Genomic DNA, 115343 nt, shown 5'->3' on the forward strand with positions numbered 1-115343 from the left:
ACGGCAACCTGCTTGCCGCTCATCGCAGCCTTGAAAGCCGCGCGAAGCGCGAGCTCCGTCTTGCCGAACCCGACGTCACCGCACAGGAGGCGGTCCATGGGGCGATCCGACTCCATGTCGGCCTTGATCTCGGCGAGGGCCGCGAGCTGGTCGGGCGTTTCCTCATAAGGAAAGGACGTCTCGAGCTCCTGCTGCCATGCCGTGTCCGGAGCAAACGCAATGCCGGGCCGGGCCTCCCTGACCGAGTAGATCTTCAGCAGCTCGTCGGCCACGTCCTGGACCACCTTGCGTGCGCGACCACGCGCGCGCGTCCAGTCCGCCGTGCCCAGGCGGTGCAGCGCCGGCTGCCCCTCCCCACCCAGGAACTTCTGCACCCGGTCGAGGTTCTCGACCGGAACGTACAGGCGGTCGCCCTCGGCATACTCGAGCTCGAGGTACTCGCGATGGGCGCCTTCAGACTCGATCAGCCGCATCCCCACGAAGCGGGCGATTCCATGGTCGACGTGGACGACCAGCTCGTCCGGGGCGAACTCGAGCGTGAACTCGCGCGTCAGATCCTCGGTGCGGGTCCTGGCGGAACGTCCGCCGCGGGAGGCTCGACGGAGCCTGCCGAACAGCTCGGCGTCGGTCGCCAGGTGGAATCCGATCGCCGGCTGAGAGCACCCGGCCGCAATGTCGATGTCGGCGTACCTCAATGCCGGCTCCAGGTCGAGATCCAGGTCGAGGTCGACGCCGGCCAATGGCGCACGCACCCCGCTTTCGTCAAGGAGCGCTTGCACGCGCTCCCGCTGCTCGCTCGCCAGGACGACCGCCGCCGACTCGCTGCGGGCGGCGAAGTCGGCCACGGCGCGAGCCCGTCCGACCAGCGGCTCGCCCTCGACCCAGCCGAGGTCGAGTGCGTCGCCGCTCGGCTCGCCTGACGTCAGGCGAAGCACGGGCCGGCTCCCGAATTCCTCCAACCGATCGACGGCGACCGTGGGCAGGGTGAAGCCTCGAGGCAGCTCTCCGCCTCCAGCCTCGGCCGCGGCCAGCATCGCGGTCTCTTCGAGGACCGTCCGAGCGTCGGCGAGCTGGCGCTCCGCCTCGAAATCCAGGACCGCGGCGCCCGCGGGAAGATGGTCGAGGAGGCAAGGGCGTGATGGGTCGAGGTAGGCGGAGTAGAACTCGACGCCCGGAAACGCCGATCCCGCCTCGAGCCGCACGAGCTCGTCGTCCCAGACCGAGCGCACGTCGCCGCGCAGGCCATCGAGCGCAACCGACTCGCGAAGCCGGCTCACCGCCTCGACGCCTCGGCGCTCGCCCAACAGCAGTTCCCGGCCGGTGCGGATGGACACCTTAGGTATCGCCATCACCGACCTCTGGTTTTCGGGATCGAACAGCCGCAGGGTTTCGATGACGTCGCCCGACCATTCGGCGCGGATCGGCTCGTCGGCTGCCGCGGGAAAGACATCTAGGATTCCGCCTCGCAGGGAGAACTGCCCGCGATCCTCGACCAGCGCCTCCCGCGAATATCCCAGCTCGACCAGGCGCCAGGCCACGGCCACCGGATCCGGTCCCTGGCCCGGAGCCAGCACCAGCGTCCCCTCCTGCAGCTCGCGCAAGGAGATGGTCTGGCGCGTGCACGCGCGCCGCGACGAGACCACGACGGTCGGTTCCCGACCCGCGCCGGCGAGCGCCGCCAGCGCCTCGAGCCGCTTGTTGACCGCCTCATCAACAGCGGGCGGGCGGTCGAGGAATGACACGGCGACCTCGGCGAACACATGAGCGGAGGGGCTGCCCGCCAGCCACGGCCGGAGCTCATCGCCAAATCGGTCAGGTCCCGGCACCAGCACCAGCACCGAGCGGCCCCGCGCCTGGCACGCCCGCACTATGGAACCGGCCACGATCGCCCAGGCAGATCGAGGCAGGCGGCCGACCTGGACCTCCGCCGAGCCGGCGCCGAGCCAGCGCTCGAGCGGAGCGGCAGCGATGGTGCTCTCCCAAAGCGAGCTCACGGGATCACCTCGGCCCGGACAATCACTCCGGCTCGTCACACCCCAGCGCGCCGGCGCGGTTGTATACATCCATCGCCCGGTCCACGCCCGCTTCCAGGGCCAGCTGCAGCGCGGTGGCCACCCCGTCGACCACGCCTGGAAGGCGCTCCGCCTCCCGCTTGGTGAAGCGGCCCAGCACGTGATGCCGCCCCGCCGGCGAACCCTTGCTCGCCGGCTTGCCGATGCCGACCCGGAAGCGGACGAAATCGGGCGTGCCCAGTGAGCCGATGATCGACAGGACGCCATTGTGCCCTGCTCCCGAACCTCCGCGGCGGATGCGCATCCGGCACAGCGGCAGGTCGAGCTCGTCGTAGACGACCCACGTCTCAAGTGGTGTCACTCCGGTGTCCCGAAGCGCTCTCACCACCGCCTGACCGGAGAGGTTCATGTACGTCTGCGGCATCAGCAGCCAGACGCGTTCAGCGTCCGACCGTCCGACCAGCGACTGCCATCGTTTGCGGTCGACGCGCACGCCCAGGCGGCGCGCGAGTTCCCCCACGCACGCGAATCCGAGGTTGTGGCGCGTGTCGGCATACTCCGACTCCGGATTGCCGAGACCCACGATCAACCGCTCTTCTCGAACTATCTCTTGGTCCATCAAAAACCCGACTGGGCGCAGCTTGGCCTGCGGCGAGCGCCGCAAGCAGTCCGGCCGGGCGCGCGCATCGCGCATCCACGGCGGATTGGAGTTTACGCCGCGGCTCAGAGGCGTCCGGGCGCGAGGCTCAGCCCGGACAGCGCGAGGGCAGCGATCGTGAGGCGCGACATCTCCCTGCGCTCTTTGGCGGACTCGTGGTCCCAGCCGAGGAGGTGCAGGAGCCCATGGACGCACAGCAGCCCCAGCTCAGTCAGCTCCGGGTGCCCGAACTCCTGTGCCTGGCGCACGACCATCGGCCACGAGATCGCCAGGTCTCCGACGTGCTCGTCGGCGGTTGCAGGTGTCCCGCCCCCGCCGGGCGCAGCCGGAAACGAAAGCACGTCGGTCACCGCGTCGTGGCCCGCGTAAACGAGGTTCAGGCGGCGCAGCTCGTCGTCTCCGGTCAGCTTGACGGCGATGCTGCACGTCCCCGCGGGCAGCCGCGCTTCGACCTCCGTCAGGGTGCCCGCACGCACGAGAACCCCGCGCACGAATGTCGCCGGAGCCGTCACGCGGACGGGCTTGAACACCTCGACTTTGAGCCGGACTGGGCTTGCCACCTCGAGCAAGTAAACCCGTTACAGTCAGTTGCGGTGCGGATTCTCGTAACGGGCGGAGCCGGATTCATCGGTTCCCACGTGGTCGATGCATACATCGCGGCAGGTCACAGCGTCGCCGTCCTCGACAACTTCAGCACCGGCCGTGAGGGCAATGTGAACCCGGCGGCGCAGGTGCATCGAGTCGACCTCCGCGACCAGGCGGAAGTCGAAAAGGCGATCGCGACGTTCAGACCGGAGATCGTCAACCATCACGCCGCCCAGTCCGAGGTGCCGAAATCCGTCGCCGATCCCGCCTACGACGCGCAGGTGAACATCGTCGGCGGCCTCAACCTGCTCAAAGCCTGCGCCGATCACGGGGTTCGGAAGGTGATCTTCAGCTCCACCGGCGGGGCGCTGTACGGCGAGCCCGACGTGGTGCCGGCTGACGAGGATCATCCGGTGCGCCCCCTGTCGCCCTACGGCACCGGCAAGTACGCCTTCGAGCAGTATCTCGGCACGTTCGAGCGCACTTTCGGCCTCACATACACCGTTCTGCGCTACGCCAACATCTATGGCGCGCGCCAGGACTTTTACGCCGAGGAGGGACGCGTGGTCGCGATCTTCGCCAGCCGCATGCTCGCCGGGCGGCCGGCCACCGTCGACGGCGACGGCGAGCAGGCACGCGACATGCTCCACGTCGGCGATGTCGCCACCGCCAACCTCGCCGCGCTTGAGAAGGGCGCCGGCGGCACGTTTCACATCAGCACCGGCATCCCGGTCACCATCAACGACCTCTACCGGAAGCTGGCCCTGCTGACCGGCTACAAGGTCCCGCCCAACCACGGCCCGGCCCGCAAAGGCGACGTGTACCGGATCGCCCTGGACAACACCCGGGCGCGGAACGGCCTCGGCTGGGAGCCCCGCGTGAATCTCGAAGAAGGCCTGAGCCTGACCGTCGATTACTTCCGCGAGCAGGTCGCGGCCGCTCGAAGCGATTCGGGCGCCTGCTGAAGTCCTCGACATGACTGGTGGGTTGGCTTTTCTGCATGGCTACGGCGCGCGGGCGCTGGTCATCTTCGCCGTGGTGCTCGCCATCTGGGGGACCTACCGTTACTTTCGCAACCTGGAGCTCTCCGCGGGCTTTCGCTCGAGTTATCTGGTCATGGCCGGCCTGACCGCGCTGCAGGGTCTGCTCGGCCTTGGCGCTTTCGCGCTCGGCGGACGGCCGACCGAGCTGCTCCACATCGTCTATGGAATCTTTGCCGTCATCTTCCTCCCCGGCGCCTACCTCTACGCCCAGGGCGGGACGCGACGCCGTGAAGCCGCGATCCTCGCGGGAGCGGCCTGGATCGTGAGCATCGCTTACTTCCGGGGCCTCGCCACCGGCTGAGCCGCTAGGACCGGAACAGCACGCCGACCCCGTAGGTGACGGCGGCCACGATCGATCCGACCGCCAGCATCTCCAGCCCTGAGCGCACTCCGCCCTTGCCGGTGAAGAAGGAGCGAGCGGAGCCGATCAGGAAAAGGAACGCGGCGCACACGGCAAACGCGATCCCCAGCGCGCCCAGCCCGGAGGCGGCGGCACCCAGCAACAGCCTGCCGGCCAGGTAGCCGATGACGGGGATCGCTCCACCGACCAGGGTCGAGACGCCGGCGACGAGGCCTTCGCGCACAGGGTTTTCGAACTGGGCGACGTCGAGGCCGAGCTCCTCACGGGCCTGGGTCTCGAGCCAGACCCTCTTGTCCGCCGTGATCCGGCCGACGATCGTCGCGGCCTCGTCCGGAGTCAACCCCTTGGACCGGTAGATGTCGATCAACTCCGCTCGCTCGAGGTCGGGCATCGCCTCGATCTCGGCGGCCTCCCTGGCGAGCTGGCCCTCGAAGACCTCGCGCTGCGACTTGCTCGCGAGATAGGCGCCGCCCGCCATCGACACCCCCGAGGCCACCATTGCCGACAGCCCTCCGATCAGCACCACCCGCGGATCCACACTCGCGCCGCCGACGCCGGCGAGCACGCCAAGCGTGGCGGTCAACCCGTCGTTGACGCCATAGATCACGTTGCGAATGCTTTCGACGCCGCCGCTGTGCCATTCCTCCACCTCGACCTCGGGTGGTCGATCCCTCGCGGCGACGGCATCGGCCGGCGGCGGCCCAGAAGCACCGCTGTCGGCGACGTCGTCCGGCGACTGATGATCGAGCTCTTCGGGCAGGACCTGGCGCAGCAACCCCTGGGCTCTCTCGTCCGACACGGTCGAGACCTGGCTCAGGTAGGCGCGCAGAACCTGGCCCTCGGCGGCGCCCGCGAGGGCGAGCGCCGGGCCGATGCCGGCAACGCGCGCCAGCGCCGCGAGCAACTGAGCGGTCACGCGCGGCCGCCGGTCCGGCAGGCGGGCACCTCCCGCTGACAGCAGGTCCGCCCAGGCATCGGCGTGTCGCTTCTCAGTTGCCGCAAGCGCCGCCAGGCGCCGCCGGAGCCGGACGTCCGAGGTGACTTGAGCCAGCGCCGCGTAGACGCCGGCCATGCGCGTCTCGCTTTCCCAGTTGGCGCGTACCGAACGCGCGTCGGGGGCGGACATGGTCGGGTCGGGTGTGGTCACGCGTCTATCGTAGGGTCGGGTGACGGCCGCGACGCCGCCGCGGATGTGACTTCGCCGCCGCACGACCGGCGCCTCCACGCCGGCCGGCCGCCCACGATCGATTGTCTTAACGTAGGGAAGCCCCATGGATCCCACCGCCCGGATCAATGAGCCAGGTTCGGCGCCGCGAGAGGAGTCGCGCGCGACGCGCCGTGCAGAACGACGGGTCCTGATCACCGGCGGCGCCGGCTTCCTCGGCGTCAACGCCGCGCTCCACATGATCCGCGAGGGCTGGCACACAACTCTTCTCGACAATCTCAGCCGCCCCGGGACCGAGCGCAACCTCAAGTGGCTGATCACCCGCCACCCCACCCAGACGACTTTCATCAAGGAGGATGTGAGGAACGCCGGCGCCCTGGCGGTGCACGTCAAGAACCAGGACGCCATCCTCCACCTCGCCGGCCAGGTGGCGGTCACGACCTCGATGGTCGACCCCAGCACCGATTTCGACGTGAACGCCAGAGGCACTGTCAATCTGCTCGAGGCGGTTCGCATCCACAACCCCGAGGCGCCGTTCCTGTTTGCATCGACGAACAAGGTCTACGGAAAGCTCGACCACAACAACGCCGCCTGTAAAGAGACGCAGCCTATCGACTTCCACAGCCCGTACGGCTGCAGCAAGGGCGCGGCGGACCAGTACGTCAGGGATTACGCCCGCTGCTTCCACATGAACACCGTGGTCCTGCGGCAGAGCTGCATCTACGGCGCGCACCAGTACGGAACCGAGGACCAGGGCTGGGTCGCGCACTTCGTCCATTCGATCCTCAACCACCGGCCGCTCACCATCTACGGCGACGGCAAGCAGGTGCGCGACGTGCTCGACGCGCGCGACCTCAGCGCCCTCTACTCCACGGTCATCGCCAAGATCGACAGGACGCGGGGCGAGATCTACAACGTCGGCGGCGGCCCCGCGAACCAGAGGAATCTGCTCGAGGTCATCGCCCACATCGGCGAGCTGACCAACACCCAGCCGGCGTACACGTTCTCGGATTGGCGCGAAGGCGACCAGGCGTTCTACGTCAGCGACATCACCAAGGCGAAGCAGGAGCTCGGCTGGGAGCCGCAAATCCCATTCGACGTCGGTGTCAAGGACCTGGTCGCGTGGGCGGCTTCGGTCAGCGGCTAGCTTGGGCTGGCGCGCTCGTGCGCTCGCTCGCACGTGAAGTGTCCGCAACCCCCCGGCAGTGCGCGCAGCAGTCGGGCCTCGGCCCAGGCGAGGCAAGCCACGACCCTGGCCGCCGTCCGCATCAGGCCGCCCATCACCCCGCCGCGGGACGCCGACATGTCCTCGACCGACCCGCCGACCGGCCCGCGCCAATCCAGCCACGAGAAATACAGGAGGTCCAGCAGCTGCAGGAGCAGGTGGTAACTCCATCGGGTGCGCACCGCCGGCAGCCCGCACACGGTCGCCAGCGATCGGAAGCGGTCCGCCGAGAAGATCTGGACATGCCCGCCGTGCCGCGCTTTTGCCGTCCACCGTGTGCCGCATCCGACCATTCGGTACAGCGTTCGCGGCTGGCCTTCGAGGGGCAGCACGATGTGAAACCCGCCGCCCGGCCGCAGGACGCGTGCGACTTCGCGAAGCACCGGCTCCGGGGCCTCCACGTGCTCCAGGACGTCGAAGATCCACACGAAGTCGAACTCGCCGTCGTCAAACGGCAGCCGCTCCGCGGTCGCCAGGCGGAAGTCGACTCCGTCCGGTGACTCGCTCGCGACCGACAGGGCCGAGCGGCTCAGGTCGCAGCCCAACACCCGGAGATCCGGGCGTTCGCGCTTCACCGCCTTGGCGACGGAACCGGCGCCACAGCCCACATCGAGGACGCTGCCGTGCACCCCGCGCAGGTCGGCCAGCAGGTACCGCAGCTTGAGCCCGTTCAGGTACCACGGCTTCGGCCGCAAAGGAGCCGCGCCCCAGCGCTTGGCCTCGTAGTCGAAGGCCGGTGTCGGCGCTATGGGATTGCCGATCGCGCCGCCTCGCATGCGGCCGCGGGCACGCTCGGCGCCGCCACCCCTTCGACCGTCCAGCCCGCCTCGGCCATGGTCCCGACAGGCGTGAACCAGCCCGGATTGAGCTGCCGGGCGAGGGCGAGGTTCGGGTCCTTCTTCGGTATCGCGATCAGGCGAGTGTCAGTCTCGTTCAGCCAGCACTGCACCAGCGTGGTCACGGTGTCCTGATGATCCTCGTACCGGTATCCGGGGGGCAGGTGGGCGAACGGATCGTACATCTCGCTCACCAGGCGCCTTGGACTCCGCCAACGCGCGCCCGCCCGTACGTGATGTCAGGGCGGTCCGCCGGCAGCGCCAGGGCGTGCCCAGGGTAAGGACCCTGGCCGTACCACCCGCCGAGCTGGATGCTCTCCGCCTTGAGCGCATACCACTCGACCTCCGAAGGCCTGAAGACCTCGGCGATCAGGAGCCACGCGAGCTGGAGCGCGGATTCGGACTCGACCTCTTCCGCGGCTGGGGTCGGGTCGGGCGCCCTGTCCTCCTCCTCCTCCTCGTCGGCGAGGATCCTGGGCCACAGCTTCATGCCGTGGCTGCTTGCGCCGCGACCTGTTCGTGTGACCGCGCCACCTCGAGGACGGAGCGCTCGAGCGTGTCCAGGTGCCGTTCCCAATCGAAGCGTCGCGCCCAGGCGAACGCGCGCTCACCCATGGCCTGGTTCTCGGCGGGCCGGTCGAGAAGGTCTGCGATCCCGGAGGCGTAGTCGCTCACCTCGAGCGGTTCGGCGAGGTGCCCGGTCCCGGTCCCCACCGTCACCGTGGGCCCGGCCTGGTTCCACGCGACCACGGGCACGCCCTTGGCCATCGACTCGATCACGCCCATGCCGAAGTCCTCCTCGGGCGCGGGATAGACGTAGACCGCGGCGCCTTCATACAGCTGCTGCAGCTCGTCCTCGGCGATGGCGCCGAGAAACGTCACCGCGTCCGACATCCCCAGCTCCGCAACCAGGGCTTGCAGCGAAGCCGTGTGCAGCGTGGCCGGTCCGGGAATCACGAGCTGCACGCGAGGATGGCGCCTCCGCACCTCGGCCATCGCGCGGATCGCGAGGTCGAAGCGCTTCTGGGGGTAGTGCCGGTTGGTCAAGAGCACGTACGGCCGGCGGATCGGATAGCCGTTGATGGTCAGGCCGCCCGAGAAGCGCGCCTCGACCGGCAGCGGAAAGCCGGATGCGGCCACGTGGCAGCCCGCCGGGCAGTCGATCGCGTCGCGGCGATACGTGCGCCGGATGATGTCGCCGATGTAGTCGCCGTTGACCAGCAGCTGGTCCGCCTCCTGCACCGACCGGCGGTCCGCCCACGCGACAAAGCGGGCCGCGCGCAGCACGATCGCGGCGAGCAATCGGTAGTCCGCATTCGCCACCCACCCCGTCTCGCGGTCGATGCTCCGCGGGTAGACGAGGCGGTTGGGCTGGTTGAGGTAGACGATGTAGGGCACGTCCATCAGCCGCGCCGCCCACCAGGCGATCCACGCGCTCGGCTGGTTGCAGCCGACGATCGCGTCCACGCCCCGGAAGCGCCACGCGTAGAGCGGCATGAGAAGCGAGGTCGCGGCCATCTGCACCGCCTCGCGGAACGGGAACCAGCGCGGCAGCTGGGGCAGGAAGGTGCGCACTCGAACTTCGCCGATCAGCTCGGGATAGCAGCGCGAAGCGTCGACCGTGGGCGCGTAGCACTCGACCGCGAAACCGCGCCGCCGCAGCCCCATCACCTCCTCGATGACGATCCGCTCGCCGCCGCCCGAGTAGGTGAACCCGCAGTGGAAGACCGCGATCTTTCGCGGGCCGCCCGCTCGAGCCCGGCGCCGCCCGCCGACCAAAAAGAAGCTCAGCAGCCCCAGCGCCAGCGCGTTGCCGGCGGTGATGGCGTGGTACAGGACGATGGCCCCTGCCGCGACCGCCGGGGCCAGCCCGAGGCCGCCACCCAGGACCAGCGAACCGGCGACTTCGAGGTTGCCGAGGTAGCCCGGACCCGCGGGGACGGCGAAGCTCAGCAGCAGCGCGGGGTATGCGGCCATCGCCCGTGGCGCCGGCACCTGGACGCCGACGGCGGTGAACAGCAGGGTGAAGTTGAAGGCGTCGATCACGATCGCCAGGGCGGTGAGCGCCGCCAGGCGACCCGCGAGCGCGGGCGTCCACAGGCCGCGAGCGCCGGCGCGAAACGCAAACGCCTGCCCCGCAATCGCCGAGGCGAATCGAGCCGGAAGGAGAGCCCGCGCCAGGCGAGAGCGCGCGAGGCGAGGGCCCAGCAAAGCCGTGCCGAGCACCGCCGCCAGCAGCGCGATCGCCAGCGCCGCGGCACCGAGGAGCCCGCGCGGGGCACTGATCACCCCGGTCGCGGCCACGACCTCGAGCCCCGCCAACACGGTCGCCACGGCCGCGAGGTCGCAGGCCTTGTCGATGACGATCGTGGCCAGGGCCGAACCCGCCGGCACGCGATGCCGCCGCCACAGCCACCACGCTCGCGCCGCGTCACCGGAGCGGATGGGCAGGACGTAGTTAAGCAGGCCGCCCGCGGCATTCATCGCGAACGCCCTGACCATCCCGACCGGGGCGAGCGGCCGCAGCAGGAAGAGCCAGCGCCGGGCCCTGATCACGCTGGTCAGCAGGAACAGCACGAGCATCAGGATCACCGCCGCCCAGCTCTGCACCCGCGCGTGGCTGACCACCTCGGGCAGCGACACCGTGCGAAGCCACAGCCACAGCAGGGCCAGGCCGAAGGCCGTCTGCAGCCCAAGTCGGAGCCATCGGTTCACGCGACCACCTCAATCTCTTCAGACGCGGGCGCGACCAGTATCCAGCGCTGGACGAAAAGCCAGAAGGCGAAGAGAAAGCCGGCCACCAGGACCGTGCCGCCGTGGTCGTGGAAGAGGACGGCGGGCGTGGCGTGGGACGGCGCCTTGTGATTCCCAGAGTGACGCAGTCGATTTATCTTCGAAAACGTGCACCGATCGACGATGTTGCTCGCGGATTCCCCGCCTACACTCTGGCTCCAATCCGCCCACGTCGGCGGACGGGACCGACAGGAAGGAGGGAGTACGGGGACGCCCTGATTTTCATCGAACCTCACCCCCCGCAGCCAAGCTCGGAGCCGGTGTCGAGAAATCGCCCGGCCCGAGCCTTTTTTGGGGGTTTCAGCCGCCGTGAGCGGCCCTGCGCTCAGCCCACTGGTGCAGGCCTTCGAGCCACGGCCGCAGGGGCGAAACGCGCGTCGAACTCAGGCATCCGTTGAGCGGCCGGGCCGCTGGGGACTTGATGTCGGCGCTGGACACCGACTCGACGTCACCGCGCACCCCGCACTCCGCGAGCGCCGCGCGCGCCAGCTCATCCCAGCCACAGCAGCCGCCGGCGACGAGGTGGACCACACCCTCGAGCCCGTCCTGGGCCAGATGAATGGCGACTGGCGCGAGATCGCGAGTGTAGGTGGGGTTCACCCGTTGGTCGGCGACGACGCGAAGCGGACCTCCCGCCCGCGCCCGCATGACGATTCGTCCCGGGAAGCTGCCGCCCTGGCTCGACGCGCCGCGGTCACCGAACAGCGCCGCGGTCCGGACCACCAGAGCACGAGGCATCGCCTCCAGCACCCGGCGCTCGCCCTCTCGTTTCGACTGCGCATAAACCCCCAGCGGTAGCGCCAGGTCCGATTCCACGTAGGGACGGTCGAGCCTGCCGTCGAAGACGAAATTGGTGGAGAAGTGGACCAGCCGCGCCCCGATGCGCTCGCAGGCCACCGCCGCGTTGAACGCGCCTTCCGAATTGACCTGGAAGGCGAGGTGTCGCTCGTTCTCGGCCCGGTCGACGGCGTTGTAGGCGGCGCAGTTGAACACGATGTCCGGGCGCCGGTCCCGCATCAGCGCCAGCAATGCGGCCGGGTCGGCGACCGAGACCTCCTGATGAGAAACACCGGCGCCTTCCGGCAGCAGTGTCGCCAGGTCCGATCCGAGCTGCCCGCCAGCCCCCAACACCAGTGCTTTCACCTGAGGACCGTACCAAGTCGAGCCGCGCCCAAGCTTGCGGTTCGATCAGTCGCGCTGCTTGGCGAGCTCCGAATGTGACTGGAGGAGTGCCGTGATCTCCCGCTCCGCGGCCGGACGTCCGACCAGGAAACCCTGCGCCGCGTCGCATCCCGCCTCGAGCAGCACCGCTTCCGCCATCCGGTCCTGGAGCCCCTCGGCGACGACGCGCAGACCGAGGTTGTGACCCAGCCCGACCGCGGAGCGCACGATGGCTCCGGAGTCGGGGTCCGACGCGAGCGCCGACACGAACGAGCGGTCGATCTTGATCTCGTTCACCGGCAGCCGCATCAGGTAGAGGAGCGACGAGTAGCCGGTGCCGAAGTCATCGAGCGCGAGCCGCACGCCCATCTCGTTGAGCCGGCGCAGAGCCTTGGCCGCCGCCGCCGCCATGGCGACCCCCTCGGTGATCTCGAGCGTGAGCCGGCGCGGGTCCAGCTTGTAGTTGCCGAGCGCCTGGGCGACCATGTCCTCGAGCGAGTGATCCTCGATGTTGCGTGGCGAAACGTTCAGCGAAACCGAGACGTCCAGTCCGTCCTGCAGCCACCTGCTCAGCTGCGAGATGGCGGAATCCAGCACCCAGGCGGTGAGCGGATGGATGATGCCCGTCTCCTCGGCCATGGGGATGAAGCGATCCGGCGGCATCAGGCCCTCGCGAGGGTGGTTCCAGCGCACGAGCGCTTCGACGACATGAATCGCTCCGGTCGCCAGGGTCACCTGCGGCTGGTAGTGCAGCACCAGCTCGCCCTGAGGGATCGATCGGCGCAGCTCGCCCGCCAGCCCGGACCGGCGCAGCGTCTGCGCCTCCTGCTCGGGAGCGTAGACCGCGTGCCCGCCACCCGACCGCTTCGCGACGTACATCGCCACGTCGGCCCGCCGCATGAGCGTGCTCGGATCGTCGCCGTGAACGGGGTACATCGCGATGCCGATGGACGCCCCGGTCTCGACCATCTGGTCGGCGATGGCGAAAGGCCCCTCGAGCGACGCCAGGATCTTGCGCGCGGTGGCGACCACGTCGTCGGGATGCTTGGCATCGGTCGTGAGCACCGCGAACTCGTCGCCGCCGAGCCGGGCGATGGTGTCGGTCGCCCGGAGGACGCCGCGGAACCGCGCGGTGACCTCCTGCAGGAGACTGTCGCCACGATCGTGGCCGAGCGCGTCGTTGATGTCCTTGAAACGATCGAGGTCGAGCAGGAGAACGCCGAACATCTTCTGGTTGCGCCTCGCGGCGAGCAGGGCCTGGCGCAGACGGTCGCCGAACAGGCTTCGGTTGGGCAGGCCGGTCAGCGCGTCGTGCAGCGCCTGGTACTCGAGCGCGTCGGTGTGGGCTTTGCGCTCCGAGATGTCACGCAGCGTGGCGATGAACAGGTGGCGTGAGCCGACCTGCATCGAGCTGACCACGAACTCGAGAGGGAACAGGCTCCCGTTCTTCCGCTTGCCCATGGTCTCGTGCGCGCCGCTGACCGGGATGTCGAGCTTGAGGCGGCGTTCCAGGTAGTTGATGAAGGCGCTGCGATGAGTGGTGGCGATGAGGACGTCGGCCTGCTGTCCGACCAGCTCCTTCTCGGTGTGGCCGAACAGCTTGACGACCGCCGGATTGACGGATTCGATCACGCCGGCCTGGTCGATGGTGACCAGACCGTCGGAAACGTTGTCCAGCACCGACCGTATCCGCTTCTCGCTCTCCTGCAGCGCCACCTCGGCTCGCTTGCGCTCCACGAACTCGCCGACCTGCGAGCCGACGTCGTTCATCACCGCCGCCAGCCCCTCGTCCAGCTCGCGGGGCGCCCACGTGTGGAGCGAGATCATGCCGACCACCCTCCGGCCGCTGCGGACCGGGAAGCCGACGATGCCTCGCAGCCCGGCCGCGACCGCGGCCACGGAACGGGGGGAATCGTCCGCGGCGACGTCCGCCACGGCCATCGGAGCCCCCGTCTCCCACACCTTGCCGGCCAGCCCTTCGCCCCGCCGATACAGCGCCTCATGGGCGGTGGCCTCGTAGCTCGACGTGTCGCGGCCAGGTCGCTTCCAGGACGCGCCGAAGTGCATGGCCTCGCGCGCGGCATCCACCTCCCAGTACTCCGCCAGCTCCCAGTCGAGCGCCCGGCACAGCCCTTCCAGCACGCCCGGCGCCGCTACTTCCCAGCCAGGCGAGGTGACCAACGCCTGGGTGACGGCAAAACGTGCCGCCTGCAGCACCTCGCTGCGCTTGCGGTCGCGCAGGTCGACCGCCACGGTCTGGAAGTAGTGCGGCGTGTTGTTCAGGTCGCGAACCAGGCGCGCGGTCACGTCCACCCAGACCGGCAGGCCGTCCTTGCGGGTGTAGCGCTGTTCGATGCGCGTCCCCTGCTCCTCGCCGGCGAGCATCCGCCGCATCGCATCCTGCATGGCGGCGACGTCTTCGGGATGGGTGATATCGAGGATGGAAAGGTGGCAGAGCTCGGCGTCTCCGTAGCCGACCAGCTCACAGAAGGCGAGATTGACGGTCGTGATGCGGCCGTCCAGGGCGGAGAACGCCATGCCCGCTTGCGCCCGCTCGAAAAGCGTTCGGAACCGCCTTTCGCTCTCACGCTCCGCCTGCTCCGCGCGCCGGCGCTCGCTGACATCGCTCACCAGCGTGAGCAGGCGGTTGGAGGATTCGGTGGCCAGGCGGTGCACCGCCACGTCGACCTGGGCCCGGCGCCCGTCCTTGGCGATGAGCTCCGACTGGTAGCGGACGGGCGCGTCACGACCGGCCATCCGGGCGCTCAGGTGCGCGGTCAGGCTGGCGCGGAGCTCGGGAGGCGCCATCTCGACCAGGGTCGGCATCGCGGAGAGCTCCTCCTTCGAATACCCGGTGAGCTTGACATACGCCTCGTTGCCGGCGACGAATCTGCCCTCTTCCGTAACGACCAGCCCCGCACCCAGGTCGCTGATGGCGTCGAGGAGGGAGCTCTGGCGTTCGACGTGCACGCTGAGATCGCGCCCCACGGCTCGGCTGGTGAGGAAGGCGAGCAGCCCGAGTCCCACCAGGATGAGGGTCCAGATCACGATCGCGGCCGGCGAGACCGCAAGCGCGGTGACGGCGTACAACCACAGGGCTCCGAGGCCCACGATCGCAATGACGAAGACGTAGCCGAAATGGCGGGCGTGGAACCCGAGGTCGAAGTGGAGCAGGATGGTCGCGAAGCTGGCGGCGGCCAGAGGCGGGAGGTCGTTGCCCAGCCACCGGCCCGCCACCCCCAGCACGAGCACGGTGAGGGCCGCCGCACAGGCCATCACCGCCAGCTGGACCGGGACGTTGGTGGCCAGCCTCGAAGCCCGGATCCCAACCGCGACGATGCCGAAGACGACTCCGGCACCGATCAGGATGAACTCCTCCCGAAGCACGGCGGGGGGCAGGCCGGCCGCCCAGAGGCGGTATCCGACCGCAGCGATGATCGCCGCCGCGGCGATCCCGTTGATCACGGGGAGTCTCCAGGCCCGCGGAGGGAGCGGAATGCCCTGGGCTGGCCAGCCGTCCCCGGCCGCGCCGAACAGCGGGTCCAGCGTCCCGGACGGTCTCTGCTGGTTAGCCAACCCGATCACGATAACGGTCGGGGCCGGGGTTCGGGGCGCTCCGCCCGGGCTACGGGAGCCGGGTTACTGGCTCGACTTGGCCTGGGGGCGCTGGGGGACCGAGCGTTTGAGAGGCGGCCGGCGGCCGGCGTGAAGCGGGTTCGGCTTCTTGTCCCCGCCGTCCTTGCCCTCCGCGCCCCGGCCGCGCCCGGTGGTGGCCGCGTGGAGCGTGCGGAGCTTGGCCAGGCGCTCTTTCTTGGCCGCCAGCGCCATCTTCAAGGCGTCCGACAGCTGCGTGTCGTTCATGGGGACCACCCGGAGCCGGGCCTCCAGCTCCAGGACCTCCACCTCAGCCCGCGTCAACTCGAGATCGATCGTTTTTGCCACGTCTTCCTTCTTATATAACGGTTCCAGACCACTGCCAAACCTAATAACTACCCCTATCCGCCCGAAGTTATGCCAACAGAGCTGCGTTTGGCCTGGCGAGTCAAGCGCCGGCGCCCGCTCGGGGCGCTTCTCAATCCAGAGAGACGGCGTCGCGGAGCTTTTCGAAGAAGCCCTTGGACACTTTTTCCGGCTTGCCGGTCAGCCCGCCGACCTTGCGCAGCAGGGCCTTCTGCTCGGCGCTCAGGTCCTTCGGGATGACGACCTGGACGACCACGTACTGGTCGCCGCGCCGCCCCCCGCGCACGTCGGGCATGCCTCTGCCGGCAAGCCGGAACGACTGGCCGTGCTGGGTGCCCGGCGGGATGGCGATCTGGACCCCGCCCTCCAGGGTTGGGATCTCGATCCGGTCGCCAAGAGCGGCCTGCACCATGTTCATCCGCAACTCGTAAATCAGGTCATGCTCGTGCCTCGCCAGGTGAGGGTGGGCCTTGACGCGCAGGACCACGTACAGGTCGCCGGGCGGGCCGCCGCGCAGCCCGGCCTCGCCCTCGCCGCTGAGCCGGATCTGCGACCCGGTGTCGACGCCCGCGGGAATCTTCACCGCGAGCCGGCGCGCCTTCTGGATGCGCCCCTGGCCGTGGCACTGCAGGCATGGGCTCTTGAGCAGCCGGCCCGCGCCGCCGCAGGTCGGGCAGGGGGCGGCGGTGACCACCGATCCGAAGATGGATTGAGCGGTGCGCCGGATCTGGCCCGAGCCCCGGCACCCTGGGCAGGTCTCCACTCCGGTGCCCGGCTCGGCGCCGCCGCCCGAGCATCGCTCGCAGGTGACGGGGCGGACGACGTCGATCTGCTTTTCGACCCCGGTGAAGGCCTCCTCGAAAGTGATGGTCAGGTCGTAGCGGAGGTCGTCCCCGCGGTTGGACCGCTGGCGGCGGGACCGGCCGCCGCCGCCGAAGAACGTGTCGAAGATGTCCGCGAACGGCATGTCGGAGAAGTCGACCGCCGGTCCGCCGCCTGGTTCCACCGCGGCGTGACCGAACATGTCGTAGGTCCGGCGGCGTCCCGGATCAGACAGTACGGAGTACGCCTCGCTCGCCTCCTTGAAACGGGAGGCCGCCGCCGGGTCGTCGGGGTTGCGGTCGGGATGCGAGTCCATGGCGATCTTGCGAAAAGCGCGCTTCAGGTCCTCGGGCGAAGCCTGGCGGCCGATGCCCAGGACCTCGTAATAGTCGCGCTTGACCGCCACCGGCTAGTGGAGGTCTGAGGCGGGAAGGGCCGGCGGGCGAGCCACTTTCACAAGCGCCGGCCGGACCACGCGGTCGCGGATGCGGTAGCCGCGGCGAAGCTCTGAAACCACCGTGTCCTCGGGGTGTTCCTCCGACTCCTCGTGCCCAATCGCCTCGTGGAACTTCGGGTCGAACGTCGCGCCGACGGCCTTGATCGGCTCCAGGCCGTGCGCCGCGAGCGCCTCCTCGAGCTTGCGCACGCTGAGCTCGAGGCCCTTGAGCCAGGCCTCGTCGACGCCTTCGGGCTGGTGGTCGAGCACGTTGTGCAGGTCGTCCAGTCCCGGCAGGAGCCGGCTGATCAGGTCGGCCGATGCGTGCTGGATCGTCTCGAGCTGCTCCTGGCGGGAGCGCCTCTTGTAGTTGTCGAAGTCCGCGGCCAATCGCAGGTGCCGATCTTTGGCCTCGGCGCCGGCCGCCTCCAGCTCGGCGATCTTGGCCTCCATCGCAGACAGGGCATGGGATTCGCCCGGTTCGGCGGTGGCCTTGCGCGGTTGGGTGTCGTGCGGGTCGTGGGGATGCTTTGGCGTGGTCATTGGAATCTAAATACCGCGAGCCACCGCCGGCTCAAACCCGATCAAGTTCCGACCTCGGCCATCCGGTCGCTCGCGGTGCGCGCCACCGCCTGCAGCCGAGCCACTGTCTGGCTGTAAGCCATGCGAGTCGGACCGATCACGCCCAGCACGCCCTTGAGCCGGTTGGACGGGCCGTAGGTCGTCAGCACCAGGGCGCAGCCCTGCAGCTGGCTGGAGGCATTCTCAGAGCCGATGACGATCTGCAGGTCGGATTGCCCGATGAGCTGGCGGAGGAGCACGGTCAGATAGCGCGTCTCCTCCAGCACCTCGAGCACCTGCTGCAGCCGCGAGGACTCCGCGAACTCCGGCTGGCGCAGCAGGTTGCGGACACCGTCGTGGACGACAAGGCTCTCCGAGCCCTTCTCATCTTGGTCGAGCACGGCGACGATGCATCCCAGCAGCTCCTTCTCGAGACCGAGCACGGCTCCGTCGTAGCCGCTCCGGACCTCGTCGCCGCCCCGGCCGCCGAGCGTGCTGTTGAGACGGGCCGCCACCTTGGTCAGCTCGGCCTGCGTCGCCGCCCGCGTGACGTTGAACACCTGCTGGCGGAGCAGGTTGCCCTCCAGCAGGAGGATCAGGAGCACCTCCGTCGGCTCGAGCGACACGAGGTCGAGGTGCTTGATGCGCGCCTGCGATCCCTGCGGCGCGCTGGCCACGGACGCATTCTGCGTCACCGCGGCCACGGTCATCGCCACCTTCTCGACCATCCCCTGGACATCGGCCGGCGCGTGGCGCAGCTCTTCATCGATGAAGGAGCAGACATCGCCCGGGACCTGCTCGAGGTCCATCAGGAAGTCGACGAAGTAGCGGTAGCCGGAATCGGTCGGTACGCGGCCCGCGGAGGTGTGGGGCTGGGTCAGGTAGCCGAGGTCCGCCAGCTCGGCCAGCTCGCTGCGGATCGTGGCCGGCGACAGGTTGACGAAATACCGGCTCTGGAGCGCCTGCGAGCCGACGGGCACGGCGCTCGTCGTGAACTCGTGCACCACCGCTCGGAGAATGGCTCGCTTCCTATTTTCCATGGCTTTTCAGCACTCTCGATACCAGAGTGCTAATTACAGTACCGCGAGGGCGATCTGGTTGTGCAGGTCGAGGCCGCGGCGGGTCGGAACCACCCGGCCGTCGATCCGGTCGATCAGGCCCGCCGCCAAGAGCTGGGCGAGCTCCGGCTCGAAGCCTGCCGGCGGCGCCATCCCCTCCGCCGCGCGCAGGCCGAGCATGAGCGATTCGGCCGCCGCCTTGCGGGCCGGCAGCTCCTCCCCATCCGCCCTGGGTTCCGGGCTCGCCGCGATGTAGTCGCGAGGCCGGGCAACGTTCCACCATCGCCATGCGGTCGTGCCGTCGGTGGCGTAGGAGTGGGCGCCCGCGCCCGCGCCATAGACCGGCCGGCACCGCCAGTAGGCGTGGTTGTGGCGCGACTCGAACCCGGCTCGCGCCCAGTTGGATACCTCGTAACGCCGGAACCCCGCCCGCTCCAGCTCCACGCACGCGGCGTCGAGCTGGTCCCACTGCAGGTCCGGGTCGACGGCGGGAACTCGGCCTTCCGCCCGTCGCCGCCAGAGCAGCGTGCCCTCTTCAAAGGTCAGGCAGTAGGTCGAGACGTGGTCCGGTCCCAGGTCGAGGCCCCGCCGCAGCGTTTCCAGCCATCCCTCCAGGCTCTGAAACGGCACCGCGAAGATGAGGTCGATGCTGATGTCGGCGACGCCCATCGATCGCGCCAGCCGGAAGGCGTGGGTCGCCTGCGCCGCGTCCGTCCTTCGCTCCAGCACGGCCAGCGCGCGCCCGTCGAAGCCCTGGACGCCGAGGCTGAGCCGGTTGACGCCGCCGGCGAGCCAGGCGGCGAGCTTCGGTTCGTCGGTGCTCGCCGGGTTGGCTTCGAGCGTCACCTCCGCATCCGTCGCGACGTCGAAGGTGCGGTGAATGAACCCTAGGAGTCGGGCGGCCAGGTCCGGCGGCAGCAGGCTCGGGGTGCCGCCGCCCAGGTACACCGTTTGCAGCCGCTCGAACGGATGCCGTTCGCGAGCGGCGCTCAGCTCACGCTCGAGCGCCTCGACGTAGTCCGGCATGAGCCGGTCCATGCCCGCGTAGGCGTTGAAGTCGCAGTATCCGCACTTGTGCTTGCAGAACGGGATGTGCACGTAGAGGTGCCGGAAAGGGAGTCCACCACCCGGCATGCCCGGAGGAGGAGCGAGCTCGGCAGCCACCGCTCACACGCCCTTGATCGTGTAGCGCTGGCCCCGCGCGGTCTCGAGCTCCCGGCGCAGGAGGTCCGCGGCCTGCCCCTCGTTGGCGACGAGCTCTTTGATGCGCTGTGCCATGCGGTCTTCGACCCGCGCGATCTGGCGGCCGATCTGCGCCACATTGGCCTGCTGGCTGCGGTACCGCTCGCGCTTGCGCCACAGGCGCGCATGCTCGTCGCGAAGATCCGCCACCGACCTGCGGACAGAGCACTCCACGCACCACCCGTCGCGGGCTTCGGAGCTGGGGACCTGCTTGCCGCAGTCGCGGCAGAAAATGAGAATGCCGCTCAGGTGGCCACCTCTTTAGCCTTCAGATCCGCGACCACCGCCTGGCTCAGCTCACGCAGGCGCTCCGGCGCGATCTCGAACACCGAGTCGGGCCGGCCCGCCGCCGCCCAGACAACCCGGTGGCCGAGCAGGTCGCGATCCATGAACACCGGCACGTCGGTGGCGTGCCCAAAGGGCGGCACTCCGCCGATCGCATAACCCGTCGCCGAGCGCGCGGCCTCCGGAGCGGCCTTGGCCACCGGCTCGCCGGCAACCGCCGCGAGCCGGCGCTCGTCCAGCCGGTTGGCGCCGCTGACCAGGGCGACCACCGGCCTGCCGGCGGCGACGAAGACCAGTGACTTCACGATCTGCCCGACTTCGCAGCCGACCGCCGTCGCGGCGTCGACCGCCGTGCGCGTGCCTGCCGGGAACTCCCTGACGGCGACGCCGATGTCCGATGCGGCCAGCCAGGCCTCGAATCGCCTCATTGGATTCCAGGATAGGGGCCCATTGCAAATGGGCGCGGCCGAGCCACACTCTTGTTCGAAGTGCCCACCGGGCCAGCACGAGTGGTCGTCACCGGGGCCGCCGGCTTCATCGGCTCCCATCTGTCCGAGCGCCTGCTGGCTGACGGCCACCAGGTCGTCGGCGTCGACAGCTTCGCCGACTACTACGAGCGCGCCGGCAAGGAGCGGAACCTCGAAGCGGTCCGCGCCCACCCCAACTTCACCTTCGAAGAGCTCGACCTGGTCGACGGGGGTGACCTCAGCCGGATCCTGAAGGGAGCCCGTGTCGTTTACCACCTCGCCGGGCAGCCCGGCGTGCGCCCGAGCTGGGGCGGCCAGTTCGACCGGTACGTCCGCGACAACATCCTCGCCACGCAGCGGCTGCTCGAATTCCTCAAAGACCATCCCATCGACCGCCTGGTCTTCGCCGGCAGCTCGTCCGTGTATGGCGACGCCCAGAGGTTCCCGACCAGAGAATCCGCCGTCCCGCGGCCCGTTTCCCCATACGGCGTGACCAAGCTCGCCGCCGAGCACCTGACGCTCCTGTACACCAGGAACTTCGGCGTCCCGGCCGTGTCCGTGCGGTACTTCACCGTCTACGGGCCCCGCCAGCGGCCGGACATGGCCTTTTCCCGCTTCATGCGGGCCCTCGCCGACCGCGAGGCGATCGAGGTGTTCGGCGACGGCGAGCAGACGCGGGAGTTCACATACGTGTCGGACGCCGTCGAAGGGACGGTGAGGGCGGCGACCGCGGACGTCGTCGGCCAGGTGTTCAACCTCGGCGGCGGCAGCCGGGTCACCATCAACCGCGTGCTGGCCACGCTTGAAGACATCAGCCGCCTCAAGGTCCGGCGGCAGAACCTGCCGGCCGCTCCCGGCGACCCGCGCCATACCGGCGCCTCGATCAACCTTGCCCGGCAGCGCCTGGGCTGGGAGCCGCGCGTCTCGCTGCGCGAAGGGCTGACCAGGCAGTGGCACTGGTTTCAGGAGACGCGGGGCGGCTGAGGCCGCGCGGCACGCCGCCGCCGGAGCCTGGCGTCTAGCCGCCCAGCTTCAGCTCCCACGCCGGGGCGACCCGGGTCAGTGGCGACTCGCAGGCGCGGGAGGCCGCCTCCACGTCAGACGTCGACCTGCAGACGAGCATCGCGCCCTGCTTGCCCGCTTTGAACAGGCTGAAGTACTGCCCGCTTCCGCCGTCATAGAACGTGGCGATGCCGTCGACGTCCAGGGCGGTGCTGCCCCGCAGCGCGTCGAGCCAATCGCTCGCGTCCTGCCTGGTGAGGAATGTGAACACGCCGGCGCGGACCTCCATGTGCGTGTCGTTGTCGAGCGCGTAATCACCGAAGACGATGGTGTCGACGCCGCCGCCGTGGAACGAGTTCGCCAGGCTTTCGGGCGCCGCGTAGCCGAACATCACGACCACGGCTTCGATCGGGAGCCTGACCGCGCCCAGCAGCGTCAGGTCGGGACCGGCGGGCGGCAGCAGCGCCTGGTCGCTCCAGGGCAGCGGGCTGACACGGACCTTGCGCGAGAGCGCGTCCTTGAGGCGGGAGACCACCTTGGTCGCGATCTTGCCCAGCCGGGCGACCTTCGGGAACGCGTCCTTCAAGCCCAGGCTGATCGTGGTCACGACCTGCCCGACGCGGACGAACGTCGCCGTCACGAAGGGCGCCGCTCCCTGGGTCTGAGAGCCGTAGTAGAGGACCTGGTCCCCCACCTTGGGGCCGGACGCGGAGGTGCCGAAAGCCGCCTTCACGTTGCTCATCTGCGTGGTCGCGGCCGAGGTCGAGTCCCACAGCGTGAACTCGACGTCAAAGGTCTCCGCCGTACCGAGGTGGACGAACCGATGGATGACGTGGAATCGTTCCTGGAAGGGCATCGCGACGGAGTCCAGCGGCCGCACGCCAAAAGACGGCGGGCCCGGCCACCAGCTGCTGTCCCCCAGCAGCGACCTCACGTCGGCGACCGCCGGGCCGGCGGCGTACAGATCCATCAGCTGTGCTTCGCCGCCGCTGGAGGACCCTCGCGCGCAGGCGCTCGCGCCCAGCGCCAGCGCCGCGACCAGGGCCAGCGCACCGATCGTCCTAGTCAAGCTTGAGCACCGCCATGAAGGCCTCTTGCGGGATCTCGATCGAACCCACCCGTTTCATCCGCCGCTTGCCTTCCTTCTGCTTCTCCAACAGCTTGCGCTTGCGGGTCACGTCGCCGCCATAGCATTTCGCCAGGACGTCCTTGCGCATCGCCGAGATCGTCTCGCGCGCGATCACCTTGCCCCCGATGGCCGCCTGTAGCGGCACCTCGTAGAGCTGGCGAGGGATGATCGACTTCAGTTTCTCCACGAGCTTGCGGCCCTGCGTCTGCGCCTTGCTGCGGTGCGCGATCAGTGAGAGCGCGTCCACCGCATCGCCCGCCACGAGCACGTCCAGCTTGACCAGGTCGCCCTCGCGAAATCCGAGCATCTCGTAGTCCATCGAGGCATAGCCCTTGGAGCGCGACTTCAACTGGTCGTAGAAGTCGTGGATGATCTCGCCGAGCGGAATCTCGTATTCGAGCACGACCCGGTCGCCCGGCCGGTGCTCGAGCTGCTTGAACGCTCCGCGGCGTTCCTGGCAGAGCTCCATCATCGGCCCGACGTACGTCGACGGCACGATGATCGACAGCTTGACGAACGGCTCGGCGATGGATTCGACCGTGGTCGGGTCCGGCAGCAGCGCCGGGTTGTCGACCACGATCAGCTCGCCGCGCTTGAGCTTCACCTCGTACTCCACGGTCGGCGCCGTTGTGATCAGGTCGAGCAGGAACTCGCGCTCGAGCCTCTCCTGCACGATCTCGAGGTGCAGCAGCCCGAGAAAGCCGCAGCGAAAGCCGAACCCGAGCGCCGCTGAGTTCTCCGGCTCGTACGAGAGCGCCGCGTCGTTGAGCTGCAGCTTCTCGAGCGCTTCCTTGAGGTCTGAGAACTGGTCGGAGTCGGTGGGAAAGAGACCGGCGAACACCATCGGCTTGACCCGCCGGTAGCCGGGCAGCGGCGTCTTCGCGCCGCCTTCCGAGGCGGTGATCGTGTCGCCGACGCGGGCGTCGACGACGTTCTTGATGGCGGCGGTCACATAGCCGACCTCGCCGGCGGTCAGCTTGTCGGCGGCGCGGGGCCGGGGCGCAAACCAGCCCACCTCGTCCACCTCGTGGACCTTGCCGGTGTTCATCATCCGGATCTTGGTGCCGGGGATGATCTCGCCGTCGACCACCCGCACGTACGTGATCACGCCGCGGTACACGTCGTAGTGCGAATCGAAGATGAGCGCGCGCAGGGGCGCCGACTGATCGCCGCGTGGTGGCGGCACCTTGGCGATCACGGCCTCCAGGATCTCTCTCGTACCGATGCCCTGCTTGGCCGACGCGAAGATGACCTGGTCGCGCGGGATGCCGGTGACGTCGGAGATCTCCTCGGCCACCATTTCCGGCTGCGCCGCGTCGAGGTCGATCTTGTTGACCACCGGCACCAGCGTCAGGCCCGCCTCGACCGCCTGGTACAGGTTGGCCAGCGTCTGGGCTTCGATGCCCTGCGCGGCGTCGACCACCAGGATCGCGCCCTCGCAGGCGGCCAGCGAACGCGACACCTCGTACGCGAAGTCAACGTGTCCGGGGGTATCGATGAGGTTCAGCTCGTAGGTCTGACCGTCCCCCGCGGGATAGGTCATGCGGACCGCCTGCAGCTTGATGGTGATCCCGCGCTCGCGCTCCAGGTCCATCGTGTCGAGGACCTGGGCCTGCATGTCGCGCTGGCTGATCGACCCGGTGTACTCGAGGAGCCGGTCGGCGAGCGTGGACTTGCCGTGATCGATGTGAGCGATGATGCAGAAGTTGCGCACCCGCGCCTGGTTGACCGTGGACACGCTCAAATCCTAGTGGCGCTCGCCACCGGCCTCCTGCTGTGCCTGGTCGGGGTCGTGCTGCTGCTCAACGTGGGCGGCGCCGCAAATTTCGTCATCCATCGGGTGACCTCGCGCCCGTTGGGCGAGCTGGCGCCGGGCTTCGCCGCGTCGAGCGGAGGCTTCCGTGTGTACGCCACCTTGGTGCTGGCGATCGGGGTCTGCGTGAGTGGCGTGGGCATCGCTGACCGGTCGGCGGTGCTCGGAGCCGCGACACTGGCGATCGGCCTGGTGAGCTTCGCCGTGGCTTCGGTGATCGCCATCATGGGTGAGATCACGACCTACCGCGCGCTGAAACGCTAAACCGCGAGCCGCGCGGGTTCGTCCTGCCTCTGGTGCGCGCCCAGGCTGGCCGGCCGCGCCAGCGCCGCGGCGCAGACCATCGAAGCCATCTCCGCCGCATCGGCGGCGACTTCGGACACAGCGCCCGACCGCAGCCCGGCCAGCGCGTCTTCGAGCCTCGCGCCCGTCCTGAGCACACCCGCCGCCGCATCGAGGACGCCGCCCACCTCCGCCACGGTCAGATCGCCGCGGCGCCACATGCGCGTCCGCTCGGCCGGCTCGGCCTCGACACGGGGAGCGCCCACCGCCGCGGTCGCGGCGCGGCGTCCGAAAGTCGCCGCCTCGAGCAGTGAATTGCTGGCGAGGCGGTTGGCGCCGTGCACACCCGTGCGAGCACACTCGCCGGCGGCGTAAAGCCCGTCGATCGACGTACGGCCGTCCAGGTCGGTCACGATCCCGCCCATCGTGTAGTGGGCCGCCGGGCTGATCGGCACCGCCTGGCGCAGAGGATCGATGCCCACCCGCCGGCAGTTGCGCATGAAGTTGGGGAAGCTGCGCCGGAGCAGCCCAGGGTCCAGGTGCACGGCCGAGATGTACGTGCCGCCCCGATGCTCCGCCAGCGCCCGCGCCACCTGGTCGCGGGGCAGCAGCTCGTTGACGAAGCGCTCACGGTGCTCGTCGACCAGGTGCGCACCGGCGCCCCGGAGCGCCTCGGTGATGAGGAAGGGTTCGCAGACGGCGCCCGGCGCGCGCCCGGCGCCGTCGAACACCGTGGGGTGGAACTGCACGAACTCGAGGTCGGCGATGCGTGCGCCCGCACGGGCCGCCTCCAGGATCCCCTTGCCGTTGATGATCCTGCTGTTGGTGGTCCGTCCGTAGAGCCCGGCGTAACCCCCGGTGGCCAGGACCGTGGCGCCCGCCGCCACCGTCAGCCCGCCGGCGAAAACCGCTCCACCGACGGTCCCATCTCCGAGCAGGGAGCGGAGGCGGCCGCGAAGTCGCGAGATGCCCGGCTCGCGCTCGATCGCGGAGCGCACGAAGGCCATCAGCGTGCTGCCGCTCTGGTCGCCGCCGAGATGCAGGACGCGGGGCAGCGAATGGGCCGCTTCGCGCGCCGCGCCGCCGTCGAAGCGCACGCCCAGCGATTCCAGCCACCTCACGGTCTCGGGGCCGGCGGTGGTGAGCATCGCCACCGCGTCCGGGTCGCACAGCGCACCCCCGGCCGCGAGCGTGTCCAGCGCGTGCAGGCGAGGCGAGTCCTCGGGCAGCACGGCGGCGGCGATCCCGCCCTGCGCCCGATACGAGGAACCGTGCGCGGCGGAGACCAGCGTCACCGACGCGCCGGCGCGGGCGGCTTCGAGCGCGGCGGCGGAGCCGGCGAGCCCATCGCCGACGACCAGGATGTCGGCCAGGATCCGAGTCACAGCTCGACCATGCGCTGGATCGCCAGGCGGGCATTGCCGGCCACGTCGTCCGGCACCGTCACCTCGAACACGTCGTCCCGCAGCGCGGTCAGGAGCTTTTCGAGCGTGATCTTTTTCATGAAGCGGCAGATGGCACGCTCGCTCGCGGCAAAAAAGCGCGCCTGCGGCGCCTCTTTCGACAGGCGGTGCATGATGCCGAGCTCGGTCGCCACGACAAAGCTGCGCGACGGGTGCTGCCGCGCGTGCACGACCATGCCCTCGGTGCTGAGGATGTGCGTGCGCTCGGCGTCGATGTCGCCGTTGGCCTTGAAATACATGCACTGACTCGCGCAGCCGCACTCGGGATGCACGAGCAGATCCGCGTCGCCATGCTCCTGACGAGCGCCGTCAATGTCCTGCGGCCGGATACCGGCGTGGACGTGGCACTCACCCGGCCAGACGTGCATGGTCCGCCCGGTCACCTTCTCCAGGTAGGTCCCGAGGAACATGTCGGGCAGGAACAGGATCTCCCGGTCCTCCGGGATGGCGCGGATCACGCGCTCCGCGTTGCCGGACGTGCAGCAGTAGTCGCTGAGCGCCTTCACCTCGGCGGTGGTGTTGACGTAGGAGACGACGACGGCGCCGGGGTGCTCGGCCTTCCACGCCGAGAGCTGGGCGGCGTTGATGGTCGCCGCCAGCGAGCAGCCGGCTTCGAGGTCGGGGATGAGGACGCGCTTCTGGGGGCTGAGGATCGCGGCCGTCTCGGCCATGAAATGGACGCCGCAGAACACGATGACCTCGGCGCTGGTCGCGGCCGCCTGGCGGGAGAGGCCGAGCGAGTCGCCCACGTAATCGGCGACGTCCTGGACCTCGGGGACCTGGTAGTTGTGGGCGAGGATGACGGCGTTGCGCATGCGCGCGAGCTCGCGGATCTCCGCGGCCATGGCCTCGACGTCGCGCGGGAGGCGGCGCCGTCCGTAAGCGGCGGCGTCCGCTTCGAGCGATATCTCGGTTCCGGGCTCCCCCGGCGGGGTGCGCCACTGCTCTACCGCCACGTCTTCGTCACCTCCAGGCTCAGGTCGAGCGCCGGCGCCGAATGGGTCAACGCGCCGACCGAGATCCGGTCGACCCCCGCCCTGGCGGCGGCCACCGCCCCTTCCAGCGTCATCCCGCCGGACGCTTCCAGGCGCGCGCGGCCCGCGGTGAGCTCGACCGCTCGGCGCATGAGCTCCGGCCCCATGTTGTCCAGCAGCACGATCTCGGCCCCGGCCGCGAGCGCCTCCTCCAGCTGATCGAGGGTTTCGACCTCAACTTCGATCGGCATGGATGGGTGCCCCGCGCGCGCCCGCCGGATCGCCGCGGTCACGCCGCCCGCGGCGGCGATGTGGTTGTCCTTGATGAGGATCGCGTCCCAGAGTCCGTCGCGGTGGTTGCGGCCGCCGCCCGCGCGCACGGCGGCGCGCTCGAGCAATCGCAGCCCCGGCGTGGTCTTGCGCGTGTCGAGCAGCGCGACCTTCGGATAGGCGGACAGCGCGTCGGCGTAGCGGCGGGTGAGCGTGGCAATCCCCGACAGCCGCTGGAGGAAGTTCAACGCGGTTCGCTCGGCGGTCAGAACCGAAGCCAGGGGCCCCGTGACGCGCGCCACCGCCTCACCCGGCTCGATGCGGGCGCCCTCGGCCGCAAGCGCGTGATAGTCGCACGGCGGGCGCATCAGCTCGAACACTCGCGCCGCCGCCTCGACGCCGCTCAGCACGCCGGGCTTGCGAGCCACGACCACCGCCTCGCCCTGGAGCTCGGGATCGATCACCGATTCGGTGGTGACATCCACTCCGCGCTCCCCGAGGTCCTCATCCAGCGCGATGCCGACCGCCTCGTCCAGGTCAGCGATCCGCCGCGCCCCGCGGTCAGGCTTCGATGAAACCATCAGGCTCCTCGCGCAGGCCGAAAGCCTGCTGGGTGAAGCGAAACAGGTATGCGCGCTTGCCGCGGACGTTGCGCTCCTTGCCGGTGGGCTCGATCACGCTGCGGTCGACCACCTTGCGCCAGAAGTTGCCCCGATTGATCGACAGGCCGAGCACCGCCTCGTAGACGTGCTGCAGCTCCGAGATGGTGAATTCGGACGGCAGCAGCTGGAAGCCAACCGAGGAGTAACCGACCTTGCTGCGGAGGCGGCGGACGGCGTAGTCGACGATCTCGCGGTGATCGAAAGCCATCTGGACCGGAAGCCTCCGCACGGGGTGCCACTCCTGCTCGCCCTCGTCCTGGCGCCCGGCGCAGGCCTCCGCCAGGGCGGTCGGCACGATCGCGATGTAGGCGACGGCCAGCACGTCACCGCGAGGGTCGCGGCCGGGCACGACCACCTGGCCCGAGGCATCGGTCTGCTGCGGGCGGTGGAACGTCTTCAGCTGCTCGATCCATCCGCTGTCGAGCCCGGTGATCGCCTGGTGGAGCTTGCGCGCCTGGGCGTCCAGCGCTGTGCCGGGGCAGTGCAGACCGCCCGGCAGCGCCCAGAACCCCGGATATGGCGACTCCATCCGCTCGCGGAGCAGGACACTGAGCTCGCGGCCGGCCAGCGTGAACACCGCCAGGTCGAGCGAGACCGGGCAGCTGGACTGCGCGAGCGCGCTCCGCGCCTGTAGGTCGGCCGCAGGCGTCCGCTGCACCATCCCGTGCCTCATCTTATCTCAGTCCGAAGCGACAGTCGAAGCGGTGGTCTACTCGCGGGCGGAGAGGGCGGTCGCCAGCGCGAACAGCGAGGCGGTATCCGCCCGCAGGTTTCGCGGCCCGAGTCCGGCCTTGACCCCGACCAGCGCCAGCTCGCGATCGGACCAGCCGCCCTCCGGGCCGACCAGGAGGGCCAGATCCTGAGGCGTCCTGAGGTCGGCCAGTCGCCGCGGCGCTCCACGGACCAGCATCACCGGGTGGGCGTGTGCCTTCAGCACCGCCTCGAGCGAGGACGGACCGGCCACGGCGGGGACTCGCAGCCGGCCGGCGAGCATCGCCGCCTCGCGGCAGATGGTCGACCAGCGCTCGGGCTTGGCGCCGCGAGCCACGCTGCGGTCGGCCTGGATCACGTGGAAGGCGAAGGCGCCGGCCTCGGTGCATCGCGACAGGACGAGCTCGAGTGCAGGCGCGGGCAGGTTGGCGATGGCGATCGTGATCCGGGCCGCGGGCTCAGGCTGGTGCGCGCGCTCGGAGACGACCACCCCTTCGACACGCTCGGACGAGACGATGTCGAGGCGTACGGTCAGCAGCAGGCCGGCGGGATCGACGACTTCGATCTCCTCCCCGATTCGGGCGCGCAGAGAGCGCGCGAGGTGGCGGGCGTCGCCGCCGGCGATCACCGCGCGCTCGCCATCTCGGTGCGCAAAAAACGATGGCAACCTATTCCCCTCCCTCCATCGAGTGCCTAGCTCACCCGCTCGCGCGCGGCAGCGCAAGACTCGAATGGAGCTCGCGCAGCAGCGAGAGTGCGGACGTCAACCGGGCCCGATTCGCGGCCTCGTTCAGCCACCGGCTCTGACCCGACGGGTGGGGCAGGGGAACCATCACCGGGCGGTCGCCGAAACGCTGCCCGACCCGATCTTCCAACCGGCCGGGGCCGAGAAATCGCACGATCGCCATCTGGCCGACGAGGATCAGGACCTTGGGCCTCAGCATGCGCAGCTCGGACTCGAGCCAGTGCGCGCAGTTGGCGACGGCGGCCGGCGGGGGCCTGAGATCGCCGGTGCCCGCGCGGTTGCGCCCGGGAAAGCAGCGCATGAGCGCGGTGATGTAGGTCAGACGCCTGAACTCCTCAGGGGTTTCGAAACCGGCTCGCACCATCCACCGGTCGAGCTCCTTGCCGGCGCGACCGGAGAACGGTCGCCGCGACTCTTTCTCCACCGGGCCGGGCGCCTGCCCGATCAAGAGGAACGGCGCGCCCCACTCGCCCTGGAATGTCGGACTCGCCTCGGGGATGATCCCGGCGTCGACGCACACGCGGCAATCGCGACAGGCGGCCTGGTGCGCCTGCAGCGCGTCACGTCCGGCCCCTGCGGTGGCCGTGATGCTTACCGCACGCGGCCCAGCCGCGGGTTGGACGCCGCGCCAGGTATGCGGCCGCGCTTGGAGACCGGCTTGCCTTCGATCTCCTTGATGTCGGCGGTGAACGCGATCGGCGGGGCGGAGCTGATCGCCATGCCGACGCCGTAGGAGTCGACGGGCGACCTGGCCGCCTCGAACTGGCGGATGCGTTCGGCATCAAGTCCTCCCGAGACGTAGATGCCGACATGCTCGTAGCCGGCCTGGTCGAGGCGTGCTCGGACTTCGTGCACGAGCTCGACGGTGACCTGGCCGCGCTCTTTCGGCGTGTCCAGCCGCACGCCTTTCAGCCGCTCTCCCAGCGCCGCCGCCACCCGCAGAGACTCTTCGGCCTCGTCCTTGAACGTGTCGACCAGGACGATGCGCAGCACGTCGTCCGGCATGTGGGCATCGAACGCTCTCGCCGCCTTCACCGTGTCGCCGAAGAGGAGGATCATCGCGTGGGGCATGGTCCCGGACGGCGCCTTGAGGCCCGCCATCCCGGCGCCGAGCGGAGTGGCGCAGCCGGCGCAGCCGCCGACCACCGCCGCATACTCCATCACCGGTCCGATCAGCGGATGCACGTGACGCGCTCCGTAAGAGATCACCCGCTTGCCCTCCGCCGCCACGACGACCTCGCGCGCCGCGGTCGCCCATCCCGAGCAGCTCGAGAGCATCCCGAGGAGAGCGGTCTCGAAGACGCCGAAGCGCGAGTACGGGGCGCGCACGCGCAGCACGGTTTCGCGCGCGTCCATCGATTCGCCCTCGGCCAGCGCCCACGCCTCGTCACCGTCCCGCAGCACAGCGCCGAGCAGACTTGCCGCCTCGGCCGCGCCACACAGCACGCCGGCCCGGCTGGAGAAGAAATCCACCGTCACCACCGCGTCGACGCCGGCGGCGGCGAGGGTGTCGCGGGCGCGCTGGAAGTAGACGTCGGAGGCGGGCCCGGCGAAGTAGGCGACGAGCTGGGAGCTTGGGCTCTGGGCGGTGACCTGCTTCATGAGCGTTGAAATTAGCAGGCGCGGAGCCAGGCGCCGAAGGCGAGGTCGGCTTGCGGCTCTCGGTAACATGCCTTGGCGATGGCAGTCCCATCCTCCCAGCAGGTTCTCTCTGTCCTCGGGCACATCCAGGATCCCGACCTCGGCCGAGACGTGGTCAGCCTCGGCATGATCAAGGAGCTGGAGGTCAGCCCGCAGGGCAAGGTCAGCTTCACCTTCGAGCTCACCACGCCCGCGTGCCCGGTGCGCGACCGCTTCAAGACCCAGGCCCAGGACCTCGTGGGCGAGATTCCCGGCGTCACCGGAGTCGAGATCCGGATGACGGCGAACGTCCGCCAGGCCTTCATGCGACCCAAGCCGTCCGAGGTGCTGCCCGGGGTCAAGCAGACCATCGCGGTCGCTTCGGGCAAGGGCGGCGTCGGCAAGTCGACCGTGGCCGTCAACCTGGCGGCGGCTCTGCGCCTGGCCGGAGCCGAGGTCGGGCTGCTCGACGCTGACATCTACGGGCCTTCGATCCCGGCGATGACCGGCTCCAAGAGCGTGCCGGAGCAGGTCAACGGCCGCCTCAAGCCCATCGAGGCCCACGGCCTGAAGCTGATGTCCTTCGGCCACATCTACCCCGGCGAGCAGCCCACCATCTATCGCGGCCCGATGGTCGGCAAGGCGATCGAGGCCATGATGGTGCAGGTCGACTGGGGTCGCCTCGACTACCTGGTCATCGACCTTCCCCCCGGCACCGGCGATGCTTCATTGACTCTGGCGCAGGCGGTCCCGCTGACGGGCGTCGCCATCGTCTGCACGCCGCAGGACGTCGCCACAGACATCGCCATCAAGGCGCTCCAGATGTTCCGGAAGCTCAATGTGACCCCGCTCGGGCTGATCGAGAACATGAGCTGGTACACCTGCCCGAGCTGCGGTCACCGCCACGAGATCTTCAGCCACGGCGGGGCCGAGTCGGCCGCCAGGCGCCTCGGGGTTCCGTTTCTCGGTGCCATCCCGCTGGAGGAGGGCATCCGCGAGGACGCGGACACGGGGACCCCGATCGTCATCTCGCGTCCTGATTCCCCCGGTGCGAAGGCATTCGTCGCCATCGCATCCCAGGTCGCCGCGCGCACGTCCATCCAGTCGTACCGCCAGCTGCCGGTCATCAACGTCCACTAGGCAAGACAGCTGCAAGACCCAGATCCGTTTCCGCTCAGCGTCGATGTCGACCGCGAGCGCCAGGTCATGGACGTCTCGTGGGAGGACGGCCACCGCAGCTCCTTCTCCGGCGAACAGCTCAGGTGGGCGTGCCCCTGCGCCGAATGTCGCGGCGAAGGCGGCGGCCCAGGGCGCCTGGCCAGGGTTAAAAGCCTGGCTCCCGAGGAGCTCCGAGTCAAGGACGTGACTCTCGTCGGTCAGTACGCGCTCCAGATCGTATTCGAAAGCGGGCACGCCACCGGCCTGTACACCTTCGCCCTCCTGCGCCGGCTGGGGTCCTGACCCGGGAGCGCACTTCTGGGATAATCCCGGCGGCCCGTTGTCGCCCTCCACGTCGCCACCACCGGTCGAGCCCACGTCTCCCCTGGCCGTATCACGCCGTCGAGCCAGGCATCGTGGTCGGATAGGGCACCGCGGTTGGATCGCGGCCGGCGCGGCCTTCGCCCTCCTGTTCACGGGCACGGGCGCATACCTCGCCTACACGAACACGTTGCCGACCACGGTCACGACCAACTTCAAGAACGGGCAGAAGGACCTTCCGATCCACGGCCCGCTGCTGTTCACGTTCAGCCGCCCGGTCGCGCTGCCCGTCCTGGAGGCGGCGCTTTCGATCACGCCGGCGACAGACGGCACCCTCACGGCGGTCTCCGGCCAGACGCAGTACTCGTGGTCTCCGACCAAGCCGCTCGCCGAGCTGACCACCTACAGGGTCGACCTGAAGGCGATGGTCGACGTCGGCCACCATCGGGTGAAGGCGGCCGAGTGGACCTTCTCCACGAACATCGTGCCCCGCCTCACCTCCGTGAGCGTGAACGGCGGGCCCCCGCTCGCGGACGGTTCGGAGATCGACCCCGGGTCGACCTTGACGCTCACCTTCAACGATGCGATGGAGCCGGTGACGATCAGGGTGACGGTCGACAACCAGCAGGCGGAGCTGACGTGGGCCGCCGGCGACCGGAGCGCGACCCTGTCGCTGGCAGGCATGCCGTCGGGCCCCCTGGTGGTCCAGATGGGACCGGGCGGCCGGGACCAGACCCGTCACCTGGTAACCGGGACGTTCACCCTGAAGACGGGTCTCTACTACCACGATCGCGAGCCCACGACGCCATTGAAATACCCCGCCCTCATCCAGATCCCCAACGACGAGTTCGCGTGGGATCAGAACGGGCTGCAGGCGGCCGACGTCGTGTTCGAGTACCTGGCCGAGGGCGGCATCACCCGCCTCACCGCGATCTTCGAGAACGCCCCGGATCTGATCGGCCCGATGCGCTCGAGCCGCTTCATCTCGCTGAAGATCGCCCGTCACTACAAAGGCCTGCTGTTCCAATCAGGGGAGTCGCAGGCGACCCGCGCTCGGGCGCAAGCCGACCCGGTGCCGCAGTTCTTCGACACCGTCGGGTACCAGTTCCGCACGTCGGCGCGCTACGCCCCCGACAACCTGATGATCAAAGGACCGGCCGTCAATGGCGCCGAGCAGAACTATTTCTCCGGCCTCCCGGCCTACACCCTCCCCAAGGCCCGCCCCGTCCTCAGCGGCGGCGCCCCCGCCGCCACGATCAACGTCGACGAGCACTACTCGGTGTACCGGTACGACCCGCTCACGGGCACCTATCAAAAGTCCGAGCTGAGCCACCCTTACGCGGACGCCAGCCTGAGGCAGCCCCTGCGCATCGAGATGCTGATCGTCCTGCACACTCAGGAGCAGCTATTGGACGTGGGCGACGGTCACGGGGCTCACATCCACGACTTCAACCTCGACACGGGCGGCCGCGTCGAGATCGACTACAAGGGGATGCGGTACGCGGGATCGTGGAGCTCGATCGACAGCCACGGACCGCTGACCTTCACCCTCGCCGGCGGCCAGCCGGTCAGCCTCCCGCCCGGCCTCGTCTGGATCGACGTCACCGGCTAGTGCACTGTCCCGGAAATGCGTTGTGGGATCGCCACCAGAGTGGTCCAGATGCTAGGCGTCGGCGAGCACCGGAGCGAGTGCACCTGCCGTGCGTGAGCGAGGAGCGGAGCCGACAACGACGCAGATGGGCCGCTGTGGGGGATGAGTTTCGGCGCAGCCGAAATTGCACCGCCCCGCAGGGGCGCTGCAACCCGCAAGGTGTTTCTGGGTCGGTGCACTAAACGGCTGCGGTCAGGTCCGCGCGCCGTCCTTCAGCGCGGTCACGTACATGGATGCGGCGACCGCGGCCGTGGTGCCGTCACCGACGGCGGTCGCGATCTGCTTGGTCAGCTGCGCGCGCACATCGCCGACCGCCCAGATGCCCTCGACGGAGGTCTGCATGTCGCGACCGGTCAGGATGTAGCCCGCCTCGTCGTGATCGACGTGCACCTTGAGCAGCCCCGAGTTGGGCACGAAGCCGATGAAGACGAACACCCCGCCGACCGGCAGCTCCTTGCAATGCCCGTGCTGCTCGTAGTGAACGGTGCGCACCTTGTCGTCGCCGGCGATCTCCTTGACGGCGGCGTCGAAGATGAACTCGATCTTCGGGTTGGCGCGGGCGCGCTCGACCAGGATCGGCTGCGCGCGCAGCTCGCTGCGCCGGTGGAGGATGTGGACCTTCGACGCGTACCGGGTGAGGAAGTCCCCCTCCTCGACGGCGGCGTCGCCGCCACCCACCACGGCCAGCTCCTGGCCCTTGAAGAACGCCCCGTCGCAGACCGCGCAGTAGCTGACGCCCCGGCCCCAGAACTCCTTCTCGCCAGGCACCTTCAGGTACCGCGGCAATCCGCCCGCGGCCAGGATGAGGGCTCGGGTGCGAAGCTCCGCGCCGGACTCCAGCCGGATCACCTTCGTCGATCCCTCGACGTCGACCTCTTTGACCGGCTCGAAATCGCGGACCTCGACGTCGAACCTGCGGGCGTGGTCGCCCATCTTGGTGGCGAGCTCTGAGCCGAGGATGGATTCAAAGCCCGGGTAGTCCTCAATCAGCTCGGTGTTCAATAGCTGACCGCCTAGCGGCCCGCGGTCGACCAGCACCGTCTTCAGGTTCATCCGAGCCGTGTAGAGCGCGGCCGCCAGCCCGGCCGGGCCGCCTCCCACGATGACGACGTCGTAGTCAATCACTGCATCACCTTGAATAGCGCTAGGAGCAGGACGTATTCCGAGAACCCTAGCCGTGCTTGAACTGGGCGCCGTAGCCGCCCCGCGGGGAGCGGCAGGCGATGTTGTCAAACGGGCAACCGATCGAGCAGGCGCCGCATTCGATGCAGTTGCCAAAGCTCACCAGCGTCTTCTGCTGCTCCTGGTTCCACTCGTAGACGCCGGCCGGGCAGAAGTGGGTGCAGTACTTGCCTTCGCATTTCGTGCCGCAGACCTGCTGGTCGATGATCTCGATGTGGGGACGGCCGGTGTCCTCGTTGTACTTGACGGTGAAGAGCTTGTCGGTGAGCTTCTGCATGTCTAAGCGGCGCCGAATCTGTCCCAGACGCGGCACATCAACCGCACCGTGTTGATGTAGTCGGCGGCGTGAATGTTCTCGTTGGGGGCATGGATCCGGTTGTCAGGCCGGCCGACGCCGACCGGCAGCACGGTCGGGATGCCGAGGTCCGACACCACCGGGTGCATCGGCCCGGTCGCGGGCATGAACGGCCACAGGATCGGCTCGCCGTACAGCTCTCGAACGGATTCGATGACACTTCGCGCGACGGCCGAGCCCGGGTCGGAGCGCGCGGGCTTCTCGGCGTCGAACCAGACGATCTCGACCTGCTCGAAACCATGCGAATCGAGGTGCTGGCGAAGCTGCGTGACGACATCGGCCGGGTCCTGGTCGGGTATCAGCCGGAAGTCGAGCTTGGCCGTGGCTTCGGCCGGGAGCACGGTCTTGGAGCCGGGGCCCTGGTAACCGGTGGTCACGCCGGCGATGTTGCACGTCGGCGTGAACAGCATCTGCTCGATCACCTCGCTGGAGCCGGGATCGCGGACCAGGCGTTTGAAGCCGACCAGCTGCTTCCGCCTGTCCACCTCCGGATCGATCGTCGCCATCATCCTGCGGTCGGCCTCGGTCGGCTTGACGACCTTGTCGTAGAAGCCGTCGAGCCGGACGTTCATGTCCTGGTCGCGCAGACTGGCGAGCGCACCGATCAGGTACATCGCCGCCGACGGATAGATGGACGCGAAGCCGGAGTGCTGGTCGAAGTCGAGCATCCTGACGCGCAGCTGCACGTACAGGAGGCCGCGGCAGCCGAACTGGAGCGTCGGTCTGCCCGCGTCGTCGAAGGAAGTGCCCGACTCCCAGAGGCAGCCGTCCGCGCCGAGCTTGGCCGAATGCTCGTGGGCGATCTTCTCGAACGTCTTGGATCCAATCTCCTCTTCGCCTTCGACCAGAAAGCGCAGCGTGACCGGAACGCCGCCCAGTCCCTTGAGGGTCTCGAGCGCGTGGATGCGCGCCATCACGTCGGCTTTGTCGTCGGCGACTCCACGCGCGACGATGCGGCCGTCCTTCTCGACCGGCTCGAACGGCGGCGAGTCCCACAGGTCGATCGGGTCCACCGGCTGGACGTCGTAATGCTGGTACAGGAGCAGCCTCCGTCTGCCCGCGCCGGGCACCTCCGCGTACAGAGCCGGCATCCCGCCCGCTTCCAGCGTCTCCACGCGATCCGTGAAACGAGCCAGGCGCTCCGCCAGCCAATCGCGAGCCGGCCTGACCGCGTCCTGACCGTGGTTGGAGATGCTTGGAAAGGCGCAGAGCTCCTTCAACTCCTCGACGAAGCGCCGCGAGTTCTTTTCGATGTACGCGTCGACCGCGCTGGTCGAGATCACAGCCCTCATTGTTTCACCCTAACCTTGTCGTATGGGCGAACCCGCCAGCGAGTTCCACTTCTCACCGCGCCCCAACCGCGCCGCCGAGATCAACTGGCACCCGTGGTCGGAGGCCGCCTTTGACGAGGCGAAGCAGAGCGGGCGCCCGATCCTGCTCTCCATCTCCGCGGTGTGGTGCCACTGGTGTCACGTCATGGACGAGACCACCTACTCGCATCCGGGGATCATCGACCTGATCAACCGCGAATACCTGCCCATCCGTGTCGACAACGACGTCCGCCCCGACATCAACCAGCGCTACAACATGGGCGGCTGGCCGTCGACGGCTTTTCTGACCGCGTCGGGCGACATCCTCACGGGCGCGACCTACCTCCCGCCGGACCAGATGGCGGACGCCCTGACGCGGGTCGCGGGCTATTACCGGACCAGCCAGGCCGAGATCGCCAGCCGCGTCCTCGAAGCGCGCAAGCGCGCCGGCTCCGCGATGGCCCGCAGCGCGGGGGAGCTCGACGACGGCATCGTCGATTCGATCCTGGGTGCGGTGACCAGCGCGTACGACCCGGAGTACGGCGGTTTCGGCAACGCACCCAAGTTTCCGCAGACCGACGCCATCCTGCTCCTGCTGGAGCAGGCGCTGCTGCGCTCCAGGCCCGAGCTGCGCCAGATGGCCGTCCACACGCTGGAGCAGATGGCCGGCGGTGGCACGTACGACCACGTCGAAGGTGGCTTCTTTCGCTACTCGACGACACAGGACTGGAGCGTGCCCCATTTCGAGAAGATGCTCGAGGATCACGCCGGTCTTGTCGGCGGGGTCGCGCTCGGCGGCATGGACGCCGTGCTCGACACCACGACGGGCTACCTGGATCGGGTCCTCCGGGACGAGAAGACAGGACTGTACGGCGGCAGCCAGGACGCGGACGAGCACTACTACTCCATGAACGCGGAGGAGCGCGCGCAGCGGCCGGGGCCGTTCATCGACCGGCGCGTCTACGCGTCCTGGAACGCCGCCCTCGGCATCGCCTACCTCGACGCCGCATTGCGACGCCAACGCCCTGCGTTGCGCGAGCACGCGACCAGGCTGCTCGAGCGGCTGTTCCGCGACGCCCATCGCGAGGGCGAGGGCATGGCGCACGCCGAGGGGATCGGCGGCCAGCTGGGCGACCAGGTCTGGGCGCTCTGGGCCGCCATCCGCGCCTATCAATCCGGTCTCGGCGACCGCTGGCTGCCGGCTGCGCTGGAACTGGCCGCGCATCTCGAAGAGCGATACGGCGACGCCGAGCTCGGGGGGTATTTCGACCACGCGGGCGGCGACCAGCTCGGCCGCCTCGGCGAGCGGATCAAGCCGCTGGCCGAGAACTCGGTGGCGGCGATGGCGCTGGTCGAGCTGGACGTTTTGAGCGGCGACCCCGCGGCGCCCTACGCGGCGCGTGCCCGCCGCGCGCTCGAGTCGGTCGCGGCGCTCCCCCGGCAGTACGGGCTCATGGCAGCGGCCTTTGCTCGGGCGCTCGACCGCACGCGGCATGCGGTCAAGGTGACGACGCGCAACGAGGAGCTGGCCCGGGCCGCGGTCCTCGCCCATCCGTACACCGTGATCGACCCCCATGGAGACGAGCGCGCCGTGGTGTGCGTGGGCACCATATGCTTGGCGCCGGTGTCCACCCCGGCCGCGGTTGTCGCCGCATTGCAAGAGGCCAGGGCGCACCTTGCCTAGGGCGCGTGCCTGACGGCCAGCGGCGAGGCGCGTTTGACTGAAAGCCGGCGCCACTTCGCGCGCCGCGTCAACCAAGCCCTCAACGACCCCGAACTGCAGCGAGCCCTCGTCCACGCGACGACCGGGCTGCGCGCCCGGCGCGACAAGGCCTTCGAAAGCTTCGACTTCGCCCAGGGCCGCGCCGACCTCAAACAACGACGCGCCGCCAACCTCGATCGCCTGCCTGAGCTGGTGGCGCAGTTCAAGGAGCGCCTCGAAGCCGTCGGCGGCAAGGTCCACTTCGCCAAGGACGCCGCCGAGGCCCGCGACATCATCGCCCAGATCTGTGGGCACGCCGCCAGCCGGACGGGACAGCCGGGCGGGCGCTCGCGGATGGTCGTGACCAAGGTGAAATCGATGGCCAGCGAAGAGATCGAGCTCAATCCGCACCTGGAAGCGCTCGGCATGGAGGTCGTCGAGACCGACCTCGGGGAGAGGATGGTGCAGCTGACGCACACGCGCCCCTCACATCTCATCGCGCCCGCCATTCACCTCACCAAAGAGGACGCGGCCTCGGTCTTCGGCACCGAGCCCACGGTCGAAGCCATCCAGCACCATGCGCGCGAGTCGCTGCGCCAGAAGTTCATCGAGGCCACGGTCGGCATCAGCGGCGCGAACATGGCGATCGCGGAGACGGGCACGATCGTGCTCGTCACCAACGAGGGCAACGCCGACCTCACGACCACGCTGCCGCCGGTGCACATCGCGCTCTTCGGGATCGACAAGGTGGTCGCGAGCCTGGACGACGCGGTGGCGATGCTGCGCATGCTGCCTCGCAGCGGAACCGGCCAGCTGATGACCAGCTATGTCAACTGGATCACCGGGCCGTCGCGGTCAGCCGACATCGAGCAGTCATTGACGATCGGCGTCCACGGACCACGTGAGATGCACTGCGTGATCCTCGACAACGGCCGCGAGAAGATGCGCGACGATCCGGTGTTCCGCGATGCTTTGACCTGCATTCGCTGTGGCGCGTGCTCCAATGCGTGCCCGCCGTTCATGGCCGTCAGCGGTCATCAGTTCGGGCACATCTACAACGGTCCGATCGGGCTCGTGCTCAGTCCGTTCCACCACGGACTCGACACCGCCGACCTTCCGAACACCCTCTGCACCCAATGCAACGCGTGTCAGGAAATCTGCCCTGTCGACATCCCCCTGCCTCGACAGATCCTCGAGCACCGGCGTGTGGGCCGGAAGTCGCTGCGCAAGCAGGCGCTGCTCGGCGTCTGGACGCGACCCGAGCTGGCCGACCGGCTGCTGCGCGCCGGCGCTCCCTTCAGCCGGCTCATACCGGGCACGCCACGGCTCGCGCGGGTGCCTTACCGCGACCGCGTGACCCCCAGCGACGTCGACGGCGAACCACTGACCATCTTCGCCTCCTGCATGGTCGACCGGATGATGCCCGAGGCGGCCGTCGCCCTCGATCGTATCGCGAGTGCGGCAGGCTTCAACGTTGGCTTTCCCAAGGACCAGTGGTGCTGCGGCCTCATCGCCGCCAACGCCGGCGACTTCAAGGGCGGAGCCGCGCTGAACTCAGCCCTGGCTCGGAGTCTTGGAGATTCCAAGGGCCTGGTCGTGACACCGTCCGCCTCCTGCTTCGGCGCCTTCACCATCGACGCCCCCGACTGGGGCGCAGTGGTCCCCGACGACCTGCGCTCACGTTTCCGCGACTCGACTCGGTTCGCGCTTGAGCTGCTGACCCGGGATCCGGGCCTTGTGCAGTCGGATCAGATGAGCCTGAAGGTCGCCTACCACGACTCCTGCCAGACCCTGCGACAGCTCGGCATGAAGAGCGAGCCGCGCCGCCTGCTCGAGCTCGCGGGGTACGAGGTCGTCGACCTCCCGGACATCGCGAACTGCTGCGGTTTCGGCGGGACGTTCAGCCTCGAATGGCCCGGCGTCGCCAGCCGCCTGGCACGCTGGAAGCTCGACGCCATCGCCAAGACCGGATGCACGGTCGTGGCTTCCGACAACCCGGGCTGCCTGATGCACATCGCCACCGCCGCGCGCCGGCGCGGGATGGAGCTGCGCGTGGCCCACGTGCTGGAGCTGGTGGCCGAGCACCTGACTGATCGCAGCAGCCGCTAGGCTTATGCCTTCGTGAGGATCAGCCTGGTCGCCACGCCCGCCGCGGAGATTGCGGTCGACGGCCTGGCCGTAGCCGTTGCCACCGGGCAGCGCCTTTCGGCGGCCGCCCTCGAGCTCGACCGCGCGATGGGCGGGGTGCTGTCCGAGATGCTGGCGAGCGCCGAGTTCAAGGGCCGCATCCACGAGGTCCTGCCGGTACCCACCCACGGGCGGATCGCGGCGCGCCGTGTGATCCTGTACGGCGTCGGCGCCGCCCACGACCTCGACGGGCAACGCCTTCGCTCGGCCCATCACGAACTGGTCCGCGCCGCGCGCACGTACGGCTACAGGCAGCTGGCGCTTGTGCGTTCCGAGCCTCTGCTGATGGACAGCCTGAAGGCCACGGTCGAAGGCTGTGTGATGGGCACCTTCGAGCGGCGCTCGCGCATGACCGGCGCGCAGCCCGAGCGGCGCGAGATCGAACAGCTGGTGCTGACCGGCTTCGGTCAGGGTCGTGAGCACGAGGTGGTGGCGGCGCAAGAGAACGGCGAGGCGACCAACCGCGCCCGCGAGTGGCAGAACGCCCCGCCCAACGAGCTGACCCCGGAGGCCCTGGCCCAGGAGGCGATGCGGATCGCCCAGCGCCACGGGCTCGAGGTCGAGGTGCTCGGCCCGGAGGAGCTGCGCACCGGTGGCTACAACCTCCTGCTCGGAGTCGCGTCAGGCTCGGCCAAGCCACCGCGCTTGATCCGGCTGCGCCACCGCGGCAACCAGCTGCACGTCCTCCCCGCCCAGGCGGGGAACGCCGTGCTCGCGCTCGTCGGCAAGGGCATCACCTTCGACACAGGCGGCATCTCGCTCAAGAACCCGGAGCACATGAGCCAGATGAAGGCAGACATGGCGGGCGCGGCCGCGGTGCTCGCGGCGATCGACGTGATCGCCTCGCGAAAACTGCCGCTCGACGTCATGGCGGTCGTCGCCGCGAGTGAGAACATGCCCGGGCCGGCCGCACAGAGGCCCGGTGACGTGCTGGTGAGCGCGGACGGAAAGACCGTGGAAATCCTCAACACCGATGCCGAGGGCCGCCTGGTCCTCGCGGACGCCCTGACGCACGCGTTGCGCAACGGCGCGACCCACATCCTCGACCTGGCCACGCTGACCGGCGCCGCCACCGTCGCCATCGGCCACGGCGCCACCGCGGCGGTCAGCAACGACGACGTCTTCTGGAACCTGGTCGACCGGGCCTCGCATGAGGCCGGGGATCGCGTCTGGCGGCTGCCTGTCTACCCCGACTACCGGATCCTGCTTCGCAGCCAGATCGCCGACCTCCGCAACTCCGAGTACGGCGAGGCCGGGACCATACTGGGAGGCATGTTCATCGGTGAGTTCGCCGGCGGCAAGCCGTGGACGCATCTCGACATCGCGGCGTCGAGCTGGAACACGAACACCGAGCTGACGACGGTGCTTCGCGGCCCGAGCGGGGCCGGCACGCGGCTGTGCATCGAGCTCGCGGAACTCATGGCGGGCGCTGAGCGTTAATCACAGACAGATGGGCATCCTCGAGACCATCGGTTCGCCCGCAGACCTCCGAGCCCTCGATCAAGCGCGTCTGGCGGAGCTGGCTGATGAGGTGCGCGCCTTCCTGGTCGAGCAGACTTCGAAGACGGGCGGCCATCTGTCACCGAACCTGGGCGTGGTGGAGCTGACGTTTGCGCTGCACCGGGTGTTCGACAGCCCCAAGGACGCGATCGTGTGGGACACCGGCCACCAGGCGTACGTCCACAAGATCGTCACCGGGCGGGCGAAGGACTTCGAGCGGCTCCGGCAGGCAGGTGGTCTCTCCGGGTACCCGTCGCGCCGGGAATCGGAGCACGACCTGGTCGAAAACAGCCACGCCTCGACCTCCCTCAGCTACGCGCTGGGCATCGCGGAGGCGCGGCTGCGAAAGCACATTGACGGCCGGGTGGTCGCGGTCATCGGCGACGGTGCGCTCACCGGTGGCATGGCATACGAGGCGCTCAACCAGATCGCGCACCTGCAGCCGTCGAACCTGATCATCGTCATCAACGACAACGGGCGCTCATATGCGCCGACCGTCGGCGGGCTGGCCCACCACCTGTCCTCGCTGCGCATCGACCCTCGCTACGAGCGCGTCAAAGAGGAGATCTCGCGACTCTTGCGCGACCTTCCCCGGGTCGGTTCCACCGCCGACCAGGCCGCCTACCGTGTCAAGGAAGGCCTCAAACAGCTGCTCCAGCCCTCGACCATCTTCGAGACCCTCGGCATCAAGTACGCCGGATTGGTCGACGGCCACGACGAGCCGGCGCTTGAAGAGGTGCTCTCTCGCGCCAAGCGGCTGCGAGAGCCGGTGATCGTGCACGTGGTCACCGAGAAGGGGCACGGGTACGGGCCGGCGGTCGAGGACGAGATCGACAAGCTGCACGGGGTGGGCGCGTTCGACCCGCTGACCGGGCGGCCACGCCGGACCGAGCTCACCTATACCGACGTTTTCGGCGAGGCCCTGATGACCGCCGCCGCGCGGCGGCCGGAGGTGTGCGCGATCACCGCGGCGATGGGGTCATCGACAGGTCTTCTGAACTTCGCCAAAGAGTTTCCGGACCGGTTCTTCGACGTCGGCATCTGCGAGCAGCACGCGGTCACGTTCGCGGCCGGGCTCGCGATGGCGGGCATGCACCCGGTCATCTGCATCTATTCGACCTTTCTCGCCCGCGCGTTCGACCAGACGCTCATGGACGTGGCGCTCCACAAGCTGCCCGTGGTCTTCGTCATCGACCGCGCCGGCGTCACCGGCCCCGATGGTTCGTCGCATCACGGGATCTTCGACCTCTCCTATCTGCGGCTCATACCCAACTTGAAGATCGCCGCGCCGGCCGATGCCACCGAGCTGTGCGCGCTGCTCGAGACCGCGCTCAGCACCGACGGCCCGGTGGCCATCCGCTACCCCAAAGGCCCGGTGCCCTCGACCCCCGACCTGCCCGTCGAACCCCTCCCGGTCGGACGCTGGGAGGAGCTGCGCAAGGGATCGGACGCGGTCATCTTCGCGGTCGGGCGCATGGTCGAGGTGGCGGCGGAGGCGGCCGAGCGCCTGGAGATGCAGAACATCTCCTGCGGGGTGGTCAACGCACGCTGGGTGAAGCCGGTCGATCCCCGGCTCACCGAGTGGGCTCGCAGCCACCCGCTCGTGGTGACGGTGGAGGACAACGTCGGCACGGGAGGCTTCGGCGGCGCGGTGCTCGAGGCGCTGGCGCCGCACGGGCTGGCGGGCCGGGTCCGGATGCTGGCCCTACCCGACCGATTCCTCCCCCAGGGCAAGGCGCCGGACATCCTGAAGGAGAACGGTCTCGACGCCGCCGGCATCGCCAGGGCCGTCTACGAGGCGGTCCAAGGACCGGTCCGGAAAGAGCGCTAGTGCACTGTCCCGGAAATACGTTGTGGGATCGCCACCAGAGCGGTCCAGATGCTAGGCGTCGGCGAGCACCGGAGCGAGTGCACTTGCCGTGCGTGAGCGAGGAGCGGAGCCGACAACGACACAGATGGGCCGCTCTGGGGGATGAGTTTCGGCGCAGCCGAAATTGCACCGCCCCGCAGGGGCGCTGCAACCCGCAAGGTATTTCTGGGTCGGTGCACTAGAGCCGCCTCCGGCCGGCGAAGCCTTCGCCGACGCGGTGCCAGTGCTCGACCCGCTCTTCTCCTAATTTCCAGCACAGCTCCACGAGCTCACCGTCGCGATAGGAAGGAAAATCGATCAGACCCTCGAGCGGGCCCTTGAGCTGGATGCCCAGCCCGTTGAGGCTGGCGACCGCCTTCAGCAGCTCGAGCTCGGCGCCCCCCACCGCATCGCGGGCCTGCTGGTGCCGATCGCGATCCTCGGCGCTGGCGGCGGCTCGCTTCGATTCGTACTCGGCGATGCGCGCCTGGTCCTCGAGCTCAGGCAGCAGCGCTGAGAGCTCCGCGATCTGGGCCACGATCCTGCGCACGCGAGGCAGTTCCTTGTTCGCCTCTTCGACCGTATACGTGCGGAGCCTTTGCACGGGTCAACGATAGCCCCAACGCCCGTGCGCGCGTCCACGCCAGGCTCCAGACTTCGTGACATGGAGACGGTCGGGATGCGGCGCCTTTTTGAGGACGCCCCGGTGGCCAGGTTGGCGACTGTCGACCCGAATGGACGGCCGCACATCGTGCCGGTCTGCTTTGCGCTCGAAGGCGACATCCTTTACTTCGCGGTCGACGACAAGCCGAAGCGGACGGCGGACCTCAAGCGCCTGAGGAATATCGCCAGCAACCCCGCGGTGGCCCTGATCGCCGACCACTACGAGGACGACTGGGCAAAGCTGTGGTGGGCGCGGATCGACGGCACGGCTCGCGTCGTCACCGACCCCGCGGAGGCAGAGCAGGCAATCGACCTGCTCGCCAGGCGCTACCGGCAGTACCGGCAGGCCCGTCCCGCGGGCCCGGTGGTCGCCGTGTCGATCGAGAGCCTCTCCGGTTGGTCGGGGTCATAGCCTCAGATCTCGATGAGCTCCGGCTGGGCCTGCTCGACGGGGTACGTGAGCGGCTGCGCCGCCAGCATCACGGCCCCCAGCGGGTAGGGACCGAAGGACCGACCCCCGACGATCGCCGTCCAGCTCACCGCGTACCGCACGGAGGCATGCACCAGATAGCCGGCCTGGCTGTGCGCCTCGTAGAGGTGCGTGACCGACGGCGGCTGCGGGTAGGCGGCGCCGAAGCCCGATGCGCCCTGGTAGTGCGCGGCGGCCCCATCACCGAAATCCCAATCCGCGGCGACTGGCGTCGCGGTCACGGCGTAGTCGACCCCTCGATAGGACTCGCCGACCGTGATCGCGGCCGGGGCCGGCGTCAGCCAGAGCCACGAGTCGAGGCCGACCAGGCCCGGCGCGACAGGGTTGGCCGCGACCGCGCTCTTCAGCGGAGCCCAGGCCGGCATCGGCGGCGGCGGCAGCGGCGCCGCGCAGGCCACCTGTTCGGCGGTGGCGTTCCCCACCCGATCCACGGCCTGGACGTGAACGCAGGCCGTGTCCTGTGGGCCCATGCCCGTCAGCGTGAGCGTTCGCGGCGCGGCGGTCGACCCTGGCTGCAACCGGTGCGGCGCGCCGTTGAGGGTCAGCCACGACACGTAGTGATCCATCCCCGACACGAAGTAATCCTGGCCCACCCCATCGCCTCGGTCCGCGACCGGGTCCCACGTGAACGCAACCGAGCCGGCGGCGACGCCGCTCACGTAGGGCTGTGGCGCAAACGGCGGCACGGCATCGACATAGATGTCGACGACGGGGTACCCGTACTGGTCGGCCATGAACGGCGGCGGCGAGACGCCGGCGTGACCGCCCAGGCCACACTGCCCGCCAAAGGTCCAGTTGTAGTACGCGATGTACTCCTTGACGTGGCCGTGGACGGCCCAGCCGTTGTCGGCAAAGTTCCAGTGGTAGTGATGCGGGTACGTCTCGTGAAGCAGGTTGATCCAACCTGACGAGTCCCCCGGACGGCCGCGGAAGTCGCCATAGAAGAAGCCGTACCAGTCGTCGTACCCGGGGTTGCGGTGGAAGCCGTAAAACGTGTCCTGCTCCGGGTTGGTACCGACGAGCGGGTCATTGGTCTGGACGGTCGCCACCCACATGTCGGAGAACTTCGTGCACCAGCCGGGAGGATCGCCGTACTCGGGGCTGCCCCACGAGGACATCGCGACCGCATTGGCGGGATGAAGCGCGAGCCCGAACACGATGAGCAGGGCGGCAAGACGGCGCACGCGTGCCAACCTACCGGTCCCCCTCCCTGGTTGTGAATCCAGGCCGTTAAGGCGGTTCGAGGTTGGCGTCTTTCGGACTCGGAGATCGGGAAGATCCGCGATCGCCGCCCGCTGCGGCGCGTGGCCTGCAGGTTCAGGCGGAACCGCCCGCCGCCCGGCTGGCCAATCCTCCCGGACTCTCCTGAAAGGAGCTGTAACGCTGGGCCAGCTCTTCCAGTCTCGGTATGAGCAGCACGCCGCCCTGCCGGCGGACCTCACCATGGCGGGCCAGGCGGGAGAGGGCGCGGCTCACGTTCTCGCGACTCGCGCCAAGCATGTTGGCGACCTTCTCGTGGGTCAGACGAATGGGTATGCGCACACCATCTGGTGAGAGCTCGCCGTATCGGTTCCCAAGCTCGACCAGCTTGCAAGCCACGCGGCCGGCAAGGTTCTGGAAGGCGGCGTCGGAGGCGTGCATGTCACGCGTCCGGATCCACCGCGAGTAGGCGGCCAGCACGCACATCATGAGCTCGGGCCTGGTGCGGAGCAGTCCGAGGACGGCCTGCCTCGGAGCCACCAGGCACTCGGATTCCCGTTCCGCGCTGGCGTCGAACAGACGGACGCGGTCCTGCTCAAAGAAGGGCAGCTGCCCCATGGTGTCGCCACGCACGAAGACCTCGAGCACGTACCGCTCTCCACCTGAGCCGAGCGACGACACGATCACCTCACCGCTGAGCACGACGTACATCCAGTCAGCCGGGTCTCCCGCGCGCCACAGGTACCGGCCCGGGTCGTAGCGCCGCCGCGAAAGCGACGGCAGAAGCGGCGCGAAGTCTTCGGGCGAGGACCCCCGGAACATGGAGCACCCGGACAGGATCGTCGCCTCGTCCAAGCGCCCATCTTAAACTCGGGGATCGGCGTTCGAGCCGCGTGCTGAGCCCGCGCAAGCAATTGGGCGCGGGCGTCGATATGGCGCCCGCGCCGCCTTCGCTAGATCTGGACCAGCTGGATCGTGATGACGACGGGCTGCGGCAGCTCGAACGGGTTTGCCGCGCCGGGGTCGAGCGGCAGAAATGCCCCCGTCCGCTCGCCCGCCTGGACGTCCGCGACGGTGGTCAGCGGCCGGAAACCCGGGCCGGCGATGTAGCCAGGGCTGTACATGACCGCGATCGGGTGCCGCGTCGCCTGCCAGTCCTCCGCGTTGGTTCCGAGAGCGGATGCGGGCACCCCGTTGAGGACATGGTCGTGATAGACGAGCGGCAGCGGCAGGCCGGGGTGGAGGCACGGGTCGCACTGCGGGTGGTAGCCGCGCACGGCCAGCGGGCCCAGGTCCGTGAGGCCGAGCGGATTGATCGGGAAGACGACGACGTAGAGCGGCTTCGCCGCGGCCAGCCCACCCGGGTTGGGCGACAGGTTGATGTGGTGGATGTTCATGCCGAACGTGACCCCGTCGGCGTAAACCGCGACCTCGGTTGACGCGCCTGGAATCTGCCACCCACCCGCCTGAGCCATGGCACCGCCGGAAAGGCCCCCCGAGACGGCCAACACGGCCATCGCCGCCAGAGTCACGACGATCACTTTTCTCATTCGCTCTCTCCTTGGTCCGCTTGGATGCGGCTCGCCAGGAGGCTATGGGCGCCGGCGGAGGCGGGCAGTGACGAATGTCACACGCGCGTCTCACGGCGTGGCGAAACTTGACGCGACGCGACGTCTTGTCTAGTATCGTGTCAGATGGCACCCCCAGCCCGAGAGCGCATCCTCGGCCCGGCCCGCGGCCTGCTCGCCAGGGGGGGGAAGCCGACGGTGGCGGAGTTCGCGGCCGCCGCCGGCGTATCGCGGGCAAGCTTTTACCGGGCGTTCGACTCGCGCGACGCCCTGCTCGAGGCGCTCGAGGTCCCGCCCGAGCCCGGAACCCGGGAGCGCATCCTCGGGGCGGCGCTCGTCATGGTCGGCGCCCACGGTCTGACCGCCCTGTCGATGGACGACCTCGCGACGAGCGCCGACGTGTCGCGCGCCACCCTCTACCGCCTCTTCCCCGGCAAGCCCGCCCTGTTCACGAACCTCATCAGGGAGTACTCGCCGCTGGAACCGGTGAGCCGGTTGGTGACCGAACGACAGGACGAGCCGCCCGAGGTGCTGATGCCCGAGATCGCCCGCACCGTGTATCGCACCGTCTACGGCGGCGGCGAGAACCGTGTCGGCATGCTGCGCGCGCTGCTGTTCGAGGTCAGCTCGCTGACGGCGGACGCCGAGGAGTCGGTCCGCCTGGTCCTCGGCACGATCCTCGGCTCCCTCGGTACGTATGTCATGGCGCAGATGGAATCGAGGCGCCTGCGTCGCATGTCCCCGGTGCTGGCCCTGCAGTCGTTCATCGGGCCGGTCTTCTTCCACCTGCTGACCAAGCCGGTGATCGAGCGGGTGATGACGGTCGACGTCGACGGCGAGCAAGCCGTGACCCAGCTGGCCGAGGGCTGGCTGCGGGCGATGCAAGCAGAGGAGGGTGATTCGCATGAGTGATTCGTACGCCGTCGACATCAGCGGGGTGGCCAAGAGCTTCGGCGCCATCAGGGCGCTGGACGGCGTCACGCTTCGCGTCAGGCAGGGCGAGATCTACGGCCTGCTCGGCCCCAACGGCGCCGGCAAGACGACGCTGATCCGCATGATCGTCGGACTGCTCGCGCCCGACGCGGGCACCGTCACCGTCCTCGGGCGGCGCGTCCCCAACCTGGACCTGCTCCGGCACGTCGGCTACATGACCCAGCAGGCCGCCCTCTACCCCGGCCTGTCCGTGGAGGAGAACGTCCGGTTCTTCGCCGCCATCAACAGCGCAGAGTCAGGCGTCAGGGAGGCGCTCGAGACGGTCGAGCTCTATCCACGCCGAGCCTCCGTCGTCGCCACCCTCAGCGGCGGCATGAGGCAGCGATGCTCGCTGGCGTGCGCGCTCGTCCACAAGCCGCAGCTGCTGCTCCTCGACGAGCCCACCGTCGGCGTCGATCCTCAGCTTCGAGTCCAGTTCTGGGAGGACTTCCGCAAGATGGCGGCTTCGGGCACGACGATCATCGTCTCGAGTCACGTCATGGACGAAGCCGAGCGCTGTCAGCGTCTCGGACTCATCCAGTACGGCAGGCTGCTGGCCGAGGGCAGTCCTCATGACATCCGCGCTCAAGCCGGGGCTCAAAGCCTCGAAGATGCCTTCCTCGCGCTCGCCGGAGACCCACGATCATGAGCGCGCACCGCGTCGCCGCCCTCACCAAGCGGCTGCTGCAGCAGTTCCGCCGCGACCGCCGCACGCTGGCCCTCCTGTTCGTCGCGCCCATCGTCATTCTCGGTTTGCTCGGCTACCTCATCCGCGGCTCGACGTCCGCGCCGGCCGTCGGTATCGCCAACGAGGACCAGGGCCCGTTGGGCGGTGTCGTCGCGGCCTCCCTCGGCCGGTCCAGCGTCATCCGCGCCAGCACGATCCAGTCCGCGGAGGGCGAGGCCAGGCTCAAGGACGGGACTCTCGTCGCGTACATCGTCTTCCCGTCCGACTTCAGCCGGCAGGCGCAGGACGGCACGGTCGCGCCGCAGGTGCACCTCGAGGGCTCGCAGCCCTCGACCAGCGCCTCGGTGCTCCAGGCGCTGCAGCAGGCGATGACCTCGCTGGCGGCGCAGGCGCCCGGTCAGGGAGTGCACTTCCGACCTCAGGTCAACTATCTGTACGGCGGCTCCGGCCTCGACACGCTTGACTACTTCGGCGCCGCTTTCATCGGCCTGGTGGTTTTTTTTCTGGTCTTCGTCATCACCATCGTCTCCTTTCTCAACGAGCGCTCCCAGGGCACGCTGGAACGGTTGATGGCGAGCCCGCTGCGTCGGGGAGAGATCGTGCTCGGTTACATGCTCGGCTTCACGGTGCTGGCCCTGATTCAGTCAGCGGAGGTGCTGGTCTTCTCGCTCGCCGTGCTCAAGGTTCACAACCAGGGCAGCGTGCTGTTGATCTTCGGCGTCGAAGCCGTGATGGCGGTCGGCGCGGTCAACCTCGGCATCTTCTTGAGCATGTTCGCCCGATCCGAGTTCCAGGCGGTCCAATTCATCCCGCTGGTGATCGTGCCGCAGTTCCTGCTCTCCGGCATCCTCTTCCCCGTCTCGACCGAGCCGAAGCCGCTCCAGGTCATCTCCGACGTGCTGCCTCTGACCTACGCGGTGAACGGGCTGCGCGACATCATGGTCAAGGGCGCCGACCTGAGCTGGCCGTCGCTCCAGCTCGACGCGGGCGTGGTCGCCGGGTTCGTGGTGCTGCTCATCGTCGCCGGGACCGCCACGCTCCGCAGGCGAGTGGCCTGAAGCCCGTACGCTGAACGGGTGCTGCTGGTTTGTACGCGCCGCTGCGGAGGCCGGCTTTACCGCGCCCTTTTCGCCGAGGTCGAGCTCGACCCGAGCGGCGGCTACCAGGACCACAGGATCACGCAGCCCGGCTACATCTGCCTCAACTGCGGGTCACCCGCCGTCGACCTGAGCGTGGTGCCGGCCGAGATGGCGGCCGAAGCCGAGGCAGAGGCGACCCCGATCATGACAGACATCCTCTGCCCGGTCTGCGAAACGCTGGTCCAGGTCGACACGGGCATGGAGTGCCCGAACTGCGGCGCGCCGCTGGAGGTCGCCTGACCCGGCGCTAGGTCAGTGAGGCGGTCCCGGCCAGGATGCCGAGCATCCACCGCGCCGCGGCCGCATCGCGCTGCCGGACCGCCGCCCGCAGCGCCCTCACCGCGCGCGGGCTGTCGAGATCGTCGGCCAGCGCCGCCGTGAACTCTCGCACGAGCCCCTTCCCCGCCCCCGCCGGCGGCCGGAACGCTGGGCCCGCCCCCACCACCACCGCGGAACGAGGTTCGCCCGCCCCCCGAACCTCATCCGCCAAGAGCGCGCGCAGGCGCTCGACCAGCCGGGCGGCTCGCGCCAGACCCTGCCAGCTGAAATCCCAATCACGCTCGTAACGATGCGAGGCCAGATAGAGTCGCACCGCGGCCGCGGGCGCCCGCTGCAGCGCCTGGCTCACGTGCACCAGGTTGCCCAGCGACTTGCTCATCTTCCGGCCCTCGTACCGGACCATCCCAGTGTGCATCCAGGCGCGGGAGAAGGGAACCTTGCCGGTTAAGGACTCCGACTGCGCACGCTCGGACTCGTGGTGGCTGAACGCGAGGTCGCGACCTCCGCCGTGGATGTCGATCTGATCCCCCAGGTAGCGCATCGCCATGGCCGAGCACTCGATGTGCCAGCCGGGCCGTCCCGGCCCGAATTTCGATTCCCACGACGGTTCGTCCGCCCTTGAACGGCGCCACAGCGGAAAGTCGAGGGCGTCGCGTTTCGCGTTCAGGCCGACGGTGCCCAGGAGTCCCTCGTCGCGCAGCTTGCGCAGCATCGATCGCCGCGTGCGATGTGACAGCCCGCCGTAGCCGGGGTAGCGGCTGACGTCGAAGTACAGCGCGTCGGTGCAATAGGCATGCCCGGATTGTTCCAGCCGCGAAGCGGTGCCGAGGATGTGGCCGATCTCGTCCGAGACGCGCGGCATCACGTCGGGCGGGCGCCAACCGAGCGCGCCCATGTCCCGCATGTGCACCTTCACCTCGCGGTCGGCGAGGATCCGCCAATCGATGCCGTCACGGCGAGCCCGCTCGAAAAGCGGATCGTCGATGTCGGTCACGTTCTGCGCGTACCGCACGCGAACGCCCTGGGATTCGACGAAGCGCACCAGGATGTCGAACGTGCAGAACGTGAAGGCATGACCCATGTGGCCGGAGTCATAGGGCGTCACCCCACAGACATACAGGGTGAGCTCCTTGCGGCCGGCCTTGGTTTGGGGCGCGAGGCGCACCTTGCCCTCCGTCAGCGTGTCGCGTACGCGGAGGCGGAAGGGGGCCTCAGGCACGACAGCCGGAACCCAGGTCGATCGCGCTAACCGGCCGAGCGGGCCGTTACCGAGGCGTCGGCGCGCAGGGCTTCGACTTTGTTGGTCAGCTCCCAGGGCACGCCAAGGTCGTCCCGCCCGAAGTGGCCGTATGCGGCGGTCGGACGGTAGATGGGCCGGAGCAGGTCCATGTTCGCGATGATCGCACCCGGTCGCAGGTCGAAGTGACGCCGCACCAGCTGCAGCAGCTCGGTTTCGGACACCGTGCCCGTGCCGAAGGTCTCGACCGCGATGGATGTCGGGTGCGCGCGGCCGATCGCGTACGAGACCTGGACCTCGCAGCGGTCGGCGAGGCCGGCTGCGACCAGGTTCTTGGCCACGTGCCGCGCGGCGTAGGCGGCCGAGCGGTCGACCTTGCTGGGATCCTTGCCGCTGAACGCGCCACCGCCGTGCCTGGCGACTCCGCCGTACGTGTCGACGATGATCTTGCGACCGGTCAGGCCCGCATCCGCGGCGGGGCCGCCGACCAGGAAGTGGCCGCTGGGGTTGACCATGATCTTGGTGCGGGCGTCGACGAGCAGCCCGTCGAGGACGGGATCGATGACCAGCGTGCGCACGCCGTCGCTGATGTCCTGCTGGCTGACTCCCGGAGTGTGGTGCGTGGAGACCACGATGGCTTCGATGCGCTTCGGGCGGCCGTGCTGGTACTCGATCGTGACCTGAGTCTTGCCGTCCGGCAGGAGAAAGGGCAGCGATCCGTCCTTGCGCTTGTGCGCCAGCCGGTGCGCCAGCCGGTGCGCGAGGGAGATGGTCAGCGGCATGAGCTCCGCCGTCTCGTTGCAGGCAAAGCCGATCATCATCCCCTGATCGCCAGCGCCCTGGAGCTCGAACGGGTCGTCGGCGAGCGTCCCTTCGCGTTCCTCGAGCGAGTGGTCGACGCCGGCGGCGATGTCCGGGGACTGTTCCTTCAGATAGACCTGGATGAGCGCGTGGTCGGCGTCGAAGCCGATCTCCTCGTCGTTGTAGCCAATACCGCGGATCGTTTCGCGGATCGTGCGCTGAATATCGAGCTCGGCGTGCGTGGTGACCTCGCCGATGACCACGCAGAGTCCTTTGGTGATCGCGGTCTCGCATGCGACGCGTGCGTTGGGGTCCTGCCCCAGCATGCCGTCGAGCACTGAGTCGGAGACCTGGTCGCAGACCTTGTCGGGGTGGCCCTCAGTGACGGATTCGGAGGTCAGAAGGAACGATTGAGACGAGCTGAAGGAAGTTGTCACAACGGCAGCCAATCATAACCGGGCAGGGTTTTTCGACCATCAAGGGCGCCCTGGCGCTCAGGCCCCGTTGTGCTGGCGCCGATCCTCTGGAAGTTGACCGAGAAGCTGGGCCTGCAGGGCGAAGATGTCGTCGAGGACGCGGTCGATGCGCCGGCCCTCGAGACGATGGTCCGCGATCACGCCGGCTTGCTCCAGGTGCCGGCGCAACAACGTGCCGAGCGGCCCGTCGATGCGCGCTTTCCCCCGCATCTGGGCCTCTTCGAGCAGCTGCAGGCACCGGTCGAGCGCGAGCTGCCTCGTCCGGTGTTCCCTGATCTTCATCTCAGCGTCCTGCCCGGCAAGTCGGCATCTCCGTCGAACTTTCGGAGCCGGTCACTCTGCGGTGCCGAGGACTTCGACGCGCCCCGCCGCCGTGACCCGGACGCCGACCGTGTCGAGCGCGGGCAACGGGTAGGCGTAGGTGGATTGGCCGTTCGGGGTGAAAGACGCCGGATGGCAGGGGCAGTCGAGCAGCCCGGCGCCGCTATTCCATTGCAGCTCGCACGGAAGGTGCGAGCAGATCGAGGACACCGCGGTCACGGTGGCGCCGTGGCGGAAGAGGTACGCGCTCACTGCGCCCGCGCTCACCCGTTTGCCCTGGCCGTCAACGAGGTCCTCGAGCGCGGCCACGTCCACCCAGCGGGCGTTCATCGGGCTGATGGGCGCGCCTCCGGGGCGCTGCGGCGACGAGGTCCCCTCCATCGCCCGGCTGACCAGGCCGCCGGTGGCGGCGCCCACGGCCAGGCCGATACCCGCCACCAGCGCCGCGCGTCGCGTCAGCCACGCGTTGTGTGGCGCGGATCCGAGGCTCTGCGCCAGGCGCCTGCGGAAGGCCGGGCGCATGCGCTGCGGACCCTGGCGCGCCGCCGCCAGTCGGGCGGCCGCGGTGATCGCCGCCTTCTCCTCGGCGTCTCCCCCGCGCAGCTTCAACCGGCGGCCGTGCAGCAGATCGGAGACGATCTGGTCGACCCGGTTCTCAGCCTTAGTCATGCAGCCGGACCTTGGCTGCCGCGCGCAGGGCGCGCAGCTGCATGACCTTGATCGCCCCGACGGTCGAACGCATCTCGGCGGCCACTTCCTTGAGTGAATACCCGTGCAGGAAACGCAGCTCCAGCACGCGCCGGTAGTTGTCGGGAAGCTGGGCCAGGATCCGCTGCACCGCCTCGACCCCGGCGTCGGCGGCGGGCACGACCGGCGCCGCGATCACCAGATCCTCGTGCAGCTCCGCTTCTGAAAGCCCTAGACGGGTGCTCCAGAACGCGCCGAGCACCGAGCGCGCGGTGGCGAACAGATATCCCCGGATGGCGCTCGCCGGCGCCCCCTGCCGCAGCCGGGGGATCGCCTTCATGGCCACCTGCTGGGTCAGGTCTTCGGCGTCGGCACGGTTGCCGACTCGCGCGTGGATGAACGCATACACCAGCTCTAGCTCGTCGAGAGCGATGTCCGTGGCGAGCGACGCCGCCGGCAGCTGCAGCACGTCCCCTTGCCCCTCCGAGCCGGTCGCCGGCTCGTCCGGGGGGTCGCTCATCGCGGGCATTACGGGTGCAGGTTACGTGAGCGCCCCGGCGATTTCGCCCGCTTACAGCAGGCGGGCCGGGCGTGCCCGGCCCACCGGTCAAGAATGGGTGGAAATCAGGCGTGGCGCGGCAGCGGCAAGCGGCGGCGGCGCCAGAGGAGGTAGCCAAGCCCCAGCAGGATCACGATCGGGCCGAGCGCGCCCAGCCCGGCGACGACATAGTTGATCGTGCTGACGAAGTTGTGCGCGGCGTCATTCAAGGCGGTGGCGAAGCCCCAGCTGTCGGACGGCGGCGCCTGGACCGGTGCCCCGGCCTCGGTCAAGTTGACGGTGACGGTGCTGAAGGCGGTGTTGCGGTCGAGGTACTGAATCTGGCCTTTGAGCTGCTCGATCTGGCCGGTGATCTGACCGATCTGGTTCTGCACGGTGATGATGTCCGAGATGGACTGAGCCCTCGCGAGCAGCGCCAGCATGGCGTTGCGCTGCGCTTCCTCATTGGCCAGGCGGGCCTGCAGGTCGACGTACTGGGCGCTGACGTCCTGGCCGCTGATGTGCTCGTTCTGGACCTTGCCGAGCGTCGAGAGCTGGTCGATGGTCTCGTCGAACTTGGCGGCGGGGACCATGAACGTGATGACCCCGGTGCGGATCTGGTCGTTTGTCACGGGGTTGACCTGGGCGTCGGTGCCGGCGATGAAGCCCTGCTCCTGCTCGACGAGGGCGCGCACCTGGGCCAGCTTGGCATCGAAGGTGCCCGACTTCACGCTGATCGCGAGCTGCGCCTGGCGGATGACCTGGGGCCCCTGGAGCGTGGGCACGACGTCGGTGGTCGGTGGATTGGCGATGTCGGTGATCCCACCGGGCTGCCCGTTGATCTTGGTCGGCGCTCCCTTGGAGCCGCCCGCCTGGTCGGGGCCGGAATACCTGGCCGCGCCGGAGGTGGCCGTGCCGCCGGCGCCGCCGCAGGCTGCCGCCGCCACCAGCATGGCAAGGATGACGAGGACTTTTTTCATTCGACGGCCTCCTGACGAGAAATTCATACCGACACGGCGTGATGTGTGACCAAACGCCGCCGGGCCGTCCAGGTAACAATTGCGAGCGTGCTGCAGGTTAAGAACCTCGCCATCGACGTCGCCGCGCGCCGCGTCCTGACGGATGCGAGCTTCACCGTGGCGCCCGGTGACAAGGTGGGATTGGTCGGACGCAACGGCGCGGGCAAGACGAGCCTGCTCAAGGTCCTGGCCGGCGAGGACGACCCAGCATTGGGATTGGTTCTGCGGCGCGGCACGCTCGGGTACGTGCCCCAGAACCCGCGGCCGCGCGCCGACGCGGCGCCGACCGCGCTTGCCCACATCCTGTCGGGACGCGGCCTCGACCAGGCCGCCGCGAAGCTTGCCGAGCATCACCACCGCCTGGAGTCAGATCCCTCGCTCGCCAATGTCGAGCTCTTTTCCGAGGCTGAGGAACGATACCGGCTCAATGGCGGCTATTCGAGCGAATCGGACGCCCGGCGCATCGCCACCGGCCTCGGCCTGAAACCCGACCGAGTGGACATGGCGCTCAGCGTGCTGTCCGGAGGTGAGCGGCGCCGCATCGAGCTGGCTCGCGTCCTCTTTGCCGACGCCGACCTGCTGCTCCTCGACGAGCCCACCAACCACCTCGACAGCGACGCCAAGTCATGGCTCATGGACTTCCTGCGCGACAACCGCGGCGCGGTGATCGTAGTCAGCCACGACCTGATCCTCCTCGACGAGGCGATCACACGTGTCCTGCACTTGGACTCGGGCCGGATGATCGAGTACCGCGGCACCTATTCGCAGTACCAGCAGGCGCGGCAACTCGAGGAGAAGCGCCTGACATCTCTGGCGCACCGGCAGGAGGCCGAGATCAAGCGGCTGAGCCTGCTCGCCGAGGTCATGCGGCGGCAGACCGAAAAGCGAGCGCGAACCGCGAAGGCGATCTTCAAGCGCGTCGACCGCCTGAAGGCCGAAAGAGTCGTCGCGCCTCGGGGCGAGCGCAAGGTCAAGATGCGCTTCCCCGAGCCGCCACACAGCGGGCGCGTCGTCCTCACGGCCGAGAGCCTGGCCAAGAACTACGCCGGGCCGGTCGTCTTTCGCGACGTGACCTTCGAGGTCGAGCGCGGGCAGCGATTGCTGGTCATGGGCCTGAACGGCGCCGGCAAGACGAGCCTGCTGCGCATCCTGGCGGGCCAGAGCCAGCCCAACTCGGGCAGCTTCCGCCTCGGTCACGGCGTTTCTCTCGGGTACTACGCGCAGGAGCACGAGGGGATTCGCGCGGGCGTGCCGGTGCTGGCCCACATGCGCCAGCAGTCGGATGCCGAAGAGCCGCTTCTGCGCGCGCTGCTCGGCACGTTCAGCCTCACCGGCGACATCGCCCGCCAGGACGCGGGCACGCTCTCCGGCGGCGAGAAGACAAAGCTGGCGCTGGCGCAGCTGGTGGCCGGACGGCACAACCTGCTCCTGCTCGACGAGCCGACCAACAACCTCGACCCGCCTTCGCGCGCCGGCGTCGCCCGCGCGCTGGCGGCGTGGCCGGGAACCATGGTCATCGTCAGCCACGACCCGGAGTTCGTCGAGGCGCTGCGACCTGGCCGCGTGCTGTTCATGCCCGAGGGTCGCGTCGACTACTGGGAGGAGGATCTCCTCGACGTCGTCTCTATGGCCTGACCGCGAAATGACCGGCAAGCGGAGCGCGGGCCGGGTGTGCGCGGGGCCGCGTGAGCCACAATAGCCGCATGAGCGTTGAGGTGCGAGAGATCGTCATGCCCGACCTGCAGGGCGCCGAGGAGATCACGGTCGGCGCGTGGAGCAAGAAGGCAGGCGACCACGTGACCGAGGGCGAAACTCTCATGGAAGTGCACACGGACAAGGTCAACGCGGAGATCCCCTCGCCCGTGAGCGGTGTGGTCGAGGCGCTGCTGCTGGATGAGGGCGACGCGGTCAAGCCGGGCCAGCCGATCGCCAGGGTCACGCCCGAGTAGCTCTTCCGTTCCGTCAGGCCGCCGGCGGCGGCAGCGAGCCCTTCGACTCATCCTCGCCAAGCCTGCGGCCGAACCACCAGGCCACGGCCACCAGGATCACCACTCCGATCGCGATCGGAACGCCGACCGGGGCGAGGTAGCGCGCGACCTGCTCGTAGTGCTGGCCCAACTTGTAGCCCGCGAAGGCGAGGGCGAGGTTCCACGGAATCGCGCCCACCAGCGTGCCGAGGACGAACCTGGCGTAACCGATTTTCGAGAGCCCCGCGGGAAACGAGATGTAGGTGCGCACGATGGGCATCAGGCGGCCGAAAAGCACCGCCCACAACCCGAACCGGCCGAAGAAGCGATTGGCCATGCGCAGGTGGCCCTTGCTCAGGCCCATCCAGCGGCCGGCCCGGCTCAGGATCACCCGCTCGCCATATCGTCGCGAGAGGTAGAAGGCGATCAGCGAGCCGGCGAGGTTGGCGAGACTCGACACCGCCACGACCAGAACAAAGGAGAGCTTGCCCTGCGACGCCAGCGCGCCCCCCAGCGGGACCACGATCTCGCTCGAGATGGGAAGCCCGGCGCTCTCGCCCGCCATGGTGAGGAAGATGGCGAGGAGGCCATACGCCGCGACCAGATGCGTGAGGGTGCTGGTCAATTCGATTGGGCGCCGACCGGGAAGACGGGCCCGATGGGCGGGCCTTCAGCAGCGTTGGGGAGCGGCGCTCGATCGAGCCTCATGCAGAGGGATTATCGGGGTCGCGGCGTGAAGCCCGCTCCTCGCAGTAGCAAGGCTGGCCGCGTGCTCCCACAGCAGCCCGTCCACTTTGTCCGGTCGCTTCCTGATCCTGTGCCCCAGGACGCCTCCTCCCCGTGGTCCAGCCCCGGTAGGGGAACCGTGGGTCAGGCGGCCACCACCATCCCGACCCCTTTCTCCGCTATGAACACGCACTGCCGGAGATAACGGCAGCTTTGAGGTCGTCAAACATCGCCTGCGTGCCGAGAGAGGCAAGACCAACTTGTCCTGACGAATAGACTGGACCTGAGGCGCCGGTATCCGTGACGGCTGCAATCTGGGTTGTATCGATACAAGCGGTGATCGCTGGTGAGGTGGCCCCAGACAATCGCATCTTGAGTCGATGCCAGGAATTTGAGGCGAACGGTATCTCGCAGCCTGCTGCGTAGCAGGACGCAAGGCTCACGTAGTCGAGGTAATCGGTGCCCAAGCTAGAACGTTTGACGCGCTTGCCCAGATCCCAATCGCCGGTGGTGGTATTGACGTCCAGCTCATATCCAGCAGGCATGACAAATTCGTTTGGGTTCCCCGCAGAGCGCTGATCACTAATCCGTCCGTAAAGCCTGACAATAGAACCAGACTCGCCGTTGACCAAAACGCTCACGTCGTAATTGGTCCACGCAGGGCTGGAGGCCGTAGCCCCGGTGGGACCAGCATGGGTCCAGTAGTGGGGGTTATAGGCTGTGCCGCACTGGATAGAATCCGAGAATACTCCAGCACAGCCAAGCCACTGGATGGGCGGTGTGGTGACCACTTGCTCTAAACATTTACCGCCACTGCCACCTGGATATGCGTTGCTTCCGCAGTTCGCCTTGACCTCGAAGGCACCCTCCTCGTCCTGCAACCAGCAGGGCTGAACCCCAGGGCTGTAATTCCCGGAACGGCTGCACGAACTGCTCAGGCTGCCGTCAAAGTTCTCAAAGTAGGGCAGGCCAAGCGCGGTGTCGGTGGGCGGAGTGGGTTCGCCCTTGTTGGGGTATGTAAGTGTTGTGAAGGAGTAGACAGAGCCCGGATTGACGGAGGTGTGGTAGCAGTTGTCGGCACCGAGCGGAATGTCCGTGGAGGGGCTGCCTTGGAGCGAGACCGACGAGTTTGACATGGCCATCCCGAGCGTTGCCGGCATCGCGAGTCCGCCAGTAGGACACATGACAATAGACTGGGAGGCCGTTGCATCGATGGTTTCGACGATCGTGCTCCAGTTGGAACTGGCAGGATCTCTAAGGCTCCAATAACTCCCAAGGTTGTAGTTCGTCAGGCAGGTACTGGGCCCACTGCTGCCCAAATAACAGGTGCTGCCGTTGAGGTACTTCCAACCTGGTTCAGTGAATTGCGTGTACTGCGCCGTAACCCACATCGCTGGCTCAATGGTGTAGTTGCCCGACCAAGGCTTGAAGGTGAGGATGGGCCCCCAATCCGATGAGGCCATATTGTCGTAGTAGGCATCCACGAGGGGCACCACCAAAGTTGCGGTCATTGTGTCGCGCAAGTAGTGCTGGTTGAATAGCCTTGCAAGCTGGCCCGCGCCTGGCCAAACTCCGGGTGGCCAAACAGGTGGGCTGGTGACCCAATCTTCGCTCGCCCATTTGGGTTGGGGCACGGGCTGCGGCGGTGGGCTGTACTGGTAATGGACGCCAACGACGTCGACTGCGCTGGAAAAGCTGGGGTTGGAATTAATGTCAGTGACGACCGGCGTCCACGCATTGTCGCAGCAGACCAGCTTCGGCACAGGGATGCCCGCCGCCTGGAGTTGGGTCACCAACAGATTCTTGTAGTTGACAATCCAGGTGCTGCTCGAGTAGTCCACCTCGTTTTGTGCACCGATATAGTCGAGTGGAGTTCCGCTTATCGCTCCGTCGGCGTTGATCGCCGCACACCTGGCGAAATCGACCAGATACTGCTGTGTCTGGCTGGTCCAGAAAGTCGACCCCAAGTAGCCTGGTGCCGACCAGGCGAGCCCATAAAGCTTGATATGGGGATTTCGCTTGCGGGCCTCGCGCGCCAACCACCACTCATAGCCACGCGTCAAGTGGCATGCGGCTTGCTGGGCCGCGAGCGTCCCGGACTGGAAGGCAGTCTGCAACGTGTTGAACTCAGCCTGCGAATGAAGAAAACTTGGCTCCGCTCCGACCGATGAGTTTGAGTCCCCCCCAATCTCGATCTTCAGCTGCTGCAGGGCGGCACCATAAATACCTGAGGTGCAGTAACCGGATACAGGGACGTTCGCCGGATCGGGACTACAGAAAAGTACATCCAGGATCTGCCCCTGCTGTGTTGCCGGGTAGTCAAGCAATAGCCGCGATTCGCCACCGGCGCTTATGTACCCAATCCCGTCGAACGTTGTCTGGCTTGTGTCGTTTCCATTCACGGTAATCGTCTGCGATGCGGACGCTATCGGAATACCAGGCAACATGAAAGTGACGATGGCCAACAGCGACGCCACTGCAATTGATCTTGCCCGCAACTTCCGCCTCCCAAAAGCCGGAGATGTTGGCGACCCTCGACGCAGACAGTCGCCACCGGACAACGTGATCGCCAGCCTACTATGCTGACTGACGATTGTCAACAGTCTGCCAGCCCTTGAGGCTGCAGACACCTTCCTCCTCCACCGTTTCCGGCTTCACCAGCAAGCCTGCGCGTAGTGCGTGAGGCGATCTCACAACGCGGCCCTGATCATTCGACGCCCGGGTTCGCACCGCACGCGCTTGATCTGCCGCTCTAGGACCTGAACCTGGCGTCGGAGCTCAGTCGTGGTTTGACAGTTAGGTCACGCGTCTTCGCGCGCCGGCTGGCGAGATAGCGACGCGTACCGCGCCAGCAGATCCTCGTGTGGTTGGAACACGCCCCCAGCGACGGACGTGCCTCCATCCACGGCGATCGTCTGGCCTGTCAAGTACGAGGCCGAATCCGACAGAAGAAACGTGATGACCTTCCCGATCTCGTCAGGATCCGCGATCCGGCGCAGTGGAATGACTCCGGCCATGTCATGTTCGGTTGCAGCCGGATCAGGTGTTGCGTCCACGAAACGCTTGTGCATTTGGGTCCGGACCGAGCCCGGGGCGACTCCATTCGCACGAATGCCGGCCGGGCCATACTCCACGGCAATGTACCTGGTGAGCGCGTCGATGCCGCCTTTAGCGATGTCGTAGGTCGCCCAGTCTGGATACCCACGGCGCCCATGGACGGACGACACGTTAACAATGCTGCCGGCCGACCTTTGATCCATGAAGGTCCTGACGGCAACCTGCGACCCCCAAATGAATGCCAACAAATCGACCGCAAGTTGCGCCTCCAGCCCTGGAGGCTCCAGTTCATGCAGGGCTCCGAGCGCTTCGATCGCGGCATTGTTGACCCACCCATGCAATGGGGCGGCCTTCCGCGCATGAGTGGCCGCCTGGCTCAGCAGGTTTCGATCCTTCACGTCTCCAATAAGGACTCTTCCGCGGTCATTGAGCAGCGTCTCTGCCCGCCGTCCAAGAGCGGGCTCGCGCTCAATGCCGACCACGTAGTAGCCGGCCTGCAACAGACAGCGCAAGGTGGCTTCACCGATGCCCGCCCCACACCCGGTGACGACAACGCTCACATTTCTTGAGCTCATCTTGGCCTCAATCAAGTTGCCAGCGGTGACGTGGATCGGTCGTGACCAACCACCGACGACGGGGGCCCGCCATAACGTTTAAGTAGTAGAGGTCGTAGCCGGGTGCAGCCGCCACTGGATGGTATCCCCGCGGTACGAGCACAACGTCCCCATCGCGGACACACAAGGTTGTATCTAAGGCCCGGTCCTCGGTATACACCTGCTGGAAGCCAAAGCCTTCCGGGTGCTTCGTTCGATGGTAGTAAGTCTCCTCCAGGTATGTCTCACGTGGCGGGTCGTCGGTGTCGTGTTTGTGGGGTGGATAGCTCGACCAATTGCCGCCTCGAGTAGTCACCTCCGTAACCAAGAGCGACTCAGCCGACCGATCTTCCATCAGGATGTCGCGAATCATCCTCTCCGTCCGGTCCGAACCGCGTCTCGATGTCCGGACGTCCTGCGCGCGGAGGAGTTGCGGCTCGACACCGCGCTTCGCTTCCGCCCAACAGAGAGCGATCTCGCACATGATGCTGGCCGATGTCAACTTGATATCTGATTTCGGAGGCGCATAGACCGCGTCGGGAGCACCCTCGAAAGGATTTGAGCGCGAACCCAAGGCGCCCCATCGGTTGCCATCACAAGTGACGTCGACCTGGCCCGACAGAATCACCACACAGAGTTCGCGATCGTTGGTGTTGGGAGTGATCGCCTGTTGACGGTTGAGCCTGTAAACCTCGAAGCCAACGTGGGTCCAGCCGGCCGATTCCGGCGTGATGCTGACGACAAGACCATCCAGAGACGGCACCGGAGCGCTTCGCCGTAGGAGCATGGATGCAGCCCTGCTTGTCACAGCGACCCCGGTCGCAGCTCGAGAGCGTGGATTTTGGGAGATATCGCTATACCACCAGATTGAGCGGCGGATCGCCAGCTGCAAGGCGTTCCACGTTGGCAGCAACGAATTCAGCACGGCCGCGGGATGCCTCTTCGGTGGCGCCGGCGATATGGGGCGTCGCGATCACGTTTGGAAGGGTCAGTAGGCCTGACGACGGAACAGGAGGCTCATTGCTGAAGACATCGAGACCCGCTCCGGCAAGTTGACCATTGCGCAGGGCCTTCTCGAGGGCATGCTCATCAACCAATTCTCCGCGGGCAACATTGACAAGGAACGCGGATGCTTTCATCAGGCGCAAGCGGTGCTCATTTATCGTGTGTCTGGTTTCTTCGTTCAGGGGCAGATGGAGAGAGACGAAGTCAGCACCATCGAGAAGAGCTTCGATCCTCTCTGGTCCGCCAGCTTCCACCAAACAGAATTCCTCCACCGCCTGCCCCGTGATCGGAATCGCATCGATTGCTGAAGTCAGCATGCCGAACGAATTGGCGCGCTTTGCCAGCTCTCTGGCGCTGGCGCCAAAACCGAGCAACAGCAGCCTGCGCGTCCGGAGCTCCATGCCCGCAGGCCCGTAGTAGTCGCCAGAAGAGAATCGGAGCTCGGCCACGCGGAAGCGCCTAGCCAGCATGAGCATGAACATCACTGCCAACTCGGCCAGCCCGACCGCTGTGAAGGTCCCGGGGCAGTTGGCGATTGGGATTCTCTTGGAACGCCAGTAGACGAGATCAAAATGATCCGTTCCGGTTCCAAGTATTTGCCACAACCTAACCGAAGATGAGAGATCCGCCATCTCTCTGGTACCGGCTGAACCCCCATGGTCGACAACGACATCCGCCGAGCCAAACTGCTCCCGAAGAGACGCGGTTGGATCGTAGATTGCGACATCGTGGCGATCACGCAACGCAGCCACTACATCCTTGCCCCAGGGATCGAACAGACCCGGATAGATCGGGTGCGGGAGAAAAAGGACGCGCAATCGGCGGCTAGACCTCGATTGATTCATCGCTTCCCCGCCTGGCTGACTTCACGCCGGCGGCCGCTCGGAGGGCGCCTACGCTGGCGCGAGCGCCTTGCACAAGCAGCCCGATGTCCGAGGGGAGTGCAAGCATGTCGAATCCGGCGGCGTGCCAACGCAGAACAGCCTCTGTGTCGCCTGCCGCAATGCCTGCGACGATCCCGTGTCTTCGACAGGCAAGCTGAATCGACATGACGAGGTCGAGCTGGGCGGAAGGCTCGGGACCGAAAGTACGTGCGAGGCCGCTGCTGAGAGCCAGGTCATTCGACCCGATGAAGGCAGCGTCAATCCCAGGGACCGTGAGGATGTCGTCGAGGCCGGCGACCGCCGCCGGGCTCTCGATCATCACGATGCATAGGACATCTCGGTTCGCGCTCCGAGGGCTGTACTCGTTGACGCCCAAGGAGGCTCGAACAGGCCCCCAACTCCGCGTACCGTCAGGCGGATAGCGGCAGGCCTGCACGATCCGAGCAGCTTCGTGAGCTGACTCGACGAGGGGCACAATGACGCCGCTGGCCCCTGCGTCCAGGGCCCTCATGATGCCGGCCGGGTTCGAATCCGCTACCCGTACCAGCGCAGGCGTACCGGTGCCGGACAACCCCTGCAACATGGCGATCATCTGCTCCTGGCTGATCAACCCGTGTTGCAGATCTATGCCGATCCAGTCGTAGCCGCAACGACCCAGCAGCTCAGCGCTGAACGCGCTCCCGATCGCGCACCAGCCACCCAGCGTCACCTGCCCAGGCTTCCAGAGCTCCCTTAGGATCAACACCCACCTCCTCCGGCAATTGTTAACAAACGGCAGTTGGCAACAGACGGATACCATGGTATTCTTTCTGGGCGGCGCGAGGGGCCTCCAGATTCTCGCAACTGGCGGGCCCGACGTCATCTCGGCGTGCGGGACCAACACTTGCGTGGAGCTACTAACGAACATAACAGTGCCGTGCCTGATCGGGACTTGCAGCCGCTACAGGCGGGTGGGGCGGTGACGAGCCCGCGCGAGGCAGCCACCGTCGAGCTGACTCTCGCCAACGTCGGTGATTATTTGCGCGAGAGGAACCTTGTCGACGGTACGCAGGACGTCAAGTTGGAGTTGCTGGCGGGCGGCATCTCCAACACCGTAGTCATGGTGGTGCTCGCCACGGATTGCTTCGTGGTCAAGCAATCGTTGCCCAAACTAAGGGTTGACCAAGACTGGTTCTTCGACCGGAGGCGGATCTTCGTCGAGACGGACTGCATGGCCACCCTGGGGCACCTGCTGCCTCCCGGTTGCGTACCGAAGGTCAGGTTCTCCGACCGGGACAACTTCGTCCTCGGCATGAGTTGCGCGCCGGACGGGGGGAAGACGTGGAAACAGAGCCTGCTCGCGGGCACCGTGGACCTCGAGGCAGCTGATCGCGCGGGTAGGCTCCTGGGCCTACTCCATTGCAAGTCATATCAACGCCCAGATCTGCGTGACAGGTTTGGCGACCAGAACCTACTCATCCAAGGGCGTGTCGATCCATACCATCGGGTCATAGCGAGCCTGTACCCCGATCTGGCGTCCACCATCAATGCCGAAATCGAGCGCATGCTCGGCACCCAAATCGTGCTTGTGCACGGCGATTACAGCCCCAAGAACATCGTTGTCTACCCGAACTACGTCCTGGTTCTTGATTTCGAGGTCGCACACTACGGGGATCCGGCCTTCGATGTCGCTTTTTGCCTGACCCACCTGGTCCTGAAGGCAGCACATTTCGCGCGTCGGCACGTCGAGTATCTGGCATCAGCCCGGCGGTTCTGGGGTGCCTACAAGGACGCCGTGAAGGACACGATCCAAACGCCGCTCGAGGCGTCTGTCGTCGGCGAACTGGGTTGCCTGTTGTTGGCTCGAATTGATGGAAAGTCGAGAGCCGAGTACATCAACGACGACCCGACCAGGGACTTCGTCCGCAACATGGCTCGTGAAATCCTGCTGACTGCGTCCAAGGATCCCGACTCCGTGATCGATTGGCTGGGCAACGAGATGAGGCAGCGTCTAAGTTGAACTCCAGGATCTCCAGCATACAAGCGAGAGAGATACTCGACTCGCGAGGGCGCCCGACCATTGAAGTCATGGTCGGTGTGGATTCCGGTGCGTGGGGCATGGCCAGCGTCCCATCCGGAGCATCCGTCGGGCGTCACGAGGCAGTCGAGTTGCGGGATGGCGTCGGCAGCCGGTATCGAGGTCTTGGTGTTCGCCAGGCCATCTCGAATGTCACAGACCTGATTGAGCCGGCCCTCCGGGGCCTCGATGCGAGCGACCAAGAAGCCGTTGACCAGCTGCTCGTCGACCTCGACGGCACTGCTGACAAGTCCCACCTGGGCGCCAATGCCACTCTCGGTGTCTCCCTCGCCGTGGCGCGGGTTGCCGCCGCGAGCCGAGGAATTCCCCTGTGGCGACACCTCCTTCGCGGAGGGAGTCCACTGCTGCCCCGGCCGATGGTGAACATCCTGAGTGGCGGCATGCACGCCGGGGGGAACCTCGATCTCCAGGATTTTCTGATCGTTCCATCTGGCGCCGACACCTACGCTGAGGCTCTCCACACCTGCGTCCAAATCCACTGGGCGATGAAGGATTTGCTTCGGGAGCGCGGGCTGTCTACATTGCGAGCTGATGAAGGCGGCTTCGGCCCTGCCTTAAAGGGTCACGTCGAAGCCTTGGAGCTGATGGTGACGGCGGCCGAACGAGCCGGCTTCAAGCCGGGTCATGATGTTGGAATCGCGATCGATGTCGCTGCAAGCCATTTCTACGACGTCGAGAAGCACCGCTACGGCCTCGCCAGCGAGAAGAGATCGTTGACCCCGGCCGAGCTGGTGGGACTGTTGGAGGAATGGGTCGACAAATATCCAATCTGCTCGATTGAAGACGGATTGGCAGAGGATGATTGGGACGGCTGGAAAGTGCTCACGGACTCGCTGGCTAATCGCGTCCAACTGGTCGGCGACGATCTTTTCACCACCAATCCTCAGAGGCTGGGTCTCGGAATCGAGCGCGGCGTCGCCAATGCCGTTCTGGTCAAGATGAACCAGATCGGGACGCTGACTGAAACGCTGCGTGTTGTGGATATGGCCCAGAAGGCGGGCTACAGCACAATCGCGTCGGCCCGATCAGGAGAGACCGAAGATTCGATTCTGGCCGACATCACGGTGGCCAGCGGAATGGGACAGATCAAGATTGGCTCCGTCACGCAATCTGAGCGGCTTGCCAAGTACAACCAGTTGACCCGTATCGAGGACGAGCTAGGGGAAGAAGCCACGCTGGCTCCAACTCCCGCCTTAGGAGCTAGATGACGCAGAAGCGAGTCCTGGTCACCGACTACACATGGGATTCCACCGACCCCGAAGCAGCTGTTCTCGCCGAGGCGGGAGCCAAGCTTATCGTCGCAAAAACCGGCGAGCCGGAAGAGCTCGAATCTCTCGTGAGCGATGCGGATGCCATTCTGACCTGCTTCAAACAGGTCCCCGCGCGTGTCCTGAGAGCAGGCCACCGCCTCCAGGTGGTCGGTCGCTACGGCATCGGAGTCGACAACATCGATGTGACCGCGGCCACCCAGCTGGGGATCATCGTCACCAACGTCCCTGCCTATTGCCTCGATGAGGTCGCCGAGCACGCCATTGCCCTGATATTGAGCTTGGCGCGCAATGTCCCGCGTTATGACAATGGAACCCGCGCTGGTAAGTGGGACCTGAAGGCGGGTCGCCCTCTCTACCGGGTCGCCGGTCGAACCCTCGGGATCGTCGGATTTGGCAAGATCGGTCAGACCCTGGCCACCAAAGCAATCGGCTTAGGCTTGGCCATCCTCGCCTACGATCCTTTCATCGACGCCGCGGCGGCCCGAGCACATCACGCCGAGGCGTGCACTCTTGAAGATCTCCTGAAGAGGTCCGACTACATAAGCCTGCACACACCGCTGACCGATTCCACCAGACACCTCATCGACGAATCCAAGCTTCGCCTGATGAAGCCTTCCGCCTTTCTGGTCAACACCTCCAGAGGCGGGATCCTCGATCAGGATTCGCTGGTGAAGGCGCTCAGGGAGGGATGGATCGCTGGTGCGGGGCTCGACGTATTCGAGCGCGACAGGTTACCTGATGAACATCCCCTGTTGTCGTTGCCGAATCTCATCGCGACTCCGCATGTCGCCTTCTACTCCGAGGAATCCGTTCTCGAACTGGAGCGAAAGGCGGCTCGCAATGTTGCCAATGTTCTGAGCGGGCAGCTGCCAGAGTCGATCGTCAATCCGGCAGTCCTTCAACTTCCACGGTGGGCGCATCTCGGCCGGGGCCGAACGGAGTCAGCCAGGCAAGGCTAGTGTTCGGCCCGGGTAAATCGCTCAGACTTGAATAGCGCTTTTATCACTTGCTTGAAATTGCGACTGAGGATGGCGCCCGCCCGGTCTGGGTTGCGCTCGATAAGAGCCTGCAGCACCTGCTGGTGATGGCCGCCCTCTCCCCTCACGAGAGCGATGTTCATCGACATCGCAAGCCGGATCAGGAGAGCTATGGGCGACGCAAGCTGTTCCCAGGCGGCCAGCAGCCGACCGTTCCCAGCCGCCTTGCATATCGCCCTGTGGAACTCGAGATCGGCCCTGACTACTTCGGCCGTGTCGCCGGCGGCTATCGCCTTGTCGATCGCATCGAGGTGGACTTTAATAGCCTCAAGGGTTGCATCGTCGGCCTTTCTGCTCGCTTCCTTCAGCGCCAGCAACTCCAGGGCTTCCCTGACGCTGTAGACCTCCTCCAAATCCTGTTTGGTCATCGAGCCGACGACCGTTCCGCGGCGGGGGGCACTGATGATGATGCCCTCGCGCTCGAGTTCTCTTAACGCCTCGCGGATCGGCCCTCGGCTGGTCCCGAAACGGGTCGCCAGCTCAGTTTCAACCAGGCGCGATCCCGGCGGGAGCTCGCCCCCGATGATCTGGTTCCGTATTCGGTCAGCCACGACCTCCCAGAGGTCCGGCACCTCGACTCGCTCGACCTGCATTTGGGGAACCATTGTAAACAGTCAGCGACCCCTCGCTTACCGACGTGGCCAGGTTCGGAACGAAGCATCCGGACCAATCGAGGTCGCCGAGCACTGAATTGCGAAGGCCGCAACCAGTGACTCGGCTCACCTCGAATGAGATTGGACTCCTACGCCGACTTCAACTGAGCGTCGATTGCCTGCTTGGCCCCGGTCATCGCCGCCTGAACGGTGGCATTGCCAAGAACTGCCTTGGTCAGGGCGTCCTGGAGGGTCTGCTGGGTGAACGCGGACGCCTTTTTGCCATACCAGCGCGGGTAGGTCGTGGTATTCGTCGCGTCGCTGGGCAACGAGCTGATGCCCGGAATCCTCGCCAGGTTGATCAGAGCGATCTTCTTGGGCGTGCCGTCTGGGGACGCGTTCACAATTGGCAGCGGGTCCCATGAGGGGATGGCGGCATACTGGAGGAACAGCGTCCTTACCTGGGTATCGATGCAGAAGCGGGTGCACCACTCAAGCGCCGCGTCCACGTTCTTGCCGGCCTTGCTCACCATAAGCTGATTGGCGCCTAATGCGTGAATCTTGCTCGTGATGTACGGCAGGTGGAAGTATTCCTGAGGGAACAGTGTCGACTCTGGATAGGTACTCGGCGTCGACCAGAAGATGGTCGAAACCGCCTTCTTGCCCCGATACGTCCCACCCGGAATCGCGCCCTCGGTTCCAGGGGTGGGCGCAACCTTGTGGACGCGCACCAGATCGACGATCTTCTGGGCTGCATCGATGGAGGGCGCTTCATCGACCTTCGATACGGTCTCGTTGTAGTTCCAGTCGTCGTCAAAAATGGAGCCACCGTTATCTCCCAGCAAGGCCCTGTAGATGGCGACCAGGCCATAGGGGCCCAAGTCGACTCCCCCGAGCGTTCCGAGGCCGTACTGCACCGTCTCTCCATTGACGACTTTGGTGCCGGCTTTGAGCCAGTTCACGAAGTCGTCCCACTTCCAGGTATCAAACCTGGACGTTCCCCAGAGGGGTGCGTTGTCGAGCAAGCCGTCTGCGTCAGCGAGCGGCTTGTTCACGTGGACGATCAGGTCTTGCATCGTGAAGACCGAGAGACCGAGGGTCTGGCCGCTGAAGCCGACTTCCTTCTTTGGCGCGATGTTCCACTTCGCCATGTCGATACCGCTGTGGGCGAGGTAGTCGTCAAAGGGCTGTGCGACGTGAGCCGGGAAGATGTCACCGTTGTTGTTTGAGTCCAGCAGGAAGATATCGGGCGCCGTACCGCTCGCGAGCTCGACGAGCAGCTTCTGTTCATACTGCGAGACGTCCACGCGCCGCTCGGTGATGCCGATGCCTATTTCTTGCTGGAGAACCGGGATGTAGTGGGTGTAGTTGTCACCCCACCAGTTGGAGAACGTGAGGGTGGCATTTTGCTTGGTGCTGATCGTGGACATGTTCGAACCCTGGGACGTCGAGCTCGCGCAGGCCGCGAGGAAGGCTCCCGCCGGCATCAAGGCCATCATGGCTTGGAGGAACCGACGTCGGTCGGTGGTCTGACGTAGTAATGACATCACTCTAAAATCTCCTTTTGGTCTTCGATTCGGTCTTCGATTCGGCTGTTTCTGTTTCGCGGGCTCGCATAGAACTGATCGCTCCATTCATCCTGAATTCACAACGGACTCCCTATCCCGGGCCCGGCCGGGCGACTTGTCTCGAAACAGCGCCCGGCAGCTCGATTGACGTCCGCGATCGTGAGCGCGGCGCTCTCTTCCGCGAGAAGCCTGCAGATCCCATAGGCGCCTCCGGTACCGAGAGCCGCCTGGCCGACAAGTCGCCCGGCATCTCGTGGCATCACGATTGCGCCGATGAGCGCCCGCCACCGGCAGCTGTCAGGAACGTCTCAACGATCTTTCTCATTCGCTGGTGACCCAGTCGGTCGCCGGGAAGGGAACCGCCCATCTGATGCCTCTTTCTCCTACAGCCTTGGGGACGCCCGCTGCGGTTGACTCAGACGCCGGCTCCCCGACCTAACTCCACTCCCGTTCAGAGAGACTATCCGGTAAACGGGCGGTTGTCAACAGATGACCGTTGGCATACCATTGCGTGATGCCGGTTGGCCAAGGGAGGGCGACGAAGTCGCGTCGTTGGAGTCAGCGCCGGGCCCGTTGGGCCGGGAAAATGTTCGACTAATGGAGACGGCACTGAGGGTAGGGGTCTCTAGGGCCAGGCCTGGGCGTCAGCGAACGTGGTGGTGGCGATCACCTCGGGCGCGAAGGCAAACCCTGGCGGCCTACGTCTTCCTGAGTCCGTGGATCACCGGCTTCCTCATCTTCATCGCATACCCGATCGGCGCCACGCTCTATTACTCACTGACGAAATATCCGATCCTCGGCGACATCAGCTGGGTTGGACTCAAGAACTACTCGGTCCTGCTGCACGATGCCCTTTTCTGGCAATCACTCAAGGTCACGACGGCCTACAGCCTGATCGCGGTACCCGGCAGCATCGCCCTCGGTTACGGGATCGCGCTGCTGCTCAACCAGAAGGTCCGCTGGGTCGGAGTCTGGCGGACCCTGTATTTCCTGCCGTCAATCGTTCCGGCAATCGCGACTGCTTATCTGTGGTCCTGGATCCTCAACCCAGACTACGGACTTGTCAACGCGGGCTTGTTCAGCCTTCACCTGCCTCGCCCCGAATGGTTTGGCTCGACAACCTGGGTGTTGCCAGCCTTCATTCTCATGACCCTGTGGGGCTCGGGTGGGAACCTGGTCCTGTATCTGGCGGCGCTACAGCAAGTTCCCACTGCGCTCTACGAAGCAGCTCACATTGATGGCGCCGGCGCCTGGAACCGATTCGTCCACATCACGGTTCCGATGACGTCTCCAGTCCTGCTCTTCACGTTTCTGACCGGGGTGATCGGTTCCTTTCAGATCTTCACCGCGGCCTACGTGATCACCCGAGGCGGCCCGGATAACGCATCGCTGTTTTACGTCGTCTACCTGTTCAGAACCGGCTGGCAATACTTCCAAATGGGATATGCCTCAGCTCTTGCCTGGGTGCTGCTTGTGATGATGCTCGTACTCACCCTCATCACCTTGCGGGTGTCACGCCGGTTTGTTTATTACGACTACAGCGACTAGCAAGGAGGCGGAGATCAGCGCAACCCTCACTCGCGGCAAGCCTGGCTCGGGTCGGCGTCCGGCTCCCGGTCGCGTTGGCCGGCGCGCTCTCCTTTACTTGCTGATCGTCACTGGCGCGCTTCTGTTCTCGTTCCCATTTCTCTGGATGCTGTCAACCTCGTTGAAGTCGTCTCAGACCGTGTTCGACTTCCCACCGAGCATCATCCCCCCCACATTCCATTGGAACAACTACCCCGATGTTCTGAAGAGCTTTCCTTTCGCCCGCGGACTGACCAATACGCTGAGCATCGTCGTCGGTGTGGAGATTGGTCGACTCTTGAGCGTGCCTCTAGCAGCCTACGCATTTGCACGCTTCCAGTTCCCGCTGCGGGGACCGCTGTTCATCGTCGTCTTGGCAACCATGATGATGCCCGTCCAGGCGCTGCTGATCCCTCAGTATTTGATCTTTCGCAACTTCGGATGGTTGGATACCTATCTGCCCTTGACCATGCCGTCGCTGTTCGCCGGTGGCAGTCTAGGTGCGTTTTCCGTCTTCCTGCTCCGCCAATTCTTCCTGTCAATACCGCGCGAATATTCGGAGGCGGCGGAGCTGGACGGCTGCGGCTTCCTGCGGAACTACTGGCACATTATTCTGCCCATGTCCAAACCAGCTCTGGCGGTCGTCGCGATCTTCACCTTCATCCAGGAGTGGAATGATTTCTTCGGCCCTCTGATCTACCTTACCTCGTCAGATAAATTCACATTGGCCGTCAGCTTTCAGGCGTGGTCCCAAGTCCAGGCCAGCGGGCCCGGCTATACACCTCAGCCGTTCAACAACATCATGGCTGTGGCGGCATTGATCACGCTGGTCCCGATCGTCCTCTTTTTCTTGACCCAGCGCTTGTTCATCCGCGGCGTCGTCATGAGCGGTATGAAGGGTTGAGGTTTCTGGTCGGACCCCTCCGACTAGAGATGTTCGAGGATTGCGGCCCCGGTCTCCGCTTCAAACAGGTGCAGATGCTGGCGATCGAAACCCAGCCTGACTTGATCGCCAACCGCGACCCTTAGCGTCGGCTCGACGCGAGCCGTAAGCGCGTCAGCGCCGCAGGTTCCGTGGATGTACTGATCGGCGCCCAGTACCTCGATGACCTCGACCTCGAGCTCGACTACGGCCCCGTCCTGGAGCGGGTGCTCGGTAAGCGCCTCCGGGCGGATGCCCAGGATGGCGCGAGTGGCCGGCACCGGGCGCGGCAAGTCAACCGAGAAACCACTTGCCCTGGCGTTCCTGCCGTCGCTGATGGTGACTGGAACGAAGTTCATCGCCGGGCTGCCTATGAAACCGGCGACGTACATGTTGGCTGGCGTGTCGTAAATTTCGCGCGGCGGTGCGCATTGCTGGAGCACGCCATCTCGCATCACCGCTATCCGGTCGCCCATGGTCATGGCCTCGACCTGATCGTGGGTGACATAGATGAATGTGGTTCCCAACCTACGGTGCTGCTTTTGCAGCTCAACGCGGGTCTGCACGCGAAGCTTGGCGTCCAAGTTTGACAGCGGCTCGTCGAGCAGGAACACCTGCGGGTCCCTCACGATGGCACGGCCCAACGCGACCCGCTGGCGTTGGCCGCCAGAAAGTTCGCGCGGCTTGCGCCTGAGCATCGGCTCGAGCTCGAGCATCCTGGCCGCTGCCTGCACACGCCGCTCGATCTCCAGTTTCTTGGTTCCGCGCATCTTCAGTCCGAAGGCCATGTTCTCGTAGACCGATTTGTGTGGGTAAAGGGCGTACGACTGAAAGACCATCGCGATGTTCCGATCGCGTGGCGGCACATCCGTTATCTCGCGCTCGCCGAGCCTGATGCTTCCCTCGGTCGGGTCTTCGAACCCGGCCAGCATGCGTAGCGCTGTCGATTTGCCGCATCCGGAAGGACCAACCAGGACCATGAACTCGCCGTCTTTGACGTGGAGAGAGAAGTCTCGTACAGCGGCGGTATCGGTTCCGAACCATTTGCTCACGTTTTCGTAGGTCACTGATGCCATCTCACTCGCTCCTCTGGCAGCCCTAAGGCCGAACACAAATCGACGGCGATTCTGGGTCGGGTCATTGACCGAAACCGAGATCACGGAGGTATCTGTAGGTGCGTGTTGCGATCGGCAATGGCTTGTCCGGTGCCGCCGGATACATGTCCTGCTCCACGATCCCAAAGCCGTCGTACTCAACCTCCTCAAGCACGTCCCGCAGAAGCGTGAAGTCAACCGCTCCTCTTGATGGTTCGACGAACACGTCCATGGCCACGGCTTCGGCGAAAGTCTTGTGCTCCTCCTCCACCAGCTTCTGAACTTCGCGGTCGACATTCTTCAGATGGAGGTACGGAATCCTTGCATGATGCCGGCGCAACAGCGCAATCGGGTCCCCGCCACGGTAGGCATGGTGTCCGATGTCCAGACACAAACCGATCCGCGGATCCGCCTCCAGCAGAAAGCGCTCGACTTGGCTCTCGTATTCGATGTGGCTCTCGGCGTGCGGATGCAAAACCGGAGTCAGTCGGTGTTTCTCAGCCACGTCGGCGATCCGGGCCGTCGTATTCAACAGCTGAGTCCACCCAGCGCCATCGAGATCAGCAGGCGCAAGGGCGCGGCCCGTCGCCAGATCGGAATACAGACCATCAATCAAAACGAGATACTTGCCGCCGACCCCTTCGACCGCGGCACACGTTCGCTCGACTTCGGCGGCCCACTTCTGCCAAGCGTCTGATTGTTCGAATGGAAACATGACTAAGGATCCCGAGATGCGGAGCTGGCGGCGTTCAAGCTCCTTGCTGAGCACCGCATGGTCGGTAGGCAGATAACCGAATGGCCCCAGCTCGATCCACCGATATCCAACCGCCGACACCTCGTCGAGAAAGCGCTGCCAGGGCGTTTGTTTGGGATCGGCTGCAAACCACACGCCCCAGGAATCCGGTGCAGAGCCAAGGGTGACCTTCATGGTGCTTGGCGCCTGTGAACCGCAGGACGGTGTTGACCAGCCCCCCGATGGGCATCAAGGGAAAGACTTTGGCCGTAGAGCTGAGCGCCTTCAAACGCGGAGAGCCGCAGACGCGTACCGGTAGTCGTCCGAGTTGAGAGCGCCGAACGGTGAGCGGCGGCGGCAACGATCTGCTCCAACAACGCGTCCTCGCCAGCGCTGCCGTGCTCGAGATCGACGACCATGAATTCGCAACCAGCCATAGCACAAGCCTCGGCTGCGGTGGCCGAACCGAGGTTGAGGAAGGTGCCGATCAGGGGGTCACGATTCCGGAGGCGGTTCCGAAACTCGTGGTTCAACCGAACCATCTCTGATGGCGCAGGTCTGCCTCATATTCGTGTCGCTTCTCTGCCACCCAAGGCTGGCCAGAGACTTCGGCGGGCGCAACGTCCCACCAGACTCCCGAACCCGGAAGATTCTCGTGCGGTGCAGTCTGAACAACGATGACCGATGGACCAGGCGTCTCTCGCGCCCGCTCGAGAGCGTCCCGCAGCTCTTCCGGACTATTCGCATTCCATGCGGTGGCCCCAAGGCCATGGGCAATCTCTGCGAGGTCAAGCGTGAGGTACTCGCCCTCCAAGGCTCCAGTGCCCAGGGGTCCTACCCGACGCCGGAACTCGTTGGCGAAGTGCCGGCCCGTGCGCCACATCTGTAGCCGCCGGATTGCCTGGAACCCGTGGTTGTCGGATATGACGACGGTGACCTTGAAGCCTTCCTGGACCGCCGTGGCCAATTCGGTTGGCTGCATGAGAAACGTTCCGTCACCGATATACGCAACGACCTCTCCAGCAGGCCCGGCCAGCCGGACGCCTAGCGAAGCCGGGATCTCGTAGCCCATGCAGGAATACCCGAACTCGAGGTGACAGCGCCGCTCGTCGGTGGCGTCCCAGACCTTGAGCAGGTCTCCGGGCGGCCCTCCTGCCGCCGCGACTACGATGTCTCCGGGCCGCGCCCAATTGTTCAGTACGCCGATGAGCTGACCCTGGGTCATCGGCCTTTCGTCGGTTGGCTTCAATGCCTCCATGCGAGTGTGCTGCCATTCGAGCTTTGCCCTTTGCGTGCGGTCGGCCCATCCTTGACGTGGGACCACGCCGGCGGCTTTCGCGGCCGTCACGAGTGTTGCCAAGCCAGACTTGGCGTCGGCGATGATCGGCTGCGCTCCCTGCTTTCGAGCATCGTGGTCGACAACGTTTATCGAAGCGAAGCGAACGTCGGGATTGCGGAAGATCGACTGAGACGCTGTCGCAAAATCGGTTAAGCGCGTGCCGACGTGCAGCACGAAGTCCGCTTCCGCCGCGACGGCGTTGGCGGCCGGATTGCCTTCGAGCCCCAATCCTCCGAGTCCCCACCAAACGTCGCTCTCAACGGCACCCTTGCCCCCGAAGGTTTCGACGACCGGAACGCCGAACGTGCTCGCCAGCTCGGCCAGCTCCTTCGCAGCTTCGGCGTAGATGACGCCGCCACCAGCGATGATCAGCGGCTTGTGAGCGGCGGCGAGCAGCCGCGCCACGGCCGCGATCTGGTCTTGGTGGGGCGGCGGTCGGAAGATTGGCCACTCCTGTTCGGCAAAGAAATCGGTCGGGTAGTCGTACACCTCGGTCTGGATGTCCTGCGGCAGCGCGATCACGACAGCTCCCGCCTCAGTAGGACTGGTGAGTACGCGCATCGCTTCGGGCAGCGCGGTCAAGAGTTGCTCCGGCCGCGTGATCCTGTCGAAGTACCGGGCTATAGGCCGGAAGCAGTCATTGACACTGACGTCGCCCGCCAGCGGATGTTCCAACTGCTGAAGCACCGGACCTTGCCGGCGCGTCGCGTAGGTATCTCCCGGAAATAGGAGCACAGGGAGGCGATTGATCGTGGCCAGCGCGGCGCCGGTCACCATGTTGGTGGCACCTGGGCCAATGGATGAGGTCACGGCGAGAGTCGCCATCCGCAGCTTCGCCTTCGCAAAACCGGACGCGATATGCACCAGCGATTGCTCGTTCCGGCCCTGGATGAAAGGAAGTTTGTCTTGATATTCGTCAAGTGCCTGGCCGAGGCCGGCGACGTTGCCGTGCCCAAAGATCCCGAGCATGGCCGGCACCAACCGCTGGCGACGGCCATCCCGCACGCTGTACTGCTCGCCGAGGTAGCGGACAATCGCTTGCGCGGTGGTCAATCGCGTAGTTTGACCGTCAGCGGTCAATTTGCGGTAGGGGGTCGCCCTGCTCAACTTCGCCGAGCTCATACCACTCCACCTCCTCGTAGGGCTGACTGTTGACAGTCGGTCGTCAACGTCCTAGCATACCAATTCTGACCCCGCTCGATATGCGGAAGGCTGGTGGGCGGTTCCGCAGAGTCCTGGAGCACAGACCGAGCCGGACGCCGGTGCCGCTCGGTTGGCGCATATCAGGAGGTGCCCACCATGGCTGGAAGTCCTCAGCATCGAATATCGCACCCACGACGTGACAGAGTTCTGATGCTGTTCATTGCCATTGTCGTGATATTCCCCCAGGCGCCCGCGTGATCGCGAATCTGGACCGCGCCCGTGATCTGATGGAGTCGTGCGAAGTCGATGCACTGGTCGCAACGACCCCGGACAATGTCCTATATCTGACTGGCTATGAGGGCTGGTTTGAACGCAGGAACTCAGAGGATATGTTAGACCCGCTCAGTCGAGCTATTCAGTTTCCAAGTTACGCGGTCCTGACAAAGAGCGATCGCCCTGCGCTAATAGTCGTTGCCTCGTTTGGAGCGACGGCGGCAGGTCTCGGTGCTATTGACGTTCAACATTTCGGGCGCCCCGTGGGATCTCCAGACACCAAAAGTGCGCCCAGTGCGATCGAGGTGCTTGTCCAAGTTCTGAAGCAGCGCGGCCTTGTTGATTGCCGCATCGGAATCGAGCTGCGAGCCCCGGCATCTGATCGCGCGGCGGACCTTGGGGCCCGACTACCCCTGGCTAGGTTGGACGACTGCTCCGTGCTTCTGCGATACATCCGTGCAGTCAAGACGGCAGATGAGATTCGCCTCATGCGTGAGTGTGCCGAAGCCAGTCAGCAGGCCGCCGTGACCGCGCTCGCCTTAGCTCGGCCAGGCCGGGACATGCTTGATATCAGCACAGCGTATCGCGTGGAGGTTGCCCGTTATGACGCCGAACTTGACCACTTTGCGTGGGGCGTGAGCGATGGCGGAATCGCGATGCAGGTCAGTTCGGCGCTTAAAGAAACAGATCTGTGCTACGTCGATTTTGGATGCCGCCGACGAGGGTATTTTTCTGATGCCGGGCTCACCCTGGCGATGCGAGAGCCACGTGCTGACGCGCTGGCAGCCATTGACAACCTCGTGAGGAGCCTCGATGCAGGTAGCGCGGCGCTCCAGGCTGGGAGGCCAGCTTCGGCCTGTCAGGTGGAAATGACCCGGGCATTACATACAGGATCGGCCAGCGAACACTGCTCAGCGAGCGGGCACGGCCTTGGAGTTCAGGTCCGGGACCTACCTTTCGTGGCGCCACGCACGACCGAGCGGCTTCGCGACCAATGCGTCGACCTGCCAGCCGACCTTCCCTTGGAGGCCGGCATGGTCATCAACCTGGAGGCTTCGGTATTCGTCGCGGGTGAATACTCGGCCAACGTCGAGCGGAGCTATGTGGTTCGACAGCATGGTGCGGAACTCTTAGTCTCGGCTCCTCCTGCCGTGTTGATGCCAGGCGCTCAAGGGCGCACCCCCTAACAGTTACAACAGGCCGCGATCACCATCTGTTCACCACGACCTTCTTTCGGGTGCAGAAGTCATCGTCACCCTGGCCAAGCTGCAACCCATAGGCTCTCCTCCGACATGCGGATGCAGCATATACACCGTAGACTTACGACAGCTAATTGTCAACAGTCAGCGCCGCCAACAGTTGCATCCGGTGAGTCAAAGAGGAGGGACCGATGGACGGTAGGCCGTGGTGACGCGATGGTGAGACGGGCGTCCGTGGGTAGGCCAACCAGTATTGCGCCGGCTTTCACCTACAAGAGCCCGCTCCACCGGATGACCCAGACAACGCAGACGTGCTTATGGAATGACTCGGCGGACGTCGAAGAGCTCCGCTATGCCATAGCCAACGGCGCCGTCGGAGCTACCTGTAACCCGGTTATCGCGGTCGGCATTCTGAAGAAGAACATCACCGCGTGGCAGCCTCGCATCGAAGCCCTGACGCGCGAACTGCGGGGCGCGACCGAGGACCAGATTGGTTGGCAGCTGGTTGAGGAGATGTCGGTCAGGGCTGCCGAGCTACTTGAGCCGGCGTTTGCTGCGAGTGGCGGACGGAACGGGCGCCTCTCGATACAGACCGACCCAAGACTCTTCCGGGATGCTGACCGCATCCTCGAGAACGCGATGGCCTTCAGCCGAATCGCACCGAACATGATCGTGAAGATTCCAGCTACCAGTGCCGGAATCCTGGCGATCGAAGAAGCCACCTTTCTCGGGGTCAGCGTGAATGCGACGGTATGTTTCACGCTGCCGCAATGCATCGCCGTTGCCGAAGCCGTAGAGCGAGGCTCGCAACGGCGGCATGGCGCAGGCAATGACATCGATTCGATGGGCCCGGTTTGCACGATCATGGTCGGGCGCCTCGACGACTGGTTGAAGGTCCTCCTCGAAAAGCGAGGGATTTCGGTCGACCCCGGCATTCTAGAGTGGGCGGGCGTGGCGGTTTTCAAAAAGACGTATGGAATCTTCCGTGAGCGTGGCTATAGAGTGCGACTGCTTTCCGCGGCGTTCCGCAATCACATGCACTGGAGTGAGCTGATCGGCGCCGATGCCGTGATCTCGCCGCCCTTCGCTTGGCAGAAGCGTCTAAACGCGAGCGACATCGAAGTTCGACCCCGGATCGACGAACCGGTCGACCCCGATGTCGTGAGTCAGCTGATTGGCCATTTCCCGGACTTCCGCCGCGCATATTCGGAAGATGGACTTACAACGCAGGAGTTTGATTCGTTCGGCCCCACCATACGCACGCTGCGCCAGTTCATGGGGGCCTGCAGTGACCTTGAAGCGCTCGTCCGCGACGTAATGCTTCCGGAGCCCGCATAGACGGACAGCTTGGCTCCTCTTCCCACCCTAGGTAGGTCGTGGCTTGGGAGATCTACGATGAGATCGGCGGTCTCCCGCGTGGCGGTAGACCGCGATAGGCCGCCCATGTGGTGGGCCCGGTTGGAGTCGAACCAACGACCAGCCGATTATGAGGCCCGCCCGAGCTCGTGCCAGAGAGTGTCAGGGAGTGTCAGGCGTACTCAGCCGTGGCCGTCAGCGACTCGATTCAGTGTCAGGGAGTGTCAGCGAGTGCCACGGCGTTGATGTCAAAACTGTTGTCAGAGCTGGGCGACTGAGATTCGTCGCGGGACAAATCTCACAAGAATTTACGAGGCGTGTCACAGAGTGTCAGGAAGTGTCACCGGGTGTCACGCGGTGTCAGGACGTCTCACGCGTTGCTGATGGTCTTCGTTTCGCGCTATTGCCGTCGTCGCGAGCTGGGGATACCGTGCGACGCATGGTGGCGACGATTGCGCATTACGTGTTGGAGGTTGCGGCCGAGGCCGGCACTGGCCGGATTCGGCTTGGCTCGCACATCTCCTGGCACGGAACGCGTAACACCGTGCCTTCCATTGCGGTCGCAGAGGGTTCTGCAGTTCGTCGACACGGGTACCGGTCGAAGAATGAGGGTCAGCGATGAGCGCGGGACGCCGTGGCAACGGCGAAGGAACCATCCTGAAGCGCTCCGACGGACGCTGGGCGGCAGCCATCATCCTCGACGACTACAGCCGAAAGTGGATCTACGGCAAGACACGACGCGAAGTTGCCGGCCGGCTCACAAAGATCCAGCGGGACATCGCTGAAGGTCGGCCAGTCATCAACGAACGGCTGACCGTCGCCGACTACATGAATCGGTGGCTGTACGAAGTTGCGAAGCAGCGAACACGCCCGCTGACTTGGCGCGGCTATGAACATCTGGTTCGGCTTCACATCCTCCCCAGTCCGGCCGCGTGCGACTCGCGAAGTTGAGTCCGCAGCACGTTCACTCACTCGTTACTCGGAAGATACGAGAGGGTCGCCTGGCGCCGCGAACGATTCAGTACATGCACTCGGTCCTCAGAGCGGCCCTCAACCAGGCTGTTCGTTGGCGAATGGTCCACTACAACGCCGCGGCGATGGTTTCTCCACCTCGAGGGAAGCGCCGTGAGGCCATCGTGCTAACTCCCGAAGACGCACGGCGATTGCTTGACGGCGCGCGAGGCGATCGCCTCGAGGCGCTGTACTCGGTCGCGCTGGCATTTGGCCTGCGGCAAGGCGAAGCGCTCGGGCTGAAATGGAGCGACATCGACCTGGACACCGGGATACTGCGCGTGCGCCGCGCCTCACAGCGGATCCCGCATCAAGGGACGCAGCTCGTCGAGACGAAGACGGAGCGCAGTCGGAGAACTCTTGTCATGCCACCGATCGTCATCAGCGCACTGCGCTCTCACCGCGCCCGCCAGGCCATGGAACGCCTGGCAGCTGGAGAACAATGGGTCGACCTCGACTTGGTCTTCCCGAGCGCCAAGGGAACCCTTGCCGACGGCCCAAATGTCACGCACCGATTCCATCGACTGCTGCAGCGGGCCGGCTTACCACCGATGCGTTTCCACGACCTGCGCCATGCGTGCGCATCGCTGCTTCTTGTTCAGGGCGTCCATCCGCGCGTGGTGATGGAGACACTCGGCCACAGCCAGATCAGCCTGACGATGAACACTTACAGCCATGTGCTCCCCGCCCTTCAGCGCGAGGCGGCTGATCGGATGGAGGCCGTACTCGGCGTGCCCTGAAATCGCGCACCGCATGTGGATTTCAACAGAGCTTGGCGAAATCGAAGTATTTCTGGAGCGGGGCCGCGTCTGGGAAGTGGTTGGTGGTTAATGCGTGTCGATGGCAATATCTTGGTTGGAAAGGAGTTCCAGATTGCCCGAGCAACCAGAAACGCACGACCTGACGACGGGCGTCGAACTTGACCCAATCACCAGGGACGTGATGGCCTGGGCCGGTGTCGCAATGGCCTGGGGACAAGCACTTGAAGCTGAGCTCAGTGCTTACGCGTGGCTGTCGCATCCTAAGACTTCAACGCTGACACGTCGCGACTATCTCCGGCTGCTAGCCAGCATCCAACGACAAACGCTGGGGAGTCTCGTGCGTGAACTCAAACCACGCATCCCTCAGCAAGGCGCCATGTTCAAACAATTGACCAAGGTGATTGAGCGACGAAACTTCGTCATTCATCACTTCTTCAGGACGCCACAACGTCAGGCGATGATGAAAACGGACGACGGGCGGGCGGCGATGGTGGCCGAACTTCAGACTGACGCGGTGAATTTCCGTCGCTGGACCGAAGCGATCAAGCCAGTGGTCCTCATGTACGCCGTTGAAAAGGGCCTACGCGTTCGTGACCTGTTAGACCGCGCACCGCGGTTGAGGGCGCAGCCCGCAATTGAAGGCAAGTCCATGACCGCTCAAGCTCAGGTCGCGGTCACCATGGACCCTCACCATGCTGAGTATCTGGTGGACGTGCTGAAGAAGGCCCAGCGCAGCGCTGAACGGCGCCGGTAGGGTGACAATGGCGGCGAGATACTCATGACAAGCTCCGAGACACCGGACCCGAGTCCCATGGGAACAGTCGGCCAGCGATCGCCCGACGGTCGTTGGTGGTGGGATGGTGCCCAATGGCAACCTATAGCACCCGCCGGACTTGCTCCGCGCCAATTTGCAAGGTCCGGACTGAAGCGTCCGCTTCTTTGGTTTGTGGCGGGGGTCGTTGACGCCAGCCTTTTTCCTCTCCTCATCCCGTGGGTGTTTTTCAGCTTTGGTGTGATCCATGGAATACGCCGCTTCCGTGAGGGCTCCGCAAGTCGAGCCGCTATTGGCATCGCTGCCAACGTGATCGGTCTGGCTGCCTATCTTGCGGTAAGCGTGGGGCTGGCGCTCTCAAAAGGCGACGGCGCATATGTCATCACCTACCTTCTCATTTCCCCCAACGAGTTGCGATTGTTCAACTACCTGCTTGGCTGACCGGGTCGAACGTCGGTCTTCTGGAACTCGGCCTGCCTGGGATCGCTTCGTCCTCAGCGAGAACTGTTGTCAGAATTGCTGTCGGACCGGGTGCCGATGCCGGTCAAACCCCCAAGGAGGCTCGAGACGAGTTCGATTTGGAGTGGGCCCGGGTGGGCCTTTGATTCACGACCAGCTAGATTGCCGGGCATGCGCTTGCGTGTCACGCTCCTCACAAGATGAAACGACTTCCGCTGTGGCTGTGGCTGGTCGGAGCAGTGGTCCTAATCGGCGTGGTTGTGGCCATTACGGGGATCGATCCTGCGTATCAGTTCGCGATCGACGTTGTCGTCATCGCGCTCGCCGGCATAGTGCTGGCAGCGCAAAGCGCCCGCAAACGTTCGACAGCCTCCGCTGCTGAGCTGGCCCGCTTTTCGCCTGACATGCGTTGGTGGTGGAACGGTCAGGCCTGGCAGACCGCAGTATCGAACGACGGCCGATCGCGTTGGGACGGCCGAGCCTGGGTTCCACGCGAGTACTCAAGCAAAGTCCGGAATACGGTCGATGCCACGACGTATGCAATCACGACGTTCCGAAACAAGCGGCTCAACGGATGGGAACTCCAGGTGATGAGTATCAGCGGCAGAAAGTTCTGGCGGTGGATCTCAGACGCTAGGGGCACGAGTAACGATTTCGACCTGGAGGGTGCGCATAGACAACTTGTCCAAGCCGCTGAAAACGATCCGCCGCAGAGTTGGCAAATGTCGCGTTCCGCAATCAGTGCACTCCAGTCGCTGGTCATGGAACTTCATCCAGCGGACTCAAATGACGTCGTCGGGCCTACAGCTGTAGGGCAACTCGAGGCAGCAATGGTGGATGCGCTACATGTGGCGGTTGGCAGCGGGCCGAACGATCTTCTACCCGGAGTGGACAGGAAGAAGTATTGGGTCTCTACACGCCGCTATCCCGGCGCCGGATGGCAGACCGCAGTCTTCGATCGCAGCCTCACCAACTGGCTTGACCACCCAATCTTCTGCATCAACGAGATGGAAAGTCCGGATGACGCATTGGCCAATCACGTCGCCGCGCTAGCCGTCGTCGCCGAAGGTCCAAGGACCACGTGGCCCACTGGGATGCACTTTGAGCCATGCGTCGTCCCGTCGTGGCTAAATGCAATCCAAGGTGTTCGGGACCGTCTAAAAGTGGGTACCTCTGACCGCAAGGGGCACGTCGATGCTTACGTCGCTCTGCGACAGCGGTACCGATGCGAGCACCTCTAGCGAGCGAGAGGTCCTGACGGCCTACTTCCCGAGCATACGCAGGAGTTCTCCAGTGCGAACCGTTGTCAAGCCCGTGACCTCGTAGTCTTTGTCGGCGCTCCAGATTGCGACGCTCTTGTGTACCAATCGACTCGGTCTGTTGAGCGCTCGATGCAGAAGCATCCCCGTGAGTGTCTTCGGATTTCTCTTTATGGGCTTCCCCGGCGACGTCATGGGTGACTGCATCTCTAGCAACAGGTCGTTCATTCGGTGCCGAACTACGACGTCAGCGGACCATAGCTTTCGTGCCCAAGCGCCTTCCGGCGGTGCTGAATGTCGGTATTCGTGACTCGTGTCGATCGCGAGAGCGACTGTCGGCCAATCGTCCGGGTCGCGCGCGCCGATTCGCCGCAAGGCCTCGTCTTTGTACCTGGCCGTTACCGCTGGTTCCTTCCATTCGACGGGCATCATGGCGAAGGTCCCAAGTAATAGGTCCTCCTCAAGGCCCCGCTTGCGAGCCAAGACTGGCAGCCATTCCCTGACCTCATCGGCGACTTCGCGTGCGCTGTACACGTGAATCCCGGCCTCAAGCGAAAAAACCAGTGCGCCAGCAGCTCGACCGCCGAGGACCGCTGAGATCAGCGCATTGGCGTCAGCGACGAGCGCGTCGGGAAGCCGCGAAGTCTTTGAGAGCGGAATCCTCGGTCACTCCTGCAGCTTCCATTTTCTTCCGCACCTGTTCGGCCAACCTCAGGAAAACAGCTCGGCGGAGATCGTTAGGCAACGACTTCGGCTCATCCCAGGGCACCCAAAAGCCTGCCGGATGGCCGTCACGTGTTATCAGAACTACGTCATCTGAGCGCAGCCAATCCGTCGCTCTGTCGCGAAACTCTCGAACCGTCGCTACCTTCATGGTGTGATCACTCCTGTGACCACTATAACGCTCAGCACGGCGAGCGGCTCTCTCACGCGGTTGAAGGGAATCTCTCAACTGTTGTCAGAATTGTTGTCAGACCGGCTGCCGACGCCGGTCAGACCCACCAAGGAGGCTCGAAATGAGTTCGATTTGGAGTGGGCCCGGGTGGCCTCGATCCACCGACCAGCCGATTATGAGTCGGCCGCTCTAACCAGCTGAGCTACGGGCCCCTCTCGCAGGCCGGCGCCGGCCGCCTCCGCTGAGTCTATCCGGGGCGGCCCCTCGGTTAGGGTTTGAGATCTGGGTGGCGGTGCGCGACCCACGGAATGTAAGTGGCTGCGGCTAGATATCAGGAGATGACGGTGTTGATGGCTTTAGCCCTTTTGATCCTCCGCGTTGTGGTCGGCCTGACGCTCGCCGGGCACGGCGCCCAGAAGCTCTTCGGCTGGTGGGGCGGTCCGGGCATGTCCGGTTGGACCGGCGCGATGACGCGAATGCGGATCCGTCCGGCATCCGCTTGGGCTTGGATGTCCGCGCTTGCGGAGCTGTTGGGCGGCCTGGCCGTTGCGCTCGGGCTGCTTTTTCCGCTGGGCAGTTTCGCCATCGCGGGCTCGATGCTGGTGGCGATCGGCCTCGTGCACTGGGCGAAGGGCTTCTGGGTCAGCAAGGGCGGTTACGAGTTCAACCTGCTGATCCTGGCCGTGGTGGCCGCGCTGGCGCTGATCGGGCCCGGAGCCTATTCGATCGATCACCTGCTGCGCATTCACCTCCCCGAGCCGCTGACACTGGCGGTGGGGACTCTGGCCACGATCGCGGGCGTCGCCATCGCCCTCGGCACACGCGGCGAGCCGGCCGTCGAATCGAAGCCGCAGGCGACCTGACGCTCTAGGCCGGAGCGATCACTTCGACTTCGTTGCCTTCGGGGTCGTCGACGTAGAAGGTCCGAACGCCTTGGAGCACGGGGTGGGTCCCAGACCTCACGTCAATTCCCTCGGCGGCGAACCGTTCACGCAGCTCGTCGTACGCGACGGTCTCGACGCGAAACGCCAGATGATGCAGGACGCGCATGACCTTTGCGCGCGGGAATTCGGACGACCTGTCGGGATGCGGGATGAGCACGATCATCTCCGGCACGCCCGCACCACCGTCGGCGGCCTTCAGGAACTTGTTCGGCAGCTCGACCGGCGAGATCACCTCGAGGCCGAACAGGTCTCGATAGAAGTGGAGCGCGGCTTCCATGTCGCGCACCCACAGCACGATCTCGGCCAGGCCGGCCACGACCCGGGTCATGCCGCGACTGCCGACACCATGGCGGCCAGGTTGACGTCTTTGGCGCGCGGGGGGACCGAGCACCCCGGGGCGAGCAGCAAACCCCGCCCGCCGGTTGCCGCGACGGCACGGCGCGCTTCGGCCTCGACCTCGTGCGGCGGTCCGTTCAGCAAGCTAGCGCGATGACCCAGCCCGCCCATCACCGCCCGCCCGGCCAGCGTCCGGCCTTCGGCCAACGACGGGTTGCCCTGGTTGTGGATCGACCAGCTCACCACCTGCGCCGGCAGCTCTCGGGCCAGGCCGAAGTGGAGGTGGGAGCCGCACAGGTGGGCGACGTTGAACCACGCCTCGCGCGGCAGTCGCTGGAGCACGTTCATGTCGTACGGCAGCACCAGATCGCGATACACCTGCTCGGGCATCGCATCCTTGCTCGCGTAACCGGAGATCGCGTAGAAGATGCCGGCGCCTCCGGCCGCGACCGAGCGCGCGCCGAAATCGACGAGCCCCTCAGCGATCCGATCCAGCGCCGGGCGCACCAGGTCGGGGTGCTGGCGGAGCTCGCGCACGACGCGGGCTTGCGACTTGCCGACCAGGTAGCCCGCGACCGTGATCGGGCTGAAAACGGTCTGGATCACCGGCACGTCGGGTCCCAGCTCGCGAGCCACAATCCCGATCGCCTCGACCTGGTCGTCCAGCGCCATGCGATTGACCAGCGCGACGGCTCCCCAGGCCTCGAGATCCGGGACGGCGGCGCTGATCAGCACCGGACCCTTCAAGCGATGGCCGGCCGGTTTGTAGACGGAGCCGAAAGCCTCGGCGAAACAGCTCGCCCGCGGCTGGAGCTTGACAAAATCCCACCCGAACTGGCGGGCGCGCTCGACGGTTGCGGACGCCAGGGTCTGGGGCGACCACTCCTCGCGATAGGTGTGTCCCCACGCGCCGACAGGCGGCCGGTCGGCCACGGTCATCGCCAGCGCGGCGGCCACCCGTTCTCGGCCGTTCATCGGTTCGAGTTTAATGTGGACGTGTTGAGCGACGTGAGAACCGAGGCCGCACGACTGCGCGCCGCCGCCGAGGCCAAGCCGCTGAAGCTCCCGGTCAACCGGCGGGTTGACGAGCAACACCATGCCCTGACGCCCGACGGCCTCTCCGTCTGGTACACGATCCAGGTCTCGCCGCACAGTCGAATCCAGGAGGCGATCTTCGAGCGCACCGATCATGCGCCGACCGACGAGGAGTGCCGGCGATGGCTCAACCTGCTCATCGTCGGCGCGGAAGCGACCGAAGCCCCCGGCCTTCCGGGAGCCATGACGCGGAGGTTCGAAGCCTTCGAACGCAGCCCGGACCGCGAGGCTCCGCTCGCCTGATGTCCTTACCTTCGTCGGCGGCCGAAGAGCTGCGTCGAATCGTGGGCCGCGAATCCGTCATCGACGCCGCCAACGACCTTCGGATCTTCGAGCGTGACGGCTCGATCGAAGGCGCCGTTCCCGACGCCGTCGTGCTGGCCTCGACCACCGAACAGGTCGCCGAGATCATCAAGGTGGGCGCGAGGCATCACGTTCCCGTCGTGCCGCGCGGCGCGGGCACCGGACTTTCCGGCGGCGCGGTCACCATCCGGGGCGGCATCGCGCTGCAGGTCACGCGCATGCGGCGCATCGAGATCGACCCCGTGGCGCAGACCGCCCTGGTCGAACCGGGCGTCGTCAACCAGGAGCTCTCACTCGTCGCCGCCACGCACGGGCTCTTCTACGCCCCCGACCCGTCGAGCCAGAAGGCGTGCACCATCGGCGGCAACGCCGCCGAGAACTCAGGCGGCCCTCACTGCCTCTACTACGGCGTCACCACCAACCACGTGCTCGGCATGGAGGTCGTGCTCGCGGACGGGAGCGTCCACTGGGTGAGCGGCGACGCGCCCGACCGCACCGGCCTCGACCTGTGCGGCGTTCTCGTCGGCTCCGAAGGCACCCTGTGCGCGATTACCAAGATCAAGGTCCGCCTGCTCCGGATACCGCCCAGCGTCGCCACCCTGCTCGCGGCCTTCCCGACCATCGAGGCCGCGAGCCACGCCGTCTCGGCGGTCATCGCGCGCGGCATCGTGCCCGCCGCCCTCGAGATGATGGATCGCGTCACCGTCGGCGCGGTCGAGGCGCACTACCACGCGGGTTACCCCACGGATGCCGGCGCGGTGCTGCTGGTGGAGGTCGATGGCATCGCCGAGTCGACTCGCGAGCTGATGGCCGCGGTGCGACAGGTGCTGGAGGAGAACCAGGGTTACGCGATGCGCGAGGCCAAGACTCCCGCCGAGAGGGACCTGCTGTGGGCCGGCCGCAAGGGCGCGATCGGGGCGCTTGGGCGGATCAAGCCCAACTACTACCTCCACGACGGGGTCGTGCCGCGCTCCAAGCTGCCTCAGGTGCTGTCGGCCGTCGGCGAGATCGGCGAGCACTACAAGCTGCCCGTCGCCAACGTCTTTCACGCCGGCGACGGCAACCTGCATCCCAACATCCTGTTCGACCTGCGAGACCGCGAGGTGCTGCACCAGGTCGAGGGCGCCGGAGAGGAGATGCTCAGAGCGGTCGTGGAGATGGGCGGCGCGCTGTCCGGTGAGCACGGGATCGGGCTCGAGAAGGCCTCGTTCATGCCCTGGGTGTACAGCCCAGACGACCTCGACGCCATGCTTCGCGTCAAGCAGGCACTCGATCCCGATGGAATCCTGAACCCGGGCAAGATCTTCCCCGACCCGTCACGCAGGCCGATCCAGCTCGTGGGCCGCACCGGTCTTGCCGTCGAGGCCAAGTGGTGGTGACGGCGCCGGCGGTGGAAAGGCCCGGGACCGCCGAAGAGCTTGCCGCGCGCCTGGCCGAAGCGGCAGGTGATCGCTCCTCCGTGGTCCCGGTCGGCGGCGGGCGTGCGAGCGAAATGGGCGACGCTTCAGGACGCGGTGACGTCGAGCTGCACACGACCCGGCTCGACCGAGTGCTGGAGCATTCGCAGGCCGACATGGTGATCAGCGTGGAGGCGGGCATCACGCTCGAAGCCCTGCAGGCGGTGCTGGCCGAAGCCGGCCAATTCCTCCCTCTCGACCCTTTCAACTCGCCCGGCCACACCATCGGGGGATTGCTGGCGACGGCCTGGACAGGCCCGCTTCGCCTGCATTACGGCTCGCCGCGTGACTTCCTCATCGGCATCCGTGTGGCCCAGCCTGACGGCCGCCTGGCCAGTGCCGGTGGGCGCGTGGTCAAGAACGTCAGCGGGTACGACCTGATGAAGCTGCACCTCGGAGCGATGGGCACGCTCGGTGTCATCGTCGCCGCCTCTTTCAAGGTGTTCCCCAAGCCGCTGCACGACCTCACCGTCGAGGCCCCGCATGAATCGATCGCGGACGCTTGGACGTCGACCGAGCGGGCGTTGGCGATGCCGCTTCCCCCCGCGGCGCTGGAGCTGTTCTCCGACGGCCGCGTGCTGGCGCGTTTCTTCGGCAGCCCGGGCGCGGTCGAACGCATGGTGGATGAGCTGGGCTGGAAGAAGGTCGAATCGTCGGTGTGGGTCGAGCACTCGCACCGCGCGCCCAAGGCCTGGGCCCGGATCGCTGTTCCACGCCACGACCTGCAGAGGATCGTCGCCTCGCTGCCGGCAGGCGCGCACTGGTGGGCCTCACCGGGCGCGGGGATCGTGCACTGGGCGATCGCGACCGGCGCACAGAGCGTGCGCGATGTCCGGGCGGCCTCGGAGGCTGCGCACGGCTCGCTTGTCCTGCTGGCGGCACCGCCCGAGCTGCGACGCGAAGTCGGCGCCTGGGGCTCGCCGCCTCCGACCCTGGAGCTCATGCGCCGCCTCAAGCAAGTCTTCGACCCGGTCGGAATCATGAACCCAGGTAGGTTTGTGGTGTGACTGAAGACCAAGCCTCATCACCGCACCCCACACCTTCCCTCCAAGCGGCGACGGCGCCCTTTGCCCGGCTGAGCGACGACGACCTCGCGACCTGCGTGCACTGCGGCCTGTGCCTGGACGCGTGCCCGACGTTCCGCACCACCGGGCTCGAGACCGAATCGCCTCGCGGGCGCATCTACCTCATGACGCAGTGGAAGCGCTCCAGCCTGCCGTTCACCGAGGAACAGGCCAAGCACATCGACCTGTGCCTCGGCTGCCGAACCTGCGAGGCGGTATGCCCTTCGGGCGTCCCTTACGGGCGCATCATCGAGGCCGGGCGCGCGGAGGTGGAGAGCCTTCGCCGTCCGACACCCAAGCGATGGCTCGCGAAAACCGCGCTGCGGCAGCTGCTGGCGCATCCGGTTCGGCTGCGCGCTTTCGGATCCGTCACGCGCTTGGCCCAGGCCGCGCGTCTCACGTCATTCGTCCGCTCCGGCCGCCAGCTGCCGCCACTCCGCGCCCAGTTCCGCCCGCCGGCCGGCAACATCGCGCCCGCGATCGGCGAGCGGAAGTATCGCGTCGCCTTCCTCGTCGGTTGCGTGATGCCGATCCTGTACCCACAGTCACACCAGGCGGCGGTCAAGCTCCTGCAGCTCGCGGGCTGCGAGGTGTGGTTTCCACCGGATGAGCACTGCTGCGGAGCCCTGCTCGCCCACAACGGCGACCTCGAAGGAGCGGAACGCCTGCGCGACGTGAACGCGCGAATGTACGGCGCCGGCAGCTTCGACGCGCTCGTCATCGACTCAGCAGGCTGTGGCGCCCACCTCAAGGATTTCTATCCGAGCTTGCAAGGGCGCGTCAAGGACCTCACGGAGTGGCTCGCCGAGGTCGGACTGCCCGAGCCCAAACGTGAGGTCGGCCTGCGTGTCACCTATCAGGACGCCTGCCACCTGGCGCACGCGCAGCGCATCCGCAAGCAGCCGCGCGAGCTGATTCGTTCAGTGCCCGGAATCGAGCTGGTGGAGATGCGCCACCCCGACATCTGCTGCGGCGCGGCCGGTCTCTACAGCACGCTCGAGCCGGCCATGTCCAACCGGATCCTGCAAGAGAAGATGGACGACGTCCTCAGCACCCGCGCCGATGTCGTGGTCGCCGCGAACCCTGGCTGTCAGATGCAGCTGGAGGTGGGCCTTCGCGCGCGGAGGTCAGGGATGAAGGTCGAGCACCTGTCGGAGCTGGTGGCCCGGGCCTACTGACCAGCCCTCAGCTTCGGCAGCACCGCCGTCCTCGTCACGTCGACCTCGACCCGTGCCACCGCCAGCGTGACGTTGTCCGGCGCTCCCAGCTCGCGGCACCGCTCGATCACGCGCTCGGCGCCGCGGTCGAGGTTGCCGTCCTTGAGCAGCAACCGGCCCATCTCCTCGACGCTCACGCCCGCGGTCTCCACGCCGTCGCTGCACAGCACGACAGCGTCGCCCTCCTCCAACTTCATCGTGTCGGTGAAGGACTGGATCGATTCCCACACGCCGATGGCACGCGTCAACCGATGCTTGAGGGGATGGGTCGCCGCCTCCTCAGGTTTGATGACCCCGAGCCTCACCTGCTCTGCCGGCCACGAATGATCCTGTGAGATCAACTTCGCCAGGCCGTTGCGGAATAGATATGCGGGGCTGTCGCCGACATTCAGCAGGCCGAGCTCGCCGGCTCTGATCGCGGCGATCACCATGGTGCTGCCCATCCCGGCCCAATCCGGGTTGTCACGCGCGGCTTCGAACACCGCGGCATTGGCCTCCTTGCATGCCCTTCTCAGCCGCTCGATGCCCGGTCCTTCGCTGCCGTCCTCGGCCAGGACCTTGGTGACCGCTTTCGATGCGATCGAGCTGGCGGTCTGACCCGCTGCATGCCCGCCCATTCCGTCGCAAACCACCAGCAGGGTGTCGAGTCCCGCCTTGTTGCGCCAGACGACTACCGCGTCCTCGTTCTCCTCACGCTCCAGACCGGGATCGGTCGCCCAGGCGATCCGAAGCCGCATCAGTGCCCACTATGCCCCAAGGAGCGAGAATTGCACCGCGTTCTGGCCGATGGTGACACGGTCGCCGTGGTTGAGCTCCTTCTCCTGGACCGGCTCTCCGTTGACGAGCGTCCCGTTGGTGCTCCCCAGGTCGACGATCCAGAACTGCTCGCCGCGGCGCTCGACGCGGGCGTGGTGGCCGCTGGTCGCCGGGTCGCGCAGGATGAGGTCGTTGTCCGGCGAGCGACCCAGGCGCAGAGCGTGGTCGCCGGCACGGTAGGTGTGGCCGGCGTCGGGACCGGCTTCGATGACCAGTTCCGCCTCCGCGCCGGCACCCGGGATCGCCGCGGCGAACGGCGGAGTCGTGCCGCTGATGGCCATGGTCTGGGCCACGGGATCGGGCGCGGCCGGCGGTGGCGGTGGCGGTGACCACGCCGGCATCAAGGTCGTGGACTCGCGGGCGGCGGCGGCCGCCTCGGGGGTCATCGTGGCGGCAATGTCGGGAATCATCGGTTCGGCCACGGCTGGGGCATCGGATGCGGCAGCTGCGGCGGGCGCTGCGGCTTCGGGCTCGGCTGCCGGCAGCGCGGCTTCGGGCTCGGCCGCCGGTGTGGCGCCGGTCGATTCCGGCTCAGCGGGCATCGGAGCCACGGCCCACGAGGGCGCCGCCGGCGCCGGTGCGCTCCAAGCCGGAGGCGATGCGGGGCCAGGCTCAGCCGGAGGCGCCACCGGTGCCGCCCATGACGGCGCCGCGGGGGCGGCGGGCTCCTCGGTCTTGGGTACGTCCCACGCCGGAGGACCGGCCGGTGCCGGCGGTGCTCCCCAGCCGGGCTCCGCCGGCCCCGCCGGCGCGGGCTCGTTCCAGGAAGGCGCCACCGTGGGCGCCGGCGACGATGCGGCGGGCGGCGGTACGCCCCAATCGGTCGAGGCCGGCGCCGACGGCGTTGAGGCGGTCGATCCCGGCGCGTCCCACGACGGGGTGGCCGGTGCATTCCACGAGGGCGCGGCCGGCGCGGCGGGCCGCGGTGGCCCGGCGGCCGGCGGTGCGGGCGGTGTTTCGGGGGCGCCCCATGACGGGGCGGGGGCGGCAGTTGCCGCCGGAGCGCCCGATGCCGGCGCGGCGGGTGCGGGCGGCTTGGAGGCCGCGGGGGGCGGGACTGGTGCCGCCGGAGCGCCCCATGACGGCGCGGCGGGTGCGGGCGCGGGTGCGGGCGGCGTGGAGGCCGCGGGGGGCGGGACTGGTGCCGCCGGAGCGCCCCATGACGGCGCGGCGGGTGCGGGCGCGGCGGGTGCGGGCGGCGTGGAGGCCACGGGGGGCGGGACTGGTGCCGCCGGAGCGCCCCATGACGGCGCGGCGGGTGCGGGCGGCGTGGAGGCCACGGGGGGCGGGGCTGGTGCCGCCGGAGCGCCCCACGCAGGGGCGGATGCGGCCGGAGCGGCCGGAGCAGCCCCCCATGACGGCGCAGGTGCGGCTGGAGCGGTCGGCGCAGCGCCCCATGACGGCGCCGCCTGACCAGGGGCCGCCGGCGCGGAGGGCGCGCCCCACGTGGGCGCGGGCGAGGCCGCCGGCGCAGCCGGAGGCGATCCCGCCGCGGGTGATGCCGGAGACCCCCAGGTCCCCTGGCTCGGCTTCGCCGGCGATGCGGCGGGTTGATCCCAGCTGGGTGACGACGGTACGGCTACGGTCGGCGCGACGGGACTGGCCGGCCTGGCCATCGGCGGGGGCGCCCATGTCGATGCCACGCCCGCGGTGTGATTGGCCGGTGAGGCGGGCCGCACCGGCGGAGCTGACCTCTTGCCCCTGCGCCGCCTGCGTGCCCGGAGATAAAGAATGGCGGCGAACAGCGCCGCCACCGCCAGGATGATGTCCGCATATTCAACTGGCATCCGGTGGACAGCCTCCCTTTCGCCGAATCCGGCTATGTATCAATCACTTAAAAACCAAAGCGCGGCGATGTGCCGGCACCCGCGTAGTGCAGAAGTATGGCACCCGAAATAGTCGAGTCAACTCAACTGAGCCTAACTCGTCGGTCGACGGATCGCGAGCGCCTCCGAGCTTCGGGACGCTAGACGTCCACTGTGCCTTCGATGACCAGGCGACCCGACGCCACGCCGGGCACCGTGATGTCGGCTTCGAGCGAATGCCCACCGATGCCGAGCCGTTCGCCCGTGACCACGTGCACGACCATGCGCCTTCCAAGCGGCATGTCGAGCCGCCTCGGAAGCGGCGCCCGCCCGGCATGCGTTTCGATCTGCAGCTGATGGCGACCGAGGACGACGCCGTCGAGCCGTAGGCCGGTGACACCCACCAGCACGGCCGTCCTCGTGCGGTTCTCGAGCTCGAAGCTCATCCCATCCCGTTCCGGTCGCAGGCTCTGCACGTCGGCGAGCCGCTCGGCGAGATAGCGCGGTATCTCCGGACGCGGACGCGGTGGTGGGAGCCTCGATGTGACTGCGAACCGCAGCTCGGCACGATCGACCACGCGGCCGGACATGATCAGCGACGCCTCGAGCTTGTAATCGCCCTCGGCCTGAAGCGGGAGGCTCAAGCTCGTCGCGCTGACCGCCGGTTCGAACGCGGTGGGGACCTCGACCTCGGCCACGCCGGAATACGACTTTTTCTGCATCGCATCACGCAGGCGGCCGATGCCGCGGACTCCCGATGCGCGCTCGCGAGTCAGCGACCACCTCACCGACCCCGGTCCGTACACATCGGCGTCGTCGTTGACGATCACGAGCCGCGCCGCGAACGGGACGTCCGGGTTCTGCAGGATTCCAAACGGCCGCCCGGGCTCGAACGCCAGCGGCTCGATGATCACTCGCGTCGGTTTGAACGCCTGGCCCAGCGCCTCGAGCGCGAGCTTCGGCCGCCGCGCGCCGTCCATCAGTCCGAAACCGATGGCTGGAAAAGGGTCGACGAGGTGATACGCGAAGGCGCCCCAGCACGACTCGAACTTCCGCGTACGCAGATGCTCGGCCGCGAGACGGATCACCTCGGCCTGGTACCTCTGCGACTCCTCGACGTAAGGCTCAAGCCCCTGATGCGCGGAGGGCAGCCCGACACCACGCTCTGCCCAGTTGACGGGTTGAAAGCCGGCGTGGCGCCACGCCGGCTCGTCGTCGGCCACCGGCCACCGGGCGTCGATCGACTCCCAGACCGGTGAATCGGCCGCCGGTAGCGACTGCGCGCCGAAAGCGGTGACCATTAAAGGCTCGACCTGGGCGAGGTCGCGCCATGAACCGGCCGCCCAGCCCAGCATCAGATGCAGGTCGACCTCCCCCGAGGCGGCCAGCGCGGGCCGGCTCGGGTCGAGGCGCTCGAACGAGGCTTTGAGGTCCTGGTCGATCGAGTGGTTCTGCCGCACCGCGTGGACCTCGCCGAGGTCGGAGTTGGTGGCGAGCCACGGCGGATCGTCGTGCGCGATCCAGAGCGCCACAGAAGGGCGGTTGTGGAGCAGCTCGACCATCTCGGCCTGCTGCTCGCGGACCACGTTCTCGAAGAACCGTGAATCTTCGCCGCGCGCGTGATAGGCGTACGTGCCGGTCAGCGGCAGGTCCTGCAACACCAGCATCCCGGCCGCATCGGCGCGACGATAGAAATCTTCGGGGAGCACGTTGGCGACGACTCGCAGCGCATCGAGGTTGGCCCGCTTGGCGATTTCGATGTCGTCCCGCATCCGTTCGGGCGTGAGCTCGTCGAGCCGGTGCGACGGCACGTAGCAGGCCCCCCGAAGAAACATCGGGCGTCCGTTGACGGCAAGGCTCCAGCGGCGCGGTCCGATCTCCCAGGCCAGCTCGCGGAAGGCAAACGTGTCCTCGACGCGGGCCGACTCGACGCCGTCAGAGGTGCGCGCGATGAGCTCGGCCCGATACACATGCTGCTCGCCCAAACGCCACGGCTCCCATCTCCGGGCGCCAGTGAACGCCAGCCGCATCGCGACCGTCTGCTCCATCCCGCCGCCGAGGCGCACCTCGCGCCGCAGGCGCAGCGGCTCGCCGGCGCCGCGGCCTGGCGCCGGCACCACCAGCTCGACCTCGCCTTCCATCTGGCGGCCGTCCAGGTTCCGCAAGCGCGCCTCGACCTCCAGGCGCCCGTCGCCCGCCTCGAAGCCGGGCTTCAGTCGCATCCAGTCGATCGTGATCGACCCCACGTACTCGAGCTCGACCGGCCGCCACAGCCCCACCGGCACCTCCAGGCGATACGGCTCGGGAAGGCTTCCGTACGCCGACGCGGGATATGGCTTCAGGTCTCCGTCGTTGAACAGCCCCATCATGTGGCGCTTCTTGTCGGGCTCGCTCTCGAGCGGCGATTCGCAGCAGATGACCAGCAGGTTCTCCGCTTTCAGGTAAGGCGTCAGGTCGAATCCGAACGGGGCGAAGTATCCGTAGTGAGAGCCGAGCAGCTTGCCGTTGAGCCAGACGTTGGTGGCGAGGAATGCGCCGCCGATACGAAGGACGACGCGACCGGCGTGGTCGGGCCGCGGAAACTCGGTTCGGTACCAGACCGCCTGCCGGCCCTCGTGCGCGACGAGCTGACGCGGCACCTCGATCGGTTTCCAACCCGTTCCCCTGCCGATCGTCAGCCGCTCCGCCTCGCCCTCGCCCAGCGGCATCCACAAGGCCTCCCATCCGCTCAGCTCGCGGATTCCAGCCGAACGTTGTGACATCGGCAGGAACAGGCAGTTGCTCATGCCGGCGCTCGCTGCGCCACGAACGCGCCGTCGGCGGTCGGGCAGAAGAGGATCGCCCGCCCCATCGAACCGGCGAAGGCGTGCTCCTGACCGCGTTCGACAAGTGCGAGGATGCTGCCTCCGAAGCCCCCGCCCATGATGCGTGCGCCGTAGCAGCCGGGCGAAGCCCAGGCCCTTTCGACCAGTCCATCCACAGTCGGCGTCGACACCTCGAAATCATCGCGGAGGCTTTGATGCGACTCTTTCAAGAGCCGGCCCACGCTCGCGAAGTCGCGCCGCTTCAGGGCCTCGACGAACGCATGCACGCGCGCGATCTCCGAATCCACATGCCGCCGGCGCTTCGGTTGGCCCGCCTCAGCCTCACGCCGGCGTTCGTTGTAAGGCGTGCGCGCCAAGGAGCGGTGCTCGCCCGAATCGATGACGGCGATGGCGAGCTCATCGGGAAAAGGGATGACCTCATATTCGAGGGTGGCGCAGTCGAGCAGGAGCGCGTGGCCGCGCCGCCCCAGCGCCGACGCGAAGTGGTCCATCACGCCGACCTGGACTCCGGTCGCATGCTGCTCCGCGCGCTGGCATGCGAGCGCCGCCCGCTGGCCGTCCATCTCGGGCCGCAGCCCGACCGCGAGCGCGACCAGGAGGGCGGCCGACGAGCTGATGCCTGCCCCCGGCGGGACGTCGGATGTCACGCGCACCGCCTGCGCCGCCGCCCCCAGCTCCTCGCCGATGGCGCGAACGTAGGCGAGGCCGGTCTTGACGTTGCTTTCGATCGACCATTCGCCGGCCGGCCGGCCAACCACCTCGACGTGACGGTCGACGGCCGCGGGCAGGACCAGGCCGCCCAGGTAATCAACATGCTCACCGATCAGGTTCACACGGCCGGGAGCCCGCCCGCGCCAGGCGTCGAGGCCCCCTCCCGCCGGCAAGGGGTCCGGTCTAAAGCCCACGTAGCTCCGCGGCGGCGTCCTCGGCGCGAGCGTCGAGGATGAATGCGCCCGCCCCAAGCTCGGAGCCGGCGAGAAACTTGAGCTTGTCGCGACTCCGGTTCGGCGGGTAGAACTCGACATGGAAGTGGTGTGGCTTCCGGCCGCGCCCGGGCGGTCTCTGGTGCATCGCCATCACGTACGGAAGCGGGCGGTCGAAAAGGCGGTCGTACTTCTGGAGCAGGCCCTTGAGCGTGCGCGCGAGCGATTCGTCGTCGGCCGCATCCAGGTCGGCCAGGCCGCCGCGATGCCGGACCGGCGCCAGGTGGACCTCATAAGGCCAACGCGCAAACGAAGGCACGAAAGCGATCCAGCGCTCATCGCGCAACACCGTTCGCCCTCCACTCTGCTCGCCTTCGATGACCTCGCAATAAAGGCAGCGCCCGGTCTTGCGCATGTGCCGGGACTCGGCGCGCAGCTCACGCTGGATCACCGGCGGGACGAATGGGTACGCGTAGATCTGGCCGTGCGGATGGCTGAGGGTGACGCCGATCGCCTCGCCTCGATTTTCGAAGATGTAGACGTACCGGACGCTCGGCAGCCGTCCGAGCTCCTCGGTCCGATCTCGCCAGACCTCGATCAGGTCCCGGATGTGGTCCACCGTCTGCTCGCCAAGAGACGAATCGTGCACCGGCGTGTAGCACACGACCTCACATCGCCCCTGCTCGCCCGTGTAGGCAGGGAAGCGGTTTTCGAAGACCGCGATGTGATAGTCGGGCTCGGGGATCTCGGTCTCGGCCTCCCCCGGCCGGGTGGGACACAGCGGGCAGTGGTCGGCGGGCGGGTGATAGGTCCGGTCCTGGCGCCACGGCGCGACGGTCACCCACTCCTCCAAGAGAGGATGCCAGCGAAGCTCGCTCAAGCCTTTTCGTAATAGATGAGGTGGCGGCCGTCGGGTTTCCGAACCACGCGCCTGTTCAAGCGGCTCCTGGTCTTGCGGCGGGGCATTGAGGCCAAAGTCTAGGGGGATCGGGCTTCCGCCCCAGGGGCCCGCTGGTAGACTCCACGGCGAAGTTCACTGCCCGCGGGGCAAAGGAGGTGAGGCGGAACCTTGGATATACCGAGTCGCGGTGCCAACCGCCTCGTTTGCCAGCCGGGAGCTCGGGAGGAAGTGAGCCTCTAGGGCTTCCAATTTCCCAATCCGGCTCCTGGAGTCGGAGGCGGAAGCACTGCGAACGTCGATCAACGAGGGCCGGGTATACCCGGCCCTCGGCTTTTGCCGGCGATCAGGGAGAATCTTGGCGGTGAGCCAGGACTTCTCGACTCGACTCAACGAGCTGCCCGAAGGCTGGCTGCAGGCGATGGGCGTGAACATCACGCTCGCCACCCAGGACGAGGTGCGCGCCGAGCTGACCGTCGGCCCCGAGCACCTTCAGGGTTACGGGATCGTCCACGGCGGCGTCCACTGCGGACTGATCGAATCCCTCGCTTCGATCGGGGCTGCGCTCTTCGCGCTGCCGCGCGGTCAGTCCGTGGTCGGGCTGGAGAACAACACCAGCTTCGTGCGCGCCGTGCGCTCAGGCGCCAGGCTGCATGCGGTCTCGACGCCGATCACCCGCGGTCGTCGCACGCAGGTGTGGGAGGCGCGAGTGCTGGACGAGCAGGAGCAGGTGGTGGCCACCGGGCGGGTACGCCTCCTGTGCCTGGAGTCTGATCAGGCGCTCGCCGGCGAGCAGGTCAGAGGCGTCCTGCATCCCGGCAAGGGTTAGCGTCCGGCGACGTAGCTGAAGATGATCTCGTCGATCAGGCGCTCGACCGGCGCCAGGTCGTCGGTGAACACCTGGCCGTGGTAAGGGGACACGCGCAGGCGGCCCTCCCCCACCGCGCTCGTCGCGATGGAGCGCGCCAGCGGCTCATCGATGAGGCCCAGGTTGTGCTCGACGTCGGCGACGGTGGCCGGCTGGGTGGAACCGTAGACGAGGGTGTTGCTGAACTCCGGCACGTCGACGAGGAAGACGCTCGGGTAGACGGCGGCCATCGTGCTGGCGATGGCGTCGACGAGCCGGTAGTCGGTGGGCGTACGGCCGGCGTTCACCACCGCCACGCCACCCGGTTTCAGATGGCTTTTCACCTCGCTGAAGAATTCGCGGGTCGTGAGATGAAACGGGATGTAAGGCTGCCGGTAGGCGTCGAGCACGATGACGTCGTACGCACCCGCCTGCGTGCCGAGCCAGTACCGCGCATCCGCCGCGACCGCATGGATGTTGGGTTCGTCGAGATGGAAGTAGCGCCGCGCCACGTCGAGGATCTCCGGGTCGATCTCGACGCCGGTGATCTCGACCTGGCTGCCGAAGGCCGCGGTGTACTCGCGCGCGGCCGTGCCGCCGGCGAGCCCCAGGATCGCGACTTCCCGCGGTTCCGGCTCGGTGGCCTGCGCCGGCCGGAACGAATCCGCGATCACCATGTAGTCCCACGGCCCGCGGGTGAGCAGGTTCTGCGAATCGTAGATCGAATGGATGGCCTCGCCTTCATTGAGGATGAGCTCGGTCTTGGTCCCGTCCCGCACGACCTGGATGTAGTGGTACGCGGACTCTTTTTCATAGACGAGCGTTCCGACCTGTGGCGGCTTGATGCCTGAAGGCAGCAGGATCCACGCGAGGACGACGACCAGCACGAACAACGCATAGAGGCGGCGTCGCGGCCACAGCCCGACGACTGAGACGGCGACCAGCACCAGGCCGAAACCCTCGAGCGTCGGGCGGGTGCCATAGCTGGGAATGAACCAGAAGACCGGCAGGAAGGTGCCGAGGATGCTACCCGCGGTCGAGAGCGCGTAGACGCGCCCCGCCGTGTTGCCGCCCGTGGCGACGTCTTTGAGGAGCAGGCGGATGGCGAAAGGGCTGACGCAGCCGAGCAGGATCACCGGCACCGCGAACAGCAGAACCACCGCCAGCAGGGTTCCCGCCACCAGGCCGACGCTGAAGTCTCGGAATCCTTGCTGCGAGGCGAGCAGGATCGGATAGCTGACGAGGGGAATCACGCCGATCCAGAGTCCCGCCCACGCCGTGACCTGGTACAGGACCTCGTCTCGGGGATGCCGGTCGGCCAGCCGGCCGCCGATGACGTAGCCCGCGGAAAGATAGATGAGGATGAGACCGATCAGCACCCCCCAGACATAGAGGCTCGTGCCGAAGTAGGGCGCCAGAAGCCGGGCGGCGCCGAACTCGACGCCGAGCGAGGCCATGCCGGACACGAAGACGAGGGGGAGGAGCAGCCGGCGTGACCGCGGGCTCGTCAGATGGGTTGCTCTGCCGCCCACCGGCGCGTGCGCTCGTCCATCGGCACCGGCAGATGGACCCGCACCTCCACGTACAGGTCGCCCACCGGGCCGCCCCTGGGGTCGGGGAACCCGAGACCGCGCAGGCGGATCTTCGTCCCGTTCTGCGTCTCCGGCGCAACGTTGAACTGGACCTGGCCGCCTTTCAGCGTCGGCGCGGCCACCTCACCGCCGCGGAGCGCGATGTGCAGCGGCACCGGCACCGAGACGCGGAGATCCTTGCCATCGCGGTTGAAGACCGGGTCGGGCGCCACCTGGACTCGGGCGCGCAGGCCGGGCACGCGCAGCACGGTGCCCTCCTTCACGCCGGCTGGGACCTTGACCTCGACGCGCCGCCCGCCCGGCAGCTCAACCGTCCGGCTCGCGCCCTTGTAGATCTCGGCGAGGCTGACCGTGATCGGCACTTCGAGGTCCGTGGGCTGCTGACGGGCTCGACCCCGCGAGCCGCCGCCGAAGATCGACCCGAAGATGTCGCCGATGCCTCCGCCCGTCTCGCCGAAGAGGTCCTCCATCTCCTCCGGAGTCACCGTCCGGTACTGCACGCCCGGACCGGCGTCCGTGCGATAGCCGAATCCCTCGCCCGGCGCCGGCCTGGCGCCTGCGGGTGCTCGACGGACGCCGGGCTGCACGCCGGCGGCTTCGGCCGCCGCCCAGTCGGGACCGAACTCGTCGTACAGCCGCCGCTTCTTGGCGTCCGCAAGCACGTCGTACGCCTGCGACACTTCCTTGAAGCGCGCCTCGGCCTGCTTGTCGCCCGCGTTCAGGTCCGGGTGGTGCTTGCGCGCGAGCTTGCGGAAGGCGGATGTGATCTCCTTCTGGCTCGCCGTCCGCGGCACGCCCAGCAACTCGTAGTGGTCTTTGGATCTAGGCATTCACACCTTCCTTTACCCGCTTCAGGTGGCTCACGAACCCTGACTCTAGCGAGTGGCTACAGCTCTATGACCGCGGGTACGATCGCCGACCCGCTGATCTCGAGGATGCCGATCGACGGCGCGGGATGGCTGCGTATGTGGCGCGCCACCTGGAGCCAGCACCATTCGAACCAGCCGGGCCGTTGGGCCAGGCGGCGCAACACCGTCTCCGGATTCCACTGGTGCACGCCGCCGGGGTTGAAGACCAATGTTCCGTCGATCGTCTCGATGCTTGCGCGGTGCGTGTGGCCGTAGACGATCAGATCGGCTCCGGGGAAGCGGCGATGCAGCGCTCGCGGCAGACCGGCATGCGGGTGGAAATAGCCCAGGCTCAAGGTCCACAGCAGCGTCTGCGGTTCCTCGATCCAGCGGCTGCGATGGCCGTGCACGATCACGATGCGTTTGCCTTCCACCGTGAGCTCGCGGCTCGCCGGCAGGGTGGTGAGCCCGCGGTCGTGGTCGCCGCGCACCGCCTCGACGGGCGCGATGCGCTGGAGCGCCGCGATCGTCTCCCCGCCGTCGACGTCCCCCGCGTGGAGGATCAGGTCGACCCCGTCGAGGACCTGGAAGATGCGATCCGGAAGCCGGTCGATGAACTCCGGGCAGTGGGAGTCCGCGACCACGCCGACGCGGGTGGTCACGCGGGCCGGATCTGGACCGCGGCCGGGGGCAGCGTCAGGAGCACGATCAGAGGCGACAGGCTCAGCGCCGCCGCGATACCGAACACCACCGGCTGACCGGCGCCGAATGCCGCCGCTCCCAGCAGCGGGCCGGCGACCCCGCCGATGTAGAACGGGAACAGGATCTGACCGAGGACGGCGCCGCGCCGCTCGGGGCTCACGCTCGCGGCCATCACGGCCATGCTGGCGGTGAGGATGGCCGCGGTGAAGACGCCGTTGGCGAACAGACCGAGGCCGAAGACCAGGAGCTCGTGGCTGAGTCCGGCGACGGTCAGCGCCAGGGCCGAGGCCACCGCGGTGAGGCACAGCACCCGCACGTGTCCGAACCGGGGCATGACGACCCCCCACAGGGCCGAGGCGATCGCCTGCCCGAGCCCCACCCCGGACAGCACGACACCGACGGCGGTCACCGTGTCGCTCGGCGCCAGCCGTGCGATGTAAATGGGGGCGTAGGGCAGGACGGTCCACAGCCCGATCTGGGAGAGGGCGGTGGCGAGGAACAATCGCCAGACCAGCGGCCGGCTGACGATTTCGTCCAGGGCGCCGCGCAGGAGGCTGAGCACGCGAAGGTCCGCCGGGCGCGGATGGGCGTCCTCCCGCATGAGGATCACGAGCAGACCCGTCATCAGCACGGATAGAGCGGCGTCGAACAGCAGCATGCCCCGGATGTCGACCCGGTGGACGAGAAAGGCTCCCAGGATGGGTCCCACCGCCCGGCCGGCCGGCGAGCCCGCGCCCACGATGCCGACCGCCAGAGCCAGCCGCTGCTTGGGGGTCGTCGACGCCTGGACTGCGAGCATGACCCCGGTGTTGCCGAGGATGAACCCGTTCAACGATCGGAACGCGAGCGCCATCCACGGCGTCGTCGCCAGCGCCCAGCCGGCGAAGATGACCGCCTCCAGTGCGGCGCTGCGGACGATGATGAGCTTGCGGCTGTAGCGATCGGCGAGCACACCCCAGAACGGCGCCATCGGGAGGGCGAGGATCCAGCCGAGGCTCGAGATCGCCGCGATCCAGCCGGGCACCTGCGCCGCCGGCACGTGCAGCTCGCGCAGGTACAGAGGCGTGTAGGCGGTCAGCTGGTTCCACGACATGCTCTCGACGCAGGTGGTGGCGGCGAAAAGCGCCGCGACGACAGCCCAGCCGGCAGCCTTGGAGGTTCGGGCGGTGCTCTGCATCTGGGCGCTTAGATCTTATCTGGAGCTCGGATCTGAACGAATTTGCGGACAGTCTTGACAAATTGGCAAGGTCGCGTTATTAATCTAAACAATGAAGGACCAACAACGCGAGATCCTGAACCAGGTGGCGGCCGGCACGATCACCCCCGAGGAAGGCGCCGCCCGGCTTGAGGCGCTCGAGACCGCCGCCACCGCTAACGCCGACCCGGCCATCACCCCGCCATCCGCCCTCCCTGGCAGCTCCGCGACCCGCCAGGTCAAGGTGGTCTCGCAGATCGGCACCGCCGAGATCGTCGGCGACCCCAGCGTCGCCTATGTCATCGCCGGCGGGCCGCACCGCGCGCGCCAGGAGGGCGAAACGATGGTCATCGACCACCTGCCGCTCGACGAGGCCGGCAACTTCTCGTTCGGGCACGGCGGCGAGCGCCGGTTCGTCATCAACGGGTTCGACATCCAGCGCCGCAAGCTGACGGTGCGCATGAACCCCGACCTGGCGCTGATCGCCAGCGTCCAGGCCGGGAACGTCCGGGTCGATGGCGTGCACGGTCCCATCACCGGCGAGGTGCAGGCCGGCAACTGCAAGATCCTCGACTTCCGCGGCCCGCTCGACCTGGTCGTCCAGGCTGGGAACGTCTCCGCCAGCGGCCGCCTCGACCGCGGCGCGAGCAGGGTCCGCTGCGAGATGGGCTCGGTCAAGGTCAATCTGGAACAGGGCTCGAGCGTCCGCATCACCGCCCGTACCACCCTGGGCAAGGTCGGCATCGAGGGTGCGGGAAGCGAGCGCGCCCGCGTCGGACAGTCAGGCAACGATGTGACCATCGGCTCCGGCGCCGCCACACTCGACGTCGAGTGCACGATGGGCAACGTCAAGGTGACCGCGGACTGATGGCGCGCGACCGCGGGCGCCGTCCGCCCCTCAACTGCCCTGTCTGCAACGCAAGGCTGGCGCTGACCCGGCTCAGCTGCCCGGCGTGCGACACCGAGCTGTCGGGGGGATTTGCGACGTGTGAGTTCTGCGTGCTCGCCGACGAGGACCGTGAGTTGCTGCGGGTGTTCCTCGCCTCACGCGGGAACATGAAGGACCTCGAGCGCCACCTCGGCGTGAGCTACCCGACCGCTCGCGCGCGTTTCGACGCTCTGCTGATCAAGATCGGCATCGACCGCCTCCCGGCTCCGGCCCCCACGCGGGTCGAGCTGATGGAGCAGGTCGCGCGCGGCGAGATCGACGTCGCGGAGGCGCTCAAGCGCCTCGAGGCGAGCTGAAGCCGGTAGGACCTATGGGATGCCGGCGGCCGCCAGCCCGGCCGCGTGGGCGGCGCTCGCGTCGGCACCGGCGTCCAGCGCCTGCACGGCCGCGGTCGCAAAACCGTGCGCCCGCTGCTGGTCGAGGTTGAGGTCGATGTTCGCCAGCGAGAACCAGGCACAGTAGGTCTGGCGGCCTGACGAGACCGGGGCCGGAGGCCGGCTCATCGCCGCCGTCGCCCACTGCACGGCCACCGACACGTCCTGGCCGCCGGCCAGGGCCTCAAACGCGCCCTGGGCCGCCGCGTGGCACGCGTTCGCCGGAGCGCCCCCGCGCTTCGCCCAGGCGAACCATTCCGCGTAGGAGCGGTCCTCCGGCGTCGGGCCCTCATTGGCGGGGCCGGCCTTTGGCCCCTGCTCGACCACCTCCCACGCCGGCTTGCTGCTCCGGCCGGCGGCCGGCGGCTGGGCGGCGTCCGGCTGGGACGGGGGGGCCGGCGGGGCAGGCACAGCGGGCGACGCCGGCATGGGTGCCGCAGGTTGAGGCGCCGCGGGTTGAGGCGCCTCGGGCTGAGACACCACCGGCTGCGGCGCCACCGGCGCGGCGGGCTGAGGCGACCAGGCCGGGGCCGGCGACGGCTGGGCCGCCGCGGGCTGGGCGGGCGGGTTGGATTCGATGTGGATCCGTGGCGCCCACGATGGAATCGCCACCGAGGCGGGCCAGTCGACCTCGAGGCCGGCGGCGGCGGGTCGGGCAGGGGCGGCAGAGGTTGGCGCCCAGGCGGGCGCCGCCGCGGGTGCCGATGCCATGGCGGGTAGCGCCGGCTCGGGCGCCGGGGCGGCTACCGTCTCACGGTCCCCAAGCTCGCCCGCAGGTTTCGCCTCGGCGGGCTCCGCCGGCTGGAGTGCCGGCGGGACCGTGTCCGGCGTCGAACCGAAGTCCAGCGGCCAGCTGGGAATCGCCTCCGCTCCCGGCATGCCGGCCGGCTCGGCGACCTCCTCGCTGATCGTCGACCCCGGGGGCCACGCCGGCATCGCGTGCTCGGTCGGAGGATCGGGAGGCCAGAGGTCCTTCGCGGCCGGGGGTCCACTCGATGCCGCGGCGGCCGGCGGCTGGGTCGGTGCCGGTGGCTCGGTCGCGGCCGGTGGCAGGGTTGGCGTCGCTGCCTCGGTCGCTTCGGGCTGGACCGCGGGCGTGTTCTCATCGACGGCCCCGCCGGCCGGGGCCGGGACGGTCCTGGCCCACGAGGGGGAGGTCTTCTGCATCGGCCGCGCCGGCAGGGGATCGGTGTCGTCCGCGGCCTCCGCGGGCGGCTCGGTCTGAGCCCACTCGGGATTCGACTCCTTCTCCATCGGCAGCGCCCGCTGCGGCTCGCCTTCTGAGGCCGAGCTGACGACACCCGGCGACGCGATCGGCTCGGAATCGGCTTGGTCTCCGTTCCCAGGTGCCGCCACATGGATGGTTTGCGCCCACACCGGCGTGGTCTCGCTCGTGGGCACCGCCGGAACCAGTGGCTCGGGCTCGCCTTCCGGGCTCGGCGATTGGGGAGGTGGCTCTGCTTCGGGCTCCAAGTCGAGGTCAGTCTAGCTTTGCGACCACGGCCTCGCCAACTCCTGGCCGCTCTTCAGCCGGACTTCAGGCGAAGACGTTGGCCAGCGCATCCTCCGGGAGCGGGTCCGGCTGCCGCTCCGCCCAGTCGGCTGCCTCCGACGCCTCCCGGTCGCAATCCGCCTGCACCCGAGCCGCGTCCTCCGCTTGGATCCAGCCCCGCTCGATGAGCCAGGTCGTGAAGCGGGAGATCGGATCGTGGGCGGACGCCTCCTCGATCTCCTCTTTGGTCCGGTACTTGAGGTGGTTGTCCTCAGACGTATGCGAGTTGATGCGCCAGATCTTGGCGTCGATCAGCGTCGGCCCCTCGCCCCGGCGTGCGCGCTCGACCGCCTCCCGGCAGACCGCGTAGCAAGCCGGAACGTCCGTGCCGTCGACCGTCACCCCCGCGATCGCGTAGCCGGCAGCGCGGTCCGCCACGTTGGGATTCGCCATCTGCAGCCGGATCGGCACCGAGATCGCGTAACTGTTGTTCTCGCAGACGAAGACCACGGGGAGCCTGTGGACGGCGGCGAAGTTGACGCCCTCATGGAAACCGCCCTGGCTGGTGGCCCCATCACCGAAGGTGCAGAGCGTCACGGAGCCTTCACCCCTGAGCTTGGCCGCGTACGCGATGCCCGACGCCTTCGGTATCCAGGACGCGACCACTTGCGACACCGAGGCGATCTTCAGAGCCCGGTAGCTGTAGCAGCCCCCGGGGATGTTGCGACCCGCCGAGAGCGGATCAGCCGCCTTGGCGAAGACGGCCAGCATCCATTCCTTCATGGTCAGGCCGCGGACCAGCGAGTTCGCGAGGCCGCGGTAGTGCGGGACGAGCCAGTCGTCGGGCCCGAGCGCGGCGGTCGACGCGACCTGGATCCCTTCGTGTCCGCGGCTCGAGCCGACGAACGGCGCGCGCCCCTGCTTGACCAGGATGTGCATGCGGTCGTCGAGCGCTTTCGCCATGCACATCCAGCGATGGAGCTGGAGGTATAGCTCACGCATCGCGGTGTCCGCGCGAGTGGTCGTGGCCATCACTCCTGGTGATCCTTGGCCAGCGCCCGCGCGATGTCAACCACCTCGTCCGCCGTCAGGCCCATGCGATTGAGGTGATCGTAGTACCGGCGGTGGAAGTCTGAGAAGTCGCTGTGCTCGGCGCGCTCCTCGCGGATGCGCTTGACCTCCGTGAGCACCCTCGCCACCAGCTCCGGCTCCGGCCTGATGCCCGCATCCCGCAGGGCGTGTTCGATCACCAGCGCGCCCGAGTGCTTGCCGTATACGTACCCGACCTCCGCGCCCATGTCGGCGGGCGGCAGGAACTGATAGATGGCCGGATGGATGAGCATGCCCGCGGTGTGGATGCCCGACTCGTGGGTGAACACGTTCAGGCCGATGCCCGGCTCGGTCGGCTGCACCGGGATGCCGCTGACCTTCTCGAGGTGGCGCGCCAGCGTGCGCAGCTTCTCGTACTTGAAATGCGGGATCTCGATGCCGAACAGGTATCGGAGCTGCAGCAGGACCTGGTGCATCGGCGCGTTGCCGGTGCGCTCGCCGATGCCGTTGACGCTGGTCGTGAAGACCTCGGCGCCCGAGCCGAGGGCCATGACCGTGTTCCAGGCGCCCAGGCCCAGGTCGTTGTGGAAGTGCACGACCAGCGGGGCTTCGGGCGCCGCCGCCTTGATCGCCGGGATGTACTCACGGACCGCGAAGGGCGAGTAGCAGCCGACCGTGTCGGGAGTCGACGGCCGCGTGCCGCCCGCCCTCAGACCTTCGCGGTGGATCTCGGCGATGTAGTCGACATCGGCGCGGCTGCCGTCTTCCCCACCGAACTCGATCGAGCGCGCGCCCTGCTCACGCGCATACCGGATCGCCTCGCACATCATCCGGAGGTTGGCGTCGCGGTAGTACGCGACCGGCAGCTCGAGCCACTCGGATTCCGGGATGCCCTCGCGGTGGAGCAGCGTCTTGCCGAGCTTGTACTTGACGTGAAGGTCCGACGCGGACGTGAAGATGAAGTACGTGACCTCGTCACGCTCGTGGCCGAGCGAATCGATGACGCGCATGGTCGCGTCGATGTCGCCTTTGGTCGAGCGCATCATGCAGACCACCTCGAGGTCCTCCCGCAGCTCGCCGCGCCTGCGACCCTCGAGCACGAGCCGCAGCGTTTCACGCTCGCTCTCGGAGACCGAAGGGAAACCGACGTCCATGATGTGGACGCCGATGTCTGACAGCATGCGGGCGAGCTGGTACTTCTCCTTCGGGGAGATCGCCACGCCCGGCATCTGCTCGCCATCGCGAAGCGTGTCGTCGTAGACGCGGATCTTGCCCGGCGGCGGGAACTGAAGGTCGTGGGCGAAGTGCTTCGGATCTCGAGCCAGCTCCTCCAGCGGCTCCTGCAGTTCGACCTCACCTCCCGCCACCCGCCGGGGTCCCGGCGCGTCTGCGCGGGCGCGGACCTTGGGGCCGGAGTGGGGGCGTTGGCCGGCCCTCATCCGCGCGCGGCTGTCGACCCCCGCCGCTCTTCCAGTCGCTTCCGCACCCACGGCACGAGCCCGCCCATGTGCAGCAGCTCGTTCATGAACTGCGGAAACGCCTCGCAGCGGTACTCGTCGCCCTTGGTGAAGTTGCGGACGATGCCCTCTTCCAGGTCGACCTCGAGCTCATCACCTTCGGCCACCGCCTCCGCCGCCTGCGGCGACTGCAGGATGGGATAGCCCATGTTGACGGCGTTGCGAAAGAAGATCCGCGCATAGGAATCGGCGATGACCAGCGAGATGCCGGCGCCGCGGATCGCCACCGGCGCGATCTCGCGCGACGAGCCGCAGCCGAAGTTGGAGCCGGCGACCATGATGTCGCCTGGCGCCACCCTCGCCGCCCAGCCGTCTCGGCCCGGCACCCCCTCCATGGCGTGCCTGCCGAGCTCCTTCTCGTCGAGCGAGTAGATGGCGTACTTGGCCGGGATGATCTGGTCGGTATCGATGTTGGCGCCGAACGTCCAAGCTCGGCCGCGCAGGACCTTGGGCAAGGTCACCGAGCACCCTCTCTAGGCTCGCCGGGGCGGGTCGGGGTGAGAGGACTCACTCTGCTCACGCGATTCCCGCCGGCATCTTCTTCAGCACTTCGCGCGGGTGGGTGATCACGCCGGTCACGGCGCTCGCCGCCGCCACAGCCGGGTTGGACAGGTAAACCAGGGCCTTGGGGTGGCCCATCCGGCCGGGGAAGTTGCGGTTCGTCGTGCTCAAGCACACCTCCCCCTCACCCAGCACGCCCATGTGCCCGCCCAGGCATGCACCGCACGTCGCCGTCGTCCACGCCGCGCCCGCGGCGAGAAACGTGCGGATCAGCCCCTCCTTCTCGGCTTGGATCGCGACCTGGTGGGATGAGGGCGTGATGATCAGGCGCACGCCGGGCGCGACCTTGCGGCCCTCGAGCACTGCGGCGGCGCGGCGCAGGTCGGTGATTCGCGAGTTGGTGCACGAGCCGATGAACACCTGGTCCAGCTTCGTCCCGGCGACGTCGGACAGCGGCGAGTAGTTGTCCGGCGACATCGGCTTGGCGACCCCGAGCTCGACTGACTCGGCGTCGAACTCGAACACCCTCTCGTAGTTGGCGTCAGGATCGGAGGTGACCGGCGTGTAGGGACGCTTCGCGCGCCCGTCGAGATATTCCCTGGTCACCTCGTCGAACTCCATGATCCCGTTCTTGGCGCCCGCCTCGATGGCCATGTTGGTCATCGTCAGCCGTGCCTCCATGTCGATGTGGCGCAGGGCTTCGCCGGTGTGCTCCATCGCTTTGGAGCGCGCGCCGTCGACGCCGATCTGACCGATCACATAAAGGATGAGATCCTTCGCCTCCACCCATTCCTTGAGCCGGTTGTGGTAGACGAACTTGAGGGTCTCGGGCACCCGGAACCAGAGCTCTCCGAGCGCCAGCACGCAGGCGAGGTCCGTGGATCCGATGCCGGTCGCGAAATTGTTGAGCGCGCCGTAGGTGCAGCTGTGCGAGTCGGCGCCGACCACCAGCTCACCCGGCAGCACCAGGCCGTTCTCGGGCAGGACGGTGTGGCAGATGCCGCCCTGGCCGACCTCGAAGTACCACTTGATCCCCATGTCGCGCGAAAACTCGCGCGTCAGGCGGCCGAGGGTCGCGCTGGCGGCGTCCTTGGCGGGTTGGAAGTGGTCCTGGGTCACCGCCACGCGATCGGGGTCCCAGATCTTCTCGGCCCCCATCTGCTCACGCATGATCCTGCCCGCCGGTGGAATGGTCAGGTCGTGGCCCATCGCGAAATCGACTTTGGCCAGGATCAGGTCGCCCGGCGCCACGCTTTCGCGTCCGGCTCCGCGAGCCAGGATCTTCTCGGTCATCGTCATGCTCATCGCGATCAGTCCTTCAGGCGTTTTACGACCGCGTCGCCGCACTCCCCCGTCGAAAGGTTGCCACCGATGTCGCGCGTGCACGCTCGCGCGCGGATGGCCGACTGGACCGCACCTTCGATCGCTTCCGCCATGTCGGGATGACCCAGGTGTCTCACCATCATAGATGCGCTCAGGATCGCCCCCATGGGGTTGACGACGCCCTGCCCGGCGATGTCCGGCGCCGTGCCGTGCACCGGCTCGAAAAGCCCACGCATGCTGACCGGGTTGATGTTCGCCGACGGAGCTATGCCCATGCCGCCGATGAGCTCGGCGGTGAGATCCGAGAGGATGTCGCCGAACAGGTTGCCCGTCACGATCACCTCGAACTGGCTCGGATCCTTGACCAGCTGCATCGCCGCGGCGTCGACGAGAAGGTGGCGAGCCTCGACCTCGGGATGCTTGGCGGCGATCGCCTTCCAGCGCTCCTGCCACAACCCTCCCGCGTACGTCATGGCGTTGGACTTGTCGACCATCACCAGCTCGCGGCGGGCGACCTGGAACGCGTGCTCAAGGATGCGCGTCACGCCGGCATAGGTGTTGAGGTCCTCCTGGATCGCGACCTCATTCTCGGTGCCCTTCTTGAAACGGCCGCCCATGCCGACGTAAAGGCCCTCGGTGTTCTCCCGCACGACCAGCAGGTCGACCGCGCGCCGGTCCTCGCGCCGCAGCGGCGACAGACGGTCGTCATAGAGCCTGGCCGGGCGCAGGTTGACAAACAGGTCGAGCTCGAAGCGAAGCCGCAGCAGGACCCCGGTGAGGTAGCTCGGATCCGCGACCCTCGGGTCGCCGACGGCGCCGAAGAGAATCGAGTCCGCCCTCTCGAGCTCAGACCAGACCTGGTCGGGGATGGCGACGCCGGTGCGCATGTAGGCGTCGGCGTTGACGTCGAACTCCTCGAACTCGAAGTCCGCGCCCACCGCGCGCAGCACCTTGATGGCTTCGGGAACGACCTCCTTGCCCACGCCGTCGCAGGGCAGGACGGCGATGTGCCTGGACACGATCAGGCCTTGGCCGGGGCGGGCGCGGGCTCACGCAGCTTGAAGCGCTGGATCTTCCCGGTCACGGTTTTCGGCAGCTCGGGTACGAATTCGATGAGGTGAGGGTACTGGAAGCGCTGGAGTCGCGACTTGCAGTGCTCCTGCAGCTCGGCCACGAGGGGATCGCCGGGAGCGGCGCCGCCCTTGACGATCACGAAAGCTTTGATCTTCGTGAAACCCTCCACGCTGATGCCCACGACGGCGCTCTCCCCCACCGCCGGATGCTCGAGCAGGGCGGCTTCGATCTCGATCGGAGAGACCCACAGGCCGCCGACCTTGATCATGTCGTCGGACCGGCCCTCGTACCAGTGGTAGCCGTCCTCGTCCACTCTGTAGCGGTCGCCGGTGAAGAACCACTCGCCGACGATCGAGCGCTTGGTCTTCTCGTGCTGAGCCCAGTAGAGCGCAAGCGCGCTGTCGCCTTTCACGTACAGGTCGCCGGCTTCACCGCCGGAGACCGGACGGCCCTGGTCGTCGAGGATCTTCAGCTCGTAGCCGGGGACCGGCTTGCCGCTCGAGCCCGGCCGCACGTCGTCGAGCCGGTTCGAGCAGTAGATGTGGAGCAGCTCCGTCGAGCCGACCCCGTCGAGGATCGTGAGGCCGAAGGCGTCCTTCCATCGCCGCCAGACCTCGGCCGGCAGCGCTTCGGCCGCCGCGACGCAGTGGCGTATCGAAGACAGGTCACGGTTGCGGGCGCCTTCGAAGTTGAGGATCGCGTTGTAGAGCGTGGGCGCGGAGAAGAAGAGGGTGGGCCTGCGCTTCTCGATGGTGTCCAGAACCGTGGCCGGGGTGTGGCGACCCGCGTGAAGGACCGTGGCCGCACCGACCCAATAAGGAAAGGTGAGGTTGTTGCCGAAACCGTAGGCGTGGAAGAGGCCGGTGGTCGAGAAGGTGGTGTCGCGCTCCGTGATCCCTAGCACCTGCTCGGCGTACGTCACGCAGGTGTACGGAATGTCGTGCTGGAGGTGCACCACCGCCTTCGGCTTGCCGGTCGAGCCTGAGCTGTACAGCCAGAAGGCCATGTCGTCTCGGCGGGTCGGCGCGGCGGCGACCTCGGGGCCGGGGGCGGTCCGGTCGACGCGCAACAGGCGCGGCGGGTTGACGGCGCGATCCACGGCCGCGCGGAGCTTGGCCTCGGTGTTGCCGTCCACCGCCACGACTCGGGCGAGCGAGTCGTCAAGGTAGTGGTCGTAGTCCTCGGAGTGCTGGAGGAGCGGGTTGACCGGGACGGGGATGGCGCCCAGGCGGATCGCGCCCAGGAAGGCGGCCACCCAGCCAGGGCTGTCGTAAGCCACCAGCAGGACACGCTCCTCGCGGCGCACCCCCAGCTCGTGGAGGGCGCGCGCGGCGCCGCACGCGAGGTGGTGGAGGTCGCCGTAGGTGAGGTCTTCGGCCGCCGAGTGGATCGCCACCTTGTTCGCCCGACCCGCTCTCAGGTTGCGGTCGAGGAGGTCGGCCCCGACGTTGTAGCGGTCCGGCAGGTCCTCGCCCATGCGTCGCATCAGTTTAGATAGCCACGTGGGCGATGACCGGCTGGTGCTCGTGTACGACGGAGAGTGCGATTTCTGCGGCCGGCTCGCGACGTGGGTGGCGAGGCACGACAGGCGCGGCCGGTTGGTGGTGAAGCCCAACCAGGAGATCGGGCTCGTGGAACAGCTCGGGCTCAGTCGTGAGGAGGTGGACCGGGCGTCGTGGGTGATGGGACCCGGGGGGCAGAAGCTGGAGGGGGCGGCGGGGATCAGCCGGGTGCTGAGGGAGCTGGGGGGCTTTTGGGGCTGGCTCGGGGCCATCTACCGGGTGCCGCCGATCGCGTGGGTCGAGGACCGGTACTACCGGAGGGTGGCGAGAAGGCGGGGGTGGTGGTGACGAGCGTCGAGGCAGGCCGAAGCGACCGTTGCCGGCGGTGAGGGCCCCGGCGGTCACTGCCTGACGAGCCCGGGGGCGCCTTTTCTCAGCACGAACTTCTGGATCTTGCCCGTGGCCGTCTTCGGCAGCTCGTCCACGAAGGTGACGCTGTG

General features: G+C 67.1%; 108 protein-coding genes, 1 tRNA gene and 2 pseudogenes (2 of these 111 cut by a window edge). 40 read left to right on the forward strand and 71 right to left on the reverse strand.

All coding sequences use genetic code 11. From position 1 onward, the window contains the following. The 3 genes in view from mfd to ybeY are tightly spaced (at most 29 nt apart) and all read right to left on the reverse strand, a layout consistent with a single transcriptional unit that may run on beyond the window. Nucleotides 1-2063, reverse strand: the 5' portion of a protein-coding gene (gene mfd, locus EPN29_08930) for a transcription-repair coupling factor (GenBank protein TAN32289.1). The gene continues 1501 nt to the left of window position 1, outside the view; only the first 2063 of its 3564 coding nucleotides appear in the window; its start codon is at nt 2061-2063; the stop codon falls past the left edge of the window. Continuing rightward, on the reverse strand, nt 2017-2706 hold the full coding sequence (locus EPN29_08935; GenBank protein TAN32290.1) for an aminoacyl-tRNA hydrolase: 690 nt from the start codon (nt 2704-2706) through the stop codon (nt 2017-2019). Before EPN29_08935 ends, mfd begins: the two co-directional genes overlap by 47 nt. A gap of 29 nt (nt 2707-2735) precedes the next feature. Next, entirely contained in the window at nt 2736-3239 is a 504-nt protein-coding gene (gene ybeY / locus EPN29_08940) for an rRNA maturation RNase YbeY (GenBank protein ID TAN32291.1), read from the reverse strand. 24 nt (nt 3240-3263) lie between these two features. Between ybeY and EPN29_08945 the strand changes: the two genes are divergently transcribed. Together EPN29_08945 and EPN29_08950 are read left to right on the forward strand one after the other, a co-directional pair. Continuing rightward, nucleotides 3264-4220: an NAD-dependent epimerase/dehydratase family protein gene (locus tag EPN29_08945; protein TAN32292.1), complete on the forward strand. Its 957-nt coding sequence runs from the start codon at nt 3264-3266 to the stop codon at nt 4218-4220. A gap of 10 nt (nt 4221-4230) precedes the next feature. Continuing rightward, the gene (locus EPN29_08950; protein ID TAN32293.1) at nt 4231-4599 is read left to right on the forward strand and encodes a hypothetical protein; all 369 of its coding nucleotides are present in this window, start codon (nt 4231-4233) and stop codon (nt 4597-4599) included. Between the two features lie 4 nt (nt 4600-4603). On the opposite strand, the gene EPN29_08955 is transcribed toward EPN29_08950, so the two are convergent. Further along, complete coding sequence (locus tag EPN29_08955) at nt 4604-6064, reverse strand: hypothetical protein (protein TAN32294.1); 1461 nt, start codon at nt 6062-6064, stop codon at nt 4604-4606. On the opposite strand from EPN29_08955, the gene EPN29_08960 reads away from it, so the two are divergent. Continuing rightward, nucleotides 5931-6971, forward strand: a complete 1041-nt coding sequence (locus EPN29_08960) for an NAD-dependent epimerase/dehydratase family protein (GenBank protein ID TAN32295.1) — start codon at nt 5931-5933, stop codon at nt 6969-6971. The genes EPN29_08955 and EPN29_08960 overlap by 134 nt on opposite strands. Here the strand turns inward: EPN29_08960 and EPN29_08965 are convergent. The 13 genes from EPN29_08965 to EPN29_09025 all read right to left on the reverse strand — a co-directional run bounded on the left by EPN29_08965 (nt 6968) and on the right by EPN29_09025 (nt 20631). Further along, the gene (locus tag EPN29_08965) at nt 6968-7825 is read right to left on the reverse strand and encodes a class I SAM-dependent methyltransferase (GenBank protein ID TAN32296.1); all 858 of its coding nucleotides are present in this window, start codon (nt 7823-7825) and stop codon (nt 6968-6970) included. The two genes, EPN29_08960 and EPN29_08965, sit on opposite strands and share 4 nt — an antisense overlap. Next, a complete protein-coding gene (locus tag EPN29_08970; protein ID TAN32297.1) occupies nt 7795-8079 on the reverse strand; it encodes a hypothetical protein in 285 nt (94 codons plus the stop codon). Before EPN29_08970 ends, EPN29_08965 begins: the two co-directional genes overlap by 31 nt. Continuing rightward, a complete protein-coding gene (locus tag EPN29_08975; protein TAN32298.1) occupies nt 8076-8375 on the reverse strand; it encodes a hypothetical protein in 300 nt (99 codons plus the stop codon). The genes EPN29_08970 and EPN29_08975 overlap by 4 nt, the downstream gene beginning before the upstream one ends. After that, nucleotides 8372-10600 carry a glycosyltransferase gene (locus EPN29_08980; protein ID TAN32299.1) on the reverse strand — a complete coding sequence of 743 codons (2229 nt, stop codon included), beginning with the start codon at nt 10598-10600 and terminating at the stop codon, nt 8372-8374. Before EPN29_08980 ends, EPN29_08975 begins: the two co-directional genes overlap by 4 nt. A gap of 378 nt (nt 10601-10978) precedes the next feature. Continuing rightward, nucleotides 10979-11821: a dTDP-4-dehydrorhamnose reductase gene (rfbD, locus tag EPN29_08985; GenBank protein TAN32300.1), complete on the reverse strand. Its 843-nt coding sequence runs from the start codon at nt 11819-11821 to the stop codon at nt 10979-10981. Nucleotides 11822-11866: 45 nt separating this feature from the next. Continuing rightward, nucleotides 11867-15304, reverse strand: coding sequence for a PAS domain S-box protein (locus EPN29_08990; protein TAN32301.1), 3438 nt, complete (start codon nt 15302-15304; stop codon nt 11867-11869). A 174-nt stretch (nt 15305-15478) separates the two neighbouring features. Next, the gene (locus EPN29_08995; GenBank protein ID TAN32302.1) at nt 15479-15781 is read right to left on the reverse strand and encodes a hypothetical protein; all 303 of its coding nucleotides are present in this window, start codon (nt 15779-15781) and stop codon (nt 15479-15481) included. Between the two features lie 130 nt (nt 15782-15911). Then, nucleotides 15912-17027 carry a molecular chaperone DnaJ gene (dnaJ, locus tag EPN29_09000; protein ID TAN32303.1) on the reverse strand — a complete coding sequence of 372 codons (1116 nt, stop codon included), beginning with the start codon at nt 17025-17027 and terminating at the stop codon, nt 15912-15914. 3 nt (nt 17028-17030) lie between these two features. Beyond that, nucleotides 17031-17600, reverse strand: coding sequence for a nucleotide exchange factor GrpE (gene grpE / locus EPN29_09005; protein TAN32304.1), 570 nt, complete (start codon nt 17598-17600; stop codon nt 17031-17033). Between the two features lie 41 nt (nt 17601-17641). Further along, nucleotides 17642-18658, reverse strand: coding sequence for a heat-inducible transcription repressor HrcA (hrcA, locus tag EPN29_09010; GenBank protein ID TAN32305.1), 1017 nt, complete (start codon nt 18656-18658; stop codon nt 17642-17644). 33 nt (nt 18659-18691) lie between these two features. After that, nucleotides 18692-19840 (reverse strand): radical SAM family heme chaperone HemW, encoded by a 1149-nt coding sequence (hemW, locus tag EPN29_09015; protein ID TAN32306.1) that lies wholly within the window; start codon nt 19838-19840, stop codon nt 18692-18694. A 3-nt stretch (nt 19841-19843) separates the two neighbouring features. Then, complete coding sequence (locus EPN29_09020) at nt 19844-20068, reverse strand: hypothetical protein (GenBank protein ID TAN32307.1); 225 nt, start codon at nt 20066-20068, stop codon at nt 19844-19846. A gap of 95 nt (nt 20069-20163) precedes the next feature. Continuing rightward, nucleotides 20164-20631 carry a YbaK/EbsC family protein gene (locus tag EPN29_09025; GenBank protein ID TAN32308.1) on the reverse strand — a complete coding sequence of 156 codons (468 nt, stop codon included), beginning with the start codon at nt 20629-20631 and terminating at the stop codon, nt 20164-20166. A gap of 60 nt (nt 20632-20691) precedes the next feature. On the opposite strand from EPN29_09025, the gene EPN29_09030 reads away from it, so the two are divergent. Continuing rightward, nucleotides 20692-21654 carry an NAD-dependent epimerase/dehydratase family protein gene (locus EPN29_09030; GenBank protein TAN32309.1) on the forward strand — a complete coding sequence of 321 codons (963 nt, stop codon included), beginning with the start codon at nt 20692-20694 and terminating at the stop codon, nt 21652-21654. Between the two features lie 34 nt (nt 21655-21688). Here the strand turns inward: EPN29_09030 and EPN29_09035 are convergent, their stop codons facing one another. Next, entirely contained in the window at nt 21689-22741 is a 1053-nt protein-coding gene (locus EPN29_09035) for a hypothetical protein (protein ID TAN32310.1), read from the reverse strand. Continuing rightward, nucleotides 22734-24545 (reverse strand): elongation factor 4, encoded by a 1812-nt coding sequence (locus tag EPN29_09040; GenBank protein ID TAN32311.1) that lies wholly within the window; start codon nt 24543-24545, stop codon nt 22734-22736. Before EPN29_09040 ends, EPN29_09035 begins: the two co-directional genes overlap by 8 nt. 6 nt (nt 24546-24551) lie before the next feature. On the opposite strand from EPN29_09040, the gene EPN29_09045 reads away from it, so the two are divergent. Next, nucleotides 24552-24878, forward strand: a complete 327-nt coding sequence (locus EPN29_09045) for a hypothetical protein (protein TAN32312.1) — start codon at nt 24552-24554, stop codon at nt 24876-24878. On the opposite strand, the gene EPN29_09050 is transcribed toward EPN29_09045, so the two are convergent. The 3 genes from EPN29_09050 to nadC all read right to left on the reverse strand — a co-directional run bounded on the left by EPN29_09050 (nt 24875) and on the right by nadC (nt 28184). Continuing rightward, nucleotides 24875-26269: an FAD-binding protein gene (locus EPN29_09050; protein TAN32481.1), complete on the reverse strand. Its 1395-nt coding sequence runs from the start codon at nt 26267-26269 to the stop codon at nt 24875-24877. The two genes, EPN29_09045 and EPN29_09050, sit on opposite strands and share 4 nt — an antisense overlap. 8 nt (nt 26270-26277) lie before the next feature. Further along, a complete protein-coding gene (gene nadA, locus EPN29_09055; GenBank protein TAN32482.1) occupies nt 26278-27204 on the reverse strand; it encodes a quinolinate synthase NadA in 927 nt (308 codons plus the stop codon). A gap of 101 nt (nt 27205-27305) precedes the next feature. After that, nucleotides 27306-28184 (reverse strand): carboxylating nicotinate-nucleotide diphosphorylase, encoded by an 879-nt coding sequence (gene nadC, locus EPN29_09060; protein ID TAN32313.1) that lies wholly within the window; start codon nt 28182-28184, stop codon nt 27306-27308. 246 nt (nt 28185-28430) lie between these two features. On the opposite strand from nadC, the pseudogene EPN29_09065 reads away from it, so the two are divergent. Beyond that, nucleotides 28431-28529, forward strand: a pseudogene (locus tag EPN29_09065) (ABC transporter permease). Nucleotides 28530-28974: 445 nt separating this feature from the next. On the opposite strand, the gene EPN29_09070 reads toward EPN29_09065, so the two are convergent. Genes EPN29_09070 through EPN29_09080 form a run of 3 tightly spaced genes read right to left on the reverse strand, consistent with a single transcriptional unit; the run spans nt 28975 to nt 31323 of the window. Next, nucleotides 28975-29709, reverse strand: coding sequence for a 16S rRNA (uracil(1498)-N(3))-methyltransferase (locus EPN29_09070; protein ID TAN32314.1), 735 nt, complete (start codon nt 29707-29709; stop codon nt 28975-28977). Continuing rightward, nucleotides 29675-30310: a uracil-DNA glycosylase gene (locus EPN29_09075; protein ID TAN32315.1), complete on the reverse strand. Its 636-nt coding sequence runs from the start codon at nt 30308-30310 to the stop codon at nt 29675-29677. The genes EPN29_09070 and EPN29_09075 overlap by 35 nt, the downstream gene beginning before the upstream one ends. 2 nt (nt 30311-30312) lie before the next feature. Further along, on the reverse strand, nt 30313-31323 hold the full coding sequence (locus tag EPN29_09080; protein TAN32316.1) for a nicotinate phosphoribosyltransferase: 1011 nt from the start codon (nt 31321-31323) through the stop codon (nt 30313-30315). A gap of 78 nt (nt 31324-31401) precedes the next feature. On the opposite strand from EPN29_09080, the gene EPN29_09085 reads away from it, so the two are divergent. From EPN29_09085 to EPN29_09095, 3 genes are all read left to right on the forward strand, one after another. After that, nucleotides 31402-32481, forward strand: coding sequence for an iron-sulfur cluster carrier protein ApbC (locus EPN29_09085; protein ID TAN32317.1), 1080 nt, complete (start codon nt 31402-31404; stop codon nt 32479-32481). 66 nt (nt 32482-32547) lie between these two features. Then, nucleotides 32548-32802 (forward strand): DUF971 domain-containing protein, encoded by a 255-nt coding sequence (locus tag EPN29_09090; GenBank protein TAN32318.1) that lies wholly within the window; start codon nt 32548-32550, stop codon nt 32800-32802. 37 nt (nt 32803-32839) lie between these two features. Further along, entirely contained in the window at nt 32840-34432 is a 1593-nt protein-coding gene (locus EPN29_09095) for a DUF3048 domain-containing protein (GenBank protein TAN32319.1), read from the forward strand. A gap of 231 nt (nt 34433-34663) precedes the next feature. Here the strand turns inward: EPN29_09095 and trxB are convergent, their stop codons facing one another. Genes trxB through EPN29_09110 form a run of 3 tightly spaced genes read right to left on the reverse strand, consistent with a single transcriptional unit; the run spans nt 34664 to nt 37300 of the window. Then, on the reverse strand, nt 34664-35596 hold the full coding sequence (gene trxB / locus EPN29_09100) for a thioredoxin-disulfide reductase (protein TAN32320.1): 933 nt from the start codon (nt 35594-35596) through the stop codon (nt 34664-34666). A gap of 46 nt (nt 35597-35642) precedes the next feature. Continuing rightward, nucleotides 35643-35930, reverse strand: a complete 288-nt coding sequence (locus EPN29_09105; GenBank protein ID TAN32321.1) for a 4Fe-4S dicluster domain-containing protein — start codon at nt 35928-35930, stop codon at nt 35643-35645. Nucleotides 35931-35932: 2 nt separating this feature from the next. Next, nucleotides 35933-37300 carry a M20/M25/M40 family metallo-hydrolase gene (locus EPN29_09110; GenBank protein ID TAN32322.1) on the reverse strand — a complete coding sequence of 456 codons (1368 nt, stop codon included), beginning with the start codon at nt 37298-37300 and terminating at the stop codon, nt 35933-35935. A gap of 22 nt (nt 37301-37322) precedes the next feature. Between EPN29_09110 and EPN29_09115 the strand changes: the two genes are divergently transcribed. The 4 genes from EPN29_09115 to dxs are packed head-to-tail and all read left to right on the forward strand — an operon-like array spanning nt 37323 to nt 44538. Continuing rightward, a complete protein-coding gene (locus tag EPN29_09115) occupies nt 37323-39002 on the forward strand; it encodes a thioredoxin domain-containing protein (protein TAN32323.1) in 1680 nt (559 codons plus the stop codon). A 33-nt stretch (nt 39003-39035) separates the two neighbouring features. Continuing rightward, nucleotides 39036-41129, forward strand: coding sequence for a 4Fe-4S dicluster domain-containing protein (locus tag EPN29_09120; protein ID TAN32324.1), 2094 nt, complete (start codon nt 39036-39038; stop codon nt 41127-41129). 12 nt (nt 41130-41141) lie between these two features. Continuing rightward, complete coding sequence (locus EPN29_09125; GenBank protein TAN32325.1) at nt 41142-42647, forward strand: leucyl aminopeptidase; 1506 nt, start codon at nt 41142-41144, stop codon at nt 42645-42647. A 10-nt stretch (nt 42648-42657) separates the two neighbouring features. Further along, nucleotides 42658-44538 (forward strand): 1-deoxy-D-xylulose-5-phosphate synthase, encoded by a 1881-nt coding sequence (gene dxs / locus EPN29_09130; GenBank protein ID TAN32326.1) that lies wholly within the window; start codon nt 42658-42660, stop codon nt 44536-44538. Between the two features lie 217 nt (nt 44539-44755). Here dxs and EPN29_09135 read toward each other — a convergent pair whose 3' ends face one another. Continuing rightward, complete coding sequence (locus tag EPN29_09135; GenBank protein ID TAN32327.1) at nt 44756-45160, reverse strand: DUF2203 family protein; 405 nt, start codon at nt 45158-45160, stop codon at nt 44756-44758. A 60-nt stretch (nt 45161-45220) separates the two neighbouring features. Here EPN29_09135 and EPN29_09140 point away from each other — a divergent pair, with 60 nt between their 5' ends. Then, nucleotides 45221-45631, forward strand: coding sequence for a TIGR03668 family PPOX class F420-dependent oxidoreductase (locus tag EPN29_09140; GenBank protein TAN32328.1), 411 nt, complete (start codon nt 45221-45223; stop codon nt 45629-45631). Nucleotides 45632-45633: 2 nt separating this feature from the next. Here the strand turns inward: EPN29_09140 and EPN29_09145 are convergent, their stop codons facing one another. The 3 genes from EPN29_09145 to EPN29_09155 all read right to left on the reverse strand — a co-directional run bounded on the left by EPN29_09145 (nt 45634) and on the right by EPN29_09155 (nt 48459). Continuing rightward, nucleotides 45634-46893, reverse strand: a complete 1260-nt coding sequence (locus EPN29_09145; protein ID TAN32329.1) for a hypothetical protein — start codon at nt 46891-46893, stop codon at nt 45634-45636. 133 nt (nt 46894-47026) lie between these two features. After that, a complete protein-coding gene (locus EPN29_09150; GenBank protein TAN32330.1) occupies nt 47027-47764 on the reverse strand; it encodes a Crp/Fnr family transcriptional regulator in 738 nt (245 codons plus the stop codon). Nucleotides 47765-47862: 98 nt separating this feature from the next. After that, the gene (locus tag EPN29_09155; GenBank protein ID TAN32331.1) at nt 47863-48459 is read right to left on the reverse strand and encodes a hypothetical protein; all 597 of its coding nucleotides are present in this window, start codon (nt 48457-48459) and stop codon (nt 47863-47865) included. A gap of 144 nt (nt 48460-48603) precedes the next feature. On the opposite strand from EPN29_09155, the gene EPN29_09160 reads away from it, so the two are divergent. Genes EPN29_09160 through EPN29_09175 form a run of 4 tightly spaced genes read left to right on the forward strand, consistent with a single transcriptional unit; the run spans nt 48604 to nt 51516 of the window. Continuing rightward, the gene (locus tag EPN29_09160; GenBank protein ID TAN32332.1) at nt 48604-49389 is read left to right on the forward strand and encodes a TetR/AcrR family transcriptional regulator; all 786 of its coding nucleotides are present in this window, start codon (nt 48604-48606) and stop codon (nt 49387-49389) included. After that, entirely contained in the window at nt 49382-50098 is a 717-nt protein-coding gene (locus EPN29_09165) for an ABC transporter ATP-binding protein (protein ID TAN32333.1), read from the forward strand. Before EPN29_09160 ends, EPN29_09165 begins: the two co-directional genes overlap by 8 nt. After that, entirely contained in the window at nt 50095-51195 is a 1101-nt protein-coding gene (locus EPN29_09170) for an ABC transporter permease (protein TAN32334.1), read from the forward strand. The genes EPN29_09165 and EPN29_09170 overlap by 4 nt, the downstream gene beginning before the upstream one ends. Before the next feature lie 18 nt (nt 51196-51213). Continuing rightward, nucleotides 51214-51516 (forward strand): hypothetical protein, encoded by a 303-nt coding sequence (locus EPN29_09175; protein TAN32335.1) that lies wholly within the window; start codon nt 51214-51216, stop codon nt 51514-51516. 7 nt (nt 51517-51523) lie between these two features. On the opposite strand, the gene EPN29_09180 is transcribed toward EPN29_09175, so the two are convergent. From EPN29_09180 to EPN29_09205, 6 genes are all read right to left on the reverse strand, one after another. After that, nucleotides 51524-52774, reverse strand: a complete 1251-nt coding sequence (locus EPN29_09180; protein TAN32336.1) for a cysteine--tRNA ligase — start codon at nt 52772-52774, stop codon at nt 51524-51526. 26 nt (nt 52775-52800) lie between these two features. Then, entirely contained in the window at nt 52801-54030 is a 1230-nt protein-coding gene (locus EPN29_09185) for a methionine adenosyltransferase (protein TAN32337.1), read from the reverse strand. 57 nt (nt 54031-54087) lie between these two features. Then, entirely contained in the window at nt 54088-54351 is a 264-nt protein-coding gene (locus tag EPN29_09190; GenBank protein ID TAN32338.1) for a hypothetical protein, read from the reverse strand. Between the two features lie 51 nt (nt 54352-54402). Then, nucleotides 54403-55059 carry a Rieske (2Fe-2S) protein gene (locus tag EPN29_09195; protein ID TAN32339.1) on the reverse strand — a complete coding sequence of 219 codons (657 nt, stop codon included), beginning with the start codon at nt 55057-55059 and terminating at the stop codon, nt 54403-54405. Continuing rightward, the gene (locus EPN29_09200) at nt 55052-55597 is read right to left on the reverse strand and encodes a sigma-70 family RNA polymerase sigma factor (GenBank protein TAN32340.1); all 546 of its coding nucleotides are present in this window, start codon (nt 55595-55597) and stop codon (nt 55052-55054) included. The genes EPN29_09195 and EPN29_09200 overlap by 8 nt, the downstream gene beginning before the upstream one ends. A 104-nt stretch (nt 55598-55701) precedes the next feature. Continuing rightward, nucleotides 55702-56622: a DUF4349 domain-containing protein gene (locus EPN29_09205; GenBank protein TAN32341.1), complete on the reverse strand. Its 921-nt coding sequence runs from the start codon at nt 56620-56622 to the stop codon at nt 55702-55704. 18 nt (nt 56623-56640) lie between these two features. Here EPN29_09205 and EPN29_09210 point away from each other — a divergent pair, with 18 nt between their 5' ends. Both EPN29_09210 and EPN29_09215 read left to right on the forward strand, forming a co-directional pair. Then, a complete protein-coding gene (locus EPN29_09210) occupies nt 56641-58269 on the forward strand; it encodes an ABC-F family ATP-binding cassette domain-containing protein (GenBank protein ID TAN32342.1) in 1629 nt (542 codons plus the stop codon). A gap of 68 nt (nt 58270-58337) precedes the next feature. Further along, nucleotides 58338-58583 carry a biotin/lipoyl-binding protein gene (locus EPN29_09215; GenBank protein TAN32343.1) on the forward strand — a complete coding sequence of 82 codons (246 nt, stop codon included), beginning with the start codon at nt 58338-58340 and terminating at the stop codon, nt 58581-58583. Nucleotides 58584-58596: 13 nt separating this feature from the next. Here EPN29_09215 and EPN29_09220 read toward each other — a convergent pair whose 3' ends face one another. From EPN29_09220 to EPN29_09245, 6 genes are all read right to left on the reverse strand, one after another. Next, nucleotides 58597-59226, reverse strand: a complete 630-nt coding sequence (locus EPN29_09220) for a DedA family protein (GenBank protein ID TAN32344.1) — start codon at nt 59224-59226, stop codon at nt 58597-58599. A 280-nt stretch (nt 59227-59506) separates the two neighbouring features. After that, nucleotides 59507-61804: a hypothetical protein gene (locus tag EPN29_09225; protein ID TAN32345.1), complete on the reverse strand. Its 2298-nt coding sequence runs from the start codon at nt 61802-61804 to the stop codon at nt 59507-59509. 324 nt (nt 61805-62128) lie between these two features. Then, a complete protein-coding gene (locus EPN29_09230) occupies nt 62129-62974 on the reverse strand; it encodes an SDR family oxidoreductase (GenBank protein ID TAN32346.1) in 846 nt (281 codons plus the stop codon). Continuing rightward, nucleotides 62967-63764 carry a 5-deoxy-glucuronate isomerase gene (gene iolB / locus EPN29_09235; protein ID TAN32347.1) on the reverse strand — a complete coding sequence of 266 codons (798 nt, stop codon included), beginning with the start codon at nt 63762-63764 and terminating at the stop codon, nt 62967-62969. Before iolB ends, EPN29_09230 begins: the two co-directional genes overlap by 8 nt. Before the next feature lie 67 nt (nt 63765-63831). Continuing rightward, the gene (locus EPN29_09240; GenBank protein TAN32348.1) at nt 63832-64827 is read right to left on the reverse strand and encodes a hypothetical protein; all 996 of its coding nucleotides are present in this window, start codon (nt 64825-64827) and stop codon (nt 63832-63834) included. Beyond that, entirely contained in the window at nt 64808-65773 is a 966-nt protein-coding gene (locus tag EPN29_09245; GenBank protein TAN32349.1) for a 2,4-dihydroxyhept-2-ene-1,7-dioic acid aldolase, read from the reverse strand. Before EPN29_09245 ends, EPN29_09240 begins: the two co-directional genes overlap by 20 nt. Nucleotides 65774-65782: 9 nt before the next feature. Between EPN29_09245 and EPN29_09250 the strand changes: the two genes are divergently transcribed. Genes EPN29_09250 through EPN29_09260 form a run of 3 tightly spaced genes read left to right on the forward strand, consistent with a single transcriptional unit; the run spans nt 65783 to nt 69173 of the window. Beyond that, on the forward strand, nt 65783-66865 hold the full coding sequence (locus EPN29_09250) for an aminoglycoside phosphotransferase family protein (protein ID TAN32350.1): 1083 nt from the start codon (nt 65783-65785) through the stop codon (nt 66863-66865). Beyond that, on the forward strand, nt 66862-68151 hold the full coding sequence (locus tag EPN29_09255) for a phosphopyruvate hydratase (GenBank protein TAN32351.1): 1290 nt from the start codon (nt 66862-66864) through the stop codon (nt 68149-68151). The genes EPN29_09250 and EPN29_09255 overlap by 4 nt, the downstream gene beginning before the upstream one ends. Next, nucleotides 68148-69173: a C-terminal binding protein gene (locus EPN29_09260; protein ID TAN32352.1), complete on the forward strand. Its 1026-nt coding sequence runs from the start codon at nt 68148-68150 to the stop codon at nt 69171-69173. The genes EPN29_09255 and EPN29_09260 overlap by 4 nt, the downstream gene beginning before the upstream one ends. Here the strand turns inward: EPN29_09260 and EPN29_09265 are convergent. Further along, entirely contained in the window at nt 69170-69856 is a 687-nt protein-coding gene (locus tag EPN29_09265) for a GntR family transcriptional regulator (GenBank protein TAN32353.1), read from the reverse strand. The two genes, EPN29_09260 and EPN29_09265, sit on opposite strands and share 4 nt — an antisense overlap. A gap of 137 nt (nt 69857-69993) precedes the next feature. Next, a complete protein-coding gene (locus EPN29_09270; protein ID TAN32354.1) occupies nt 69994-71343 on the reverse strand; it encodes a hypothetical protein in 1350 nt (449 codons plus the stop codon). Between the two features lie 666 nt (nt 71344-72009). Between EPN29_09270 and EPN29_09275 the strand changes: the two genes are divergently transcribed. Both EPN29_09275 and EPN29_09280 read left to right on the forward strand, forming a co-directional pair. Then, a complete protein-coding gene (locus EPN29_09275) occupies nt 72010-72960 on the forward strand; it encodes a sugar ABC transporter permease (GenBank protein ID TAN32355.1) in 951 nt (316 codons plus the stop codon). 97 nt (nt 72961-73057) lie between these two features. Beyond that, complete coding sequence (locus tag EPN29_09280; GenBank protein ID TAN32356.1) at nt 73058-73882, forward strand: carbohydrate ABC transporter permease; 825 nt, start codon at nt 73058-73060, stop codon at nt 73880-73882. Between the two features lie 23 nt (nt 73883-73905). Here EPN29_09280 and ugpC read toward each other — a convergent pair whose 3' ends face one another. After that, a complete protein-coding gene (gene ugpC, locus EPN29_09285; protein TAN32357.1) occupies nt 73906-74976 on the reverse strand; it encodes a sn-glycerol-3-phosphate ABC transporter ATP-binding protein UgpC in 1071 nt (356 codons plus the stop codon). A 61-nt stretch (nt 74977-75037) separates the two neighbouring features. Beyond that, entirely contained in the window at nt 75038-75922 is an 885-nt protein-coding gene (locus EPN29_09290; GenBank protein ID TAN32358.1) for a 2-keto-myo-inositol dehydratase, read from the reverse strand. A gap of 149 nt (nt 75923-76071) precedes the next feature. On the opposite strand from EPN29_09290, the gene EPN29_09295 reads away from it, so the two are divergent. Continuing rightward, a complete protein-coding gene (locus EPN29_09295) occupies nt 76072-76275 on the forward strand; it encodes a hypothetical protein (protein TAN32359.1) in 204 nt (67 codons plus the stop codon). On the opposite strand, the gene iolD is transcribed toward EPN29_09295, so the two are convergent. Further along, nucleotides 76257-78146: a 3D-(3,5/4)-trihydroxycyclohexane-1,2-dione acylhydrolase (decyclizing) gene (gene iolD, locus EPN29_09300; protein ID TAN32483.1), complete on the reverse strand. Its 1890-nt coding sequence runs from the start codon at nt 78144-78146 to the stop codon at nt 76257-76259. The two genes, EPN29_09295 and iolD, sit on opposite strands and share 19 nt — an antisense overlap. A 317-nt stretch (nt 78147-78463) precedes the next feature. Here iolD and EPN29_09305 point away from each other — a divergent pair, with 317 nt between their 5' ends. From EPN29_09305 to EPN29_09330, 6 genes and pseudogenes are all read left to right on the forward strand, one after another. Next, nucleotides 78464-79669: an aminopeptidase P family protein gene (locus tag EPN29_09305; protein ID TAN32360.1), complete on the forward strand. Its 1206-nt coding sequence runs from the start codon at nt 78464-78466 to the stop codon at nt 79667-79669. A gap of 303 nt (nt 79670-79972) precedes the next feature. Then, entirely contained in the window at nt 79973-81019 is a 1047-nt protein-coding gene (locus EPN29_09310) for a transaldolase (GenBank protein TAN32361.1), read from the forward strand. A gap of 636 nt (nt 81020-81655) precedes the next feature. Then, nucleotides 81656-82788: pseudogene (locus EPN29_09315) on the forward strand (site-specific integrase). A gap of 133 nt (nt 82789-82921) precedes the next feature. Next, nucleotides 82922-83563 (forward strand): hypothetical protein, encoded by a 642-nt coding sequence (locus EPN29_09320; GenBank protein TAN32362.1) that lies wholly within the window; start codon nt 82922-82924, stop codon nt 83561-83563. A gap of 192 nt (nt 83564-83755) precedes the next feature. Further along, nucleotides 83756-84022: a hypothetical protein gene (locus EPN29_09325; protein TAN32363.1), complete on the forward strand. Its 267-nt coding sequence runs from the start codon at nt 83756-83758 to the stop codon at nt 84020-84022. A 218-nt stretch (nt 84023-84240) separates the two neighbouring features. Then, the gene (locus EPN29_09330) at nt 84241-85281 is read left to right on the forward strand and encodes a hypothetical protein (GenBank protein TAN32364.1); all 1041 of its coding nucleotides are present in this window, start codon (nt 84241-84243) and stop codon (nt 85279-85281) included. Nucleotides 85282-85302: 21 nt separating this feature from the next. Here the strand turns inward: EPN29_09330 and EPN29_09335 are convergent, their stop codons facing one another. Both EPN29_09335 and EPN29_09340 read right to left on the reverse strand, forming a co-directional pair. Further along, complete coding sequence (locus tag EPN29_09335; protein TAN32484.1) at nt 85303-85959, reverse strand: hypothetical protein; 657 nt, start codon at nt 85957-85959, stop codon at nt 85303-85305. Between the two features lie 373 nt (nt 85960-86332). Continuing rightward, nucleotides 86333-86406 (reverse strand) — tRNA-Met (locus EPN29_09340). Nucleotides 86407-86544: 138 nt separating this feature from the next. Here EPN29_09340 and EPN29_09345 point away from each other — a divergent pair. Beyond that, complete coding sequence (locus EPN29_09345) at nt 86545-87057, forward strand: DoxX family protein (GenBank protein TAN32485.1); 513 nt, start codon at nt 86545-86547, stop codon at nt 87055-87057. A 4-nt stretch (nt 87058-87061) separates the two neighbouring features. On the opposite strand, the gene EPN29_09350 is transcribed toward EPN29_09345, so the two are convergent. Continuing rightward, on the reverse strand, nt 87062-87466 hold the full coding sequence (locus EPN29_09350) for a VOC family protein (protein ID TAN32365.1): 405 nt from the start codon (nt 87464-87466) through the stop codon (nt 87062-87064). Continuing rightward, nucleotides 87463-88665 (reverse strand): hypothetical protein, encoded by a 1203-nt coding sequence (locus EPN29_09355; protein ID TAN32366.1) that lies wholly within the window; start codon nt 88663-88665, stop codon nt 87463-87465. Before EPN29_09355 ends, EPN29_09350 begins: the two co-directional genes overlap by 4 nt. Before the next feature lie 26 nt (nt 88666-88691). Between EPN29_09355 and EPN29_09360 the strand changes: the two genes are divergently transcribed. The 3 genes from EPN29_09360 to EPN29_09370 are packed head-to-tail and all read left to right on the forward strand — an operon-like array spanning nt 88692 to nt 92571. Continuing rightward, a complete protein-coding gene (locus EPN29_09360) occupies nt 88692-90251 on the forward strand; it encodes an FAD-binding protein (GenBank protein TAN32367.1) in 1560 nt (519 codons plus the stop codon). Then, complete coding sequence (locus tag EPN29_09365) at nt 90089-91336, forward strand: FAD-binding oxidoreductase (GenBank protein ID TAN32368.1); 1248 nt, start codon at nt 90089-90091, stop codon at nt 91334-91336. The genes EPN29_09360 and EPN29_09365 overlap by 163 nt, the downstream gene beginning before the upstream one ends. Next, nucleotides 91333-92571 carry a (Fe-S)-binding protein gene (locus EPN29_09370; GenBank protein ID TAN32369.1) on the forward strand — a complete coding sequence of 413 codons (1239 nt, stop codon included), beginning with the start codon at nt 91333-91335 and terminating at the stop codon, nt 92569-92571. The genes EPN29_09365 and EPN29_09370 overlap by 4 nt, the downstream gene beginning before the upstream one ends. Here the strand turns inward: EPN29_09370 and EPN29_09375 are convergent. The 6 genes from EPN29_09375 to galT form a co-directional block, all read right to left on the reverse strand. Continuing rightward, nucleotides 92565-93347 carry a serine/threonine-protein phosphatase gene (locus EPN29_09375; GenBank protein ID TAN32370.1) on the reverse strand — a complete coding sequence of 261 codons (783 nt, stop codon included), beginning with the start codon at nt 93345-93347 and terminating at the stop codon, nt 92565-92567. The genes EPN29_09370 and EPN29_09375 overlap by 7 nt on opposite strands. 9 nt (nt 93348-93356) lie before the next feature. Continuing rightward, nucleotides 93357-93968 carry an FHA domain-containing protein gene (locus EPN29_09380; GenBank protein TAN32371.1) on the reverse strand — a complete coding sequence of 204 codons (612 nt, stop codon included), beginning with the start codon at nt 93966-93968 and terminating at the stop codon, nt 93357-93359. Nucleotides 93969-94038: 70 nt separating this feature from the next. Next, nucleotides 94039-94872, reverse strand: coding sequence for a hypothetical protein (locus EPN29_09385; protein TAN32372.1), 834 nt, complete (start codon nt 94870-94872; stop codon nt 94039-94041). Nucleotides 94873-95392: 520 nt separating this feature from the next. Further along, nucleotides 95393-98017, reverse strand: a complete 2625-nt coding sequence (locus tag EPN29_09390) for a hypothetical protein (GenBank protein ID TAN32373.1) — start codon at nt 98015-98017, stop codon at nt 95393-95395. Continuing rightward, on the reverse strand, nt 98014-99018 hold the full coding sequence (locus tag EPN29_09395) for a galactokinase (GenBank protein ID TAN32374.1): 1005 nt from the start codon (nt 99016-99018) through the stop codon (nt 98014-98016). Before EPN29_09395 ends, EPN29_09390 begins: the two co-directional genes overlap by 4 nt. Further along, the gene (galT, locus tag EPN29_09400; GenBank protein ID TAN32375.1) at nt 98951-99859 is read right to left on the reverse strand and encodes a galactose-1-phosphate uridylyltransferase; all 909 of its coding nucleotides are present in this window, start codon (nt 99857-99859) and stop codon (nt 98951-98953) included. Before galT ends, EPN29_09395 begins: the two co-directional genes overlap by 68 nt. Nucleotides 99860-100298: 439 nt before the next feature. Between galT and EPN29_09405 the strand changes: the two genes are divergently transcribed. After that, nucleotides 100299-100706, forward strand: a complete 408-nt coding sequence (locus EPN29_09405; GenBank protein ID TAN32486.1) for a PaaI family thioesterase — start codon at nt 100299-100301, stop codon at nt 100704-100706. Here EPN29_09405 and EPN29_09410 read toward each other — a convergent pair. The 4 genes from EPN29_09410 to EPN29_09425 are packed head-to-tail and all read right to left on the reverse strand — an operon-like array spanning nt 100703 to nt 105043. Beyond that, nucleotides 100703-102181, reverse strand: coding sequence for a methyltransferase domain-containing protein (locus EPN29_09410; protein TAN32487.1), 1479 nt, complete (start codon nt 102179-102181; stop codon nt 100703-100705). The two genes, EPN29_09405 and EPN29_09410, sit on opposite strands and share 4 nt — an antisense overlap. 50 nt (nt 102182-102231) lie before the next feature. Continuing rightward, on the reverse strand, nt 102232-103146 hold the full coding sequence (locus tag EPN29_09415; protein TAN32376.1) for a J domain-containing protein: 915 nt from the start codon (nt 103144-103146) through the stop codon (nt 102232-102234). Nucleotides 103147-103202: 56 nt separating this feature from the next. Continuing rightward, nucleotides 103203-104171: a metallophosphoesterase gene (locus EPN29_09420; GenBank protein ID TAN32377.1), complete on the reverse strand. Its 969-nt coding sequence runs from the start codon at nt 104169-104171 to the stop codon at nt 103203-103205. Beyond that, a complete protein-coding gene (locus EPN29_09425) occupies nt 103823-105043 on the reverse strand; it encodes an MFS transporter (protein TAN32378.1) in 1221 nt (406 codons plus the stop codon). The genes EPN29_09420 and EPN29_09425 overlap by 349 nt, the downstream gene beginning before the upstream one ends. A gap of 91 nt (nt 105044-105134) precedes the next feature. Here EPN29_09425 and EPN29_09430 point away from each other — a divergent pair, with 91 nt between their 5' ends. Both EPN29_09430 and EPN29_09435 read left to right on the forward strand, forming a co-directional pair. Continuing rightward, a complete protein-coding gene (locus EPN29_09430; protein TAN32379.1) occupies nt 105135-105929 on the forward strand; it encodes a hypothetical protein in 795 nt (264 codons plus the stop codon). Beyond that, the gene (locus tag EPN29_09435) at nt 105929-106306 is read left to right on the forward strand and encodes a DUF2089 domain-containing protein (protein ID TAN32380.1); all 378 of its coding nucleotides are present in this window, start codon (nt 105929-105931) and stop codon (nt 106304-106306) included. Before EPN29_09430 ends, EPN29_09435 begins: the two co-directional genes overlap by 1 nt. Nucleotides 106307-106318: 12 nt before the next feature. Here the strand turns inward: EPN29_09435 and EPN29_09440 are convergent, their stop codons facing one another. The 7 genes from EPN29_09440 to EPN29_09470 form a co-directional block, all read right to left on the reverse strand. Further along, nucleotides 106319-107785 (reverse strand): hypothetical protein, encoded by a 1467-nt coding sequence (locus tag EPN29_09440; protein ID TAN32381.1) that lies wholly within the window; start codon nt 107783-107785, stop codon nt 106319-106321. Nucleotides 107786-107921: 136 nt separating this feature from the next. After that, nucleotides 107922-108908, reverse strand: a complete 987-nt coding sequence (locus EPN29_09445; protein TAN32382.1) for a thiamine pyrophosphate-dependent dehydrogenase E1 component subunit alpha — start codon at nt 108906-108908, stop codon at nt 107922-107924. Next, nucleotides 108908-110365 (reverse strand): hypothetical protein, encoded by a 1458-nt coding sequence (locus EPN29_09450; protein ID TAN32383.1) that lies wholly within the window; start codon nt 110363-110365, stop codon nt 108908-108910. Before EPN29_09450 ends, EPN29_09445 begins: the two co-directional genes overlap by 1 nt. Next, nucleotides 110362-110898, reverse strand: a complete 537-nt coding sequence (locus EPN29_09455; protein ID TAN32488.1) for a 3-isopropylmalate dehydratase small subunit — start codon at nt 110896-110898, stop codon at nt 110362-110364. Before EPN29_09455 ends, EPN29_09450 begins: the two co-directional genes overlap by 4 nt. 61 nt (nt 110899-110959) lie before the next feature. Continuing rightward, nucleotides 110960-112249 carry a 3-isopropylmalate dehydratase large subunit gene (locus EPN29_09460; protein ID TAN32384.1) on the reverse strand — a complete coding sequence of 430 codons (1290 nt, stop codon included), beginning with the start codon at nt 112247-112249 and terminating at the stop codon, nt 110960-110962. A gap of 5 nt (nt 112250-112254) precedes the next feature. Continuing rightward, nucleotides 112255-113286, reverse strand: a complete 1032-nt coding sequence (locus EPN29_09465; protein ID TAN32385.1) for an isocitrate/isopropylmalate dehydrogenase family protein — start codon at nt 113284-113286, stop codon at nt 112255-112257. 2 nt (nt 113287-113288) lie between these two features. After that, nucleotides 113289-114818, reverse strand: a complete 1530-nt coding sequence (locus EPN29_09470; protein ID TAN32386.1) for a benzoate-CoA ligase family protein — start codon at nt 114816-114818, stop codon at nt 113289-113291. On the opposite strand from EPN29_09470, the gene EPN29_09475 reads away from it, so the two are divergent. Then, nucleotides 114817-115191: a DUF393 domain-containing protein gene (locus EPN29_09475; GenBank protein TAN32387.1), complete on the forward strand. Its 375-nt coding sequence runs from the start codon at nt 114817-114819 to the stop codon at nt 115189-115191. The two genes, EPN29_09470 and EPN29_09475, sit on opposite strands and share 2 nt — an antisense overlap. Before the next feature lie 53 nt (nt 115192-115244). Here the strand turns inward: EPN29_09475 and EPN29_09480 are convergent, their stop codons facing one another. Further along, a protein-coding gene (locus EPN29_09480; protein ID TAN32388.1) for a long-chain-fatty-acid--CoA ligase crosses the window boundary here: on the reverse strand, nt 115245-115343 show its final stretch. The gene runs 1479 nt beyond the window's last position; only the last 99 of its 1578 coding nucleotides appear in the window; the start codon falls outside the window, past its right edge; its stop codon occupies nt 115245-115247.

Source organism: bacterium (genome assembly GCA_004299235.1).
Lineage (GTDB): Bacteria > Chloroflexota > Dormibacteria > Dormibacterales > Dormibacteraceae > SCQL01.

Coding starts and splice junctions, on each gene's coding strand:
- EPN29_08935 (TAN32290.1), bottom strand. CDS start 2,706: ATGCGCGATGCGCGCGCCCGGCCGGACTGCTTGCGGCGCTCGCCGCAG.
- EPN29_08950 (TAN32293.1), top strand. CDS start 4,231: ATGACTGGTGGGTTGGCTTTTCTGCATGGCTACGGCGCGCGGGCGCTG.
- EPN29_08960 (TAN32295.1), top strand. CDS start 5,931: ATGGATCCCACCGCCCGGATCAATGAGCCAGGTTCGGCGCCGCGAGAG.
- EPN29_08955 (TAN32294.1), bottom strand. CDS start 6,064: ATGTGGAGCGCGGCGTTGACGCCGAGGAAGCCGGCGCCGCCGGTGATC.
- EPN29_08965 (TAN32296.1), bottom strand. CDS start 7,825: ATGCGAGGCGGCGCGATCGGCAATCCCATAGCGCCGACACCGGCCTTC.
- EPN29_08975 (TAN32298.1), bottom strand. CDS start 8,375: ATGAAGCTGTGGCCCAGGATCCTCGCCGACGAGGAGGAGGAGGAGGAC.
- grpE (TAN32304.1), bottom strand. CDS start 17,600: ATGACCACGCCAAAGCATCCCCACGACCCGCACGACACCCAACCGCGC.
- hrcA (TAN32305.1), bottom strand. CDS start 18,658: ATGGAAAATAGGAAGCGAGCCATTCTCCGAGCGGTGGTGCACGAGTTC.
- EPN29_09025 (TAN32308.1), bottom strand. CDS start 20,631: ATGAGGCGATTCGAGGCCTGGCTGGCCGCATCGGACATCGGCGTCGCC.
- nadA (TAN32482.1), bottom strand. CDS start 27,204: ATGGCCGCGGAGATCCGCGAGCTCGCGCGCATGCGCAACGCCGTCATC.
- nadC (TAN32313.1), bottom strand. CDS start 28,184: ATGGTTTCATCGAAGCCTGACCGCGGGGCGCGGCGGATCGCTGACCTG.
- EPN29_09080 (TAN32316.1), bottom strand. CDS start 31,323: ATGAAGCAGGTCACCGCCCAGAGCCCAAGCTCCCAGCTCGTCGCCTAC.
- EPN29_09085 (TAN32317.1), top strand. CDS start 31,402: ATGGCAGTCCCATCCTCCCAGCAGGTTCTCTCTGTCCTCGGGCACATC.
- EPN29_09090 (TAN32318.1), top strand. CDS start 32,548: ATGGACGTCTCGTGGGAGGACGGCCACCGCAGCTCCTTCTCCGGCGAA.
- EPN29_09105 (TAN32321.1), bottom strand. CDS start 35,930: ATGCAGAAGCTCACCGACAAGCTCTTCACCGTCAAGTACAACGAGGAC.
- EPN29_09110 (TAN32322.1), bottom strand. CDS start 37,300: ATGAGGGCTGTGATCTCGACCAGCGCGGTCGACGCGTACATCGAAAAG.
- EPN29_09115 (TAN32323.1), top strand. CDS start 37,323: ATGGGCGAACCCGCCAGCGAGTTCCACTTCTCACCGCGCCCCAACCGC.
- dxs (TAN32326.1), top strand. CDS start 42,658: ATGGGCATCCTCGAGACCATCGGTTCGCCCGCAGACCTCCGAGCCCTC.
- EPN29_09140 (TAN32328.1), top strand. CDS start 45,221: ATGGAGACGGTCGGGATGCGGCGCCTTTTTGAGGACGCCCCGGTGGCC.
- EPN29_09155 (TAN32331.1), bottom strand. CDS start 48,459: ATGAGAAAAGTGATCGTCGTGACTCTGGCGGCGATGGCCGTGTTGGCC.
- EPN29_09160 (TAN32332.1), top strand. CDS start 48,604: ATGGCACCCCCAGCCCGAGAGCGCATCCTCGGCCCGGCCCGCGGCCTG.
- EPN29_09165 (TAN32333.1), top strand. CDS start 49,382: ATGAGTGATTCGTACGCCGTCGACATCAGCGGGGTGGCCAAGAGCTTC.
- EPN29_09170 (TAN32334.1), top strand. CDS start 50,095: ATGAGCGCGCACCGCGTCGCCGCCCTCACCAAGCGGCTGCTGCAGCAG.
- EPN29_09190 (TAN32338.1), bottom strand. CDS start 54,351: ATGAAGATCAGGGAACACCGGACGAGGCAGCTCGCGCTCGACCGGTGC.
- EPN29_09195 (TAN32339.1), bottom strand. CDS start 55,059: ATGACTAAGGCTGAGAACCGGGTCGACCAGATCGTCTCCGATCTGCTG.
- EPN29_09200 (TAN32340.1), bottom strand. CDS start 55,597: ATGAGCGACCCCCCGGACGAGCCGGCGACCGGCTCGGAGGGGCAAGGG.
- EPN29_09205 (TAN32341.1), bottom strand. CDS start 56,622: ATGAATTTCTCGTCAGGAGGCCGTCGAATGAAAAAAGTCCTCGTCATC.
- EPN29_09215 (TAN32343.1), top strand. CDS start 58,338: ATGAGCGTTGAGGTGCGAGAGATCGTCATGCCCGACCTGCAGGGCGCC.
- iolB (TAN32347.1), bottom strand. CDS start 63,764: ATGCTCCTACGGCGAAGCGCTCCGGTGCCGTCTCTGGATGGTCTTGTC.
- EPN29_09240 (TAN32348.1), bottom strand. CDS start 64,827: ATGAATCAATCGAGGTCTAGCCGCCGATTGCGCGTCCTTTTTCTCCCG.
- EPN29_09245 (TAN32349.1), bottom strand. CDS start 65,773: ATGTTCGTTAGTAGCTCCACGCAAGTGTTGGTCCCGCACGCCGAGATG.
- EPN29_09260 (TAN32352.1), top strand. CDS start 68,148: ATGACGCAGAAGCGAGTCCTGGTCACCGACTACACATGGGATTCCACC.
- EPN29_09265 (TAN32353.1), bottom strand. CDS start 69,856: ATGGTTCCCCAAATGCAGGTCGAGCGAGTCGAGGTGCCGGACCTCTGG.
- EPN29_09270 (TAN32354.1), bottom strand. CDS start 71,343: ATGATGGCCTTGATGCCGGCGGGAGCCTTCCTCGCGGCCTGCGCGAGC.
- EPN29_09275 (TAN32355.1), top strand. CDS start 72,010: ATGGAGACGGCACTGAGGGTAGGGGTCTCTAGGGCCAGGCCTGGGCGT.
- ugpC (TAN32357.1), bottom strand. CDS start 74,976: ATGGCATCAGTGACCTACGAAAACGTGAGCAAATGGTTCGGAACCGAT.
- EPN29_09290 (TAN32358.1), bottom strand. CDS start 75,922: ATGAAGGTCACCCTTGGCTCTGCACCGGATTCCTGGGGCGTGTGGTTT.
- EPN29_09310 (TAN32361.1), top strand. CDS start 79,973: ATGACCCAGACAACGCAGACGTGCTTATGGAATGACTCGGCGGACGTC.
- EPN29_09330 (TAN32364.1), top strand. CDS start 84,241: ATGAAACGACTTCCGCTGTGGCTGTGGCTGGTCGGAGCAGTGGTCCTA.
- EPN29_09345 (TAN32485.1), top strand. CDS start 86,545: ATGGCTTTAGCCCTTTTGATCCTCCGCGTTGTGGTCGGCCTGACGCTC.
- EPN29_09350 (TAN32365.1), bottom strand. CDS start 87,466: ATGACCCGGGTCGTGGCCGGCCTGGCCGAGATCGTGCTGTGGGTGCGC.
- EPN29_09355 (TAN32366.1), bottom strand. CDS start 88,665: ATGATCGGTGCGCTCGAAGATCGCCTCCTGGATTCGACTGTGCGGCGA.
- EPN29_09360 (TAN32367.1), top strand. CDS start 88,692: ATGGCTCAACCTGCTCATCGTCGGCGCGGAAGCGACCGAAGCCCCCGG.
- EPN29_09375 (TAN32370.1), bottom strand. CDS start 93,347: ATGCGGCTTCGGATCGCCTGGGCGACCGATCCCGGTCTGGAGCGTGAG.
- EPN29_09380 (TAN32371.1), bottom strand. CDS start 93,968: ATGCCCGCTGAGCCGGAATCGACCGGCGCCACACCGGCGGCCGAGCCC.
- EPN29_09390 (TAN32373.1), bottom strand. CDS start 98,017: ATGAGCAACTGCCTGTTCCTGCCGATGTCACAACGTTCGGCTGGAATC.
- EPN29_09405 (TAN32486.1), top strand. CDS start 100,299: ATGGGCGTGAACATCACGCTCGCCACCCAGGACGAGGTGCGCGCCGAG.
- EPN29_09410 (TAN32487.1), bottom strand. CDS start 102,181: ATGGCCTCGCTCGGCGTCGAGTTCGGCGCCGCCCGGCTTCTGGCGCCC.
- EPN29_09415 (TAN32376.1), bottom strand. CDS start 103,146: ATGCCTAGATCCAAAGACCACTACGAGTTGCTGGGCGTGCCGCGGACG.
- EPN29_09425 (TAN32378.1), bottom strand. CDS start 105,043: ATGCAGAGCACCGCCCGAACCTCCAAGGCTGCCGGCTGGGCTGTCGTC.
- EPN29_09430 (TAN32379.1), top strand. CDS start 105,135: ATGAAGGACCAACAACGCGAGATCCTGAACCAGGTGGCGGCCGGCACG.
- EPN29_09435 (TAN32380.1), top strand. CDS start 105,929: ATGGCGCGCGACCGCGGGCGCCGTCCGCCCCTCAACTGCCCTGTCTGC.
- EPN29_09445 (TAN32382.1), bottom strand. CDS start 108,908: ATGGCCACGACCACTCGCGCGGACACCGCGATGCGTGAGCTATACCTC.
- EPN29_09450 (TAN32383.1), bottom strand. CDS start 110,365: ATGAGGGCCGGCCAACGCCCCCACTCCGGCCCCAAGGTCCGCGCCCGC.
- EPN29_09460 (TAN32384.1), bottom strand. CDS start 112,249: ATGAGCATGACGATGACCGAGAAGATCCTGGCTCGCGGAGCCGGACGC.
- EPN29_09475 (TAN32387.1), top strand. CDS start 114,817: ATGCGTCGCATCAGTTTAGATAGCCACGTGGGCGATGACCGGCTGGTG.
- EPN29_09470 (TAN32386.1), bottom strand. CDS start 114,818: ATGGGCGAGGACCTGCCGGACCGCTACAACGTCGGGGCCGACCTCCTC.